The sequence below is a fragment of the Clavibacter davisi genome, from assembly GCF_052751415.1.
The window spans coordinates 2,475,972-2,586,236 of the sequence record NZ_CP199882.1 but is presented as its reverse complement, the minus strand read 5'-3'; the positions used below and the strand labels follow the sequence as shown (position 1 = coordinate 2,586,236).

Genomic DNA, 110,265 nt, shown 5'->3' with positions numbered 1-110,265 from the left:
CGCCCGTGGTGACGGGCGCGGATCCGCCCGCCTCCCGCGCGAGCGCCTCCGCCATCTCGCCGATGGTGTGCACGGTGCCGCTGCCCACGTTGAAGGCGCGGAAGGACCCGGCCTCTCGATCCGCGGTCCAGGCGAGGGCGGCGAGGTTCGCGCCGGCGACGTCGCGCACGTGCACGAAGTCGCGGCGCTGCCGGCCGTCCTCGAAGACGCGGGGCGCCTCGCCGCGCGCGAGCGCCGAGCGGAACAGCGACGCGACGCCCGCGTAGGGCGTGTTCTGCGGCATGCCCGGCCCGTACACGTTGTGGTACCGGAGGGCTGCCGCGCGACCGCCCGTGGCGCGGGTCCAGGAGCTGGCGAGGTTCTCCTGCGCGAGCTTCGTGGTGGCGTAGACGTTGCGCGGATCCAGGGGCACGTCCTCGCCGATGAGCGCGGGGACGAGCGGCTCGCCCGTGGCGGGATCGACCGGATCGAACATCCCCGCGTCGAGGTCGGCGACGCGGCGCGCGGGCGGGCGCACCGGGCCGTCTGCGCCCGCGTAGGCGCCCTCGCCGTAGACCACCATGGAGCTCGCGAGCACGAGCCGGTCGACGCCGGCGCGCGTCATGGCGGCGAGCAGCACGGCGGTGCCGCCGTCGTTCGTGTGCACGTAGTCGGGGGCGTCGAGGAAGTCGACGCCGAGGCCGACCTTGGCGGCCTGGTGGCACACGGCGTCGACGCCGTCGAGCGCGCGGGCCACCTGGTCCGGATCCGTGACGTCGCCGTGCACGAGCTCCGCCCGCGGGTCGATCTCGGGGGTGCCGCCGTGCACGTCGGCGCGCAGCGAGTCGAGGATGCGCACGCGGCGCCCCTCCGCCAGGGCGGCCGCGACGACCGTGCCGCCGATGAACCCGGCGCCGCCCGTGACGAGAAGGATCCCGTCGCTCACGAGCGCGCCCCGTCCGCGTCGGTCGTGCCTGCCGAGCCCGCCGTGCCGGTGACGGGTCGCGCGAGCACGGACGCCACCGCGTCCCGGTCGATGAGCGGCCGGCCGCGGTAGTCGGCCGGGATCGCGCGGATGACCGCCTCGATCGCCCGCACGATGCGCGGCTGCGCCTCCCGGAGCCGGGCGAACACCAGCTCGGCGGTGACGGCGTCGCCCTGCTCGCCGGGGAGGGGCGCGAGGCCCGCATCGGCGTCGGTGACGAACGACAGGTTGACCGTGCCGATGTTGAGCTCGGACGCGAGCACGACCTCCGGGTACTGCGTCATGTTGACGATGTGCGCGCCCGCCTGGCGGAACCACAGCGACTCGGCGCGGGTGGAGAAGCGCGGCCCCTGGATCACGACGACCGTGCCGGAGGTACGGAGCGGCCCCGCGGGATCCGCGCGGTCGCCGCCCTCCAACTCCACGAGCGCGGCGGCGGCGAGGCCGTGCAGCTCGGGGTCGAAGGGATCCGCCGCGGAGAGGTGCTGCACGACGCCCTGGTCGAAGAAGGTGTCGGGTCGGCCCCACGTGCGGTCGAGCAGCTGGTCCGTGAGCACGAGCGATCCCGGCGGGTAGTCCGGCGAGACGCCGCCCACCGCGGACGACGACACGATGGCCGTGACGCCGAGCGACGCGAGCGCCCACACGTTCGCCCGGTAGTCGATGAGGTGCGGCGCGACCGAGTGGTCCGCGCCGTGCCGCGTGAGGAACGCGACGCGCCGCCCGGCCAGCTCGCCCACGGTCACCTCGCTCGAGGTGGGGCCGAACGGCGTCTCGATGCGGTGGGACTCGCTCGTGGCGGGGTCGAGCAGCGCGTAGAGGCCGGAGCCGCCGATGACGCCGATCTCGGCGCGGGGGGCGGATGCGGCGGGCGCCGCGGCGGGGGTGTCGGTCACGTCGTGCTCCTTCGGGTGGGTGGCCAGTCAACCAGGGCGCGGTGGACGCGGGCTCGACCGCATCCGCCGCGCCCCGCTCGACGCGGACGTGACCCGCTCAGTTGAGCGGGCGCGTCCCCTCGGGCAGCGCGCCACCCGCGTACAGGTCCTTCGCCGTGTCCTGCAGTGCCGTGAGCGCGACCCGCTGGGTCCACGGCCCGTAGGAGATGCGGGCGACGCCCAACTCCTCGAAGCGGGCGGGGGAGAGGGATCCGGGGACGCCGATGACCGTGAGGCGCTGCGGGCCGAGCGCGTCCACGAGCGTGCGCACCTCGTCCTCGGTGAGCGGGCCGGGCACGAAGATCGACGTGGCGCCGGCGGCCAGGTACGCGCGGCTGCGCTCGACGGCGTCGGCCAGGATGTCGGACCGGTCGCGGTCCCCGCCCAGCACGTAGGCGTCGGTGCGGGCGTTGAGCGCGAACGGGACGCCCTCGGCCTGCGCGGCGGCGACGGCGGCCTCGACCGCGCGGATCGAGTCGGCGAGGGGGCGCATGCCGTCCTCCAGGTTGGCGCCGACGACGCCCACGCCGACGGCCCGGCGCACGGTCTCGCCCGCGTCGCCGTAGCCCGACTCGAGGTCGGCGGAGACGGGCTGCTCGACGGCGGCGACGATGCGGCCGATCATGTCGAGGTGGAGGTCGAGCGGGATCCTCTCGCCGTCCTCGTACCCGAAGGTGGCGGCGATGGAGTGGCTCGCGGTGGCGAGCGCCTTCGTCTCGGGCAGCGAGCCGATGGCGGCGGCCGAGATGGCGTCCCACACGTTCACCACCCGGAGGAGCTCGGGTGCGGTGTGGAGGTCGACGAGGTTCTGCCCGCGGGCGGCGATGGTCATGGTCCGACCCTAGGACGGCCGGGCGGCGGGCGGCAGGGGCGGCTTCGGGACCCGGACACGCGCGTACGGCCGGCGCCTGGGGAGGAGCGGCGGACCCATGCGGGGCCGCAGCTCAGCGCCGGCGACCGGCCGCCGAGCGCACAGCGGCGACGAGCAGCCCCGTCCCCGCCGCCACCACGGCGATCATCTGCACGGCGAGCGCCGCCGCCCCGGGGGATGATGGGCTCATGACCCCCGACCGCCCCGCGGACCGACGACGCCGCACGGTCGACGAGCACCGATCCGCCGTCGAGGCCCTCCTCGCGCCGTTCGCCGAGCTGCCGCCCGAGGAGCTGCCGGTCTCCGCCGAGGCGCTCGCGGCGGATCCGCACCGCCACGTCGGCCGCGTCCTCGCCCGCGACGTGGCCAGCCCCCTCGACCTGCCGCCGTTCCGCAACTCGCAGATGGACGGCTACGCGGTGCGCGCGGCCGACCTCGCGGGCGCGACCGACGCGCGTCCGGCGACGCTCCGCATCGCCCCGCGCATCCCCGCGGGCGTCGCGCCCGAGCCGCTGGCGCCCGGCACCGCGGCCCCCTGCATGACCGGCGCGCCCGTCCCGCCCGGTGCGGACGCGGTCGTGCCCATCGAGGCCGCGACGCCCGACCGCTTCGTCGACGAGGGCGCCGCGGACGCGACCGTCTCCTTCACCGCACCCGTGGATCCGGGCGCGTTCGTCCGCGCGCAGGGCAGCGACCTCGCCGCGGGCGGCGTCCTCGTCGCGGCCGGCACGCGCCTCCTGCCCGCGCACCTCGGAGTCCTCGCGTCCGCGGGCGTGGCGAGCGTCGCGGTCCGCCGCCGCCCCGTCGTGCTCCTCCTCTCCACCGGTCTCGAGCTGCGCGGCCCCGGCGAGGAGCTCGCGCCCGGGCAGATCCACGACGCCAACTCGATCGCGCTCGCCGCGGCCCTGCAGGACGCCGGCGCCGCGGTCCGTCCGCTGCGGGTCGCGTCCGACGACCCCGACCGGGTCCGCGACGCCCTCCGCGACGCCGCGACCGGCGTCGACCTCCTGATCACGACGGGCGGCGTCAGCGCCGGCGCCTACGAGGTCGTGCGCGACGTGCTCGAGGGCGGCGGCGTCGAGTTCGCCTCCGTCGCGGTCCAGCCGGGCGGGCCGCAGGGCCTCGGCACGGCCGAGGTCGGCGGCGCGCGGATAACCGTGGTCGCCTTCCCCGGCAACCCCGTCAGCGCGCTCGTCTCCTTCGAGCTGTTCCTCCGTCCGGTGCTGAGGCGGATCGCCGGCCACGCGCATCCCGACCGCCCGTCGCGCGAGCTGCCGCTGGCGGAGCCGCTCGACTCGCCCGCCGGCAAGCACCAGGTGCGGCGCGGGCGCCTCGACGCCGACGGACGCGTCGTCGCGGTCGGCGGGCCCGGATCGCACCTGCTGCACGCGTACGCGACCGCCACCCACCTCGTCCACATCCCTGCGGACGTCGCCCGGCTCGAGGCCGGCGACCCCGTCACCGTCTGGAGCATCGATGACTGATCCCGCCACGCCGGCCGCCACGCCGTCCCTCACCCACCTGCGGCAGGACGGATCCGCCCACATGGTCGACGTGACCGACAAGGCCGTCACGAAGCGCCGCGCCGTCGCCCAGGCCGTGCTCGTCACGCGGCCCGAGGTGGTCGCGGCGGTGATCTCCGGCGACCTCCCCAAGGGCGAGGCGGTCGGCACGGCCCGCATCGCGGGCATCATGGCGGCCAAGCAGACCTCGAGCCTCATCCCGCTCTGCCACCCGCTGCCGATCGGCCGGATCGAGATCGACATCACGGGGGCCGACGACCGGCTCACGGTGGTCGCGTCGGTGAGCACCACGGGCGTCACGGGCGTGGAGATGGAGGCGCTCACCGCCGCCTCGGTCGCCGCGCTCACGCTCTACGACATGCTCAAGGCCGTCGACGCGCGGGCCGTCATCACCGACGTGCTCGTGCGCGAGAAGCAGGGCGGCAAGTCCGGCGATTGGGAGCGGGCGTGAGCGCCGCGGATCCGCGCGGCCGGGCGGTCGTGATCGTCGCCTCCACCCGTGCTGCCGCAGGGGAGTACGAGGACCGCACCGGACCCGTCATCGCCGCCTGGCTCGCCGAGCGCGGCTTCGAGGTCGTCGGTCCGCTCGTGCGCGCGGACGGACCCGGGGTGGCGTCCGCGCTCGCCGAGGCGGTGGCGGGCGACGCGCGCGTGATCCTCACCACCGGCGGCACCGGCGTCACGCCCACCGACCGCACGCCCGAGGCGACGCGGCCGCTCCTCGACCTCGAGCTCCCCGGGATCATGGAGGAGGCCCGCCGCGTCGGCACGGCCCACACGCCGACGGCCGTGCTCACCCGCGGGCACGCGGGCGTCGCGGGCGGCGCGTTCGTGATGAACCTGCCCGGCTCGCCCGGTGGTGTGCGCGACGGGCTGGGGCTGCTCGACGGGATCCTCGACCACGTGCTCGCGCAGATCCGGGGTTCCGTGCACCCGGCGACGGACGCGGACGCCGACACGCGACCCGCCGCCGCGTCTGTGGACGCGGGAGCCGCCTCGTGACCGCCGACCGCGTGCTCTTCGCCCGCATCGCCGGCGGCGCGATCCGCGTCGAGGACTGCGCCGACGCCGTCCGGGCCGACGACGCCGGCGCCGTCGTGACCTTCGAGGGCGTCGTGCGCGACCACGACGACGGCCGCGGCGTCCTCTGGCTCGACTACTCCGCGCATCCGGCCGCCCGCCAGGCGATCCAGCAGGTCGCGCTCGACGTCTCGGCCCGGTACCCCAACGTGCGCATCGCCGTCGAGCACCGCATCGGCCGCCTCGGCATCGGCGACGTCGCGCTCACCTGCGCCGTCTCCTCCGCGCACCGCGCTGACGCGTTCGCCGCGTGCGGCCTCCTGGTGGACGAGGTCAAGCAGCGCGTCCCCATCTGGAAGCAGCAGGCCTTCGACGACGGCACGAGCGAGTGGGTGGCGTCGCTGGGCTGAGCCGCGTCCGGGTGGGCATGTGGACAGACGCGCGCGGCGCCGACCCGGTGTCCTAGGTTCCGGTCATCGGCGCTCGCCGACCCGACCGGAGGGCACCTCGTGCGACGGAGCGGATCGTCCTCCCCCACAGCCCGATGATCTCGAGGCTCCTCGTCGTCCTCTGCGTGGTGCTCACGTTCGTCGTCGCGGGATCCGCCGCCGTCGACGCCGACATGCGGGACCGCGCGGCGCGCGACGCGGTCGCGGCGGGGTGGGGCTCGCCGTTCGTCGTCCCGGTCCTGCCCGAGACGACGGATCCGGGCATCGTCGCGGACGCCTTCGCCACCGCCGCCCAGGAGACCGGCGTCTCGGTCATCCGCCAGGCGGAGGGCGTCGACGGCGCGCAGGAGAAGACGACGCTCTACGTGCTCCTCGCCGACGGATCGCAGCTCCCGAGCGCCTTCCCGCTGTCGACGGGCCGCTTCCTCACGCCGGAGGAGTCCCGGGGCAGCACCGGCTCCGTCGCCACGGCAGCGGTCGGCGACCCCTCGGCCGTCGGCACCATCGCGGACCTCGGCGAGGACGACCGGTTCCTCATCCGGCCCCTGCGCACCGCATTCGACACCCTGCTGCCCGACGGCGCGTACCGCATGGAGTGCCGGTCCCGGGAGGACTGCCGCGCGTTCCTGGAGCGCGTCGCCGCGCTCGTGGACGAGCGCGCTCCCCAGGCGGCCCTCACGGCCGACCTCCTGGCGACGCCGCACAGCGGCGGAGGATCGAGCACGGGCGGAGTCGAGCCGGTGACCGCCGTCGTCGTCATCCTGTTCCTGTTCGTCGTCATCCTCATCCTCTACCGCCAGCTCGCGCAGGCCCGGCGCACGGGCGTGCTCCGGCTGCACGGCCGCGGCACGATCGAGGTGTGGTTCCTCCTCACGGGCCGGCTCCTGCTCCTCGCCGTGGGGACTGCGGGAGCGCTCGCGGTGGCGGCCACCGCGCTCGTGCCCGGGAGCACGGTCGCGCTGGCGGTCATCGTCGGCGGCGCGGTCGCCCGGCTCCTCGGCGCGCTCCTCGTCGCCTCGTCCCTCACCTGCGTCACGATCCGACGGCTGCGCATCGCGGACGCCCTGAAGGACCGGAAGGACACGCGAGCGCTCTTCTGGACCAGCACGACGCTGAAGGCCGCCGCGACCGTCGCGCTCGTGATCACGGGCGCCACCACGGCATCGCAGGTCCAGGTCATCCGGCACCAGCAGGAGCTGGTCGGCAGCTGGAGCCGCGCCTCGGGCTACGCCGTGTTCCATCCGCAGGCGATCAGCGACGACGGCGAGACCGGGGGCGGGTCGGACCTGGGCCGCCTCGCGAACGAGGCGTACGACCTCTACGACGAGCTCGATGCGCGTGGCGCGCTGTACGTCGACGCGTCGGGGCTGCGGGCCCCTGATCGCCCGAGTCCGGATGGCGGGTCGCGCGGCGGATCGACGCATCCCGCCTCCCTCGTCGTCAACCCCGCCTACCTGACGGCGTTCCCGGTCCTCGGGGAGGACGGGGAGCCCGTGGTCGTCGACGAGGCGGACGCGGACTGGACCGTGCTCGTCCCGGCGACGATGCGCGGACGGGAGGACGATCTGCGGCGCACCTTCCAGGACGCGCGGCGCGGCATGGGGCAGGCGGACCGATCCCTCTTCCATCGCGACGGGGGGCTCGACACGTCGAGGCAGCAGGTGCGGATCATCTGGACACAGCCCGGCCAGCGCCTCTTCGCCTTCGACCCGTCGGTGGGGGCGGAGGACGGCGGGAGCGTGACGGACCCCGTCGTGCAGGTCATGACCCGGGCGGGCAGCGTCGGGTTCGACCGCGCGAACATGATGAGCAGCGGGATCGGCGATGCCCTCAAGGTCCGTCTCGACGGCGGCTCCACCGACGCCACGCTGGCCGAGCTCGCCCCGACGCTCCGGCGCCTCCATCTGGATGACAACCTCACCCACCTGACCACCCTCGACGACCACCAGGCGGCGGAGGTGCAGCGCCTCGACGACGAGCTGCGGCTCCTCGCCCTCGTGGGTGCGCTCCTGCTCGTGGGCGTCCTCGTGCTGACCCGGCAGAGCGTCGGCCTGATGTTCGAGCGGTCCTCCCGCCGGATCGTGATCCGCCGGATGTTCGGCCACGGGCTCGTGCGGCGCTACGCGGAGCCCCTCGGCGTTCTCGGCGCCATCTGGGCGGTCCAGTTCGGTGCCGCGCTCGCCGCGCACGCGTCGGGCTACGCGGGCCTCGGCACCGCGACGGCGGCGGACGGGAGCAGCGCGGACGCGGGCGTCGGCGGGGTCCTGATCACCACGGCGGCCGTGCTCGCCATCGAGCTGGTCGTCTCCGCGGCGTGGGCGGTGCGCCTCGAGCGACGGCGCACCGTCGACATCCTCAAGGGAGCCTTCTGATGCACGAGACCGGATCCACGCACGTCATCCCCGCGGCTCCCGGCACGGTGGTCTGCGAGCTCACCGACGTGACCCGCTCGTTCCGTGGACGACAGGTGGTGCGCGGGCTGTCGCTGCGCGTCGAGGCGGGCGAGATGGTGGCCCTGACGGGTCGGAGCGGGTGCGGGAAGTCCACGGCGCTGAACATGATCGGGCTCCTCGACCGCCCGACGTCCGGCGACCTGCGGCTCTTCGACCGGCCCGCCCCGCGTCCGGGATCCCGGGGTGCGCGTCGTCTGCTCGCGGAGCGGATCGGGTACCTGTTCCAGAGCTTCGCGCTCCTGGACGAGGAGACGGCCGAGGGGAACCTGCGGGTCGCGCAGTCGTGGACGGGAGGCACCCGCCGATCACGTGCCGACCGGCGGGAGGAGGCGCTGGCCTCGGTGGGGCTCGCCGACCACGCCCGCGATCGCGTCTACGAGCTGTCCGGCGGCGAGCAGCAGCGCCTGGCGCTGGCGCGGCTGGCGCTCCGGCCGCGGGCCCTCGTGCTGGCCGACGAGCCGACCGGTTCTCTGGATCCGGCGAACCGCGCGCGTGTGCTCGACCTGCTCGACGGGATGCGCCGCCGGGGGACCGCCGTCGTGATCGTCACCCACGATCCCGAGGTGGCCGCGGCCTGCAGCCGCGTGGTGTCGCTCGAGCGCCCGCGTTAGCCCGGGTGGCGTCGCTCGGCCGGCCGGCCCGGCGATCCCGTGCGGGCGCCGCGCGACCTGTTGCTACCCTCGTGGCATGCCCGCCAGCCTGAGCACGACCCTCATCGTCATGCCCGCGTTCAACGAGGAGGAGGCGGTCGGCGCGGTCGTGCGGGAGGTCCTCGGGACCCTGCCCGGCATCGCGTGCCTCGTCGTCAGCGACGGCTCGAAGGACCGCACGGTCGAGGTCGCGCACGAGGCCGGCGCCCGCGTCCTGGAGCTCCCGTTCAACCTCGGCGTCGGCGGCGCGATGCGCGCGGGCTTCCGCTACGCGCAGCGGCACGGCTTCGACAACGTGATCCAGATCGACTCCGACGGGCAGCACAACCCGGAGAGCGTCCCGCAGCTGCTCGAGGCCCTCCAGCGCAAGGACGTCGTCATCGGCGCGCGCTTCGCGGGCGAGGGCGACTACGAGGTCTCCGGCCCGCGCAAGTGGGCGATGAGGTTCCTCAGCTTCACGCTCAGCCGCATCGCGCGCACGCCCCTCACCGACACGACCTCGGGCTACCGCGGCTCCGGCCCGCGCGCCATCGCGCTCTTCGCCGAGAACTACCCGGCCGAGTACCTCGGCGACACGGTCGAGTCGCTCGTCATCGCGGCCCGCCACGGCCTCACCATCGAGCAGGTGCCCGTGTCGATGCGGCCCCGCGCCGGCGGCGTCGCGTCGCACAACCCGGCGAAGGCCGCCATCTACCTGGCGCGCGCCGGCATGGCGCTCGTGATCGCCCTCATCCGTCCGATCAACCGATCCATCAAGGCGGTCACCGCGTGAACCCCACCAGCTACGTCTTCACCCTCGTCGCGGCGCTGCTCGCCGTGGGCGTCGTCATCGAGCGCCTCCGCCGCCGCCGACTCCGCGAGCGTCACGCCGTGTGGTGGCTGGTGGCCGGCGTGGTCGCGCTGGTGATCAGCGTCTTCCCGCCGCTGCTCTCGGGCCTCGCCGCGTTCCTGGGCGTGCAGGAGCCGCTCAACCTCGCGTTCTTCGCGAGCATCGTCGTGATCTTCCTGGTGTGCGTGCAGTTCAGCGCCGAGCTCACCGACCTGGAGGACAAGGTGCGCCGCCTCGCGGAGGAGAGCGCGATGACCGACCTCCGGCTGCACGACCTGGAGAGCGAAGCGCGGGCGGCGCGCGACGCGGCCGAGGCCGCGGCGTCCCGGGATCAGCCCGCCGTCGGCTCCGCGGGGCGCGCGCCCGGCGCGGCGTCGCCGTCGGCTCCGGGGGTCTCGGCATCCGAGGCGACCGGCGCCCCCGCCGACCGGTCCGCGAACACCCAGAACCGGTAGGCGGCGTAGTTCCACAGCGTCGTCAGCGCCGTGGAGACGAACTTGCCCACGATGTAGCCGGCGCCGATGCGGTCGAACAGCTCGATGATGAGCACGGTCGCGAGCGAGTTCACGGCCACGAGCACCGCGTACTTCCAGAGGCTGTGCCAGTCCGAGCGCTGGTGGCGGAACGTCAGGAAGCGCTGCATCACATAGCTGACGAGCAGACCCGCCCAGAACGAGGTGGCGCTGGCGCCGCTGAGGGGCCAGCCGAGCACGTCGCGGCAGACGATGAGCAGGCCGAGGTCGACGACGAACGCCACCCCGCCCACGGCGAGGTAGACGAAGGGCCCGTAGAGGCGGCCGGCGCGGAAGCGCGCGATGCGGCCCGGGATGCCGGTGCTCACGCGGGGGACGACCCGTCGGCGCCGGGCCGGGTGGCACGCGGCGACGCCGCGGACGGCTCGCCGGCATCGGGCTCGCCGGCATCGCCCGCGCCGCCGGGGCGCGATCCGGGCACGACGGCCGGGTGGGCCGCGGCCGCGGCCGCCACCGTGCCCGTGGTCGCGGCATGGCGGCCCGGCGATTCGGCAGGCGCTCCGCGTCCGGCAGCCACCACGGCGAGCAGCACCGCGGCGCCGACGACGACGGAGGCGACGGCCATCGCGACGATCCACGGCTCCACCCCCACGACGGGCGGCGACCAGCGCGGGCGGAACAGCAGATCGGCCCACGAGGCGCTGAGGCCGACCGAGTTGCGGCGCAGGAACGTCATCAGGGCGACGAACGCGGCGAGGCCGTGCACCACGGCGACCAGCACGAGGATCCGGCGGCGCACGAGGGCGGTCACCCGGTCGTAGGCGGGCGCCGCGACGACGGCCGCGATCAGGATCAGCACCACGTACGCCGGCAGGTTGTACCGGCCCTGCCACACGAATCCGGACGTCGTCACCGACGACGCCTGCACGAGCGCGGGCAGGATGAGGAAGCCGACGAGGCCGACCAGGACCGCGCGACGTCCGCCGGGCGGCGCGGGGACCATCATCGCCACGGCCACCAGCACGCCGCAGCCCACGAAGTAGGCGAACACCGCGTACGACGGGATCGCGGTGTCGAGCCAGCCGAAGTCGCCCACCATGTCGCGGGCGTAGTCGAAGGTGCGCTCGAGCATGATCGTGAAGCCCTTCTGGAAGCTCATGCCGGCCCCCTCGTAGACGCCGACGGCCGCGAGCGAGCCCGTGTTGAGGATCCACGCCAGCGCGAGCCCGGTGGACGCGGCGACGACCCCGACGGCGGCGAGCACCTGCGGCCGGCGGAGGTAGGCCCAGAACCGGATCCAGCCGACGAGGCAGGCGCCCGCGACCACGACCAGGCCGAGCCACATGGGCGACAGGCCGCGCGCGTGCACGAGCACGCCGCCGGTCACCGCGAGGAACGCGGCGGTGCGCCAGCTCACCGGGCCCCCGCGGACGAGCCCGCTGACGTACGCGGCGGCGAACGCCATCGTGGCCGCGACCTCGAACCCGTTCGGGTTCACGGCGCCGAACAGCGAGAACGCCGTGGGAGTGAGCCCCGCGAACGCGGCCATGACGGGGAGGACGGGGCGCGGCAGCCGGGCGAGGTACGCGATGGCGGCGGCCGAGAGCAGCGTGCAGAGGAGCGCGCTGACCAGGCGCATGCCGAACACGCCCGTGGTGGTGCCGCCCCAGATCAGGGTCGGCCAGCCGACGAGCAGGTAGTAGAGGGGGTCGTAGAGGCCGGCGCTCGTCTGGGTGGTGACGATCTCGTCGGCCGCGTCTCCCGGCGGGTACCCGGGCGCGCAGTCGGCCGTGGTGTCCGGCTGGTGCCGGGCGCACGAGGCGGGGTCCGAGTACGCGACGCCGGCGGGCACCTGGACGATGCGCACCTGCGGATCGTCGGTGACGTCCCCGAGGTACTGGCCGCGCACGACCGACGCCGCCTTGTTGAGGTGCGCGGGCTCGTCCGGGCTCGCGCCGAGCGGCATCGTGACCGCCCACAGCCCGCTGACCACGCCGATGCCGAGGAGGGCCGCGAGGAACACGAGGAGCGACGCCCGACGCTGCCGGCCGTCGACGTGCGGGGCGCGGGCGTGCGGGGGCGTTCGCGTCATGGGTTCTCCGGGATGTGCTGCGCGTGCGGACAGGAGCGGCCGGCGGGCACCCTGCGGACGGCGCGGCGCCAGAGCGGTACCGCGGTCCGAGTCGAGGATAGCCCGTCGCCCGCGCGGCCCCGCCGCCCCGCGACCCCTACGGCTTGGGCGTCTTGGCCGCGTTGTAGCGGCGACGGAGGGCACCGAGAACGATGGTGCCCACGACGAGGATGATGCCGATGATCCCGAGCCAGACGAGGCCCTTGATGGCGAAGCCGACGACGGTGAGGATCAGCCAGAGGACGAGCAGGACGACGATGAATGCCACGGGGGTCTTCCTTCGGTTCGGGCGCGGCCGGACGGGATCCCGACCGGAGGGGCGAGCGGCGGAGGAGGTGCAGCGGGCCGCTCGGCGCCCCGATGCTACCCCGGACCGTCCCGCCCGCGACCCCGGCAGGACGACAGGGCGCACCCCGATCCGCGCCCCGCGCGCCCCCGCGCGCGGTAGCGATCAGGAGACGGCGGCGGCGTCGAGCGCGTCGGCGATCCGCTCGGCCCGGCGCGTGCGGCGGCCGACGAGCTGCAGCACGAGCGCGACCAGGGCGCTCGCGGCGACGAACGCGCCGTAGACGGTGAGGACGATCGGCAGGCCGTCGGCCTGCACGAACACCCCCGCGACCACGCTCGGGACGCCGAACGCGAGGTAGCTCGCGACGTAGACCGAGGAGAGCAGGCTCGCGCGCTCGGCGACCGGCGCCTCGGCGAGCACCAGCCGGAGGCCCGCCTGGAAGCCGGCGCCGAAGCCCACGCCGCCCACGACCGCGGCGACCGCGAAGAGGGGGAGCGACGCGGTCCAGATGGCGGCGACGAGGCCGACCGGCCCGAGCACGAGCGCGACCACGCCGACGACGAGGCTGCGCCGGGCGTCGCGCGTGCGGATCACGATGCCGGTGATCGCGCCCGTGCCCGTGAAGAGCGCGATGGCCGCGCCCGTGAGCGCCGCGCTGTGGAGGCCGAAGGTGTCGCCGAGCACGGATCCGATGAAGGCCAGGAACATGCCGCCGAGCGCCCAGCTCGCGATCATGCCGCCGACGACCGCGGTGAAGACCGAGCGGGCGGCGCGCGGCACCGCGACCGACGGGATCAGCGACCGGAGAGCCCCGGCCCGACGCGGCTGGCGCTCGGGCACGCACGCGACGGCGATCCCGGCCGCCACCATGAGCGCCGCGAGCACCACGAAGACCGTCTCCTCGGGCGCGGGGCCGTAGGCCACGAGGAAGCCGCTGCCGAGCGCGCCGACCGTGAGCGCGGCCGGCGGGACGACGCCGTTGAGGAACGCGGCGAGGCCCGAGCGGCGGGACGGCTGGTGGTCGATCATGCCGGCGCCGAGCGCGCCCGTGGCGAGGCCGATCGCGAGGCCCTGGAGGATGCGGGCGACCACGAGCGCGAGCCCGTCGTGCGCGAAGGCGAACACGAGCATCGCGACCGTGGAGACGGCGAGGGCCCCGAGGATCACGGGCCGCCGGCCGACGTGGTCCGAGAGGCGGCCGGCGGTGAGCAGCGTCGCGAGGAGGCCGGCCACGTAGACCGCGAAGACGGCCGTCAGCACCACCGGCGGCAGCGCCCACTCCTCCTGGTACACCGGGTAGAGGGGCGAGGGCGCGGCGCCCGAGGCGATGAGCACGAGCAGCGTGAGCGCGTAGACGAGGAGGCCGGCGACCGGCTCGCGGCGGGCGGTCACGGCTCGGGTGTCGGTGGTCATGCGCGCTCCTCGCGGTCGGCGGATCCCGGCGACGAGCCGCCGGGCGGGCCGCTCCCCGTCGAGCGCGCGGCCCTCCCGGGCCACGAGGGGAGCCAACGGCGGACCGCTCGCGGGAATTCCCCGGGCGAGGGTCACCTAGGCTCGTGCGGTGGCCCATCTGCTGGGAGCCGAAGCGCTCCACCTCGAGTTCCCGACGCGCGTGATCTTCGACGACGTGACCATCGGGGTGAACGAGGGCGACCGCATCGGCATCGTCGGACGCAACGGCGACGGCAAGTCGACCCTCCTCTCCCTCCTCGCCGGGCGCCTCGAGCCCGACCGCGGCCGCGTCACGCGCCGCCGCGGCGTCACGGTCGGCGTGCTCGACCAGAGCGACACGCTGCCCGACGGCCAGACCGTGGGCCAGGCGATCGTGGGCGGCATCGACGAGCACGAGTGGGCGGGCAACCCCCTCATCCGCGACGTGATCGACGGCCTCGCGTCCGACGTGCCGTGGGACGCCGACGTCGCCGAGCTCTCCGGCGGCCAGCGCCGCCGCGTGGCGCTCGCGAAGCTCCTCATCGGCGACCACGACCTCCTCTTCCTCGACGAGCCCACCAACCACCTCGACGTGGAGGGCATCGCCTGGCTCGCCGGCCACCTCCGCCGCCGGTGGGCGCCGAGCTCCGGCGGCCTCATCGTCGTGACCCACGACCGGTGGTTCCTCGACGAGGTCGCGAACGCCACGTGGGAGGTCCACGACCGCCTCATCGAGCCGTTCGAGGGCGGCTACGCGGCGTACATCCTCCAGCGCGTGGAGCGCGACCGGAGCGCCGCCGTCTCGGAGGCGAAGCGCCAGAACCTGATGAAGAAGGAGCTCGCGTGGCTGCGCCGCGGGGCGCCCGCGCGCACGGCCAAGCCGAAGTTCCGGATCGAGGCGGCCAACGCCCTCATCGCCGACGAGCCGCCCGCGCGCGACACCGTCTCGCTCGCGTCGATGGCGATGCAGCGGCTCGGCAAGGACGTGGTCGACCTGCTCGACGTGTCCGTCAGCTACGGCGACAAGCAGATCCTGAAGGACGTCGAGTGGCGCATCGCACCCGGTGAGCGCACGGGCATCCTCGGCGTGAACGGCGCGGGCAAGTCCACGCTCCTGTCGCTCGTCGCGGGCACGCTCCAGCCCACGACCGGCAGGGTCAAGCGCGGCAAGACCATCAAGGTCGCCGTGCTCACGCAGCAGCTCGACGAGCTGAAGGACGTGCTCGAGGACCGCGTCTCCACCGTCATCGGCCGCCAGCGCACCACGTACGTCGCGGGCGGCAAGGAGATGACGCCCGGCCAGCTGCTCGAGCGCCTCGGCTTCACGAGCGCGCAGCTGTCCACGCCCGTCAAGGACCTGTCGGGCGGCCAGAAGCGCCGCCTCCAGCTCCTCCTCATCGTGCTCGACGAGCCGAACGTGCTCATCCTCGACGAGCCCACCAACGACCTCGACACCGACATGCTCGCGGCGATGGAGGACCTGCTGGACTCCTTCCCCGGCACGCTCCTCGTCGTGAGCCACGACCGGTACCTGCTGGAGCGCGTCACCGACCAGCAGTACGCGGTGATGAACGGCAGCCTCCGCCACCTCCCGCGCGGCGTGGAGCAGTACCTCGAGCTCCGCCGCCAGCCGGCGAACGCCGAGCGGTCGACGATCGCCCGGCCCGACGAGGTCGGCGGCCAGGCCACCGCGACGCTCGGCGGATCCGGCGGGTCGTCCCTCCAGGGCGCGGAGCTGCGGAACGCGCAGAAGGAGCTCGCGAGCATCACGCGGAAGCTCGAGAAGGCCGACGTGCGACGCCGCCAGGCGCTCGACGCCATGGCGACCCACGATCCGGACGACTACGACGGGCTCGGCAAGCTGAACGAGGGCGTGCGCGCCATCGAGGCCGACGTCGAGGCGCTCGAGTCGCGCTGGATGGAGCTCAGCGAGCTGCTCGAGGGCTGATCCGCCGGCCGGGACCATCCGTCACGCCGGGCCGATCCGTCCCGCGGGATCGATCCGTCCCGCCGGTCAGTACGCGAGCGGGACGTCGGGCGAGCTCAGGGTCAGGCGGCCGTCCGCGGCCCAGACGGCGGTGAGCCCGCCGCCGCGCATCCCCACGCCGCCGTCGAACCGGCGCACCGGCATGTCCGCGATCCACGTGACCTCGAGGCCCGACACCGCGAGCTGCGCGGGCGGGGCGCACGAGGCGACGCCGGAGCCGGGGCTGCTGTCCGGGCCCGGACGGGATGCGCTCCACGGGTACACGAGCAGGCATGCGTCGCCGGAGATCGTGCGCGCCACGTAGAGGCCAACGCTCGTCTGCACGCCCCGGATGGTGGTGAGGTCGACGTCGCCGCCCGGCGACCGGGGTGGCCGGTCGGCCTGCTCCTGCGGGCGGGCGAGGATCTCCTCGACCGTGATGCCGCCGGAGGTGCGCGTGATGTCGCTGCCGAGGAGCGACCGGACGCGCGCGGGATCGGGCGGCTCCTCCGCGGAAGCGGACGCGGACGCGTCGGCGGACGGCGTCGCGCTGGTGTCGGCGCCGGGGGCCGCGGATCCGCCGAGGCCCGTGGCGATGCCCGCGCCGGCGAGCAGCCCGAGGGCGAGCGCACCGCCGGCCCACGCGAGCGCGCGGCGGGAGCGGGTCGGGGGAGCCGCCTCGGCGGCGTCGGACGCCGGGTCGGCGCCGTCCGCGTCCGCGTCCTCCGCGGCCCGCGACGCGGGCTCGCGGCGGGTGAGCTCGGCGGCCGCGCGGATCCACCGCTCGTCGGACTCGTCGGCCCCCTGCGCGTAGACGGCCCGCCGGAGCTCGTCGGTCGTCATCGAGCGGAGCCCGCGGTCGTCGTGGCCGGACGTGCGTGGGTGCATGCGCGTTCCCCTTCCCGCGCCGACCCTCCCACATCGCCGGCGGCGGCCGCGGAGTCCGCTCAGTACGCGAGGATGCGGTCCGGCGTCGTCAGCGTGATGAGGCCGTCGCCCGCCCACGCCGCCTCGACGTCGCCCGTGATCATGCCCGTCGAGCCGTCCCGGTTGCGGGACGGGAACTCGGTGGTCCACGCGATGCGCAGGCCGTCGGACGCGACGCGGTCGGGCGACGCGCACGTGACGACGCCCGCGCCGCCGCTCGGGAAGACGAGGAGGCAGGGGTCGCCCGTGGTCGACAGCCCCGCGTACAGGCCGACGCTCGTCTGCACCGCGCGGATGGAGGTGGGGTCGACGTCGGCGCGGACGGCCTTCGGCGGGCGGTCGGCGTCCTCCTGCGGCCCGTCGAACACCGCGCTGACCGGGCGGCTGCGCTGGTCGGAGGTGGAGTCGGGGCCGAGGAGCGCCGGGGTGCCGGGGCTGGAGGATCCGCCGGCGGATCCGGCGGCGGCCGGGGGCGCATCGGCGCCGGGGACCGGGGTCGCGCCGGAGCCGGCGTCCGACGTCGCGTCCGGGGATCCGGCGCTCACGGCCGCGCCGACCGCGCCGCCCGCGAGGAAGCCGACCGCCAGCAGGGCGACGGCCGCGCCGACGAGGCCGCGACGCGAGGGGCGGCGCGATGCGGGCGGGTCGGCGTCGGATCCGTCCGCGTCCGGGGCGCCGTCGGATCCGTCGGTGTCGCCGTCGGCGTCGACGGCCGCTGCGGCGTCCGCGTCCGCGGCCGCGGCGGGCCGGGACGCGCGCTCGCGGCGGGCGAGCTCGGCGGCCGCCCGGATCCACCGCTCGTCGCGCTCGTCGGCCCCCTGCGCGTAGACCCGGCGCCGCAGCTCCTCGAGGGGGAGCGCGGAGACGTCGTCGTCGTCGTGCATGGGCACCTCCGTGGCCGACCCTGCCACATCGCGCGGGCCTCCGCGGTGTCCCCGTGTTACGGCCCGGTTCGACATCCCGTGCCGCCGCGACCTACCGTCGAGGTGCTGCAGGGACGCGGCGACCGGCCACGGGCGGCGTCCCCGCTCCCCGCGAGGCGCGCGTCGTCCGCTGCCGCCGCGGCGTCGTGGCCCGCGCCCGTGCGGGACCGCGCTCCCGCACGCCGCCGACCGACCGCATCCGCACGCCCGCAGCAGCACCCGCACCACGCACCCCCGCCGGACAGCACCGGCACCCGCAGCCCCGCACCGCGCACCACCGAGAGGACCCCATGACCACCCCGGCATCGCCCGCCCCGGCACCCCTGATCGACGCCCCGAAGCGGCGCAACCGGCTCGCCATCGCGATCGTGGGCGTCATCGTGGTCCTCGCGGTCGTCGGATCCGTCCTCTTCGCGACGGGCGCCTTCTCCGGCGGCGGCAAGGCCGTCCGCATCGGCGTCGTCGGCGCGAGCGACCCGCAGTGGCCGCTCTTCGTCGACGCCGCGAAGGAGCAGGGCATCGACGTGGAGATCGTGAACTTCTCCGAGTACCCGCAGCTGAACCCCGCGCTGTCCGAGGGCGAGATCGACCTCAACCAGTTCCAGCACCTCGTCTACCTCGCGCAGTACAACGAGGGCGCGGGCGACGACCTCACGCCCGTCGGCGCCACCGCGATCTACCCGCTCGGGCTGTACTCGCAGAAGCACGGCTCGGTCGACGAGATCCCGCGGGGCGGCACGGTCATCCTCCCCAACGACGAGTCCAACCTCGCGCGCGGCCTCCTCCTGCTCCAGCGCGAGGGCCTGCTGACGCTGAAGGGCGGCGGATCCAGCGTCTCCACGCTCGACGACGTCGACCAGGCCGCCTCGAAGGTCACCGTCAAGACGGTCGAGGCCGCGCTCACCGCCACCTCGCTGCCGGACGCCGACGCCGTCATCATCAACAACGACTTCATCACGGACGCGGGCCTCACCGCCGACGACGCCCTCGCCCAGGACGACCCCAGCGACCCCAAGGCGCTCGCGTACGTCAACGTCTTCGCCAGCCGGGCCGACGACGCGACGAACGAGACGTACGTCAAGCTCGCGCGGATCTTCGAGGACACCCCCGCGGTGATCGACGCCCTGGTCGCGAACTCGGGCGGCACGGCGGTGCCGCTGAAGACCCCGCAGGACGAGCTGCGGAGCCTCCTCACCACCACGGAGAAGGCCGTCGCCGATCAGAAGGCGGCTCGATGACGGACACCCCGCACGTCTCCCTGCGGGGCGTCGGCAAGACCTACCCGCCGCGCGCGAAGGGCGAGCCGGGCCTCGCCGCCCTCGCCGACGTCGACCTCGACATCCGCCGCGGCGAGGTGTTCGGGATCATCGGCTACTCCGGCGCGGGCAAGAGCACCCTGGTGCGGCTCGTGAACGCGCTCGAGCGGCCGACGTCCGGAACGGTCGCGGTCGACGGCCGCGAGATCCAGGACCTGCCCGAGCGGGAGCTGCGGAAGCTGCGGCTCGGCATCGGCATGGTCTTCCAGCAGTTCAACCTCTTCACGTCGAAGACGGTCTGGGGCAACGTCGCGTACCCGCTCCAGGTCGCGGGCATGCCGCGGGACGCGCAGCAGCGGCGGATCAGCGACCTCCTGCACTTCGTCGGCCTCGCCGACAAGGCGCACGCGCGCACCGACGAGCTCTCCGGCGGCCAGAAGCAGCGCGTCGGGATCGCCCGCGCGCTCGCGACGAGCCCCGCGATCCTCCTGGCCGACGAGGCCACGAGCGCGCTCGATCCCGAGACCACCGGCGAGGTGCTCGCGCTCCTCCGCCGCGTCAACGAGGAGCTCGGCGTGACGATCGTGGTGATCACCCACGAGATGGAGGTCATCAAGTCCATCGCCGACCGCGTGGCCGTCATGGACTCGGGCCGCGTGATCGAGCAGGGCGAGGTCTTCGACGTGTTCTCCCGGCCCGCGAGCGACGCCGCGCGTCGCTTCGTCTCCACGGTCGTCGCGGGCGTGCCCGAGCCGGAGGAGGTGGCGCGGCTCCGCGACCGGCACCCCGGCCGCCTCGTCACGCTGTCCTTCGCGGACGGCGGCGCCACCCAGACCGAGGTGTTCCGTGCGCTCGCCGAGGCGGGCGTCGCGTTCGAGGTCGTGCACGGCGGCATCACCGACGTCCAGGGCCGCACCTTCGGCAACCTGACCCTGGCGCTCACGGGCGACGCCCCGCGCATCGACGAGGTGCTCGCCGCCGACCGGGCCGGCGTCACCGTGACGGAGGTGGTCTGAGATGGACGCGCTCACCCCGCTCCTGCCCCTGCTCGGCCGCTCCACGGTCGAGACGCTCACGATGGTGCTGCTCACGCTCCTGTTCGGCGGCCTCGGCGGGCTCATCATGGGCCTCGGCCTCTACCTCACGCGCGCGGGCAGCCTGCTCGCCAACCGGCCCGTGTTCGCGGTGCTCAACGTGGTCGTCAACACCTTCCGCCCCATCCCGTTCGTGATCTTCCTGGTCGCCGCCCAGCCCCTCGCCCGCGCCGTCACGGGCAGCGGCATCGGGCAGCCGGCCGTGATCTTCACGCTGTCGCTCGGGGCGTCGTTCGCGATCAGCCGCATCGTGGAGCAGAACCTGCTCACGGTGCAGCCGGGCGTGATCGAGGCGGCCCGGTCGGTGGGCGCGAGCCCCGTGCGGATCATCTTCACGCTGCTGCTCCCCGAGGCGCTCGGGCCGCTGATCCTCGGCTACACGTTCGTCTTCGTGGGCATCGTCGACATGACCGCGGTCGCGGGCGCGGTCGGCGGCGGCGGCCTCGGCGACTTCGCGATCGTCTACGGCTACCGGCAGTTCGAGCCGGTCGTCACCTGGGCGGCCGTGCTGATCATCATCGTGCTCGTGCAGGTGGTGCAGCTCCTCGGCAACCGGCTGGCCCGGGCGGCGCTCCGGCGCTGATCCGGCGCCCGCCCGCCCGGCCGGCACGACCCGCGGCCGCCCGCTCGCTACCGGAGCGACGCGGCCGCGGCCCGCACGTGCCGGGTGAGGTCGGCGAGCACGGGGGAGTCGACGCTCCACCGCTGCCAGTGCAGCGCCACGTCCACGTGGGATCCCGCGTCGAGCGGCACGAGCGCACCCGACGCGACGAGCTCCTCGCTCTGCAGGTCCGGCAGCATGCCCCAGCCCATGCCGAGCGTGACGGCCGTGACGAACTCCGCCGACGACGGCACGTAGTGGCGCGGCTGGCCGGCGGGCGCGCGCCGGCCGCGGAGCCAGCGGTCCTGCATCGCGTCCTTGCGGTCGAACATGACGAGCGGCGCGACCGCCAGCGCGCCGGGCGTCGGGCCGTCGGGGAGGTGCGCGGCGACGTAGGCCGGGGTCGCGAGCGCGCGATACCGCATCCGGCCGAGGCGCTCCGAGGTGCAGCCCTGCACGGGGTCCTTCACGCTCGTGACCGCGGCCATGGCGGATCCGTCGCGCAGCAGGTCGAGGGAGTGGTGCTCGTCCTCGCGCAGCACCTCCACGGCCTGGCCGGTCTCGGTCGCGAGCGCCGCGAACGCGGGCAGCAGCCACGAGGCGAGCGAGTCGCCGTTGACGACCACGGGCACGGCCGCGGTGCCGGCGCGGGGCGCGTCGGACCCGCCCACGCCGAGCAGCCCGTCGAGGTCGCGTTCGAGCAGCAGCACCTGGCGCGCGTGCCGGAGCACGGCGTCGCCCGCCTCCGTGGTGGTCGCGGGGCGCGTGCGGCGCAGGAGGACGCGGCCGGCGCTGCGCTCGAGCGCCGTGATCCGCTGGCTCACCGCGGAGGGCGTCAGCCGCAGCGCGCGGGCGGCCGCGTCGAGCGTGCCGGTGTCGATGACGGCGGCCAGCGTGCGCAGGTGCTCGGTGCGGATGTCCATCATCAGCGATGCTAACGGCGCCTGAGGAACATGAGCTGGTCTGATGCGCGGCCCGCACCTAGCGTGATCGTCATGCACCCCCTCGCGCACGCGCTGTCCGGCTTCGGGCTCGGCTTCTCGCTCATCGCCGCGATCGGCGCGCAGAACGCGTTCCTCCTCCGGCAGGGCACCCGGCGCGAGCACCTGCTGCCGGTCGTGCTCATCTGCGCGGTCTCCGACGTGATCCTCATCGCCCTCGGGGTGAGCGGGATCGGCGCGCTCATCGAGGCGGCGCCCCTCGCGATCGTCGTGATCCGGGTCCTCGGCGCCTGCTTCCTCGCGGGCTACGCGGCGCTCTCCGTCCTCCGCGCCGCGGCGCCGCAGGGCCTGGCGATCGCGGCCTCCGCGCCCCGCTCGCTCGGCGCCGTCGTCGCCGCGTGCCTGGCGCTCACCTGGCTGAACCCGCACGTGTACCTCGACACGGTGCTCCTCGTCGGATCCGTCGCCGCGGGCCACGGCGACGGGCGCTGGGCCTTCGGCGCGGGCGCGATGGTCGCCAGCTGCGTCTGGTTCGCGCTCCTCGCGACCGCCGCGCGCGTCTTCGCGCCCGTGCTCGCGCGGCCGGCCGCGTGGCGCGTGCTGGACACCGTGATCGCCGGGGTGATGCTCGTGCTCGCCGTGCAGATCCTGCTGCCGCTCGTGCCCGCCGGGCCGGGGGAGGGCGTGCGGATCCTGCTCGCGACCGTCGTCTGCGCGCTGCTCGCGGGGCTCGTGGCCGCGTGGTCGGTCGCGCGGCGGAAGCGGCGCGCGGTGGCGACGCCGCCCGCGGACGCGCCCGCCGTCCCCGCTCCCGACGAGCTCGGAACAGTCGAGGCCCCCGCGCTGTTGAGATGAGCATGACCGTCCCGCTCTCCATCCTCGACCTCGCCCCCATCGCCCCCGGGGAGACGGCCCGCGACAGCTTCGCCGCCTCCGTCGCCCTCGCCCAGCAGGCCGAGCGGAGCGGGTACCGCCGCGTCTGGTACGCGGAGCACCACAACATGGCCACCATCGCGTCGAGCGCGACGAGCGTGCTCATCGCCCACGTCGCGAGCCAGACGTCCACCATCCGGCTCGGCTCCGGCGGCGTCATGCTCCCGAACCACTCGCCGCTCGCCATCGCCGAGCAGTTCGGCACGCTCGAGACGCTGCACCCGGGCCGCATCGACCTCGGCCTCGGCCGCGCCCCCGGCAGCGACCAGGCCACCTTCCGCGCCCTCCGCCGCGACCCGGGATCGTCCGACCGCTTCCCCGAGGACGTCGTCGAGCTGCAGGGCTTCCTCTCCGGCGAGAGCCAGGTCCCCGGCGTCTCCGCGACGCCCGGCGCGGGCACGCGCGTGCCCCTCTACATCCTCGGGTCCTCGCTGTTCGGCGCGCAGCTCGCCGCCGCCCTCGGCCTGCCGTACGCCTTCGCGTCGCACTTCGCTCCCGACGCCCTCCTCGAGGCGATCCGCATCTACCGCCGCGACTTCCGCCCGTCCGAGCAGCTCCAGGAGCCGTACGCGATCGCGGGCATCAACGCCATCGCGGCCGACGACCGCGCCGACGCCGAGCGCCAGTTCGCCGCCGTCCGACGCGCGCGCCTGATGATGCTGCTCCGCCAGAGCGGCCAGATCCCGGCCACGCAGACCTTCACCGACGACGAGCTCGACCGCCTCCTCGAGGCCCCGGTCGGCGCGCACGTCGCCAGCATGATGACCTACACCGGCATCGGCACGGGCGCCGAGGTGTCCGACTACGCGAACCGGTTCGCGGAGCAGGCCGGGGTCGACGAGGTCATCGTCGGTCACGCCTCGCAGCGCACGCCCGAGCGCCTCCGCTCGGTCGAGCTGATGGCGGACGCGCACGCCCTCGTCGCCGCGTAGGGGCCCGGTGCCCGAGGGCGTCGCGTCGGGGGATCCGGCGTCCCACCTGCCAGCCCCTGCTCCGGAGGGGGCCGCGCACCCGGATCCGCGCGCGGCCCTCGCCGCGCTGCGGGCCGACACGCTCGCGCTGATCCGCGGGCTCGACCGCGATGTGGCGGCCATCGTCGAGGCGCGCCAGGACGCCAACTCCGACGACGAGCACGACCCCGAGGGCGCGACCCTCGCGTTCGAGCGCTCGCAGTCCGACGCGATGATCCGCGAGGCCCGCGTGCGCCTCGCGGACGTCGACGCCGCGGTCGCCCGCCTCGACGCGGGCGCCTACGGCCGCTGCGAGGTCTGCGGCGAGCCGATCCCGGCGGGCCGGCTGGAGATCCGCCCGGCCGCGCGCCGCTGCGTCGCGCACGCCTGAGCGCGCGCCACGAGGTGCCGCTCAGGCCCCGTCGTCGTCGAAGTCGAGGATGAGCTGCCGCAGCAGCCCCGCGAGCACGTCCCGGTCGCCCGCCGCCATCGTCTCCAGCAGCTCGGCCTCCTCGGCCACGAGCCGCGTGATCGCGGTGTCGACCCGCGAGCGCCCGGCGTCCGACATGACGACGAGGATCCCGCGCCCGTCGTGCGGGTCCGTCCGCCGCTCCACGAGCCCCCGCGCCACGAGCCGGTCGATCCGGTTCGTCATCGTGCCGGAGGAGACGAGCGTCTGCTGCAGGAGCGCCTTCGGGCTCAGCTGGTAGGGATCACCCGCCCGCCGGAGCGCGGACAGCACGTCGAACTCCCACGACTCGAGCTCCGACTCCTGGAACGCGGAGCGCCTGGCGCGCTCGAGCAGCCGCGACAGCCGGCCGACCCGCGAGAGCACCTCGAGCGGGGAGAAGTCGAGGTCGGGCCGCTCGCGCCGCCACGCGTCGACGATGCGGTCGACCTCGTCGCGGCTGGGCATCCCCCCATCATGCCGGTCCCGGCACTCGCGCCCGCGCCGCCGGCGCACCCTCGGGGGAGGGGCTGCTCCTCCCGCGTCGTCGGCTGCCATCCTGTCGCCCATGTCGCCGAGCGGATCCCCCGACCAGCCCTCCCGCCCCACCGAGCCGACCACCGCCCCCGCGGCGCTGGTGGCCGCGCTCGCGGATCCCGACCGCGACGTCCGGCAGGAGGCGGCGCTCGCCCTCGGGGAGCGGGCGGACGAGGCGACCCTCGGCGCGGTGCTGGAGCGGCTCTGGGCCGAGCCCGACTTCTTCGTGCGCGAGACCCTCACCTGGGCCGTCGCCCGGGTCGGCGCCCCCGCGATCCCCGGCGTGCGCCAGGCGCTCGGCGCCGACCGGAGCAGCGGGGTGCGCACGCAGGCGCTGCACGTCCTGAGCAAGATCGCGCATCCGTCGACGGTCGACGATCTCGTGCCGCTCATCGACGACGCGGACGAGGCCGTCGCCGCGAAGGCGCGCTGGGCCCTCGCGCGGATCGGCGACGCCCGCGCGGTACCGCTCGTCGCCGCGCACCTCGGGGCGGCGGACGCGGAGGCGCGGAACGCGCTCACCGACGTCCTCGCGGCGTTCGGATCCGCCGCCGTGCCGACGCTCGTCGTGGCCCTCGGGGACGCGCGGTCGGTGGTGCGCGCGCAGGCCGCGGAGGCCCTGGGGCGCATCGGGAGCCCGGATGCGGATCCGGCCGTGGCGGCGCTCGGCTCGGCCGCGGAGGACGCCGACGCCGAGGCGGCCGTGTCGGCCCTCATGGCGCTGGGGGCGATCGACGGGGAGGACGCGCGGGCCGCCATCCAGCGCGCCACGTCCGCCGAGGACCCGCGGATCCGCGCGGTGGCCGAGCGTCTCGCGGCCCGACCGCCGCGGCGGTCCCGCCTCGAGGAGGCCCGGGCCGCGCGGGCCGCGCGCCTCGCCCGCGAGGGCTGAGCCGAGCGCATCCCGGGGCCGCGCGGGCACGGCGTCCGCCCCCGCGCGCCGTCTCCGACCCGGCGGACCGCATCACCCCCGTCTGGCAGACTCGACCTGCGCACGGCCGGGCCGTGAGCGGTCCGCCTTGGTGTAACGGCAGCACTTCAGCCTTTGGAGCTGTGAGGTCCAGGTTCGAATCCTGGGGGCGGAGCGACGCCATCCGGCCGCGCCGGACAGACGCAGAGCAGATCAGGGAGAGCGCATGACCGACTCAGACAGCACGCCGAGGACCCGCGAGATCCCCATCGTGACGGGCGAGCTCGACGTGGACGGCGAGCCGCGCAGCCCCTCCATCGCCGTCGTGATCCTCGCGGCCGGCCAGGGCACCCGCATGCGCTCGCGCCTCCCCAAGGTCCTGCACCGCCTCGCCGGCCTGCCGCTCGTCGGCCACGTGCTCGCGACGGCCGAGGAGCTGGGCGCGCGCCACATCGTCACGGTGGTCCGCCACGAGCGCGACCAGGTGGTCGAGGTCGTGCGGGAGCTGTCCCCCCAGGCCCTCGTCGTCGACCAGGACGAGATCCCCGGCACCGGCCGCGCGGTCGAGATGGGCATCACCGCCCTGCCCGACGGCTTCACGGGCCAGGTCGTCGTGCTGTCCGGCGACGTGCCCCTGCTCGACGCCGCGACGCTGCGCTCGCTCGTCTCCGCGCATCGCCAGGCGCGCAACGACCTCACGCTCCTCACCGCCCGACTGCAGGACCCGACCGGCAACGGCCGCATCATCCGCGGCCAGGACGGCGCGTTCGAGGCCATCGTCGAGCAGAAGGACGCGACCGGCGAGCAGCTCCGCATCGACGAGGTCAACGCCGGCGTCTACGTCTTCGACGCCGAGGCGCTCCGGCAGACCCTCGGCGCCATCGGCACCGAGAACGCGCAGCACGAGAAGTACCTCACCGACGCGGCCGACGTGATCCGCCGCGCGGGCGGCGCCATCGAGGCCCTGCCCGTGCGCGACAGCTGGCTCGTCGCCGGCATCAACGACCGCGTGCAGCTCACGGCCGCGGCCACCGAGCTGAACGCGCGCATCATCCGCCGCTGGCAGCTCGCGGGCGCGACCATCGAGGACCCGCGCACCACCTGGATCGACGTGAAGGCGACGCTCGCCGCCGACGTCACGATCCTCCCGGGCACGCAGATCCTGGGCGCCTCCACGGTCGCGACGGGCGCCACCGTCGGCCCCGACACCACGCTCCGCGACACCGAGGTGGGGGAGGACGCGGTGGTCCGCCGCACGGACGCGCAGCTCGCGGTCATCGGCGCCCGCGCCACGGTCGGCCCGTTCTCCTTCCTGCGCCCCGGCACGCGCCTCGGCGACGACGGCAAGATCGGCGCGTACGTCGAGACGAAGAACGTCGAGATCGGCGAGCACAGCAAGGTCCCGCACCTCAGCTACGTCGGCGACGCGACCATCGGCGCGCACACGAACATCGGCGCGGGGGCGGTCTTCGCCAACTACGACGGGCACGCCAAGCACCACACGGAGGTGGGCGACCACGTGCACCTCGGCTCGCGGAACGTCCTCGTCGCACCGGTTAGGATCGGTACCGGCTCCTACACGGGTGCCGGTGCCGTCATCCGCAAGGACGTCCCGCCCGGCGCACTCGGCATCTCGGTGGCGCCGCAACGCAACATGGTCGGCTGGACCGAGGCCAAGCGACCGGGCACCCCCGAGGCCCGGGCCGCCGTCGAGGCCGCCGACGGGCGGGAGGACGACGCGTCCGACGCCTGAGAACACCGAGCAGCACTGACGAAACGGAGTCCCGTGTCCGCAATCAAGACTGCTGGTGAGAAGCGGCTCGTGATCGTCACCGGTCGAGCCCACCCCGAGCTCGCCGAGCAGATCGCGGAGGAGCTCGAGACGACCCTCGTGCACACGGACGCGCGGACCTTCGCCAACGGCGAGCTCTACATCCGGTACGACGAGAGCGTGCGCGGCAGCGACGCGTTCGTCATCCAGTCGCACACGGCGCCCATCAACGAGTGGCTCATGGAGCAGCTCATCATGGTGGATGCGATGAAGCGTGCCTCCGCCAAGCGCATCACGGTGGTCGCGCCCTTCTACCCCTACGCGCGTCAGGACAAGAAGGGCCGCGGCCGCGAGCCCATCTCCGCCCGCCTCGTCGCCGACCTGTTCAAGGCCGCGGGCGCCGACCGCATCATGTCGGTCGACCTGCACGCCGCGCAGATCCAGGGCTTCTTCGACGGCCCCGTCGACCACCTCTTCGCGATGCCCGTGCTCCTCGAGCACATGCGCTCCGTGCTCGACTCCAAGACCCTCACGGTCGTCTCGCCCGACATGGGCCGCGTGCGCGTCGCCGACATCTGGAGCGACAAGCTCGGCGCCCCGCTCGCCATCATCCACAAGCGCCGCGACCCGAAGGTGCACAACCAGGTCACCGTGCACGAGATCGTCGGCGACGTCGCCGGCCGGGTGTGCCTCCTGGTGGACGACCTCATCGACACCGGCCGCACCATCGTCTCGGCTGCCGAGGCGCTGAAGAAGAACGGCGCCACGGGCGTCGTGGTCGCGGCCACGCACGCGGTCTTCTCCGACCCGGCCACGCAGATCCTGAACAGCCCGCACATCGACTCGGTCGTGGTCACGGACTCGCTCCCGATCCCGCAGGAGAAGCGCTGGGACAAGCTCACGGTGCTGCCCATCGCGCCGCTGCTGGCCCGCGCGATCCACGAGGTGTTCGACGACGGATCCGTCACGAGCATGTTCGACGGCGCGGCCTAGGAGTCCAGGGCCGGACCCCGGTGAGCCGCCCGCGCGGGCGGCTCCCGGATCAGTCCCGCGAGTTCCGCTCCACGACCTCGCGCGCGACGCGTCCCGAGGGGATGACCCCGAGCGAGACGATGTGCTCGTCGCCGCCGAACGCGTACTTCGTGTAGCACTCGTAGCCCACGACGCCGGGGCCGAACAGCTGGAACCGCACCTCGTACGAGGGGGAGTCGGGCCGCTCGAACTGCACGAAGTCGGCGCACGCCATGTCGGCCGTGCTCGCGCCGACGCGCACCATGGTGACGGCGCCGGGGAGCAGCAGGCTCACGATCCCGACCACGACGACGACCCGCATCACCAGCAGCGTCCGCTTGCTGCGCAGGCTCCGCGGGCCGTGCGGCTCGTAGCCGGCCAGCTCCGGGTGCTCGTCGTCGTCCATCCCGTCCAGTCTGACAGAGGCCCGCAGCCGAGCGGATGCCGCGCTGGGTGCTCACGTGTGAGGCATCCGCGCGTGGAGGGCGGGGGCGCGCATACGCTGCCGGCGACCGCGGCGCACGGTCCGCGGTCTCCCTCGACGAGGACGGAAGGACGAGAGCGATGAGGAATGCCATGCGCGCGGCGGCGATGATGCCGGCCGCGCTGCTCACGATCGGGCTGGGGGTGACGGGTGCGGTGATGGGCCCGGCGACCGCCGCGAATGCACAGCCCAACTACCGCGTGTGCGGGGTCTTCAACTCCGCGAAGGGCGGCAACTACGGCACCGGTCTGGTGGCGAAGATCTACAAGGACGACGAGAACAACGAGACGTGCTCCCAGAAGATCGACTTCATGCGCGCCTACTACGACCAGGCCTACCCCACGTCGAGCGGCCGCCTCTCCTTCGTCATGGTGACGTGCGAGGTCTTCAGCACCCGGGTGGGGGCGGAAGGGGGGTCGGACCTCTGCTACGACATGGACGTCAACCTGATCTACAAGTACACCTCGAAGTACGACGCCAAGTACCCGGGCGACGCCGGCATCTCCTTCTGGCACAGGTGACAGTCCCCTGACGTGCGCGAGCCCGCCGGTCCTCGACCGGCGGGCTCGTGTCGTGCGGGGGAGACGCGCCTAGTGCGTGTCCTCCGCCTCGACCTCGGAGCGGTCGCCGGACCACAGCGTGTGGAAGGTGCCCTCCTTGTCGGTGCGGTGGTACGTGTGCGCGCCGAAGAAGTCGCGCTGGCCCTGCACGATGGCGGCGGGCAGGCGCTCGGAGGCGAGCGAGTCGTAGTAGCTCAGCGCCGATGCGAAGCCGGGGACCGGGATGCCGGACAGCGCGGCGACCGAGACGACCCGGCGCCAGGCCTGCTCCCCGTCGGCGACGGCCTTGGCGAAGTACGGGTCCTCGAGCAGCGTCGCGAGGCCGGAGTCCTTCTCGTACGCCTCGACGATGCGGTTGAGGAACTGGGCCCGGATGATGCAGCCGCCGCGCCAGATCTCCGCGACCTTGCCCTTGTCGATGTCCCAGCCGTACTCCTTCGCGCCCGCGATGATCGCGTCGAAGCCCTGCGCGTACGCGACGACCTTGCTCGCGTAGAGCGCGGCGCGCACGTCGTCCTCGAAGGTGTCGCCGCCGGACTGGATATCCGGACGGCTCGTGATGGTGGCCTGCACGGCCTTCCGCTGCTCGGGCTTGGAGGACACGGCGCGCGCGAACACGGCCTCCGCGATCCCGCCGACCGGCACGCCGAGGCCCACCGAGTTCTGCACCGTCCAGACGCCCGTGCCCTTCGATCCGGCCTGGTCGACGATGACGTCGACGAGCGGCTTCCCGGTCGACGCGTCCGTCTGGCGGAGCACCTCGGCGGTGATCTCGATGAGGTACGACTCGAGGTCGCCCCCGTTCCACTCCTCGAACACGTCCGCGATGGCGTCCGGCTCGTGGCCGCCCACGCGGCGGAGGAGGTCGAACGACTCGGCGATGAGCTGCATGTCGGCGTACTCGATGCCGTTGTGGATCATCTTCACGAAGTGGCCGGCGCCGTCGGTGCCGATGTGGGTCACGCAGGGCTTCCCCTCCGCGACCGCGGCGATCGACTCGAGGATGGGGCCGAGCGTCTCGTACGCCTCGGCCGTGCCGCCGGGCATGATGCTCGGGCCCTTGAGCGCGCCCTCCTCGCCGCCGGAGATGCCGGCGCCGACGAAGTGGAGGCCCTTCGCGCGGACCTCCTTCTCGCGGCGGATCGTGTCGGTGAACAGCGCGTTGCCGCCGTCGACGATGATGTCGCCCTCCTCGAACGCCTCGGTCAGCTGCTCGATGACGGCGTCGGTGCCGCGTCCGGCCTTGACCATGATGATCGCGGTGCGGGGCCGCTGGAGCGACGCCGCGAACTCCTCGATCGTGGTGGCGGCGACGAAGCCGGCCTCGGGATGCTCCTCGACGAGGTCGGTGGTCTTCTGGGTGGTGCGGTTGTACACGGCGACCGTGTTGCCCTCGCGGCTCGCGAGGTTGCGGGCGAGGTTCGACCCCATCACCGCGAGTCCCACCACGCCGATGTTGGCCGTGCCCTGCTGGTCATCTGACATCTGATGCCTCCTTGTCGACAGTCGTGCTCAGGCTACTCGCGGGCCCCCGACCGTCAGCGGGACGTCGGGGAGCGTCTCGTAGGATGGACGGGCGCTCCACAGTGGGTGCGCCGCACGAGTTCCTCACCGAACCGCAGGGAGTGATCCGCATCGACGCCGTCCGCCCGTTCCCGCCCGTGATCGTGATGGGGGTCTCCGGCTCCGGGAAGTCCACCGTGGGCGAGATCCTCGCGCAGGACGCCGGCGTCCCGTTCCTCGACGGCGACGACCTGCACCCCGAGTCGAACCGCCGCAAGATGGCCGAGGGCCACGCCCTCGACGACGACGACCGCCGCCCCTGGCTCGAGGAGGTGGGCCGCGCGCTCGCCGGTCGGCCCGAGGGCGGGCCCGTCGTCGCGTGCAGCGCGCTGAAGCGCGACTACCGCGACATCCTCCGCGCCGCCGCGCCCGACGCCGTCTTCGTTCACCTCGCCGGCGACCACGACCTGCTCGCCGAGCGCCTGGGCTCCCGCGAGGGCCACTTCATGCCGTCGAGCCTCCTCGCGTCGCAGCTGCGCACGCTCGAGCCGCTCGGCGACGACGAGCAGGGCATCACGCTCGACATCACCGACGACCCCGTCGCCCTCGCCGACGCCGCCGTGCGCGAGCTGCTCCCGGGCGGGCGCACGGCGTCGCCCGGGCGGCTCGACGACGCCCCCGCCACCTCGACGGAGCCCGCGGCCGCGGTGCCCGAGGCGGACGTCCCCGCGCTCGTGCGGGAGGCCAGATCCGACGACGACGTGCCCCGCGCCGACGCGGCCTCCCCGTCGCCCGTCTCCCCGTCGACCGTCGCCGACGGCGCCCCTGCCGCCGCCGTGCACGAGCCCATCCGGGTCGCGATCGTCGGCTGCGGCGTCATCGGCACGCACCACGCGCGCGTCCTCGCCGAGCACCCCGACTTCCGGGTCGCGGCCCTCGTCGACGTCACCGACGCGACAGCCCAGGAGCTCGCGGACGTGGTCGTCGACGAGCTGCACGCGGAGCGCCCGCGGGTCTTCGCGCGCCTCGGCGACCTCATCCGCGAGGACGCCGCCGAGCTCGTCGTGATCTGCACCCCGAGCGGCCTGCACATCGGCCTCGCCGAGGAGGCGCTCGCCGCGGGGCTCCACGTGGTCATCGAGAAGCCGCTCGACGTCGACCTGGCTCGCGGTCGCCGCATCGCGGAGCTCGCGCGCGAGGCGGCCGGGCGGGGGATCCTCTCCACCGTCATCAGCCAGCACCGCTTCAACCCGTCGAGCGTCGTCGTCGACCGGGCCGTGCGCTCGGGCCGCCTCGGCCGCCTCACCTCCGCGGTCGCGAGCGCGCCCTGGTGGCGCAGCCAGGGCTTCTACGACTCCGGCCACTGGCGCGGGACGTGGGACCTCGACGGCGGCGGCGCGCTCATGAACCAGGGCGTGCACACGCTCGACCTGCTCGTCTCCTACCTCGGCCGCCCGGTCGAGGTCTACGCGCAGACGGCGCTGCTCGCGCACGACGGCATCGAGGTGGAGGACGTCGCGGTGGCCGTGATCCGCTTCGCGTCGGGCGCGCTCGCCACCATGCAGGCGACCACCGCCGGCTACCCGGGTCTCGACACCCGGGTGCAGGTGCAGGGCACGCGCGGATCCGCCGTGATCGAGGCCGGCTCCCTCACCTACTTCCACGCGGCGCCCGAGTCGGGCGTGCCCGCGCAGGCGGACGTGCGCAACGACGCCGAGCTCGAGATGCACGACGCCGACCTGCCGCGCTCGCCGCGCCTCGACAACACCTACCTCGAGGGGCACTACCGCCAGTACGACGACATCGCGGACGCGCTCCGCACCGGCCGCCCCGCGGGCGTCACGGTGGACGATGCGTTCCTCTCGCTCGCCACCGTGGTGAGCGTCTACGTGTCGGCCACGCTCGGCACCCCCGTCGCGTTCGAGGACGTCGTCGACGGCGTGCACGACGGCCTGCGCCTCCGCGTCGGGCAGTCGACGCCGCCCGCGCCGGGGTCTCCCGGGCCGGCCGACCCGTCGCCCGCCGCGCCCGCGTCCCGGCGCGACGACGGGACGTCGACCGGGGAGCCGTCCGTCCGGTAGCATCGGGGGTTGAACTTCGGCGAGGGATCGCGGGAGCCGTGCGCGAGCACGGCGGCGGTCCGTTATCGACGCGGTGGACGGGGCTCGCACCTCATTCCTCACGCGCAAGCGTTCGAGCAGACGACAGGCACACGACGCGAGCCCTCACGGGCCGCACTAGGAGCGACACCATGGTTGACAACAACCTCACCGCGGAGCTGCGCACGCAGTTCGGCAAGGGCGCGGCGCGCAAGATCCGCGCGGTCGGCAAGATCCCCGCGGTCATCTACGGCCACGGCACCGACCCGCAGCACGTCACGCTGCCGGGCCACGAGCTCATGCTCATCATCCGCAAGGCCAACCAGATCATCACGCTCGACATCGAGGGCACGCCGCAGCTGGCGCTCGTGAAGGACGTCCAGAAGGACCCGGTCCGCCAGATCATCGAGCACGTCGACCTCATCGTCGTCCGCCAGGGCGAGCGCGTCGAGGTCGAGGTCCCGATCCACGTCGAGGGCGAGTCCTACCCGGGCACGATCCACAGCCTCGAGAACACGTCCATCACGGTCGAGGTCGAGGCCACGCACATCCCCGAGAGCTTCGTCGTCTCCATCGAGGGCTTCGAGGACGGCACGCAGGTCACGGCCGGCCAGGTCACCCTGCCCGCCGGCGCCACGCTGGTCACCGACCCCGAGACGCTCGTGCTCGCGGTCTCCGTGCCCCAGCTCGACCTCACGACCGACGCCGAGGACGCGGCGGCCGAGGGCGACGCCGGTGTCGGCGTCACGGACGACGGCGCCACGGGCGACCAGTCGGGCGACGACAAGTAGCACCCGCCGCGGCCCCGGCCGCGCACGCACGACCAGCACCACGGAGCCCGTCGGCCGCCGTCCGGGACACCGGCCGCGGCCGGCGGGCTCCGCGCATCCGCCCCGGATGCACCGACCTACCGAGGAGAGCGCACGTGGACGACCGGACCCTGCTCGTGGTCGGCCTCGGCAACCCCGGCCCGCAGTACGCGGGCACCCGGCACAACGTCGGGCAGATGGCCCTCGACGTGCTCGCCGACCGGATGCGCGCCACGTTCCGCTCGCACCGCGCCAACGCGCAGGTCGCGGAGGGCCGTGCGGTGCCCGGCGGGCCGAAGCTCATCCTCGCCAAGCCGAGCTCGTTCATGAACCTGTCCGGCGGCCCGGTCGCCAACCTCCTCAAGTACTTCTCGCTCGAGGCCTCCCAGCTCGTGGTCGCGCACGACGAGCTCGACATCCCGTTCGATGCGATGAAGCTCAAGCAGGGCGGCGGGCACGGCGGCCACAACGGCATCCGTGACATCATCTCCTCCGCCGGCACGGGCGACTTCACGCGCGTGCGCATCGGCATCGGCCGCCCACCCGGCCGCCAGGACGCCGCCGACTTCGTGCTGAAGCCCTTCTCCTCCACCGAGCGCCAGGTGCTGCCGAACGTGCTCGAGGACGCGGCCGACGCCATCGAGATGATCGCCTCCGACGGCCTCATCGCCGCGCAGCTGCGCTTCCACACCGCCGCGTCCTGATCGCCCGCGTCCGCCCTCGGCGGACGACGGCGAGCGTGTCGGCGGCGGCGCGTACGATCGTCGGGTGATCCTCCAGGGCTTGATCCCGGCGCTCTCGCGCGCCTCCACGTTCGACGACGCCCTCGCATCGGCCTCCCGCGACGCCGACTTCTCCCTCACCGAGGGGCTCCAGGGGCCGCTGCTCGCGGGGCTCCTGCGCCAGCGCATCCAGCGCGGCATCCCGGGGTGCCTGCTCGTCGTCACCGCCACCGGCCGCGAGTCGGAGGGCATGCGCCGCAGCCTCGACGCCGTGCTGCCGGATGCGGAGATCCTCGAGTTCCCGGCCTGGGAGACGCTGCCGCACGAGCGGCTCAGCCCGAGCGCCGAGATCGTCGGGAAGCGGATCCACGCCCTCCGCCGCATGGAGCAGTGGCACGCCGCGCTCGGCCAGGGCGCGCGCGAGGTCCCGGCCGACCAGGTGCGCCCGCTCGTCATCGTCGCCTCGGTGCGCGCCGCGCTGCAGCCCGTCGCCGACAACCTCACCGAGCTGCCGCCCGTGCAGCTCACCACCGGCAGCCGCGGCCACGATCTGTCGGAGCTCGCGGTCCGCCTCGTCGACCTCGCGTACTCGCGCGTCGACATGGTCACGCGCCGCGGCGAGTTCGCGGTGCGCGGCGGCATCCTCGACGTCTTCCCGCCCGTCTCCGACCACCCCGTGCGCGTCGAGTTCTTCGGCGACGAGGTCGACCAGATGCGGCCCTTCGCGGTCGCCGACCAGCGCTCGCTGGAGGAGGAGATCACCTCCGTCGAGCTGCCGCCGAGCCGCGAGCTGCTGCTGAGCGCGCCCGTGCGCCAGCGCGCCCGCGAGATGCAGCACGAGTTCCCGAACCTGCAGCAGATGCTCGCGAAGATCGCGGAGGGCATCCCGGTGGAGGGCATGGAGTCGCTGGCGCCCGCGCTCGTCGACCGGCTCGTGCCGGTCACGCACTACCTCCCGGTGGACGCGGCCATCGCCGTCGTCTCGCCCGAGCGCGTCTCCACGCGCGCGCAGAGCCTGGCGGACACGAACCGCGAGTTCCTCGACGCCGCGTGGAACGCCGCCACCGCGGGAGCCCAGGCGCCCATCGACCTCGCGTCCGGCGACTTCCTCTCGCTCGGCCGCCTCCGGGATGCGCGCGGCCCGCGCCGCTGGTGGACCCTGTCCGGCTTCCAGGCCACCGACGTGCTCCCGGAGGATCTCGGCATCGACGAGGTCATGACCGTGCGCATCGACGCGGATCCCGTGCCGAGCTTCGCGGGCAACGCCGACGGCGCCATCGAGCACGTGCGCGAGCGCCTCGCCGCCGGGTGGAGCGTGGGCGTCGTGGCGCAGGGATCCGGCCTCGTCGAGCGTGCCGACACCGTGCTGCGCGAGGCGGGCGTGCCCGCGCGCGTGGTCGAGGAGTTCCCCGCCGAGCCCGAGCCCGGCATCGCCTACCTGCTGCGCTCCGCGATCGACGCGGGCTTCGAGATGCCCGAGGTGAAGCTCGCGCTCCTCACCGAGAGCGAGTTCTACGGACGCGCCGCCGGCTACGACAGCCGCCAGGTCAAGAAGCTCGCCACCCGGCGCAAGAACGTGGTGGATCCCCTGCAGCTCAAGACCGGCGACCACGTCGTGCACACCACGCACGGCATCGGGAAGTTCGTGGAGCTGACGCAGCGCGAGGTCTCCTCGGGCGGGCGCAACGCCGTGAAGACGCGGCGCGAGTACCTCGTCATCGAGTACGCGCCCTCGAAGCGCGGCTACCCGGGCGACAAGCTCTTCGTGCCCACCGACCAGCTCGACCTCCTCAGCCGCTACGTCGGCGGGGAGGAGCCCGCCCTCAGCAAGATGGGCGGCAGCGACTGGGCCGCCGCCAAGGGCAAGGCGCGCCGGGCCGTCCGCGACATCGCCGTCGAGCTCGTGAAGCTCTACTCCGCGCGCATGGCGTCGCGCGGGCACTCCTTCCCGCCGGACACCCCGTGGCAGCGCGAGCTCGAGGAGGCGTTCCCCTTCATGGAGACGCCCGACCAGCTCACCGTCATCGACGAGGTCAAGCGCGACATGGAGAGCCCCATCCCCATGGACCGCCTCGTCTCGGGCGACGTCGGCTTCGGCAAGACCGAGATCGCGGTGCGCGCCGCGTTCAAGGCCGTGCAGGACGGCAAGCAGGTCGTGATGCTCGTGCCCACGACGCTCCTCGTGAAGCAGCACTTCGAGACGTTCTCCGAGCGCTTCGCCGGGTTCCCCGTGCACCTGCGCCAGCTCAGCCGGTTCCAGACCGACAAGGAGTCGCGCGAGACCATCAAGGGCCTGGAGGACGGCTCGGTCGACGTGGTCATCGGCACGCACCGCCTGCTCACGGGCAGCATCGCGTTCAAGGACGTGGGGCTCGTCATCATCGACGAGGAGCAGCGGTTCGGCGTCGAGCACAAGGACGCGCTGAAGAAGCTGAAGGCCAACGTCGACATCCTCGCGATGTCGGCCACGCCGATCCCGCGCACGCTCGAGATGGCGGTCACGGGCATCCGCGAGATGTCGACGCTCGCGACGCCGCCGGAGGACCGGCACCCGATCCTCACCTTCGTGGGCCCGAACAGCGAGAAGCAGATCGCCGCCGCCATCCGCCGCGAGCTGCTGCGCGAGGGTCAGGTGTTCTTCGTGCACAACCGCGTCTCGAGCATCAACCGCGTCGCGTCCGAGCTCGCCGAGCTCGTGCCCGAGGCGCGCGTCGCCGTGGCGCACGGGAAGATGAGCGAGGCGATGCTGGAGCAGGTCATCGTCGACTTCTGGGAGCGCAAGTTCGACGTGCTCGTGTCGACCACCATCATCGAGACCGGCCTCGACATCGCCAACGCGAACACGCTCATCATCGACCGGGCCGACAAGTACGGCCTCAGCCAGCTGCACCAGCTGCGCGGGCGCGTCGGCCGCGGCCGGGAGCGCGCGTACGCGTACTTCCTCTACGACGCCGACAAGCCGCTCTCCGAGACCGCGCACGACCGGCTGTCCACCATCGCGGCGAACAACGAGCTGGGGTCGGGCATGCAGGTCGCGCTCAAGGACCTCGAGATCCGCGGCGCGGGCAACCTGCTGGGCGGCGAGCAGTCCGGCCACATCCAGGGCGTGGGCTTCGACCTCTACCTGCGCATGATCGGCGAGGCCGTCTCCACGTTCCGCGGCGACGTCGCCGAGGGCCAGACCGAGCTGCGGCTCGAGCTGCCGGTGGACGCGCACATCCCCGAGGAGTACGTCGACAGCGAGCGGCTGCGCCTCGAGGCGTACCAGAAGCTCTCCACCGCGGCCTCGCCCACGGCGACGGACGACCAGATCGACCGGGTCATCGAGGAGCTCTCCGACCGCTACGGCGAGCCGCCCGTGGAGGTCGACAACCTCGTGCGCGTCTCGCGCCTGCGTCGCGTCGCGCAGCGGGCCGGGCTCAGCGAGGTCGTCGCGATGGGGCCGAACCTCCGCATCGCGCCGGCCGACCTCGCCGACAGCAAGCAGGTGCGCCTGCAGCGCATGTACCCGGGCAGCAAGCTGTTCGCGCAGACGAACGCCGTGACGGTGCCGCTGCCGAAGCGCGACGGCGAGCCGCTCCCCGACGCCGAGCTCGTGGACTGGGTGAGGCAGCTGCTCGACGCCGTCTTCACGGTGGAGCCGGCGCCGGCGGCGAAGGAGTCAGCGCCGAAGGCGTGAGACTCCACTACGGGATCTGCAATTGCGACGGCCGGGGCATGGCGTCAGGAACTCCCACTGGTGACCGTGCGCTCCGCTGCGAATCCCGTGCCGGTCACGACGGCATGGCCGTCGGAGCAGCCAGCGTGCCGGAGTCTCAGCAGGCTCAATCGCGCCCGGTCATCCGAGCGTGGACCTTCTGCAACCTTGAGCTGATCTGCAACGTGCGCATGGTGCCCTGCTCTTCCCGCTCTTGCGCCTCGATCTCTTTGATGCGTTCCGCCGCTCTCCTCTCTGCTTGCATCAGGTCGTTAAAGCAGATCCTCGCGAGGGCGCTCGGAAGAGAGAGGTCTCGCATGCGCGATCCAAGGAAAGAGAACTTGTGGAAGAGCGCTGGTAGGAGCAGTGCCAGACCCGAGGTGAAAGCCAACGCCCAGACATTCGGAGCCTCTGGCTGTGCGACGAACAGGCACAGGCTGAACAGCGCGGCCAGTACGGCATAAATGCCATAGAACCCCGCCCTCGCTCCTACCCTCCGAATCCGTGGGCTCGCCACGAGCGATGCTGCGCTGGCGTGCGCCAGGAAGCTGAGATTCAAGAATGACGCAAGAAAGAAAAAGGCGAAGTTGAACATCCTCACCAATGGCGTGGCATCGAATGCCACCGCGGAGGCGATCGCGAGAGGCGTGACGTGCGCGGCTATCGCGAGGTACACGAAGGCCCTCCGTCTTGACCGGTCGAGAAGTCCCCGCAGCTGGATTTGGATGCGCGCCAAGTCGGACCGCGCACGCAGGAGCTGTGTGTCTCTGTCGGCGACGTTGAAGCGACCGACTTCGATACCCAACGCCCAGCAGATCACGGTCATGGGTAGCACGACCACCAACGACGGTAAGGCTGTGGCATCCGCCCAGGCCGCGCCTATCGCGAACACAGCAAGCGTCATCGCGGCCATCGCTACCAGTAGCCCGACCACACCCACGCTGCGGCGGACCCGTGCCCGGTGGTCCGCATTGTCGAACGACGACTGCCCACCCAATGAGATCCCGTACAACACGAGAGCCACGGCGGTGTAGGCCAGGATCGCGGTGACGGTCGTTTCGCCGAGCGATTTTCCGCCGTTCGCGACCCAGTCGAATCGTGGTGATCCGTCGCTGCCTGGATTCGTCGGAAACGACGCTATCGAGCTACCGACCCAGAACACCCCCGCGATGAAGGCACCGGCAGTCAGGTGCAGCAGCAATCGCGGTATCGGTATCGGTGCATTTCGTTCAGTCATCTGTCCCGGTGTTCCCGTCGCTCGTCAGGAGGAAGGCTACCCATGGCTGAGATGCTCGTCGGCGTGAGCCTCGGACATTGATTTGGATCGGAAGTTGTGGTCTAATCCCGGCCGCTCCGAGCTTCACGGGCGGGTCGCGCCAGGCGTCGAGGCAGGCCACGACGAGGCTCGGGACGAGAGTCGTTGGGACAGGCCGTCGAGTGCCACTAGGGCCAGGAGGTACATGCCCGAAGGCGAGGGTCTCGAGCAGACGGCGAAGCTCACGGCGATCGGACCGCGAGGAGACCGGACACCCGGTGCGAGGATGGCCGGATGAGCGAGCCCGCGATCCCGTCCGCATCCGCCGCCCCCGCCCCCGCATCCGACCCGAGCGTGGCCGTCGCCGTCGCCGCCCTCGCCGACGCCATGGCCGCGCTCCGCGCGCCCGACGGCTGCGTGTGGAACCGGGAGCAGACGCATCGCTCGCTCGTGCCGTACCTCATCGAGGAGAGCCACGAGCTGGTCGAGGCGATCGAGACCGGCGACGTGGAGGGCATGCGCGAGGAGCTCGCCGACGTGCTCCTCCAGGTGGTCTTCCACGCCGACATCGCGCGCACGGAGGGGGAGGGCTTCGACCTCGCCGACGTCGCGCGCACCGCCACGGACAAGATGGTGCGCCGCCACCCGCACGTGTTCGGCGACGAGCGCGCCGACACCGTGGAGGAGGTCCTCCGCGTCTGGGGCGCCGCCAAGGACCGGGAGAAGTCGGCCCGCACGAGCGTGCTCGACGGGATCCCCGCGGGCATGCCGCCGCTCGCGCTCGCCGACAAGCTGCTCGGCAGAGCGGAGCGGATCGGCCTGCTCGACCCCGACGCGCCCGCGGCCATCCCGGTGGACGACGAGGACGACCTCGGCCGGCTGCTGCTCGCGGTCGTGGTGTCGGCGAGATCGCGCGGGCTCGACGCGGAGCGCGCGCTGCGGACGACGCTGCGGTCGCTCACGGACGAGATCCGCGCGGCCGAGCCGCCGCGCGAGGTGGATCCCGCCGGGAGCTGACACCCGGCGGGGCACGGGATCGGGCAGGGGCTCGGGCTCGGGCGTCGAGCCGAGGTCGAGCCGGGCCCGGCCGGCGTCGGGAGCGCCGACGCGGGCCGGAGCGCGTGACGCGTCGTCCGGCCCGCGGGGGCGCGGCCCGGGATTTACCCGATCCCGGGGCGCCTGGTCCGCCGCATCCACCCGAAGGAGACGGCGGACAGTCCGAGCCCCACCACCGTACGGGCCTTCGTCGAGCGTCCATCACAGGCGTTATGGTGACGGGGTGGCAGCTCCGGATCCGCATCGCCGCCAGGACCTGCTGGCCCACATCCTCGACCACCTCCGCACGCACCCGCTCCAGTCGGTGACCTTCCGCGGCCTCGCCGAGGCGCTCGGCGAGAGCACCTTCGTGCTCGTCTACCACTTCGGATCCAAGGCGCGGCTGCTCGAGGCGGCGATGGACGCGATCGACGTGCGCCAGGCGGAGATGGTGGACGGCGATCCGCGCGCGATCCCCGCCACCGAGCTGCGCGCCTGGGCGACGCAGGCCTGGCGGTGGCGGCTCACCGACGTCAACCGCGACTTCCAGCGGCTCGAGTTCGAGGCCGCGCTCCTCCGCAGCCGCGACGGCCAGGTGCGCCCGGACGCCATCGCGAGCGTCGCCGCGTGGCGGCGCTTCGGGCTCGACTGGATGACGGCGCACGGCGTACCCGAGGACGTCGCCGTCGACACGGCCGACCTCCTCCAGGCCGGGTCGTACGGCCTCCAGTTCGACTTCGTGATCTCCGGCGACCGCGTCCGGGCCATGCGCGGCTTCGAGGCGCTCGTCGACGCGTTCGTCCCGCGCATCCGGCCGTGGCTCGACCTGCCGGACCGCCCGCGCGCCCCCGGCTCGCCCGACCGGCACCGCGCCGACTGACCGCGCGCCGCGCCGACTGAGGGCGCGCCGGACGCCCGCCCGCCGCCTGACAGAATCGGGGGATGCCCCAGCAGATCACGCCGCCCCGCGGCATGCGCGACTTCCTGCCCGCCGAGAAGGCCCGCCGCGAGCAGGCGCTCGCCATCATCCGCCGCACCTACCGCGCGCACGGCTTCGACGAGATCGAGACGCCCGTCGTGGAGGAGTCCGGCCGGCTGCACGCGGGCCTCGGCGGTGACAACGAGAAGCTCGCCTACTCGGTGCTGAAGCGCGGCCTCTCGGGCGACGACCTGCACGCGGCCGCCGACGCGGGCGACGTGCTCGCCCTGTCCGACCTCGGCCTCCGCTTCGACCTCACGGTGCCGCTCGCGCGGTTCTACGCCTCGCACCGCGCGGAGCTGCCGGGCGTCTTCCGCTCGATCCAGGCCGCGCCCGTCTGGCGCGCCGAGCGCCCGCAGAAGGGGCGCTACCGCCAGTTCATGCAGTGCGACATCGACGTCATCGGCGAGGCCGGCCAGCTGGCCGAGGTCGAGCTGATCTCCGCCACGGCCGCCACGCTCGCGGCCCTCGGCCTCACGGGCTGCACGATCCGCGTGAACGACCGCCGTCTCCTGGCCGGCATCCTCGACTTCTGCGGCTTCGCGCCCGACCGCCAGGCGCAGGCGCTCATCAGCATCGACAAGCTCGACAAGATCGGCGCCGCGGGCGTCGTGGCGGAGCTCGCCGAGGGCGGGGCAGACGCGGCGGCCGTGCTCGGCGGGATCCTCGAGCGCATCGAGCCCGCGCTCGCCGACGGCGGCGTGCCGCTCACGACCGAGGCGATCACCGCGATCCTCCCCGCCGGCGTCGACCCCGACGCGGTGGCCGACCTCGAGACCCTGGCGGACGCGCTCGTCGGCCTGCCCGAGGGCGTCACGCTCCGCTTCGACCCGACCCTCGTGCGCGGCATGGGCTACTACACGGGCACGATCTTCGAGATCGCGCACCCGGCATCCGGCAGCTCGGTGGGCGGCGGCGGCCGCTACGACGGCATGATCGGCCGGTTCCTCGGCCAGGACGTGCCGGCCGCGGGCTTCTCCATCGGCTTCGAGCGGATCGTCGACCTGGCCGTCCTCCCCGCCGCGGAGGACGCCGACGCGATCGCCCTCGTGCACGACCGGCGCGCGCCCGTCGCGGTGCTCGCGCGCCTCAAGGCCGAGCTCGTGGCGTCCGGGCGCCGGGTGCGGCTGGAGCCGCGGCCGAAGAACGTCGCGCCGCTCCTCGAGGCGCTCAAGCAGCAGGGCTTCCGCACGTTCGCGGCCGTCGACGCCGACACGGCGGATGCCGCGAGCCTCCAGGAGCGCTCGCTCGACGGCGGCCCGCGCGGCTGATCCGTCACCTGCGCGACACCTGCGCGGGGGCGCCGTCGCCCGCGGCCCGCGAGGGGCCCGCGGCTAGGATGGACCCGACTTCCCACCCCCCCCCCCACCGCAACGCAAGGAGACCATTCCGTGGCAGCCATCGAAGCAGTCAACGCACGCGAGATCCTCGACTCCCGGGGCAACCCGACCGTCGAGGTCGAGGTGCTCCTCGAGGACGGCACGTTCACGCGTGCCGCCGTCCCGTCCGGCGCCTCCACCGGCGCGTTCGAGGCGTACGAGCTGCGCGACGGCGACGCGGGCCGCTACCTGGGCAAGGGCGTCCAGAAGGCCGTGGCAGCGGTGCGCGACGAGATCGCCCCCGCCATCCAGGACCTCGACGCGGCCGACCAGCGCATCATCGACGCCACGATGATCGAGCTCGACGGCACCGAGAACAAGTCGCGCCTGGGCGCGAACGCGCTCCTCGGCGTCTCCCTCGCGGTGGCGAAGGCCGCGGCCGACTCGGCCGAGCTGCCCCTCTACCGCTACCTCGGCGGCCCGAACGCGCACACGCTGCCCGTCCCGATGCTCAACGTCATCAACGGCGGCTCGCACGCCGACACCAACGTCGACATCCAGGAGTTCATGCTCCTCCCCGTCGGCGCGTCCACCTTCTCCGAGGGCCTGCGCTGGGGCGTCGAGACGTACCACGCGCTCAAGAGCCTGCTGAAGGAGAAGGGCCTGTCCACCGGCCTCGGCGACGAGGGCGGCTTCGCCCCGAACCTCGACAGCAACCGCGCCGCGCTCGACCTGCTCATGGAGGCCATCGAGTCCGCCGGCTTCACCGCCGGCAAGCAGATCGCGCTCGGCCTCGACGTCGCGTCCAGCGAGTTCTACTCCGACGGCGCCTACACGTTCGAGGGCCAGAAGGTCGACGCGGCGCACCTGACCGCGTACTTCGCGGACCTCGTCGCGTCCTACCCCCTCATCACCATCGAGGACCCGCTGGACGAGGACGACTGGGCCGGCTACGACCACTTCACCGCCGAGCTCGGCTCGAAGGTGCAGATCGTCGGCGACGACCTCTTCGTCACGAACCCGAAGCGCCTGGCCGACGGCATCACGCGCGGCGTCGCCAACTCGATCCTCGTCAAGGTCAACCAGATCGGCACGCTCACCGAGACGCTCGACGCGGTCGCCCTCGCGCAGCGCAGCGGCTACACCACGGTGCTCTCGCACCGCTCGGGCGAGACCGAGGACACCACCATCGCCGACCTCGCGGTCGCGGTGGAGGCCGGCCAGATCAAGACCGGCGCCCCCGCCCGCAGCGAGCGCGTCGCGAAGTACAACCAGCTCCTCCGCATCGAGCAGGACCTCGGCGCCGCCGCGGTCTACGCCGGTCGCGGCGCCTTCCCGCGCTTCCAGGGCTGATCCGCCCGTTCGGCCCGCGCCCTCGGGGGCGGGCGGACCGGCGGCGCACCACCGACGACGCGGCGGGGCGGCGGGCCAGGAGGCCCGCCGTCCCGCCGCCGCCGTCCCGCCGCATCGCGGCACAGGCACCCGCACCACCGCGACACCCGCACCACCGACACACGAAGGAGGACCGATGGCCCGCTTCCCCGGCCTCGACGCCCTCCGGTCCCGCCGGTCCGAGCGCCCGCGCACCGAGCGCGTCCCCGTCACCCTGCCCGACGGCGACGCGCCCGCCGGCAACTGGCTCCGCAGCATGCGCTTCTCCGGGTTCTCCGCGATGGTGCTCGTGCTCCTCGTCCTCACGGTCGTGGTCCTCGCGCCGGGCCTGCGCATCTACCTCGAGCAGCGCCAGCAGCTGAGCAGCCTGCAGAGCGCGGTCGACGCGCAGAAGCAGACCATCGCGCAGCTCCAGGACCAGCGCGCCCGCTACGACGACCCCGCCTTCCTCAAGGCGCAGGTGCGCGACCGCCTCTTCTACGTGATGCCCGGCGAGACCAGCTACCTCGTGCGCGGCCTGCCCGCGACGGGCGGCCAGGCGGCGGCCACCACCACCCCGGACGGCGCCCCCATCAGCGACGACCTGCAGGAGACGAAGCAGGACTGGGTCCAGGCCCTCCTCGGCTCCGCCCTCACCAGCGGACTCAGCGACACCCCGCCCGAACAGCTCCAGGGATCCGTCCAGGGAGGCGACCAGTGACCCGACCCCCCTTCGACCCGCCCTCCGAGCGCGACGTCCGCGTCGTGTCCGCGCAGCTCGGCCGTCCCGCCCGCGACGTCGTCGGCATCGCCGCGCGCTGCGTCTGCGGCAACCCCACCGTGGTGAGCACGGCCCCGCGCCTCAGCGACGGCACGCCGTTCCCCACGCTCTACTACCTGTGCCACCCCGCGGCCACCGCCGCGATCTCGCATCTCGAGGCCGAGCACGTCATGGCGGAGCTCCAGGACGACCTCGCGGAGGACGAAGCCATGCGCGACGCGTACGCCGCGGCCCACGCGTCCTATCTCGCGGACCGCGAGTCGATCCTCGTCGTGCCGGAGCTCGCGGGCGTCTCCGCGGGCGGCATGCCCGTGCGCGTCAAGTGCCTGCACGCCCTCGCCGGCCACGCGCTGGCTGCGGGCCCGGGCGTGAACCCCATCGGCGACATCGCGCTGGCCCGCGCCTCCTGGTCGCCGGACGTCTGCGAGTGCGCCGACCACGACGCCGCATGATCCGCGGACGCGCCGGCCGGGCCCGCGCCGCCGGCACGCCCGCCGGGTCGCCGCATCGCGCCGCCCGCGGGCTGGTCGTCGCGGTGCTCGCGCTCGCCTCCGTGCTGGCCGCCGCGTCGCCCGCGGTCGCGGATCCCGTGCGCGAGCGGGAGTACTGGCTCGCCGACTACGGCGTCCAGCGCGCGTGGAGCACGACGCGCGGCGAGGGCGTGAAGGTCGCCGTCATCGACACGGGCGTCGACGCCTCGGTCGCGGACCTGCGCGGCGCGGTCGTCGGCGGCACGGACGTCTCGGGCGTCGGATCCGCGGGGGGCACCCGGCCGGTCGGCGCCTCCAGCGAGCACGGCACGATGGTCGCCTCGCTCCTGGCCGGCCGCGGCACCGGCACGGGCTCCGGCGTGATCGGCGTCGCTCCCGCGGCCAGCGTCCTCAGCGTCTCGGTCGCGCTCGGCGGGCCGACGCCGGGCGCGCGCGACGAGGACGCGCAGATCGCCGACGCCGTGCGCTGGGCCGTCGACAACGGCGCGAGCGTCATCAACATGTCCCTCACCCGCAACTCGCTCGACTGGCCGGAGAGCTGGGACCGTGCCTTCCTCTACGCGTACCAGCACGACGTCGTGGTGGTCGCGGCGGCCGGCAACCGGGGGAGCGGCACGACCGAGGTCGGCGCGCCCGCGACGATCCCGGGCGTGCTCGCGGTCGCGGGCGTCGACCGGTCGGGTGCCGCCAGCTTCGACGCGTCGTCGCAGGGCATCACCATCGCGGTCGCGGCGCCCAGCGAGCAGCTCGTGGGCGTCGCCCCGGGCGGCGGCTACGTGCAGTGGAGCGGCACGAGCGGGGCGGCGCCGCTCGTCTCCGGCGTGGTCGCGCTCGTGCGGGCCGCGCATCCGGAGCTGAAGGCCGACGACGTGGTCGAGCGGGTGCTCGCCACCGCCCGGCAGAAGGGGCAGCCCGAGATCTACGGCCGCGGGCTCGTCGACGCGGCCGCCGCCGTGACCGCCGACGTCGCGCCCGCCAGCGGCAAGCCGCTCGGCGACCTCGAGGAGTGGGTGCGCCTGTACCGTCGCGCGCCCGTCGCGACGCCGACGCCGGACGCGGGAGCCACGGCGGATCCGGCCCCCACGGTGCCCGCGGACGCCGCGCCCGCCGACCCCGCCGCCGACCCGCTGCCGACCGTGGGCGCGCTCCGGCAGGCGGGGATCCCGGCCCTCGTCCTGTCCCTCTTCGCCGGCGCGGCGGCGGCGATGTCCGTGGTGGCCGTGCGGCATTTCAGACGGCTGCTCCGGAGGGAGTAGCCTGATTCCGACCACAATCTGCAGGGAGTCATCCATCGTGCCCAAAATCCTGATCGTCGGCGGCGGCTACGCCGGTTTCTACACGGCATGGAAGCTCGAGTCGCACCTCCGATCCGGCGAGGCCGAGGTCACCATGGTCGACCCGCTGCCGTACATGACGTACCAGCCGTTCCTGCCCGAGGTCGTCTCCGGATCCATCGAGCCGCGCCACGCCGTGGTGTCCCAGCGACGCCACCTGCGCACCACCAACGTCGTCACCGCCAAGGTGACCGGCATCGACCACGCGTCGAAGACGGCGACCATCACGCCGCCCGTGGGCGAGCCGTACGAGTTCTCCTACGACATCATCGTCGTCACCGCGGGCAGCGTCTCCCGCACGTTCCCGATCCCGGGCGTCGCGGACGAGGCCATCGGCCTGAAGACCATCGAGGAGGCCGTCGCCATCCGCGACCGCATCTTCGCGAACTTCGACCGCGCGGCCACCCTCCCGGCCGGGCCCGAGCGCGAGCGCCTCCTCACCTTCGTGGTGGTCGGCGGCGGCTTCGCGGGCATCGAGGTGTTCGCCGAGATGCGCAGCATCGCGACCGACCTCGTGAAGAAGTACCCCGAGATCGACTTCGAGGACACGCACTTCCACCTCATCGAGGCGATGGGCCGCATCATGCCCGAGGTGTCGCTCGAGACCAGCCACTGGGTGCTCAAGAACCTCGCCGAGCGCGGCGCGCTCGTGCACCTCGACACGCAGCTCAAGTCCGCCGTCGGCGGCGTCGTCGAGCTGTCGACCGGCGAGTCGTTCGAGTCCGACGTCATCGTCTGGACCGCGGGCGTCATGGCCAGCCCCATGCTCAAGAACACCGACCTCCCCATCGAGGAGCGCGGGCGCCTGCGCGTGCGCGCCGACGGTCGCGTCGAGGGCGACGACGGCATCGTCGCGGACGCCTGGGGCGCCGGCGACGTGGCGGCCACCCCCGACCTCACGGGCGGCGGCGTCGGCGGCTTCTGCGTGCCCAACGCGCAGCACGCCGTCCGCCAGGGCAAGCTCATGGCGAAGAACCTCACCGCGAGCATCCGCGGCGAGGGCATCACCGACTACTTCCACAAGAACCTCGGCGCCGTCGCGGGCCTCGGTCTCTACCAGGGCGCGTTCCAGTCCGGCAAGCTCGGCATCACCGGCTTCCCCGCCTGGGTCATGCACCGCGGCTACCACGGGCTCGCGATCCCGTCCTTCGAGCGCAAGGCGCGCGTCGTCACGGGCTGGCTGAACAACCTCGTCTGGGGTCGCGACATCGTCTCCCTCGAGGCGCGCGAGACCCCCCGCACCGCGTTCGAGACGTTCGCGTCGCGCCCGCGCCCCGCCGCGGATGCCGCTCCGGCCGCCCCCGCGAAGAAGGAGGAGGCGCCGGCCAAGAAGGCCGCCGAGGAGAAGGCTGACGCCCCCACCGAGGGCGAGAAGTCCCCGGCGCTCGCGGGCAGCTACAGCTCCTCGCCCAGCGCGGAGACGCAGGACGAGGACCGCACGGCCTGATCCGCGTGACGCTCTAGCTCCACCGACGACGGCCCGCAGGCATCCGCTTGCGGGCCGTCGTCGTGCGTGGGCGCCGGATCCGCTCGCCGACCGTAGGCTGTCGGGAGCGCCCCGGCGCCATGCCCCCGTAGTCCAATTGGCAGAGACGGGCGACTTAAAATCGCCGCAGTGTCGGTTCGAGTCCGACCGGGGGTACTGCTCGCAAGGGGTCCGGGAAGCCGGGCGTCCGCGCGGCTTCCCGGGCTACGGTCGGACGGCGGGGCCCCGGGACCGACGCGAGATGCGCGACCGGACGGCCTTCCGCGCGGGCTCCTCGACGAGGTGGTAGCACGCGGCCCCCACGGCGACCACGACGGCGTAGTGGCCGACCAGGATGGCCAGCTTGACGCCGGTGCCGGCATCCGCGAAACGCCCGACGGGGAGCAGCGCCCCCAGCACCATCAGCACGATGAAGTGGGTCATGTACACGGAGTAGGAGATCCGGCCTCCCCAGAGGAGCAGCCGCGAGCCGAGCAGCCGACCGACCGGACCCGTGGCGCCCGCGCAGGCGAGGACGAACAGGGCGATCACGGGCAGCGTCGACAGGGGCTGCGTGCCCTCGACCCCTATGGAGGCGAGTGCGACGGCGAGCGCGAGGACGCTGACAGCGGCGGTCACGTCCCAGCCCCACCCGAAGCGGCGGTCGCCGAGCCAGCGCCAGCCGGCGAAGAGGCAGCAGCCCGCGGTGAACTCGAACGCGATCCGGAGCCAGATGAGCAGGAACGCGGAGGGCGAGTCGATGACCAGCGCCCCGGCGGCGAGCATCGCCGCGGCGCCCACCACGACCAGGAGCGCCGCTGCCCCGAAGCCCGACGCTGCTGTGCGCAGCCGCACGAGTCCGATCGCGATGAGCGGGAACGCGAGGTAGGCCGCGAACTCCGCGGAGATCGACCACGCGGGGCCGTTCCAGGCCGAGAGGCCGAACACGGTCTGCGCGTTCAGGAGGTTGACGGCGAACGAGAGCGGCGTGTAGCCGCCGTCGGCGGAGAGGGCGACACCGAGGATGCGGGCTCCGAGGACCAGCGCGAGCATGGCGAGCAGCGTGAAGAGGTGCACGGGGTAGATGCGCGCGAACCGCAGCTCGAGGAAGGCACGGTAGCCGGACCAGGAGGGCGTCGCGAACCGGTCGGCGTAGTTGTAGGCGATGATGAAGCCGCTCAGGACGAAGAAGATCTCGACGCCGAGGAACCCGGAGCGGACCCAGGGGCCGATGACCTCCTGCGCGGAGGGGAACAACCCGTAGAGCACGAGCCGGAAGTGCTCCACGACCACCCACGCCGCCGCGAGGGCGCGGATCCCCGTCAGCCCGTCAGCTCCTGGCGGCGGGATGCGATGCCGGCGGTGCTCGTCATCAGTGCAGCCTTGCACACGGCCGCGCCCCGCGGACAGCGACGCGGATGGGTTCCGACGGAGACCACCCGGGCCGCCCCCACCCGCCCACCACTGAGACGACCACCTATCTCGACGCCGAGCGGCCACTGAGGTAGTACGCGATCCTTCCGCGCACGTATGGTTGAGGCACCCGCGGGGTTCGGGTGCCGTGGACGGGGGTCCATGACGGCGAAGGGGCGGGGATGACTCTGATCGAGGACGCGCGGGCACTCGCCGCGCAACGTGCCGTCGAGGCGCTCGGACTGCTCGACGGGCCGCCCGAGGAGCGGTTCGACCGTGTGACCCGGCTCGCCCGCACGGCGTTCGACGTGCCGCTGTCGACCATCGGGCTCGCCGACCACGACCGCATGTGGTTTGCCTCCTGTGCGGGCGCGGAGCTCTCCGAGACGCCCATCAGCACGGTCTTCTGCGACACCACCGTCCGGGAGGAGCGCCTGCTCGTCGTCGAGGACGCGCAGATGCATCCCGTCTTCCGCCACCTGCCGAGCGTGGCCGGGGAGCCGCACATCCGCTTCTACGCCGGGCATCCGCTGCGGGACACCGAGGGCGTGGTCGTCGGCACCTTCTGCCTCTACGACGTCCGGCCGCGCTCGCTCGACGGGGCGCAGCTCGCCCTCTTCGAGGAGCTCGCGGAGTGGGCGCAGCGCGAGCTGGTGGCGAGCGCCGAGATGGAGCGCGCGCACGCGGTCCAGTCCGCGCTGCTGCCCGCAGCCGAGGTGCAGCTGCCGGGATATGAGATCGCCGCCGTGTGCGTGCCCGCCCAGGTCGTCGGCGGCGACTTCTACGACTACGAGCGCACCCCGTCGGGCCTGCGCTTCGCCATCGCGGACGTCATGGGCAAGGGCACGGGCGCGGCGATCCTCACGGCCACCGTGCGCGCCGTCCTCCGCGGGGTCGCCGCCACGGCCGACCGCTTCGGCGCCGGCGTGCTGGAGGACACGGGCCTCCTCGTCACGGACGCCGCGCGCTCCCTCGAGGCGGACCTCGAGCGCACGGGCGCGTTCGTCACCCTGCAGCACGGGCACCTCGACCAGGCCTCGGGCCTCCTCCGCTACGCGGACGCCGGGCACGGCCTCACGATCGTCGTGCACCCGGGCGGCGGCGTGACGCACCTCGGCACGACCGACATGCCCGTCGGCATCATCCCCGACCACCAGTGGGAGGAGCGCCACGTCGTGCTCGCCCACGGCGACACCTTCGTGACCTTCAGCGACGGCCTGTTCGACATGTTCGGCGGCAGCACCCCCGCCTTCGAGCTGATCGGGGCCCTCGTGCGCGAGTCGGGCGGGGTGGCGGCGCTCGTGGAGCGGGTGCGGATCCTCGCCTCCGCCGGCACGCCCCTCGACGACGTGACGGTGCTCGCGGTGAAGCGCGCATGAGCACCACGACGACGACGACCGCGGCGCCGCGGCGTCCGCGCGCCCAGCGCATGACGGTCCGCTTCGCGATCGTGCGGATCCTCGCCGTGATCACGGCGATCCTCGGCCTCAACTACATCATCTGGCGCCTGCTGTTCTCCGTGAACCCGGAGGCGCTCTGGATCGCGATCCCGCTCGTGATGGCCGAGACCTACAGCCTCATCGACTCGCTGCTGTTCGGCCTCACCATGTGGCGCGCCCGCGACCGCCCGAAGCCGCCCGTGCCCGGACCCGGCCTCACGGTCGACGTGTTCATCGCGACCTACAACGAGCCGCTCGACCTGGTGATGGAGACCGCGCGCGCCGCCCAGCGCATCCGCTACCCGCACAAGACGTGGGTGCTCGACGACGGCAACCGCACGGAGCTGCGCGACCTGGCGGAGGCCGAGGGCATCGGCTGGATCACCCGCTCGGCCGACTGGTCGGGCCGGGCCCGGCACGCGAAGGCCGGCAACCTCAACAACGCGCTGCTCACGACCGAGGGCGAGTTCATGCTCATCCTCGACGCCGACCAGGTGCCCGAGCCCGAGATCCTCGACCGCACCCTCGGCTACTTCGACGACCGGCGCATGGCGCTCGTGCAGACGCCGCAGGTGTTCGTGAACGTGCCCGACGCGGATCCGCTCGGCAGCCAGGCGCCCCTGTTCTACGGGCCCATCCAGCAGGGCAAGGACGGCTGGAACGCCGCGTTCTTCTGCGGCTCCAACGCGATCCTCCGCCGCGAGGCCCTGATGCTGCTCGGCGTCTCCCGCTACGTGACCGACACCGAGATCAGCGTGTTCCGCGCGCTCCGCACCGCGAACGACGTGCTCGACAAGGCGCGCGCCGAGCTCGAGCCCGACCAGGTCGACCTCCGCAAGGCGCTCGACGACGTGACCTACGACGTGCGCCGCGCCCGCGCCGAGCTCCGCCGCGGCCAGCGCCTCGCGGACGTGACGTACCGCTTCCAGAAGCGCGTCGACTCGATCGCCGCGCGCATGGTGCAGGACGACATGTCGGCGCTCAAGGCCGACCTCGCGGAGATCGCCGCGCTCGCCGGCCGGCACTCCGCCGACCGCGACGCGGTGTCGCTCGTGGACGACAGCGCCATGACCCGCCTGGCCCAGCGCGACTGGTCGCCGCTCGGGGCGCTCGACGCGGTGCGCGCGATCATCCGCGACATCGACGTGCACCGGGACGACGACGCGCAGTCGATCATGCCGCTGGCCACCATCTCCGTCACCGAGGACATGGCCACCTGCATGCGCCTGCACGGCCTCGGCTGGAAGTCGGCGTACCACGACGAGGTCCTCGCCTACGGGCTCGCGCCGGAGGACCTGCCGACGATGCTCACGCAGCGCCTCCGCTGGGCGCAGGGCACGATCCAGGTCTTCTTCCGCGAGAACCCCCTGCTGCAGAAGGCGCTCTCGATCCCGCAGCGGCTCATGTACTTCGCCACCATGTGGAGCTACTTCTCCGGCTTCACCGCCCTCGTCTACGTGGCGGCGCCCATCATCTACCTGGTCTTCGGCGTGCTCCCCGTGCAGGCGCTCTCGACCGACTTCTTCTTCCGCCTGATCCCGTTCCTCCTCGTCAACCAGCTCCTGTTCGCGGTGGTCGGCCGCGGCAAGCGCACCTGGCGCGGGCAGCAGTACTCGCTCGCGCTCTTCCCGGTGTGGATCTCGTCGGTCACCACCGCTGTCGCCAACGTCTTCTTCCGCAAGCCCCTCGACTTCGCCGTGACGCCCAAGGTGCGCGCCGAGAGCGGGAAGCCGCGCTGGGACCTGGTGAAGCCGCAGCTCTACGTGATCGGCGCGCTCATCGTCGCCTCGGCGATCGGGCTCCTCCGCCTCGCGGTCGGACAGGCGACGCCGCTCGGCACGTTCACCAACCTCGCCTGGGTCGTCTTCGACCTGGCGATCTTCAGCATCATCATCCGTGCGGCCCGCTACCGGGGCTTCACGCCGGCCAAGGAGGACGCATGATCGACATCGCAGTGGCAGAGCAGGGCACGGAGGTCAGCGTCGTGACGCCGACCGGGCGCCTCAACATGGTGTCGGCCCGTCAGCTCACCACCGTCGTGACCGAGGTCATCGACGGCGGGCGCCCCTTCGTGGTGGTCGATCTCGGCAGCACCGAGTTCATGGACTCCTCCGGTCTCGGCGCCCTCGTCTCGGGCCTCAAGCGCGCCCGGCAGGCGGGCGGCGACCTCCGGCTCGCGCGCCCGAACGCGCAGGTGCGGGCGGTGCTCGAGCTGACGAACCTCAACCGCGTCCTCACCGTGCACGACGCCCCCGAGGGCGTGTTCGGTGACCGGTGAGGACATGGAGGGCATGACCCACCACGCGCCGCCGGTGCGCGCGAACGTCACGCTCCCGGCGGTGGACGAGAGCCTCGCGGCCGTGCACGCCGTGATCGCCGCGGTGTGGGACCAGGCCTTCGACGTGAGCGACGAGGAGCGGATGCTCTTCGAGACGGCCGTGGTCGAGATCGCGGGCAACGTGGTGGAGCACGGCGTCGCGGTGGGGCAGCGCGCGGGGTACCCCGTGACCTTCACGATGACCGTGGTCTGCCAGCACGACCGCATCGTGGCGCTGTTCGAGGACGACGGACAGCCGGCCGTCGTCGACCTCACGGAGGTGTCCATGCCCGACGACCTCAGCGAGAGCGGCCGCGGGCTGGCGCTCGCCCAGGCGATCCTCGACGACCTCACGTACGAGCGCACCGACGGCAGCAACCGCTGGCGGCTGGTCAGGCTCCGCGGCTGATGCGCGGCATCGGGGGACGGGACCGGGCGCGCGGGGGCGCACCCGCCCGGGGCGGGATCCGCCGCTGGGCCGCGGCCATGGTCGCGCTCGCGCTCGCCGTCGTGCCCGCGACGGCGGCGCTCGCCGCGCCGCAGCCGACCGCGACGGCGCCCGCGGCGCCCGCGGACGAGGTCGACCTCACGCGCGGGCCGGCCGCGCCGTGGTTCGGCGGCATCATCGACTGGACCGCGGACGACGCGCAGAGCTACGCCGATCGCCTGGGCGCCACCCCGGCCGTGCTCGGCCAGTCCGTGCGCTACCCCCTCGGATCCGACGACGTCACCTACCTCGACCAGTTCGCCCAGCAGGCCGCGCAGCAGGGGTCGCTCCTCTTCCTCACCCTCGAGCCCACCGAGCCGCTCGCCGAGCTCACCGCCGCGGACGCCACCGCTCTCACCGACCGGCTCGAGGCGCTCCGCGAGCGCTACGACTCCCGTGCGCTCGTGCGGTTCGCCCCCGAGATGAACGGCTCGTGGACCCCCTGGGGCCAGCAGCCGTCCGCGTACATATCCGCGTTCCGGCAGATCGCCGACGCCGTGCACGCCTCGGACGCGGGCGCCGTCACCGTGTGGTCGCCCGCCTACGCGGCCGGGTACCCGTTCGGATCCGCCGACGGGCTCACCGACTCCTCCGCCACCCGGCCCATCGCCGAGCTCGACACCGACGGCAACGGCCGCGTGGACGTCGACGACGACGCCTACCGCCCCTACTGGCCGGGCGACGAGGCCGTCGACTGGGTCGGCCTGTCCGCCTCGCACTTCGGCTCCGAGCAGGACTTCTCCGTCGGGCAGCCGTCCCAGGAGTACCTCGGCAGCGAGGTCATCCCGCAGCAGGAGTTCGGCAAGAACGTGGTGCCCGAGGAGGGCAAGTTCGCCCGGGAGCTCGCGGGCGAGTACGGCTACGCCGACCAGGGCGGCACCGGGCGCGACTTCGCGGCCGAGTGGATCGAGGGCACGGGCAAGCCCGCCGTGATCGAGACCGGCGCGCTCTACGACCCCGCGCGCACCGACGGCGCGAGCGAGGCCGACGTCAAGCGCGGCTGGTGGGAGCAGGTGCTCTCCGCCGAGACGCGCGCCGACCACCCCGGCATCGGCATGGTCGTCTGGCGGGAGGTCGAGCGGAAGGAGGCGGAGGCCGACGACGCCGTCGTCGACTGGCGCGCCACGGGCGACGCGGACATCGCGTCCGCGCTCCGCGCCCACCTGGATCCGGCCACCGCGACCCTCGGTCCCGTCACGCAGGTCTTCGACCAGGAGCGCGCCAACGTCGCGACCGCGCAGTACCGCGACCCCGGATCGCCCGAGGACGAGCAGATGGGCTGGATCGTGCTGTGCGCGGTCGTGCTCCTCCTCCTCTTCGTGATCTCCGGGCCGATCGGCCGCCTCAAGCCCGGCTGGCGCTACCCGGACGAGAACTCGCCCCGCGACCGCCGCCTCGACCTGTTCCGCGGCTGGACCATCGTGGCCGTGGTCATCACCCACATCGAGGTCGCGAGCCCCTACTCGTACGTGACGATCAACGCGATCGGCGCCATCACGGGCGCCGAGATGTTCGTGCTGCTCTCCGGCCTGGTGCTGGGCATGGTCTACCCGATGGCGGTCAAGAAGTTCGGCGAGATGAAGGCGCTCGTCTCGATCCTGCGCCGCGCGTTCAAGCAGTACATCGTCGCGATCGCCGTGGTCGTCATCGTCTTCGCTCTCACGTTCGTGCCGTTCCTCGCCACCGACGTGATCACCACCTTCACCGACCGCGGCACGGGCGCGGACGGCAAGGTCACCTCCGGCCAGGTCTACGACCTCTACCCGAACGGCGACCGGCTCCTCGACTACCCGCCGCCCTGGTACGCGATCCGCGACCTGCTGCTGCTGCGCATGGGCCCGTGGGTGTTCAACATCATGGGCCTGTTCGTGGTGCTGACCCTGCTCGTCCCGGGGATCGTGTGGCTGCTCCGCCGCCGCATGTGGTGGGTCGTCCTCATCGCCAGCTGGACCGCGTACGTGCTCAACGCGCAGTTCGACATCCGCGTGCTGCCGTCGATGTTCGAGGATGTCTTCCCCCTGCTCACCTGGCAGGTCGCGTTCCTGAACGGCATGGTGATCGGCTACTACCGCCGTCAGATCACGCGCGCGCTCACGGGACGGCTGGGCCGCGTCCTCGTGTCGATCCTCGTGGTCGCGTACGTGGGCGCCCTCGCGGTGCTCTGGGCCGGGCACACCTACGGGGTCGCGATCCCGGGCGTCCCCGACGGCCTCTACTCGTCGCTGTACGAGTCGATGTACCAGCGCACGTTCCTGCAGCCGGGCCGCCTCATCGACCTCGGGCTGATGCTCGTGGTGGCGTACACGTTCCTCACGCGGGTGTGGAAGCCGGTCGACCGCGCGTTCGGCTGGTTCTACACGCCGCTCGGATCCGCGAGCCTCTACGTGTTCATCGTCCACGTGTTCTTCGTGCTGATCGTCGGCAGCCTGCCGTTCCTCGACAGGTCGAATCCCTGGCAGGGGGCGGTGGTCCATACGCTCGTGCTCGCGGCGATCTGGTTCATGGTCACGCGCAAGGTGCTCTTCAAGGTCATCCCCACCTGATCGGCGCGGGTCGGAGCCGCACGGAGCCGACCCGCGCTCCGCACCCCTTCCCGGACGTCCATCACCCAGGCCATCGGCACGAGCGGGCAGCCGCCGCTGGACCGCCGCGGGCGTCGCCGGCCGTCAGCGCCGGTTGCGCGGGCTGTCCGGCGCGAGCACCGAGTTGCGCCGGGAGTAGGTGAGGTAGATCACGAGCCCGATGACAAGCCACACCGCGAACCGCACCCACGTCTCCCACGGCAGAGACGAGACGAGCCAGAGCGAGAAGCCGATGCCGATGATCGGCACCACCGGCATGAGCGGCAGCCGGAACGTCCGCGGGATCTCCGGCCGCCTGTAGCGGAGCACGATCACGGCCGCGCACACCACCACGAACGCCAGCAGGATCCCGATGTTCGTCAGCTCCGCCACCACGGTGATGGGCAGGAAGCCCGCGAACAGGGCCGAGCCGATGCCGATGATCCACGTCACGCGCGTGGGCACGTTCCGCTTCCGGTCGGTGACGGCGAACCACTTCGGCAGCAGCCCGTCGCGGCTCATGGAGAACCACACGCGGCTGGCGCCGAGCATGAAGGTGAGCATCACGGTGACGACGCTGACGATCGCGCCGACCGCCACCACGTTCGCGACCGCGGGCAGCCCCACCGACTCGAACGCCGTCGCGAAGCCGCTCTTCGGGTCGATCTCGCTGTACTTCTGCATGCCCGTCAGCACGATCGTCGCCAGCACGTAGAGCGCCATCGCGATGCCGAGCGACAGCAGGATCGCCTTCGGCATGTGCTTGGTGGCGTCCTTCGACTCCTCGGCCGCGGTGCTCATGGCGTCGTAGCCGAAGACCGCGAAGAACACGGTGGCGGCGCCGGTGAAGACGCCGGCCGCGCCGAAGGGGAAGTACGGCTGGTAGTTCGCGCCGGTGATCTGCGTGAAGCCGATGACGACGATCACCAGCACGAGCGCCACCTTGAGCCCCACGAGGTACAGCTCGAAGCGGCCGACGCTCTTCATGCCGCGCGTGAGCACGAACGCGGTGCCGAGGCAGAGCACCACGGCGAACAGGTCGACCACGTGGCCCTCGCCCGTGCCGGCGGCGCCGAGCATCCAGGCCGGGAGGTCGACGCCCACGTGGTCGAGCAGGAAGCCCGCGTACCCCGATACGCCGATGGCGACCACCCCCACGATGGCGGTGTACTCGAGCAGCAGGTCCCAGCCGATGAACCAGCCGACGATCTCGCCGAGGGCCGCGTAGCCGTACGTGTAGGCGGAGCCGGCCCGCGGGATCATGCCCGCGAACTCCGCGTACGAGAGCGCGGCCGCGGCGCTCGCGATGCCGGCGATGAGGAACGAGATGAGGACGGCGGGGCCCGCGGTCTGGTTGGCGACCGTGCCCGCGAGCGTGAAGATGCCCGTGCCGATGATGCCGCCCACGCCGATGGCCGTCAGCTGCCACAGGCCGAGCGAGCGGGTGAGGCCGCCCTCCTCGCCGGCGCCGGGCTCGGCCTCGATGGCCTCCACCGGCTTCCGTCTCGTCAGGGCCGTCCAGAACGACGTGCTCGCTGCGCTCATGCTCCGCTCCTGTCGGGTCGCCCACCGGGGGATCGCGCCGTCGGCTCTGACGGCGCCTCCCAGTGTGGACCCGGCTCCGCGTCCGCACCAGGCGCGGCGTGGCATCGGGACGGGCGGGACGGGGCGCTGCTAGGAGCGGACGGAGGGCTCGACCACGCGGATCCAGAGCCAGACCGCGACGCTGACCGCGGCGAAGGCGGCGGCGATCACGAGGGCGGTGATCCAGAGGCGGGCGTCGACCCCGCGCGCGGTGGTGGCGACCGCGGCGAAGCCGAGCGTGAGCACGGCCACGCTGACGACCGCCCAGAGCGGGAGGGAGCGCAGGATGAGCGAGCGGCCGAGGACCAGCGACACCGGCGTCAGGGCCAGCGCGGCCGAGCTCAGGGAGGCGAGCGTCATGACGCTGAGCAGCTCGTTCGCGGTCTCCGGCCACATGCCGCCGCCCGCGGGCACGAGGCCGTAGAGGATCCACGACACGAGGCCGAGCGTCGCGAGCGAGCCGGACTGGACGAGCGCGAGGCGGGCGCGCGACCGGTCGTCGCGGTCGTCGGCCACGAGCCCGAGCACCTGCCCGAGGACCACGGGCGGGGCGAGTCCGAGCACGCGCGAGAGGAGCACGGCCGTGACGGAGAGCACGAGCAGCGCGGGGACGGCGCGCACGCGGGCGGGGGCGGCGCCGACGCGGCCGGCCACGGACGCCACCGCGACGACGCCCACGCCGTTGACGACGGCGAGGCCCACCAGCGCGGCGAGGAAGAGGCGCACGGCGTTGGGGTCGGATCCGACGGGCAGCGACAGCGACGCCAGCGCGGCCGCGAGCACGAGCGCGGCGGCCGCGGCGCCCCAGCGTCCGGCGCGGCCGGGCTCGCGAGGCGGACGGGTGCCGAGCAGGGTGGGCTCCGGGAGGCGCCGGGGCGGGATCGGGATGGGCGCGGAGTCGACGCGCCCGCCCACCACGAGCAGCTGCCCGGTCGTGGCGGGGGAGTCGGTGATGGCGGCGGCCGCGGCGCGCGTGGTGAGCGTGCCCGCGTCCCCGCGCGGCACGATCCGGAGCGGCGTCACATCCTCGGCCGAGCGGTGCCGGCCGCCGAAGCGCGAGATGAGCGCGCCGCGGACGAGCAGCGCCGGCAGCGCGACGAGCAGGACGGCGCCGAGCGCGAGCAGCAGCGGCAGGAGGCCGCGGCCGTCGGTGAAGGCCGCGGACAGCGGCTGCAGCGCGGTGCCGAATCGCGTGGGCGCGTTCCAGGTCCCGGGCGCCGCGGCGGAGGGGGCGCCGGACCCGGGCCGGGCGTCGGGGGAGGGGTCGGCGCCGGGGGCGGAACCGCCGCCCGCGCCGCCGCCCGACCCGGGCGCGGGCGTGGTCGTCGCGCCGTCGGGCGACGCGGTGGCCCGGGGGGTCGGCGTGGCGCTCGGCGTCGGCGTGGCGCTCGGCGTCGGACTGCCGGACGGCGCGACGACCGTGACGCGCACCTCGGCCGCCAGCGTGCTGATGTTGCCGAGCGGATCCGTGACCGTCGCCGTGATCCCGAGCGGCCCGGGCGGCAGCGTGCCCGTCGTGCACGACCACGCGCGTCCGGACACCTGGGCCGCGCACGCCGAGTCGCCGTACCCGCTGATGTAGGCGCGCACGGTCGCGCCGTCCTCGTCCGCGGTGCCGGAGATGGTGATGCCCGTGGCGTCGACCGTCGCGCCGGCCGCGGGCGCCGTGATGACCGCGGCGCCGGGCGCGGTCGTATCGAAGCTGCCCGACCCGCGGCCGACCGCCGGCGTCCCGGTGCTCCACGGGGTGCTCTGGGTGGCGGTCACGGGGACGGCGGTGCCCGAGGGCGGGGGCGGCGCGAGGAGGCAGGCCCACGTGCTCGAGGAGCCGACGGTGGCGCGGCAGGAGGCGGAGCCGGAGCGCGCATCGACGGTCGCGCCCGGGAAACCGGTGCCGCTGACCACCCCGGTGGTGACGACGGGGAAGCTGTTGACGCCGGGTGCCCGCAGCACGGACACGGTGGTGGTCGCCTCCTGCCCGGCGGAGGTGACGCGGACGGGGCTCTGCCCGTCGGGGACGCCCGTGGCGGTCGCGCGCCAGGTGGTGGCGGTGGGGAGCGTGACGGCGGCGGGCACGCTCGCGATGGTGACCTGCACGTCCTGGCCGGACGCACGCGTGCCGGTCACGGTGATCGCGCCGTCGGTCGAGAAGGCGGGGGTCTGGACGGTCGGCGCGGGGAGCGGCGCACCGGAGGGGGAGGGGCTCGGGGTGGGCGTGGCGTCGCCGGTGACGGCGGTCGCCGCGGTCGCGCCGCCCGCGGCCAGCGCGGCGACGAGCACCAGCAGGGCGGCGAAGCGGGCCATCGGCTCGAGGGCCGGGCGCGGCGCCCTCGCCGTCGTGCGGGATCGCCGGACATCGCCCCCCGCCGATCCCGTGGAGGGGCGTCCCTCGATCTTCGCCCGATACCGCACCGTGCACCCATTCATGCGGGATCGTCCGGGCGTGTCAACCGCCCGCACCGCCCGTGACGGAAGTGGTCCCGCAAGCTGGATGCCCGGTCCGTGCGCCTCGCATGCGCGATGGGCGCGGCCTCCGTCGGGAGCCGCCGTCCGCGTGCCCGATACTGACGTGGTGCCCCGACCCGACGCCGTCCCCGACCGCCCCACGCCCGACGAGCTGGCCGGTCTCCTCGCCGGCGGTCCGCGCATCGGCGTCGCCACCAGCGCCGCCAAGGTGGAGGGCCGCGCGCACGAGGGCGGCCGCACCGAGTCGGTCTGGGACGCGTTCGCCCGACGCGGCGATGCCGTCGCGGGCGGCGGCGACCCCGAGCGCGGCGCCGACCACATCGCGCGGATGCCCGAGGATGTGGCGCTCGCGGCCGAGCTCGGCGTCGACGTGCTCTCCTTCTCGATCTCGTGGTCCCGCATCCAGCCGGAGGCGCGCGGCGGCCTCCGGCGCGAGGGCATCGGCTTCTACGACGAGCTCGTCGACGCGCTGCTCGCCGCGGGCATCCGCCCCCAGGCCGCGCTGCACGACCACGACCTGCCGGTCGAGCTCCAGGATCGCGGCGGCTGGCTGCACCGCGACACCGCGCTCCGCTTCGGCGACCTCGCCTACCTGGCGGCGGAGGCGCTCGCCGACCGCGTGCCCGACTGGACCACCCTGCGGACGCCCGCGCTCACCACGATGGGCGGCCATGTCGCCGGCACCCACGCGCCGGGATCCCGCCTCGGGCTCGACGCCCTCCCGACCGTGCACCACCAGCTGCTCGCGCACGGCCTCGCGGCGGAGGCGATCCGCGGATCGCGCTCCTCCGCCCGCATCGGCATCGTGAACGCGCACCGCGTGGTCGAGGCCGCCTCCGCGGACGACGACGACCGGGCCGCCGCGGTCGCCGCCCGGGCCCTGCACCAGGACCTCTTCGCCGACGCCGTGCTCCTCGGCCGCTACCCCGACCTCGAGGGCCCGCACGCCGAGGCCTTCGCGCGGCTGACGCGCGTCGACCCGTCCGACCTCCGCACCATCGCGCAGCCGCTCGACCTCTACGGCGTGGAGCTCGCCGACCCGATCCGCGTGGCCGCCGTCCCGCGCCTCGTCGCCGGATCCGCCGCCCTGCCCTTCGTCGAGCTGCCGTGGACGGAGCACCCCGCGACCCTCGACGGGCACCCGGTCGCGCCCGACCTCGTCCCCGTCGTGCTCGCCGACCTCCGCGCGCGCTACGGCGACGCCCTGCCCCCGGTCGTGCTGTCCGGCCTCGACGCCGCCCACCCCGAGCAGGTGGACGACCGGGACGGCACCCGGCGCGACCCGCGCCGCGCGCACGCGATCTCCGACCACCTCGTGCAGGCGCTGGCGGCCGTCGGCCCCGGCGGACCGGCCGCGGGCGTCCGGCTCGAGGCGGTCACCGCGGGCAGCCTGCTCGACGGCTTCGAGTGGGAGGCCGGGCACACGGCTCCGCGCGGCCTGGTGCGGGTGGATCCGCGCACCTCCGACCGCACGGCGCGCACCTCGTACCGCTTCCTCCGCGACACCCTGCGCGCCCGCGGCTGACGCCCGGCCGGCCGACGCCCCCAGTACGGGTGCGCCGGGGGATCCCACGGAGGTCGCGCACAGGGCCGCGCGTAGACTCGCGGGCATGGAATCGTGGATCGCGCTCGGAGCCGTCGTGCTCCTGGCAGTGCTCGTCGGCATCTACCTCTGGGCCACCTACAACGCCCTCGTCACGCTCAACGTGCGGGTCGACGAGGCGTGGAGCGACATCACCGTCCAGCTCAAGAGGCGCGCCGACCTGCTGCCCACCATCATCGACTCGGTCAAGGGCTACGCGACCCACGAGCGGCAGGTGTTCGAGTCCGTCACGTCGGCCCGCACCGCGACCATCAGCGCCGGCAACCCGAGCGAGGCGAGCGCCGCCGAGGAGCGCCTGCAGGGTGCGATGAAGTCGCTGTTCGCCGTGGCCGAGGCGTACCCGCAGCTCCAGACGAGCCAGACCTTCCTGCAGCTGCAGGGCGAGCTCGTCGACACGGAGGACCGGATCCAGGCCTCACGCCGCTTCTACAACGGCGGCGTCCGGGAGCTCAACACCAAGATCACGCAGTTCCCGAACACGCTCTTCGTGCGCGGGCTGGGCTTCGGCGAGCGCGACTTCTACGAGGTCTCGAGCCTCGCGTCCATCGCCGAGCCGCCGCGCGTGCAGTTCTAGCGGACCGCGCCCCTCTCAGCCGACGGACGTCGCCGCGATCCCCGGCAGGCGCGCGCGCAGCGCCGGAGCCAGCGTGCCCCGGTCCACCACCCCCACCTCCGCGAGGCCCTGCCACGCGGCGGCCCGCTCCACCAGCGGCGCGATCCGCTCGGCGACGGCGTCGGGATCGTGGCGTCCCTCGATCCACGATGCCTGCACGCGCAGCACGCCCGCCTGCCGGTCGCTCTTGAGGTCGACCCGGGCCACGATCTCGTCGTCGACCAGCACCGGCAGCACGTAGTAGCCGTGCACCCGCTGCGCCGCCGGCGTGTAGATCTCGATCCGGTAGTGCAGGTCGAACAGTTGGAGCGCCCGCTCGCGGAACCAGACCACGGGGTCGAACGGCGAGAGCAGCGCCTCGGTGCGGATGCGCCGCGGCAGCCGCGCGTCGCGGTGCAGCCACACGGGCAGCGGCCGCCCGCGCCCCTCCCAGCCCGGCACCGTGACGGGCAGCACCTCGCCCGCGTCGGCGAGGTCGACGAGCGCGCGGTCGGTCGCCGCGCGGGACAGCCGGAAGTAGTCGCCGAGGTCGGCCGCCGTGCCGATGCCGTGCGCGACGGCGGCCCGGCGGACGAGCTCGCGCACCGCGTCCTCCTCCGGCACGACGCGCTCGCGGACGGCCGCGGGCAGCACGTCCTCCGCGAGGCCGTAGACGCGCTCGAACCCGCGCCGGCCGGCGCTCGCGATCTCGCCCCACGCGAACATCGCCTCCAGCGCGCGCTTCACGTCCGACCAGCCCCACCAGGGCCCGGTCCGCACGTTCGCCTCGTGCTCGATCGCGCTCGCCGGCACCGGGCCGGTGCGGCCGAGCTCCGCGCGGACCTCGGCGAGGAGCGGCGCGTGCTCGCGCGCCCAGGATCCGGGCCGCATGCGCCGCGCGCGCTCCGCCTCCATCCGCCAGCGGTACAGCGGCAGGTCGTCCACCGGCAGGACCGCCGCCTGGTGCGCCCAGTACTCCGTGAACGCCCCGCGGCCGCCGAACAGCATGCGGTCGAGCGCGGACCGGTCGTAGGGGCCGACGCGCGCCAGCATCGGCAGGTGGTGGCTGCGCTCGAAGACGTTGACCGAGTCGATCTGCAGGAGAGCCAGGCGGCGCACCTCGGCGGCGAGGCGGCGCGAGCCGGGGGCTGCCGGATGCGGTCGGCCGAGCCCCTGCGCCGCGAGGGCCACGCGGCGGGCGAGAGCGGGGGAGACGGTGTCGGGCATGGATCGACGCTACCGGCGGCCCCCGACGGACGCCGTCCGCACCCGCGCGGCTGGCCACGGGCCGCGCCCCGCACGGCCGCACCGGAGCCCCGTCCTAGACTCCCAGCATGATCTTCGGCCAGCGATCCCGCGCGCGCGCCGCGGCTGCCGCCCGTGCGGCCGAGCCCCGCGTCGAGCCCGACATCGACACCGTCCAGCCCGTCGCGCGCACCGTCGCCGAGACCGTCCCGCCCGGCATGGTCATCGCGGGCGCGTGGGCGTGGCGCCTGCTCCTCATCCTCGGCGTGCTCGGCGTCGTCGCCTGGCTCGTGATCCAGCTCGAGTACGTGGTCATCCCGCTGTTCCTCGCCATCGTGCTCGCGGCCCTCCTCGTGCCCATCTCGAACTGGATGCAGCGGCACCACGTCCCGAAGTGGCTCGCGGTCGCCATCTCCGAGATCGGGGTCATCGTCGCGGTGGCCGCGCTCGTGTACCTCGTGACGACGCAGATCATCGGCCAGTACGACTCCATCCGCGCGCAGACGCTGACGCGCTACGCCGACGTGCGCGGCTTCCTCATCGACGGGCCGCTCCAGCTCTCCGAGGCGCAGCTCAACGACGCGTACCAGCAGGCGGTCGACGCGATCCAGCGCGACGCGGGCGCGCTCGTGAGCGGCGCGCTGTCGGTCACGTCGTCGCTCGGGCACGTGCTCACGGGCGTGCTGCTCGTGCTGTTCTCCACCCTCTTCATCCTCATCGACGGCGCGGGCATGTGGCGCTGGGTCGTGCGGCTGTTCCCGCGGCTGGCGCGCCCGGCCGTCGACGGCGCCGGTCGCGCGGGCTGGGCGACGCTGCAGAACTTCGTCAAGGTGCAGGTGCTCGTGGCGCTCATCGACGCGGTCGGCATCGCAGGCGGGGCCGCCATCATCGGCGTTCCGCTCGCGATCCCCATCGGCGTGCTGGTGTTCCTCGGCTCGTTCATCCCGATCGTGGGCGCGGTCGTCACGGGCACGCTCGCCGTCTTCGTCGCGCTCGTCTACAACGGGCTGACGCAGGCGCTCATCATGATCGCGATCGTGCTCATCGTGCAGCAGGTGGAGGGCCACGTGCTCCAGCCGCTGATCATGGGGTCGGTCGTGAAGGTCCACCCCCTCGCGGTCGTCCTCTCCGTCGCCGCGGGCGGCATGGTCGGCGGCATCGCGGGCACGTTCTTCGCCGTGCCGCTGGTCGCCACGCTCAACTCGATGGTCAAGCACGTCGCGAGCGGGGCGTGGCGCGGCGATCGGGAACCGCCGCCGCCCGCGGTCCCCGCCGACGCCTCGCACGCCACCCGCCGTCCGACCCCCAGGGAGCGCACCTCATGACCGACGCCGCCACCGCCGCATCCGACGCCCGTCCCGCCGCCGTGCCCGCCGACGCCCCGGTGCTCCGCGCCGTCGGGGACGAGATCGACCCCTCGCAGCTGGGGGAGGAGACGGCGGCGCTGGCGGGGGAGCTGCCCCGCGGATCCGCGCCCACGCTCGCGCGCATCGAGGCGGCTCGCGAGGTCGTGAGCCGCGTCGCCGACGTGACGCCCATGGAGTCGTCGCGGTTCCTCGCCGAGATCCTCGGCAGCCCCGTGCACCTCAAGTGCGAGAACCTGCAGCGCACCGGCTCGTACAAGATCCGCGGCGCCTACAACCGCATCTCGCGCCTCACCGACGAGGAGAAGGCGCGCGGCGTCGTGGCGGCCTCCGCCGGGAACCACGCGCAGGGCGTGGCCTTCGCGGCGCGCGAGCTCGGCATCCGCGCCACGATCTTCATGCCCGTGGGCGTCGCGCTGCCGAAGCTCCAGGCCACGCGCCAGTACGGCGCCGAGGTGGTGCTCCGCGGCCACAGCGTCGCCGAGCCCCTGCGCGCGGCCGCCGAGTTCGCCGCGGAGACGGGCGCCGTGCTCATCCCGCCGTTCGACCACGAGGACGTCATCACGGGGCAGGCCACGCTCGGCCTCGAGATCCTCGACCAGACGCCCGACGTCGACACGGTCGTCGTCCCCATCGGCGGCGGCGGCCTCATCTCGGGCGTCGCGACGGCGCTCAAGCTGCGCGCCGCCGAGGAGGGCCGCACGATCCGCGTCGTCGGCGTGCAGGCGCGGAACGCCGCCGCCTACCCGCCGTCCCTCGCCGCCGGCCGCCCGACCGAGATCGAGATCACGCCCACCATCGCCGACGGCATCGCCGTCGCCAAGCCCGGCCTGCTCAACTTCGACATCATCCGGGAGAGCGTCGACGAGGTCGTCACGGTCGAGGACGACGACACGGCCCGCGCCCTGCTGCTGCTGCTCGAGCGCGCGAAGCTCGTGGTCGAGCCGGCGGGCGCGGTGGGCGTCGCGGCGATCCTCGCCGGGCTCGTGACGGACGCCGGCCGCACCGTCGTGATCCTCTCCGGCGGCAACATCGACCCGCTCATGATGGAGCGCGTCATCAGCCGCGGCCTCGCCGCCTCCGACCGCTATGTGAAGCTGCGGATCATGCTGCCCGACCGTCCGGGCCAGCTCGCGCGCACCTCGCAGATCATCTCGGAGGCGAACGCCAACGTCGTCGAGGTGCTGCACACGCGGCACGGCCGCGGCCTGCAGATCAGCGAGGTCGAGCTCGAGGTGAGCGTGGAGACGCGCGGCTCCGAGCACACGGCCGAGGTCGTGCAGCGCCTCCGCGACGCGGGCTACGACCCCCGGCTCCTGCGCGACTGACGGTCGGCGCGCGTCAGGCGGGGCCGCCCGGGACGACGAGAGGGGACGCGGACCATGCGGTCCGCGTCCCCTCTCGTCGTGACGGCACGCGCTACGGCGTGTAGTTCTCCACGGCCTGGATCTCGACGGGGATCTCGCGGCCGTTCGGCGCCGTGTACGCGCCCTTCTGCCCGACCTCCCAGCCGATGATGGCGGCGCCGAGCGGCGACTGCTCGCTGTAGACGTCGAGGTCGCTGTCGCCCGCGATCTCCCGGTTGCCGAGCAGGAACTTGGTCTCGTCGCCGGCGATGAGCGCGGTGACGACCGTGCCGGGCTCCACGACGCCGTGGCTCTCCGGGGCGTCGCCGACCTCGGCCGTGCGGAGCAGCTGCGTGAGCTGGCGGATGCGGGCCTCGATCTTGCCCTGCTCCTCCTTGGCGGCGTGGTAGCCGCCGTTCTCCTTGAGGTCGCCCTCCTCGCGGGCGATCTCGATCTTCTTCGCGATCTCCTCGCGGCCCTGCACGCTGAGGGTGTCGAGCTCCCTGCTGAGGCGGTCGAACGCCTCCTGGGTCAGCCAGGTGACTGCCTGCTCCTGCGCCACGATGGACTCCTTGCACTCGCACGGACGCCCCGACGGATCCGTCGAGGCGAATCCCCCACTCTAGGCGGGCCAGCAGCTGTGGATCAACCCGGTGACGGCCGGCCCGGTGGTGCGCAGGCGCACGGTCTCGGTGCGCTCGACGCCGTCCTGCGCGGGCAGCTCGACGACCTTCCAGCCCACGATGGAGCGCTGCTCGTCCTGCGCCTGCACCGCGCACCACGCCTCCTGGCCGGCGGGCATGACGACCGAGAACGTGACGTCGATGGTGCGCGCGTCGACGACGTCGAAGGCGCGGTCGGTGGCGTCGATGGATCCGGACGCCTGGTCGAGCCCGGCCCACAGCACCCAGGCGCCGAACACCAGCGCGACGAGCCCGCCGGCGATGCCGTAGAGCCAGCGCTGGCGGATGCGCGCGGGACGCGTGCGGCCGTACCGCTCGTCGAGCGCGGCGGTCGAGACGGGGGCGGGGACGCGGTGCTCGACGGTCTCGTCGTCGTCCATGGATCGGCCCGCGGAGGGGCCCGGGGATGCGGGGGAGCGGGACTCGGTCGTCACGGCGATCTCCTCCACACGCACCTTGTACTCTGGGGATCAAGACTACATTCCCCACCCTTGGAGCCCCGTGACCCTGCGCCTCATGGCCGTGCATGCCCACCCCGACGACGAGTCGAGCAAGGGCGCCGCGACGTACACCCGATACACGCAGGAGGGCGCCGAGGTCATGGTCGTCAGCTGCACGGGCGGCGAGGCGGGCGACATCCTCAACGAGGGTCTCGAGGACCGCGCGATGGCCGAGCGCGACCTGCCGGGCCTCCGCCGCATCGAGATGGCGCGCGCGCAGGCCGTCATGGGCGTGCAGCACCGCTGGCTGGGCTACGTCGACTCGGGCATGGCGCGCGAGGACGGCTCGCTGCCGCCCGCGTCCTTCGCGAGCATCCCGGTGGAGGTCTCCGCCGAGCCGCTCATCCGCCTGGTCCGCGCCTTCCGCCCGCACGTCCTCGTGGCGTACGACGAGAACGGCGGCTACCCGCACCCCGACCACATCCAGGCGCACGTCGTGGCCATGGAGGCCTGGCGCGAGTCCGGCGTCGCCGGCTCCTACCCCGACGCGGGCGAGCCGTGGGAGGTCCGCAAGCTCTACTTCGACCGGATCTTCAACGGCACCAAGATCCGCGCCGTGCGCGAGCACCTGGTCGCCGCGGACGCCGGTCCCGAGATGCTCGAGGCCGTCGACGAGATGCTCGGCTGGATGGGCGACCGCCCTGACCTCTCCACCACGCGCGTGCACGTCGCCGACCACTTCGAGGCCCGCGACCGCGCCCTCCTGTCGCACGCGAGCCAGGTCGCCCCCGACAGCACGTTCTTCCGCTGGCCGCGCGACCTGCAGCAGCGCGCCTGGCCCTTCGAGGACTTCCAGCTCGTCGAGTCGCGCGTGCCGGTGCCGGAGCACGAGGACGACCTGTTCGCCGGCATCGCGGACGACGGGTCGGCCGAGGTCCCGTCCGTCGCCGACCGGGCGGAGCGCGCCTGATGGGCTCGGACCTGGCCCTCCGGCTCGCCGCCGCCGTCACGACCCCGAGCCCCACGCCCACGGCCGAGTTCGATCCGAACACCGTCTCGCCCGGCCCCGTCGGCTTCATCGCCATCTTCTTCGTGGCCGTGATGGTGCTGCTGCTCATGGTCGACATGACCCGCCGGATCCGCCGCACGCGCTACCGCGAGGAGATCCGCGGCCGGCTCGAGGCGGAGAAGCTCGAGGCCGACCTCGCGCGCGACTCGGCGCCCGAGAGGGACCGCCGGGCGACGGACCCCGACGGCGACGACGCCGCGGACCCGGATGCCCCCGCGGTTCCGCCGCGCGGCTGAACGACGCTCCTGCCGGGTGACGGGTCCGCCCCCGCGCTGTGGACGCCCGTCGGCCCGCCTGCGCCTCGGATCCGTAGTCTCGTGACCCCCACGAGAACGGAGTCCCATGGACACGACATCCTCCAGGCCCTCGGGCCGGTCCCCGCTGCGTCCCGTCCGGGCCGCATCCATCACGGCCGTCGCCGTGGTCGCGCTCACCGCCACGGTCGGCCTGGGCATCGCCCACGCCTCCGCCACAGCGACCGCGTCCGCGGCTCCGGATGGAGTCAGCATCAGCGCCATGGGCCACAACCACAGCCAGCCCGAGCCGGATGGACAGTACACGGGATCGCGCCCGATCGAGGCATGGCGCCACAGCCGCCTCGGGGGCTGATGGTCACCAGCGGTCCCACCCGCCGCCGGCCGGCGTCCCCATCCGGGGCGCCGGCCGTCGCTCGTCCGTCCGCGTGCTGTGGACGCGGCTCGGCTCGCCGGTACCTCGGCTCCGTAGTCTCGGGGTCCACACGAGATCGGAGTCCCATGAACACGTCATCCCTCGCACCCTCGGGCCGGAGCCCGCGTCGTCCCGCCCGGGCCGCGTCCGTCACGGCCTTCGCCGCGGTGGCGCTCACCGTCACGGTGGGCCTCGGCATCGCGCACGCATCCGCCGTCGCACCGGCGACCGCCGCATCGAACGGGGTCAGCGTCACCGCCGACCTGGATCCCGCGTACACGGGACTGCCCACGCCCGCGGAGTGGCGCCGCAACCACCACGGGCACGGATGATCCGCCGCTGATCCATCCGCCGACGACCGGCCTCCCCCGTCCGGGGGTGCCGGTCGCCGCTCGTCCGCCCGCTCTCCACCCGCGAGCCCCCATCCGTTAACCCGATCTCCGTACGTTGGCGAGGCACGGAGGGAACGTTCCCTCCCCCTGCTCCACGAGGAGGTCCGACGTGACGCACGCCCCCGCGCCCACCCGGGTCGCGCCGAAGCCCCAGGCGGTGTCGACGCCGGACCCGACGGCCGTCCACCCGGCCGGCACGCGTCCCGGATCCGGCGCCCGCCGTCGTCGGAAGCCGGGCCGGATCCGCGACGGGCTCCTGTTCCTCGCCTTCGTCGGCCCCAACGTGCTGTTGCTCGCGGTCTTCACCTACAAGCCCCTGCTCGAGTCCTTCTACTACTCCACGCTGCAGTGGAACATCGGCTCGCAGGTGGCGCGCGAGGTCGGCCTCGCCAACTACGTCGCCTGGTTCCAGGATCCGCAGACCCCCACGGTCGTCGGCGTCACGCTGGTGTTCACGGGCGTCACGGTCGTCGGCTCGATGGCGCTGGGGCTCGGCGTCGCCGTGCTGCTGAACCGGAAGATCAAGCTGCGCGGCCCGGTCCGCACCATCATCGTCGCGCCCTACGTGCTCTCCGGCGTGGCGGTCGGCTTCCTCTGGCTCTACGTCTTCGACCCGAACTTCGGCCTCATCTCCGCGGGCCTGTCCGCCCTCGGCCTGCCCTCGCCCGACTGGTACAACGACCCGGGCGCCGCGCTCGCGATGGTCACCACCGTGCAGGTCTGGCGCGACCTCGGCTACTGCGCGCTCATCTACCTCGCGGGCCTCCAGGCGGTGCCGAAGGACCTGATGGACGCGGCGGCCCTCGACGGCGCCGGCCGGCTGCGCACCTTCGTGCGCATCGTGCTGCCGATGCTCAGCCCCACGACGTTCTTCCTCAGCGTGACCACGCTGCTCAGCTCGCTGCAGACCTTCGACCTCATCAGCGCGATGACCAAGGGCGGTCCGCTGCAGGGCACGACCACGATGATGTACCAGATCTACCACGAGGGCTTCGTGGCCGGACGGGCCGGCTACTCGTCGGCCGTCGCCACGATCCTCTTCCTCGTCCTGCTCGTCGTCACGCTCGTCCAGCTCGTCGTCGTCCAGCGGAAGGTGCACTACTCGTGACCGCGACCCTCACCCGCCCCGAGCCCGCGGCGGTGCCCGGCGCCCCGCGTCGGCGCGGCGCACGTCGACCCGGCGCCTCCGGATCCGCCCGCCCGCCGCTCGCGGGCACCTACCTCGCGCTGGCGCTCGCGGTGCTCGTGATGCTGCTGCCGCTCATCTGGATGGTGCTCACGAGCTTCAAGGACTTCGGCGAGATCTACTCCGTGCCGCTGAAGCTGCTGCCGTCGTCGTTCGCGCCCTCGAACTACGCCAGGGCGTCCGACACGGTCTCCTTCTCCACGCTCGCGACCAACAGCGTCATCAAGACGGTGGTGGGATCCGGCCTCAAGGTGCTGCTCGGGCTGCTGACCGCGTACGCGCTCGTGTTCATCCGCGTGCCGTTCAAGAACGTGTGGTTCGGCGTCGTGATCCTCGCGCTCCTCGTGCCGCAGCAGATCGTGATGATCCCGAACTACCAGGTCATCGCGGGCCTCGGCTGGATCAACACCTACCCGGGCCTCATCCTCCCGGGCGTCGCGAGCGCCTACGGCACGTTCCTCTTCCGCCAGCACTTCCTCACGCTGCCCGGCTCCGTGCTCGAGGCAGCGTCGATGGACGGCGCGGGTCACCTGCGCCGGCTGTGGTCGTTCGTGATCCCCATGTCGGGCCCGACGATCGCCGCCGTAGCGCTCGTCTCCGTCGTCGGCGAGTGGAACGACTACCTGTGGCCGCTGCTCGTCACGACCGACCCGAAGATGATGACCCTGCCGGTCGGCCTCACCCTCCTGCAGGACACGACGGGCATCACGAACTGGGGCGTGCTCATGGCCGGGACGGTCATCGTCACGCTGCCCGTGCTCGCCGTCTTCCTCGTGTTCCAGCGACGCATCGTCGGCGGCCTCACCGCCGGCGCCGTCACGGGCTGAGCTCGCCCTCCCTCGTCCCCCCTTCCCGATCCCGCGCACCGACCCGATCCCCAGGAGAAGCATGCCCATCGACCCGCGCTCGGCCTTCCGCGCCGCCGCCTCCCGCCCGTTCGACCGCCGCGACGTCCTGAAGATGGGCGCCGTGCTCGGCGGCACCGCGTTCCTCGCCGCCTGCTCGGGCCCCTCGGTCGGCGGCGCCGCGGCGACCGCCGCGCCCGACACGGACTGGGAGGGCGTGCAGCCCGCGAAGGACATCACCTGGTGGACGACGCACCCCGGCCAGACCTCCGACCTCGAGGCGCAGTTCGCCGCCGACTTCCTCGCGAAGACGGGCATCACCGTCAACGTCGTCACGGGCGGCGCGAGCTACGACGAGATCGCGCAGAAGCTGCAGGCGGCCGCGGGCACCGACAGCATGCCCGACATGGTGAACGCGAGCGACACCTGGTGGTTCCGCTACATGGTCAACAAGCAGTCCATCGCGATGGACGGCCTCATGGCGCACCTCGACTTCCAGCTCGACGACTACAACAAGGTGTTCCTCGACGACTACCTCTACGGCGGCGCGCGCTACGCCGTGCCGTACGCCCGGTCGACGCCGATCTTCTACTACGACAAGTCGATCTGGTCGGAGGCCGGCCTGCCCGACCGCGCGCCCGACACCTGGGCGGAGCTCGAGGAGTGGGCGCCGGCGATCATGAAGGCCGCCGGCGGCACGCCCGCCGTCCGCCTGCCGCAGGGATCCATCGGCACCTGGGCGATGAGCAACATGCTCTGGGGTCGCGGCGGCCAGTACTCCGACGGCTGGGACCTGAAGCTCGACCAGCCCGAGACCCTCGAGGCGGCCGGCTACGCCCGCGGCCTCGTCTTCGACTCCAAGATCGCGAACGTCGCGGCGGCCAGCGGCGACACCGCCGTCGACTTCGCGGGCGGCCTCGCGCCGTGCACCATCGCCTCGGCCGGTGCCGTCGGCATCGTCACCGCCAGCGCCAAGTTCCCCATCGGCACCGGCGTGCTCCCCGGCGGTCCGCAGGGGCAGTTCGTCCCCACGGGCGGCACGGGCCTCGCGGTGGTCGGCAGCAAGACCAAGGAGCAGCAGCTCGCCGCCGGCATGTTCATCAAGCACGTCACCGAGGTCGACCAGCAGGTCGCCTTCGCCAAGAAGACGGGCTATGCCCCGGTGCGCACCTCGGCCGGCGAGTCGTCCGACCTGACGGGCTTCTGGGCGACGAACCCGGCCTTCCGCACCGTGTACGACAGCCTCGAGCACGTCCGCTCGCAGGACTGGGCGCGGACGCTGATCCCCAACGGCGACACCTACCTGCAGCAGCCGTGGGCGCAGATCCTCTCGCAGGGCGCGGATCCCGCCGCCGTGTTCCCGGCCGCCGCGACGCAGCTCACCTCGGCCTACAAGGAGAACGTGCAGCCGTACCTGTAGCGGGCGCCGACGCACCCGCCTGATCAGACGACGGGCGGGTGCGTCGCCACCAGCAGGATCCCCGTCCAGTGGCAGAGGAACGCCACCAGGGTGAACGCGTGGAAGATCTCGTGGAAGCCGAAGCGGCCGGGCCAGGGGTTCGGCCGCTTCAGCGCGTACGCGACCGCGCCGACCGTGTAGGCGAGGCCGCCCGCGAGGATGAGCGTCATCATGGCCGCGTCGGCGCGGAAGAAGTCGACGATGAACACGAGCGACGCGTAGCCGAGCACGAGGTAGAGCAGCACGTAGAGCCAGCGCGGGGCGTGGATCCAGAACACGCGGAAGAGCACGCCGAGCGCGGCGCCCGACCACACCAGCCAGAGCAGCAGCACCGACTTCTCGTGCGGCAGCGCCAGCACCGTGATGGGCGTGTAGGAGCCCGCGATGAGCAGGAAGATGTTGGCGTGGTCCATCCGCTTGAGGAGGATCTTCGCCCGCGGCGACCAGTCGAACCGGTGGTAGACCGCGGAGACGCCGAACAGCAGCAGCGACGAGGCGACGAACACGGCGCACGCGATGCGCGCCGCGGCGCCGTCGGCCACCGCGATGAGCACGATCCCGAGCACGAGCGCCACCGGGGTCATGCCCGCGTGCAGCCAGCCGCGCCAGGTGGGCTTCGGCTCCGGGCCGACGTCCTGCGCGTCCTCCACGAGCGGGAGGTGGGCGACCGACGCGTCCTCCTCCGGGGTGTCGCCGAGCGGCGAGGGGGAGGAGGCGTCGCGCGTCATCCTGCGAGTGTAGGACAGCCCGGGGGACGTCACCCGGGCGGGCGATCCGGGCTCCCGGGCGCGTGGGATAGCGTTGCCTCCGTGCGAGAGAAGCCGATCCGACCGTGGCGCGGTCTGCTCTACCGGGCGTACCAGAAGCGCATCCGTCGCGGCCTCGACCGCAGCTCGCTGCCGCACCACATCGCGATGATCCTCGACGGCAACCGCCGCTGGGCCCGCCAGCTGGGCCTCGAGTCCGCCGCCCACGGGCACCGCGCCGGCGCGGCCAAGTTCCTCGAGTTCCTGGAGTGGTGCGACGACCTCGACATCAAGGTCACGACGCTCTACCTGCTCTCCACCGACAACCTCACGGGCCGCGGGAGCGACGAGCTCACGGCGCTGATCGACATCATCGGCCAGCTCGCGGAGGACCTCTCCGAGCACCGCGACTGGCGCGTCAAGCACGTGGGATCCGACGAGGGCCTGCCGCCCGAGCTCATCGCCCGGCTCGACGCCTCCGAGGAGCGCTCGAAGGGCAACACCGGGCTGCACATCAACCTCGCGGTCGGCTACGGCGGGCGCACCGAGATCGCGGACGCCATGCGCAGCATCGTGCTCGCGCACCACCTCGCGGGCGGCACGCTGGAGGACCTCGCGGGGCTCCTCACGCCGGCCCTCATCGGCGAGCACCTGTACACCAGCGGCCAGCCGGATCCGGACCTCGTGATCCGCACCTCGGGCGAGCAGCGCATCAGCGACTTCATGCTGTGGCAGTCGGCGCACAGCGAGCTGTACTTCATGGAGGCGCTGGGGCCGGACCTCCGCGAGGTCGACTTCCTCCGCGCTCTCCGCGACTACTCCTCGCGCCAGCGCCGCTTCGGGTCCTGAGGCGGCCGCCCCGCGCTCGCCGCCGTCGCGTCGGCCGGCCGCGCGGAGCAAGAGTTAATGTCCACGACACATCCGGACCCGCGTCGCACTGGTCACCGCGCGGGTGCGCGACGTAGGTTCCACTCATCGGGCATGGCGCCCGATCGAGAGGGCCGCTGGATCTCTTCTCGCCACCGTGGCCCGATCGCCGTCAGGATCCGAGCGCGAACGCTCGGGGATGGAGTGGCCCGTGGCCCCGATGGACAGCCAGAGCAGCACCGCACGACGCGCCAGCCGAGGGGAGGGGACGCCGCAGGCCGAGCGCACGTACGTGCTCGACACCTCCGTCCTCCTGTCCGACCCGCGCGCGTTCTTCCGCTTCGCGGAGCACGCGGTCGTCATCCCGGTGATCGTCATCACCGAGCTGGAGTCGAAGCGGAACGATCCGGAGATCGGCTACTTCGCCCGCCAGGCGCTCCGCCACCTCGACCAGCTCCGCGAGGAGCACGAGCGGCTCGACTTCCCCATCGAGGTGGGCGACGCGGGCGGCACGTTGCGCGTCGAGCTCAACCACTCGAGCATGGCGGGCCTCCCCAACGGCCTGCAGCTCGGGGACAACGACTCGCGGATCCTCGCGGTCGCCCTGAACCTCTCCACCGAGGGCCTCGCGGTCACGGTCGTCTCGAAGGACATGCCGCTGCGCGTGAAGGCCGCGTCCATCGGCCTCATGGCGGAGGAGTACCGCGCCGAGCTCGCCGTGGACAGCGGATGGACGGGCATGGCCGACGTCACGCTCTCCGCCGAGCAGATGGCCGACCTCTACGACAGCGGCACCGTGCAGACCCGTGCGGTCGGTGACCTGCCCGTCAACACGGGCGTCGTGCTCCGCTCCGACCGCGGACCCGCGCTCGGCCGCGTCGTGCGGCGCGGCACCGTGCACCTCGTCCGCGGCGACCGCGAGGTCTTCGGCCTCAAGGGCCGCTCGGCCGAGCAGCGGCTCGCGATCGACCTGCTCCTCGACCGCGAGGTGGGCATCGTGTCCCTCGGCGGCAGCGCGGGCACCGGCAAGTCGGCGCTCGCCCTGTGCGCGGCGCTCGAGGCGGTGCTGGAGAAGCAGCAGCACCGCAAGATCATGGTGTTCCGGCCGCTGTACGCCGTGGGCGGCCAGGAGCTCGGCTACCTGCCGGGTGACGCCACCGAGAAGATGAACCCGTGGGCGCAGGCCGTGTTCGACACCCTCGGCTCGGTGGTCTCGCAGAACGTCATGGACGAGGTGGTGGAGCGGGGGATCCTCGAGGTGCTGCCGCTCACCCACATCCGCGGGCGCTCGCTGCACGACGCGTTCGTGATCGTCGACGAGGCGCAGTCGCTGGAGCGGAACGTGCTGCTCACGGTGCTCAGCCGCATCGGCCAGAACTCGCGCGTGGTGCTCACGCACGACGTGGCCCAGCGCGACAACCTGCGGGTCGGCCGGCACGACGGCGTCGCGAGCGTGATCGAGACGCTGAAGGGCCACGAGCTGTTCGGGCACATCACGCTGACGCGCTCGGAGCGCAGCGCGATCGCCGCGCTCGTCACCGGGCTGCTCGACGGCGACCCCATGTGATCCTCCCGCTCCCCGCATGACGACGGGCGCCGGTCCCCGAGGGGAGCGGCGCCCGTCGGCGTCCTGGTTCCGCTAGCGGTCGAGCCGGGCGAGGATCTTGCGGCGTCGGCGGTGCAGCCTCCACCAGCTGACCGAGTGGCGCACCTGGATCTTCCCGAGCTCCGCCAGCCCGGGGAGGCCCTCTTCGGCTAGCCGCGCCTCGACGGCTGCCTTGTCGTCGCGGTCGGACGCCTCGATGATCGCGTTGGCCCGAGTCACCCGTTCCGACGACAGCGGGTGCGCGGCGATGGCCGCGTCCACCGCCGCGAGCGGCGTGCGCGGCTCCTCCACGGAGCCCCGGTCGGCGGTCATGCCTCGACCCTCGCGGCTACAGGCCGGGCGCCGTCATCCGCAGCACGTCGAGGCCCGCATCGAGCTGCTCCTCGGTGATCTCGCCGCGCTCGACGTAGCCGAGGTCGACGACCGCCTCGCGCACGGTCATCTTCTGCGCGACCGAGTGCTTCGCGATCTTCGCCGCGGCCTCGTAGCCGATGATGCGGTTGAGCGGCGTGACGATCGACGGCGACGACTCCGCGAGCGCCCGCGCGTGCTCCTCGTTGACGCGCAGGCCGTCGACGGTCTTGTCGGCGAGCAGGCGCGTGGAGGACGCGAGGATGCGGATCGACTCGAGCAGCGACGAGCCCATCACGGGGATCGCGACGTTGAGCTCGAACAGGCCCGACGCACCCGCCCAGGCGACGGTGGCGTCGTTGCCGATGACGCGCGCGCACACCATGAGCACGGCCTCGGGGATGACCGGGTTGACCTTGCCGGGCATGATCGAGGATCCGGGCTGCAGGTCGGGGATGTGCAGCTCGCCGAGGCCCGTGTTGGGGCCCGAGCCCATCCAGCGGATGTCGTTGCAGATCTTGGTGAGGCTCACCGCGAGGGTGCGGAGCGCGCCGGAGGCGTCGACGAGGCCGTCGCGCGCGCCCTGCGCCTCGAAGTGGTCGAGCGCCTCGGTGACGGGCAGGCCCGTGTCATCCGCGAGCACCTGGATGACCTTCTGCGGGAAACCGAGCGGCGTGTTGATGCCCGTGCCGGTGGCCGTGCCGCCGAGGGGGACCTCGGCGACGCGGGGGAGCGCGGTGCGGACGCGCTCGATGCCGAGGCGGATCTGGCGCGCGTAGCCCGCGAACTCCTGGCCGAACGTGACCGGGGTCGCGTCCATGAGGTGCGTGCGGCCGGCCTTGACGAGCCCCTTCCACGCCTGGGCCTTGGTCTCGAGCGCCTCCGCGAGGTGCTCGAGGGCCGGGATCAGCTCGGCGAGGAGCGCGCCCGTGACGGCGACGTGCACCGAGGTGGGGAAGACGTCGTTCGAGGACTGCGATGCGTTGACGTGGTCGTTCGGGTGCACGGGCTTGCCGAGCGACGCGGTCGCGAGGGCCGCGAGGACCTCGTTCATGTTCATGTTCGAGCTCGTGCCGGAGCCCGTCTGGTACACGTCGATGGGGAAGTGCTCGTGGTGGGATCCGCCCGCGACCTCGTCGGCGGCCGACACGATGGCGGCCGACACGTCGGCGTCGACTATGCCCATCTCGCCGTTCACGATCGCGGCGGCGCGCTTGATGCGGGCGAGCGCCTGGATCTGCGCGGGCTCCAGCCCACGGCCGGAGATGGGGAAGTTCTCGACGGCACGCTGAGTCTGGGCGGCGTACAGGGCGGTCCTGGGGACGCGCACCTCGCCCATCGTGTCGTGCTCGATGCGGAACTCGTCCGCACCGTTCGTCTCGGTTCCGGGGGAAGTGTCGACCACGCTGTTTCTCTCTCCTTCGGGACGGGTGATGCATCCGGACCCCGCGGGCCCGGTTCGCTCGGTCAGCGCGGACGGCCCCTCTAGCGGGGGATGTCGCCCACGATGACGTCGGGCACCGCGGTGCCCTCGAGGAGCTTGTAGTTGGCGCCGACGATGGCCAGGCTACCGGCCGCGACCCGGTCGGAGATCATCTCGGACGCCTCCAGCATGCGGGTCACGGTGCCGCGCAGGTGCTGGCGGCCGACCTCGCCGGCGTCGACCTCGGACGGGACGACGTGGTCGCCGGCGACGCGGCGGACCGCGGGCGCGATGGGCGCGATGAGGTTCGCGATGTGCGGCGGCAGCGCCTCCGCGTCCGGTGCGGCGCTCTCGATGGCCGCGCGCACGGCGCCGCACTCGTCGTGGCCGAGCACCACGATGAGCGGCACGCCCAGCACGGCGACCGCGTACTCGAGGCTGCCGAGCACCGAGTCGGAGATGATCTGGCCGGCGTTCCGGACCACGAAGAGGTCGCCGAGGCCCTTGTCGAAGATGATCTCGGCGGCGAGGCGCGAGTCGCTGCAGCCGAAGAGCGCGGCCACCGGGCGCTGCACGTGGGCGAGCGCGGCGCGGCGCTCCACGTCCTGCCGCGGGTGCTCGGGCGTGCCGGCGACGAAGCGCGCGTTGCCCTCGATCATCTCCGCCCACACGGCGGCGGGCGCCTGCACGGTCTCGTCCTGCACGGTGTCCGCCTGCACGGTCTCTGCCTGGTCCGTCATCCCTCTGTCCCCTCTCACGGTGCGGTGGTGCTGGTGCTGGTGCTGGTGCTGGTGGTCGTGCCGCCGGCGGGCGACGGCGTCGGCGTCGCGCTCGCCGGGGTGCTGCGCGCGGCGGCGACCGCCTCGATGGCCGTGCGCAGCTCGTTCGCGTCGGCCGTGCCGTAGATCGCGTAGGTGCTGTCGCCCTCGACCGCGCTCGCGGCCAGGACGACGTTGCCCGGATCCTCCGCCCGCGCGTTGTCGTAGAGCGTCCACTCGAGGCCGCCGATCTCCTCGGAGCTCACCTCGGGCGCGGACTGCAGCGTCTCGTCGAGCCACGTGGGGTTCGCGTCGATGCCCTGCGAGATGCCGATGTAGCGGTTGCTCGGCGTGATGAGGCCGATGTACCAGACGGCCACGCCGTCGCGGCCGGCCGGGCGGATCTCCGCGTCGTTGCTCTTCCAGGCCGTCGGCAGGGCGGGCACGACGAGCGTCTGCGGGAACCCGCCTTGGGCCTCGGAGGCCGCCGCGCCGTAATCGACGTCGGGCAGGATCGTGGTGTTCGAGCGGGGGACGAGCGCGATGATGACCGCGACGGTCGCGACCGTGACGATGAGCGAGTACAGCAGGTTGCGGAACGTCTGCTTGGCGCGGTGGCGGCGGGAGTCGGCGGCCTTGCGGGCGGCGGTCTCCTCGGGGGTCTCCGGTCGGCCGAGCTCGGCGACGACGTTCGGCGTGCGGTCCTTCGCCACGGTCAGCCGGCGTCGGACGCGGTGGTGCGGGCGGCGTCGAGGCGCGCCTTGGCGCCGAGCAGCCACTCCTCGCAGCGGGCCGCGAGGGCCTCGCCGCGCTCCCAGAGGGCGATCGACTCCTCGAGCGTGGTCGCGCCCTGCTCGAGGTCGTTCACGACGCGCACCAGGGCGTCGCGCGCCTCCTCGTAGCTGAGCTCGGAGACGTCGGGCAGGCGTGCGCCGGTGTCGGCGCCGGGGTCGGCGGGGCTGGTGGGCATGGGGGAGATCCTAGCTTTCGGGGCCGGACGCGAGCCGGGCGTCGGAGGCGGGCGAGGCGGGCAGGCGCGCGGCCGACGACGGGATGTCGTCGGTGGGGCCGGTGGAGGTGGCGCCGAGCGCGCCGGCGGCGAGGCGCAGCACGAGGCCGGTGCCGTCGGGGGCGTCGGCGGGGGTGCGGAGCGCGGATCCGTCGGCCGTCTGCACGATGGCGTAGCCGCGGTCGAGCACGTGCTGCGGCGACAGCGTGCGCAGCTGCCGGGACAGCTCGCTCGTCTGCTGCATGCCGCGCTCGACGACGCGGCCGGCGAGCTCCGCGGACCGGGCGATGTAGCGGCCGAGCTCCTCGGCGCGCGAGTCGACGATCCACGCGGTGCTCGTGAGGACGGGCCGCGACCGCAGCTGCTCGATGCGGTCGATCTCGCCGCGCACCTGGCTGGTGAGACGCATGCCGATGCGCGCCCGCGCCTGCTGCACGCGCGAGAGCTCCTCGGAGACGTCCGGCACGACGCGCTTGGCGGCATCCGTGGGCGTGGAGGCGCGGAGGTCGGCCACGTCGTCGAGCAGCGGTCGGTCGGCCTCGTGCCCGATGGCGCTGACGAGCGGCGTGCGGCACGCGGCCGCCGTGCGCACGAGCTTCTCGTCGCTGAAGACGAGCAGGTTCTGGAAGTCTCCGCCGCCGCGCGCGATCACGATGACGTCGACCTCGGGATCCTCGTCGAGCACCCCGATGGCGCGCGTGACCTCGCCCGCGGCCCGGTCGCCCTGCACCGCGGTGTGCACGACGCGGAAGCGCACGCTCGGCCAGCGCAGCTGCGCGTTGCGGAGCACGTCCTTCTCCGCGTCGGAGTCCTTGCCGGTGATGAGGCCGATGCAGCCGGGCAGGAACGGCAGGCGGCGCTTGCGGTCGGCGTCAAACAGGCCCTCCGCGCGCAGCGTCTGGCGCAGGCGCTCGAGCCGCTCGAGCAGGTCGCCGAGGCCGACGTGGCGCATCTCGAGCACCTGCATCGTGAGCGTGCCGCCCTTGACCCAGTAGTTGGGCTTCACGAGCGCGACGACGCGGGCGCCCTGGCCGAGATCCGCCGGGATCTTCGCGCGCACCGACGACCAGACGGTGAAGCTGATGGTGGCGTCGACGTCGAGGTCCTTGAGCTTCCCGTAGACGTTGCCGCCGGATCCGCCCCACTGCGTGATCTCGCCCTCGACCCAGGCCGTGCCGAGCCGATCGATCCAGCCCTTGACCTTGCCGGAGAGCACCGAGACGGGCCAGGGTGCGTCGACCGTGGGGGCGCCGGCCGCGGGCATCGACACCGTGCGCGTCTCGCTCATCCGTCCACCCCGCTCGACGCCCAGATCGGGCGCATACAATTGACACGTGACTACAGCGACCACTGACCAGCGACTCGTGGGAGCACCCGTCGTCAGCCTGTCGATGCCGCGGATGCCCGGCGTCCGCAACAGGCTCAAGGATAACCCGGTGGCGGGACCCAAGAAGGTCCTGCTCGCCGCCCCCCGCGGGTACTGCGCGGGCGTCGACCGCGCCGTCGTGGCCGTCGAGAAGGCGCTCGAGCGCTACGGCGCCCCCGTCTACGTGCGGAAGCAGATCGTCCACAACGTGCACGTCGTCTCGACGCTCGAGCGCATGGGCGCGATCTTCGTGGAGGAGGTCGACGAGGTCCCCGAGGGCGCCCACGTCGTCTTCAGCGCCCACGGAGTCTCGCCGGCCGTCGTGCAGGGCGCGGCCGACCGCGGCCTGCAGGCCATCGACGCCACCTGCCCCCTCGTCACCAAGGTCCACCGCGAGGCCGTGCGCTTCGCCAAGGCCGACATGCAGATCCTCCTCATCGGCCACGAGGGCCACGAGGAGGTCGAGGGCACCGCGGGCGAGGCGCCCGAGCAGACCATCGTGGTCAACTCCCCGGAGCACGCCGACGTGATCGAGGTCAAGGACCCCGACAACCTCGTCTGGCTCTCGCAGACCACGCTCTCGGTCGACGAGACGATGGAGACGGTCCGCCGCCTCCGCGCCCGCTTCCCGAACCTGCAGGATCCGCCGAGCGACGACATCTGCTACGCCACCCAGAACCGCCAGGTCGCCATCAAGAAGGTGGCGGTCGACGCCGACCTCGTCATCGTCATCGGATCCGCGAACAGCTCCAACTCCGTCCGCCTCGTCGAGGTCGCGCTCGAGTACGGCGCCAAGGCGTCGTACCGCGTCGACTACGCGTCCGAGGTCAAGCAGGAGTGGCTCGACGGCGTGCAGACGGTCGGCGTCACGAGCGGTGCGTCCGTCCCCGAGGTCCTCGTGCAGGAGCTGCTCGACGACCTGGCCGACGCCGGCTACGGCGACGTCACCGCGGTCGTCACAGCCGAGGAGGACCTCGTCTTCTCGCTCCCCAAGGAGCTGCGCAAGGACCAGTCCGGCAACACGGACTCCCGCGCCATCGGCGGGCGCACCCGCGCGTGAGCGACGACGACGGCCCGCGCCGTCCCGGCCGACCCGCCCCGCGCTACGGCGAGTACGCGTCGTCGTCGTCCGCTGGCTCGTCCTCGGACGGGTCCGGCCTGTCGGAGGCGGATGCCCGCATCGTCGCCGAGGCCGCCGAGTACCGCCGCGCGCAGGCGGAGCGCGATGCGCCCGCCGCCCCCGCGGGCCGCGGTGCGAAGAAGGGCGCCGCACCCGCCGCGCCGCAGACCCTCGCCGAGCAGATGGCGGAGGAGCGCAAGGCCGCCCGCGAGCGGATGCTCGCCGAGCGCCGCGACGCCGAGAAGGCCGCGGAGGCGGAGCGTCGCCAGGCGCGGCGCTCGCCGTCCGCCGGTCCCACTTCCGGTCCCGGTCCGTCGAGCGAGCCCGGTCGGCCGGGGTACCTGCCGACGCAGGAGCCCCGCCGTGCCGGTCGACGCCTCGACGCCGCCGTCACGATCGCCCTGCTGGCGGTGGGCGCGCTGAACCTGCTGTTCAGCCTGGGCTCGTACACGGACCTGCCGGGGGCCCTCTCCCGCGCGTTCCCTGCCCTCGGCATCGCGGGTGCGTACACGCCCACGTCGGCGACCGGCCCCGTGGGAGTGGCCCTCCTGGTCATCACGGTGTCCGTCTTCGCGGCGACCGTGGCCCTCTCCCTCCGCCGGATCCGACTCGGCCGCATCGCGTTCTGGGTCCCGCTGGTCGGCGTCGTGGTCGCGACCGTGGTCTCCGCCCTGCTCCTGTCGAGCCTGCTCACGGCGGATCCGGCGTTCCAGCAGTTCGTCATGAACCGCGGGTAGCACCCGGCGCGCAGCGCGCACGACGGCGGGGCCGGTCCTGGTGGACCGGCCCCTCCGTCGTGCGTGGTGCGTGGTGCGCGCTGCGGAGGCTAGCTCTGCGACTTGCCGTGCGAGCCGAGCTGGCGCGTGGCCTCGACGACGCGGGCGGCCATGGCCGACTCCGCCGTCTTGCCCCAGGCGCGGGGGTCGTACGTCTTCTTGTCGCCGACCTCGCCGTCGACCTTGAGGAAGCCGTCGTACTTGCGGAGCACCGAGTCGGCGATGGAGCGGCTGAACGCGTACTGCGTGTCGGTGTCGATGTTCATCTTGACCACGCCGTTGCGGACGGCCTCCGAGATCTCGTCGTCGGAGGAGCCGGATCCGCCGTGGAAGACGAGGTCGAACGGCTTCTCGCCCGTGCCGTACTTCGACTGGATGCCGTCCTGGATCTCCTTGAGCAGCGACGGGCGCAGCTGCACGCCACCGGGCTTGTACACGCCGTGCACGTTGCCGAAGGTGAGCGCGGCCATGTAGCGGCCCTTGTCGCCGAGGCCGAGGGCCTCGACCGTGGAGATGGCGTCCTCGAGGGTCGTGTAGAGGTGCGAGCCGGTGTCGTGGCTGACCCCGTCTTCTTCGCCGCCGACGACGCCGATCTCGACCTCGAGGATCGCGTTGATGGCCTTCATGCGGGGGAGCAGGTCCGTCGCGATGTCGAGGTTCTCGTTCAGCGGGATCGCGGATCCGTCCCACATGTGCGACTGGAAGATGGGGTTGCGGCCCGCACGGACCTCCTCCTCGCTGGCCTCGATCATGGGGAGGACGAAGCCGTCGAGGGCGTCCTTCGGGCAGTGGTCGGTGTGGAGCGCGACCGTGATGGGGTAGTTCTTGGCGACCTCGGTGGCGAAGCGCGCGAACGCGAGCGCGCCGGCCGCGCGGTTCTTCACGGTGTGGCCGGAGAAGTAGTCGGCGCCGCCCGTGGTGACCTGGATGATGCCGTCGGAGCCGGCCTCGGTGAGCCCCTGGAGGACCGCGTTGATGGTCTGCGACGACGAGACGTTGACGGCCGGGTAGGCGAAGGCGCCGGACTTGGCGCGATCCAGCATCTCGGCGTACTGCTCGGGGGTTGCTACGGGCATGGTGCATCTCCTTCGGCGGATCCACGGCGGCGCCGTGCGGCTGTCGCGGTTAACCATGGGCCGGTGGGAGCGCATCCCGCGGCCGGGCCCCGCGTGGTCGCCACTCTACCCAGCGGGGGTGTCCGCGACCGGGGACGCGGGACGGGTGAACTCGTCGGCCGTGAGCTCGCGGGCGGTGGCCTCGAGCGGCTCCAGCGTGCCGATGACCTTGGACTCGTCGAGCCGGGTGAGGCGGCGGGCGGTGGGCAGCACCTGGCGCTCCAGGGATCCGACGACGCGGTTGTAGTCGCCCACCGCGCCCGTGAGGGAGCGGCCGAGCTTGGCGATGTGCTCGCCGCTCGTGGCGAGACGCGCGTGCAGCTCGCGGCTGAGGTCGAAGAGCTGCTTCGCGTCCTCCGTGAGCACCTCCTGCTGCCAGCTGAACGCGACGGTCTTGAGCACCGACCACAGCGTGACCGGGGAGGAGAGCGCGACCCGGCGGCTGAACGCGAACTCCATGATGCTCGGATCCGCCTCCAGTGCCGACGAGACCAGCGACTCGCTCGGGATGAACGCGATGACCATCTCCGGGCTCGCGTCGAGCCCCTCCCAGTACGCGCGGCTGCCGAGCGCCGTGATGTGGTCGCGCACGGCCTGCACGTGCTGCTTCATGAGCGCGTCGCGACGGGCGCCCTCGGGCCCCGTGGCGGACGCGGGGATGGCGCTCGCCTCGAGGTACGCGGTGAAGGGGGCCTTGGCATCCACCGCGATGTGCTTGCCGCCGGGCAGGTGCACGACCATGTCGGGCCGGCCGACGCCCTGCGCGGTGGCGACGGACGTCTGCACGTCGAAGTCGACCCGGTGGATGAGGCCGGCCGCCTCCACGACGCTCCGCAGCTGCGTCTCGCCCCACACGCCGCGCGTGCTGTTGGAGCGGAGCGCGGACGCGAGCGTCTCGGCCGTGGCGCGCAGCCGCTCCTCCGCCTCGGTGGCGCTCCGCAGCTGCTCGCTCAGCTCGCCGTGCTGCTGCCGGCGCTGCTCCTCCAGCTCGTGCACCTTCGCCTGCACCTGCTTGAGGCTCTCCGCGACGGGGCTGAGGGCGGTGAGCACGCGGCCGTCCTCCTCGGTGCGGGCGACCTCGGCGCGCTGGATCTCACGCAGCCGGGTCTGCAGCTCCGCGATGCGGTCCTCCTGCTGGCCGATCTGCTCGCGGAGGTGGGACTCCTGCGCGTCGAGCCGCTCGCGGTGGAGGGCATCCTGCGTCTGCGCGCGCTCGGCGAACTGCGCCGTGGTCTGCGCGACCTGCTCCTCGGCGAGCCGCTCCGTGCGATCCAGCTGCTCGCGGAGCGCCGTGACCGTGGCCTCCGCGGCAGCGAGGCGCGCGGCCTCGCCGGCGGAGCCCGGCGCATCCACCCCGGAACGGGCGCGCGACACGGCGAGCCCGACCACCGCGCCCACGGCCAGGCCGATGACGAGGCCGACGAGGAGGGCGATGACGGGATCCATGCGTGCAGTGTGCCAGCGGCCCCCGACACGGCCGGGACGCGGGGCGCGCGCCCGAGGGACGGATCCGGCGGGGCGGGCCTGGGGAGGATCAGGCCCAGTCGATGGGCGGCGTCGCGGCGGCCGACGCCCGCGTGACGGTCTGCGTGCGCGGCGCGCCGATGCGGCCGAGGCCCACGCCCGCGGCCTCCGCCAGCCCCGCGATGGATGCGGCGCCGTGGCGGCCGGCGGCGTGCACGACGATGGCGGCGCACGCCCGCGCATCCGCCAGCGCCTCGTGGTGCGAGAAGTCCTCGAAGCCCGCCGCCCGAGCCGCGACCGGCAGCCGGTACGAGTCGAGCGCGTAGGTGCGGCGCGCGACCTGGAGGCTGCAGAGGTAGGAGTACGGCGGCGGGATGAGCGCGGTGGCCTTGCATGCGCCCTGGATCACGCCCGTGTCGAAGCGCGCGTTGTGGGCCACGAGGTGGTCGTCGCCCGCGAAGGCCATGAGGCGCGGCAGCTGGTCGGCCCAGCCGTCGGCGCCGGCCACGTCGTCCTCGACGATGCCGTGGATCCGCGTGTTCCAGACGGAGAAGGTGTCGTGCCCCGCCGGCGGCCGGATGAGCCACGACGCGGTCTCGACCACGACGCCGTCGCGCACCTTCACGAGACCCACCGAGCAGGCGCTCGCCGACGAGTTGTTGGCGGTCTCGAAGTCGATCGCGGTGAAGTCCAACGGCATGGGTTCGAGTGTTCCACGCACGACCGACGCCGGATCTCCGGAGAGCCCAGCCGCCGCCGGGCGGGGGAGGAGTCGGCCCGCCCCGTACGATGGACTCCCGTGGCTCTCACTATCGCGATCGTCGGTCTCCCCAACGTCGGCAAGTCGACGCTCTTCAATGCCCTGACCAAGAACCAGGTGCTCGCCGCGAACTACCCGTTCGCGACGATCGAGCCGAACGTGGGCGTGGTGAACCTCCCGGACCCGCGCCTCGAGGTGCTCGCCGGCCTCTTCGGCTCCGAGCGGATCCTCCCGGCTCCCGTCTCCTTCGTCGACATCGCGGGCATCGTCCGCGGCGCGAGCGAGGGCGAGGGCCTCGGCAACCAGTTCCTCGCGAACATCCGCGAGGCCGACGCCATCGCGCAGGTCGTCCGCGGCTTCGAGGACGAGGACGTCGTGCACGTCGACGGCCGCGTCGACGCCGCGAGCGACATGGAGACCATCAACACCGAGCTGATCCTCGCCGACCTGCAGACCCTCGAGCGCGCCGAGCCGCGCTACGAGAAGGAGCTGAAGACGAAGCGCATCGAGCCCGTCGTGCTCGAGACCGCGAAGGCCGCGCGCGAGTGGCTCGACTCGGGCAAGCCGCTGTCGGCGTCGTCCATCGACCTCGAGCCCGTCCGCGAGCTCGGTCTGCTGACGGCGAAGCCCTTCATCTACGTGTTCAACGTCGACGAGCAGGTGCTCGGCGACAAGGGCAAGCTCGCGGAGCTGGCCGCCCTCGTGGCGCCCGCGCAGGCCGTGTTCCTCGACGCGAAGATCGAGTCGGAGCTCATCGAGCTCGACCCCGAGGACGCCGCCGAGATGCTCGCGAGCACCGGCCAGGAGGAGTCGGGCCTCGACCAGCTCGCCCGCATCGGCTTCGAGACCCTCGGCCTCCAGACCTACCTGACGGCGGGCCCCAAGGAGACGCGGGCCTGGACCATCGGCCGCGGCTGGAAGGCCCCGCAGGCGGCCGGCGTGATCCACACCGACTTCGAGAAGGGCTTCATCAAGGCCGAGGTCATCTCCTTCGACGACCTGGTCGAGACCGGCTCGATCGCCGAGGCGCGCTCCAAGGGCAAGGCCCGCATCGAGGGCAAGGAGTACGTCATGCAGGATGGGGATGTCGTGGAGTTCCGGTTCAACAACTGACACCTGTGACAGGCAGAGTAAGCCGTCCGACCTAGGCGTTGCGCTCGACCATGTGTGTCCATGCGGCGTGCGAAGCCCCCAAATTACTGACGAAATCGTCATAGGCGTCTACCCTGGAGCTGTAAAGCGAGGCGGCCCCGCAAGAGGCCGTGCTGAGCGACCGCCAGTCCGAGTCATGGAGGCTTAGGGCTCCAGATGACTAGCGCGGTCGTCGCTAGAGAACACTTGGGCCGCAGTGCACCGTGTATTAAAGATGAGGAGGAGCTAGAAAATGCCGAAAAAAACGCCTGAGGAAGCGGCGCGCAGCATACTTTCTTCTTATCTAGCCAGTGAGGCTTCTGAGGTTAGCATACCGGTCGACCCTGTTCGAATAGCACGGGCACTTGGTATCAATGTTTATGCCGCTAAGCTTGAGAATAGTCTATCGGGAATGATTGCAAAGTTGCACGCGGATCCCGATATTGACATCTATCTCAACTCAGAGCATGCACCTGTCCGTCAAAGGTTTACATGCGCTCACGAGCTTGGGCACTACTTCGCAATGCGAGAGTCTGGTGACCTCGAGAAGAAGCAGTTCGTTCATAAGCGAGATAATCGTGCGGCGTGTGGAACTTACGCCGAAGAGATTTACGCAAATAAATTCGCGGCCGAACTGCTGATGCCAGAACGTGAAGTTCGTCGCTTGCACAAAATGGGTCTTGACGACATTGGATTATCCCATCGTTTTGACGTATCCGTCGATGCAATGACTTATCGGCTGAAAAACCTTTATCTAGTCGAATGACAAACCCGACTGAGCGCGTTGAAGCATCCGAGCCTGAGTCACAGCAACTGGGCTCCCCACCGCAGCCGTCTGACGGGGATCGTGATCAAGTCCTGCGCGCGCAAAGTGGGGCGAAAGAATTAGAGGCATCGGAGGGTTCCGACCCTTTAAAAGGCGGCTCTGTCGCTACTCCAGAAGTCCCTGGGCTCAGGCTTCTGTCGGGCATGATGCAAGCGACAATTTTCACGGACTATTTTTGTTATCATGCCCACCTGTTGCATCTGCACCCCACTTCTCAAGAAAGAGTCGAGGCCCACAAGGAAGCTCATCCTCATTTCTATACCTTCTGTCGCAACCTTGATTTGGTTGCTCGAGTAGCGCTTTTCGGAATAGTAACGGTTGCTCTCTGTGCCGTCGCATGTGGATTCATTTGGCGGACCTTTTTTCTTGTCGCGTGATGAATCTGGCGAACTAGGGCGGCGATGTTATGCGGACTTAAGTCAACTACTCGTCTGGGCCCAATGGGCCGAATGGGGCTGAAGCCGGCGCCAGGGCCGACACCTTTGGCTCGTGGGTTTCCTTAAAGATATATCCCAGTACTGCCTGTGGCTTTGGGTGGGTAGCGCTATTGCCGCGGTAGTGGCTACTCTGTGTGAGTGACGGTAATTCCAACGCCTCGTCACCGAAGGGTAGCGCTATGCCGTACGACCAAAGTTCCGCTGACTTCAATGAGTCGACCTACGGTATGTATCTGACTACTGAGATGCAAAGATGGTTGAGTGATCAGGACGATCTTGACGGGGTCGCGTTGATTATTGACCAGAATAAGGAAGCGCTTGTCGGTTACGATGCTTCCATACCGCGTCGGTGGGGCATGTTATATCTGCAATTCAAAATGCCCAAGTACTTACGGCGCTCGAATGCCTCCGAGTATGCCGCATTTGGTCAATCCTATTTTCGATTTCGCGTGAAGACCGACGCGACAATCAATGGGAATGTTCAGCATAACGTTTTGTGCGAGCTCGAGGGCACCGGGGCTGCGGTTTTTTACGCGGCCCCGTCCTTCCTGCGGAGCGACGAGCTGATCGATTATGCCTTACACGACGGGATGTACGTCAATAGCGTCTTTCCGAGACCACAAGATTTGGGCACTGTTGCCGTTAACTCACTGCACAGCTTTGCGTACACCAGTGCCCAAGATATCCGAGCTTGCTCTGAGCCGGGCCCTAGGTTCGCTGCAAACGTGGAGTCAATGCGGAAGGTGGTTAAATCCACACTCGAAAGTGCCGACATGCTGCCTTTAGAACAGTTCCTTCCTGGCGCATATAGGAACTTGATTTCGAAAACTGGCCATACTGACGTTGGTGACGTCGTGGATCATGCTGTAGTGGCAGGCCGGTTGGCGCTGGAAGGCCAGAGTATCGGACTACAGGCGTTTCTCTTTTGGCGCGAGTAGCCTTCGCAAGGGAGGTAGGGCCTGCGTACTTTCTGCGCGTCGAAGGAGTGATACCTTTGATTCGTGGGCAGTGATGAAGTCTTTCGGGAACTTGGGTCTTCGGATCGCGCGGCTGGGCGACTGCATACGCATTGACGAGGTTGCACGCCGGCATTACGCGTAGCGGCCTCGGGCGCATGACACGATGAGGCGCACAGTCTCGTCTCCTCTAGAATAGAGGCCAGGGAACCGCCGATTGCTGACCGGAGGGCGCCGGAAACTTCGCTTTCGATCGCAGGCGCGTGCACCGAGCGCGTAGCGCGTCGATCTCCTCCGCCGTGAGCAACCCCGCCAGCTCCCGCCCCAGCTCCCCATCGAGCCCCGCGAGCACCCGATCGACCCCCGCGAGCTCCTCCGCCGTCAACGGCTCCCCGACCCACCCCCACAGCACCGTGCGGAGCTTGTGGTCCTGGTGGAAGGTGAGTCCGTGGTCGACGCCGAAGCGGTGGCCGTCGGGCATCGCGAGCACGTGGTAGCCCTTGCGGTCGGCGTTGTTGGCGATCACGTCGAAGACGGCCATGCGGCGGAGGGCGGGGGAGTCCTCGTGGATGAGGGTGACGGAGCGGCCGTCCTGGTCCTCGCCGCCGAGGACGGTGCGGTACCCGGTCTCGGGAACCTCGTCGGTCGGGATCAGGTCCACGGCGTCCTGGTCGGGATCCTCGTCCTGCCAAAGCTGCACCATGCCCTCGCCGAGGGGGCCGTCGCGGATCCACGTGCGCGGGACGACGTTCCAGCCGAGCGCCTCGGACACCCGGTACGCGGCGACCTCGCGATCGGCCAACCTGCCGTCGGGGAAGTCCCAGAGCGGGTTCTCGCCGTCGACGGGCTTGTAGACGACTTCGACGTCGCCGATGGTGCCGAGGAACGTCGCGTTCGACGCGGTGCGGATGCGGCCGGTGAGGGTGAGCTCGGCGGTCACGAGGTCCGTCTCGGACATCACTCGTCGGGGAAGGTGTGGACGTGCCCGTCGGGGTCGATGGGGTAGCCGCACAGCGCGCAGATGGGGCGGCCGGCGCCGACGACCTCGTGGGTGCGCTTGGCGAACGCGCGGGCCGCGCCGACGGGCATCCGCACCACGAGCATCTCGGTGTCGGCCGCGTCGTCGTCGGCGGTCGGCAGGTCGAAGTCGTCGCTGTCGTCGTCCTCCGCGAGGGGATAGGCCTCCATGACGATCTGCGCCGTCGTCGGATCCCAACCGAGGCCCATCGCGCCGGTGCGCCAGCGCTCGTCGACCTCCTCGAGCGGGTCGTTGTCGACGAGCTCCGGGGGCGTGCTCGTGGGGACGCTGAAGGGGTTGCCCTCGACGGTGACGAGCTGGTCGAGGATCTCGTCGATCTTCTCCGCGAGGAGGGAGGACTGCTGCTTCTCGAGGGCGATGGTCACCAGCTGGGGGCCGGAGCGCACCTGGAAGTAGAAGGTGCGGGCGCCCGGGAGGCCGATGGTGCCGACCACGGCCCGGTCGGGCCAGTCGAATTCGAGGGCTCGTGTGGGCATGCCTCCACTCTAGGCGCGGTGGATCACGGCGTCGCGTGCCCGGCGCCGCCGCCCACGGGAGCGTCACCGGATCCGCCGGCCGCGGCCAGCCAGGAGAGGTCACCCGCGTCGCTGTTGGTCGCGTGGACGGTGGGCCGGCTCGCGCCGTAGCGCACGATCGAGACGGATGCCGGGCCCACGTCGATGCGCTGGAAGAGGTCGAGGTGCGTGCCGAGGGCGTCGGCGAGGATCGACTTGATCACGTCGCCGTGGCTGACCGCGACCCACACGGCACCGGGTCCGTGCTCGGCCTCGATGGCAGCGTCGTGGCGGCGGATCGCGGCGACGGCGCGCGCCTGCATCCCGGCCATGGACTCGCCGCCCGGGAAGACGACCGACGACGGGTGCGATTGCACGCGCGCCCAGAGGTCCTCCTTCGCGAGGTCGCCGAGCGCGCGGCCCTGCCAGTCGCCGTAGTCGCACTCGGTGAGGTCGGGATCGACGGGCTGGGCGGGCTTCCCCGTCTGCCGATCGAGGATCCGCTGCGCGGTCTCCCAGCAGCGCTGCAGCGGACTGGAGACGACGGCTGCGAGCGGCACGGCGGCGAGCCGTTCAGCGGTGCGGTCGGCCTGCTCGCGTCCGGTGTCGTCGAGGTCGACGCCGGGGGTGCGCCCCGCCAGGATCCCGGTCGCGTTCGCTGTGGTGCGTCCGTGCCGCACGAGGATCACTGTCGCCATGCGAGCCAGCCTACGGACCCGTGCCAGCGGGCGAGGTTTGCGAGAGGAGGCGATCTACGCGTCCGTGGCGGTCGATGTCTCCTGCTTCAGCGAGGGGACCACCTCTGCGAACTTTTCGAGGGTGATGTCGAGAATCGCGTCGTGCCAGAGAGGGATCCAGCAGTGGTCCCACACCAGATCGTGTGCATCCACATCGGGGCACAGCATGAGCGCGGCGATGCGGATCTTGGTGAGCATGGCGGTGAGCCCGGCGTCGAAGCCGCTGGTCGCGCTGTCGAGAGCTCCCTTGACGACCGCTTGGATGCAGCCCTCCAGGACGGCGCGCTCCAATCCCGTGTCGGCTTCCTCGTCATCTTCTCGTCGTGATCCGCGGATGTCGGTAACAGTCGTGCCGGTCGGCGCAGCCAGCGCCTCCCCCTGAGCGTCCTCGAGGACTCGCATGGCAGCCTGCGATACCGCCTCGGCAAGCCTCTTCTTCGTACGGGACTCGACTTCGGCGACCTGCTCGAGGCCGCATGCGATGCTGGCGAGGAGATCGCACCACAGATGGTCGAGCATCCGCGCGGCACGTACCTTCTTCTGTTCCGGAGTGCCGGTCAACAACTTCTCGGATGCTGTGATCAGCTGATCGACGATGGACCTGAGCTCGCTCAACTCGGTGGGATGCTCAATGAGCCAATGGACCATTACAACGGTGCGGGCGTATTCCAAGGCTGCCGTGGTGTTCGACTTGGAATTCCCTTGCGACCGCGTGGACTTCTTTGCTTGTGTCGTCCGGACCGTAAGACGTTTCTTTGCCGTGGCCTGCCTTGCTCGCGCATTGATGCTGACACCCGACGGAGCTCGGTTCAGGCGGATATCTGCACTGAGAGATTCTGCCCACATGAGTCGGCCGTCGAGGCCGTGACGCGCCCCCAAGCACGGACATTCGCAGCCGGGTCGCATTGCAGTGGCGCAGTTTCGTGTGTGTCGCGACATGTTCGATTCCCGTCGTGTAGAGCCCGGACGTTACAGCGCGGCGACCGTTCGCACGAGGCTGTTGACAAGAGCTCCGAGGGGTGCATTCCTCGCGCATGATCGCGAACCAGAGCTGTGGGGGTGACGGATGCTAGGCCACCTCATCGGCAGTCGCTCGCGGCTCGGAGGCCGCATCCGGTCCAGCCGCCCCACTCGGATCCACCGACCCGCCCCGCGCCTTCGTCACGACGTACAGCCCGAGCACGACCGCCCACGCGACGAGGCTCAGCACGAGCTGCGGACGGATCTCGGGATCCAGCGCCATCTGCACCAGCACCGCGACGATCCCCGCGACGGTGAGGATCGACAGCCCCGGGAACAGCCACATCCGCACGACGAGCCCCGAGGATCCGTTCCGGCGGCGGAGGACGATCTGCGAGATCGCGATGAGCAGGTAGACGAACAGGATGATCGCGCCGGAGGAATTGAGCAGGAACAGGAAGACGGTCTCGGGGGAGACGGCCGCGGCGATCACGCAGAGGAAGCCGACGACCGACGACAGGAGGATCGCCGCGCGCGGCACGCCCCGGTTCGTGACCTGCATCAGCCGCGCGGGCGCCTCCCGCCGGCCGGCGAGCACGAAGAGCATCCGCGACGCCGTGTACAGCCCGGAGTTCAGGCAGGAGAGCACTGCCGTGAGGACGACCGCGTTCATCACGTCGCCGGCGAACGGGATGCCCATGCGGTCGAAGGCGCTCACGAAGGGCGAGGCGCCGAGCTCCGTGGAGTCCCACGGGAGGATCACGGCGAGGAGGAACAGGGAGCCGACGAAGAAGAGGGAGATGCGGAGGATCACCGAGTTGGTGGACTTCCGGATCGCGGTCGCCGGGTCCTTCGACTCGGCCGCGGCGATGGTGGCGATCTCCGCCCCGACCATGGAGAAGATCACGACGACGACCGAGGAGAAGATCGCGCCGACGCCGTTCGGGAAGAAGCCGCCGTGCGCGACGAGGTTCGAGAAGTCGGGCGAGCGGCCCGGCCAGATGCCGAGCACGTACAGCCCGCCGAGGCCGAGGAACAGGATGATGGCGGCCACCTTGATCCCCGCGAACCAGTACTCGAACGCGCCGAACGCGCCGACGGAGACGAGGTTCGTGGCGGTCATCAGCGCCATGAGCCCGAGCGACAGCAGCCAGAGCGGCGCGTCGAACCAGTAGGTGAGCGCCTTCGCGCCGGCGACCGCCTCGAAGCCGACGACGATGACCCAGAAGTACCAGTAGAGCCAGCCCATCGAGAAGCCGGCCCAGCCGCCGAGCGCGTGCCGGGCGTAGTCGGCGAACGACCCGGTGCTGGGGTTCGCGGTGGCCATCTCGCCGAGCATCCGCATCACCAGGATGATGAGGACGCCCGAGATCGCATAGGTGAGGAACGCGCCGGGACCGGCGCCGTTGATGACGACGCCGGAGCCGACGAAGAGGCCGGCGCCGATCACCCCGCCGATCGCGATCATGCTGAGCTGCCTCTGCGTGAGGCCCTGGTGCAGCTGCGGTGCGGGTGCCATGAAAGCCTCCGTGGGGGTCGGCGTTCTCGGGTGGGGGATCCTCCCGTCCAGCTGGCGACGCGTCGGGCCGGGAGGTGCTGAGCACGATACGCACGAGAGCGGCCGGGGCGAGAAGTGTTCACATGGGCTTTACATTCGGGCGGTGTTCGGGCGCAGCCGACGACCGGAGGCCACCGTCCGCCGGCCGACGGAGCACGATGGCCGGAGGAGCACACGACGAGAGGCGAGACGATGGCAGCTGAGACGCAGGCCGGTTGGTACGACGACGGCTCGGGCACCACGCGCTGGTGGGACGGCACGCGGTGGACGGAGACGGTGCAGCCGCCGCCTCCGCCGGGATACGCGGAGGCGGCGGTACCTGCGTCCGTCGCGACGGCATCAGTCGGCTCGCACAAGCGGGACAAGACGTACGTCGTCCTCCAGACCATCCTCAAGGAGAAGGTGTGGGGCACGGGGTCCGGCAACCTCACCGAGCTGGAGAACGCGATCAACGCGCAGGCGGCCCGCGGCTACCGGCTGCACACCATCTCGACGGCGGTCTCGGGGAGCAAGGGCCTGGGTGGTGGCGACCGGATCCAGGCGACGATGGTTTTCGAAGCGATCGACTGACCGCATCGCCCGGCTGGGCCGCTACACAGCCCCCCGCACCGTCGGCCGGCAGATCAGCACCGGGCACGGCGCCGAGTGCTGCACGCGCGACGCGGTGCTGCCCAGCAGGATCGTCGCGGTGAGGCCGCGGCTGCCGGCGGCCATGGAGATCAGGCCCGCGGAGAGCTCCTCGGCCGCGCGGATGATCTCGGTGGCCGGCGAGCCGCTGCGGACGTCGCGGTGGATCGTGGGGCCCCAGCCGTCGAAGACCGCGGCGACCGTGTCGACGGCGGCCTCGGCGTCGCGGCGGTAGCTGAGCTCGGTCTGGCCGGTCGCGCGGCGCGGGCCGAGCTCGTTGGCGAAGGGTGCCGCGGCGTAGGGGCTCACGACGGCGAGCACGGTGACCTCGGTGATCTCGCGGGAGTCCGCGATCACCTGGAACTGGCGGGCGGCCTCGAGGGAGGCGCGGGATCCGTCGGTGGCGACGATGACGTGCACTTCTCAGACCTCCCGGTCGGTCGGGCCGGCCGCGGCGACGCCGGCGGCGTCCTCGAGATCCGGCTTCTTCTGGCCGAACGCCCGCTGGAACAGGTACAGCACGAGGCCGAGCGCGAGGAGTCCGCCGACCCACCACAGGGCGTCCGGGTCGTCGACGAGCGTGTAGATCAGCACGGCGACGTTGCCGACGATCCCGACGATGAGCAGCGGCGTGTTCGCGCGGTAGGTGTCCTTCGTCTCGTCGTGGCCGCGGAGCTTCAGGCACGCGACGATCACGAGCGCGTATATGAAGAGGAGGAACACGACGGTGATGGTCGCCAGGCGGTCGACGATGTCGAGCCGCTCGTCCTCGGGGATGCCGGCCTGGCTGGAGCGGATGGCCGCGCCGATGATCAGCAGCGACGCGACCACGGCGCCGCCGAAGATGAGCGCCACGTAGGGGCTGCGGCGGGCGGGGTGCACCTTGGCGAAGATCGCGGGCACGACGTTCTCGCGGGCCATGCCGAACAGGATCCGCGACTGGGCCACCACGGTCACGAGCGCCGTGTTGCTGATGGCGACCATCGCGATGACGGCGAAGATCACGAGCATCACCGCGGCGGGGATGAAGAAGAGGTCGGCGCGGATCACCTCGAGGAGCGTGTTGCCCGCGAGGTCGCCGATCGGGACGGCGAGGGCCGCGGCCATCGAGACGAGCACGTAGACGACGCCGGCGGTCATCATGCCGCCGATGAGGGCGCGGGGAAACGCGCGCGACGGATCGATGGTCTCTTCGGCCACGTTCGCCGCGTTCTCGAAGCCGGTCATGGCGAAGAAGGCGAGCGAGACGCCGGCGAGCACGGCCAGCACCGCGGATCCGGCGCCGCCCTCGACCTGGAACTGCAGGAGCACGGACGGGTCGCCCACGCCCTCGACGAGCGCGATCACGCCGATCGCGACCACCACGATGAGCCCGCTGATCTCCACGAACGTCATCACCACGTTCGCGATGACGGACTCGCTGATGCCGATGAGGTTGATGAGCGTGATGACCGCCACGAACGCGACCGCGATCCCGGTGGTCGCCCAGATCGCCGACTCCGGCAGCCCGATGAGATCGCTGAGGTAGCGCACGAAGCCGGCGGCGAGGGAGCCGACCGCGGCCATGTTGGCGCTCAGCATGCAGATGGTGATGAAGAAGGTGAGCACCGGGCTCCGGAACGCCTTGTTGATGTAGAGCGAGGCGCCGGCGGCCTGCGGGTACTTCGTCACGAGCTCCGCGTAGGCGAGGCCGGTGATGGTCGCGATGGAGACGCCCACGAGGAACGCCATCCAGAACGCGCCGCCCACGGCCGCGGCCACGAGGCCCACGAGCACGTAGATGCCGGAGCCGAGCACGTCGCCGACCACGTAGAAGTACAGCTGCTTGACCGTGATGGAGCGCTTCAGCTCGCTGCGCGGGGGTGCCTCGGCCTCGATGGGGTTCGCCATTTCCCCACCCTAGGGGGGACGTGTCCCGGGGTGAAGGGGCGGGTGCTCGGGCCGACCCGGGCATCGTGCGGCGGAGCGACGTCGGCGGCGGGCGGATGCGCCGTGCGCCGGGCCTCAGACGCGGTCCGCGAGCCGCTCCATCACGGCGATCGCCTCGCGGACCTCGTCGTCGCCGATCGGCGGCCGTGCGGCGGTCGCGGTGTCGCGGATCCACGCCACGCGCGCGTCGAGAACCTCCTCGAGCAGGCGTCGGCCCGCGGGTGCGACGAGCAGGCGGGAGCCGTCGTCGTCGGACTCCTCCGCGAGGATCCGGCGCTGCAGCAGGCCGCTCAGGCTGGGGACGAGCGCCGCGCGCGACGTGCGCGTCCAGTGGGCGAGCGACGTGCGGTCCACGCGCACGTCGGTCGCGACCACGCGCACCAGCTGGATCTGCAGGCCGGTGAGGCCCACCCACGCCTCGAGGGTGGCGGCGTCCATGAGGTCGAAGACCGTGGACATCGAGATGACCAGACGTTCGTGGGTGCGGGGTTCCGGCATGATGCTCCTCTGGTGGAGCGTGTCACGGCGCCCCGGGATGGGGCGACTGCTCGTACTCCGGAACGTACGCTCCGGGAACGTGCCCGGTGTCGAAGAGGCCGACATGCACAGGCGCCGGACCTTTCCGGGATGATGGGAAGGCTGCCCGCGCTCGCCGCGGGAGCCTGGACGGACGGGGAGATGCCATGAGCGCTCACGTCGACGCGGCGGGATCGGACGCCGGGTGGCGGGCATGACGCCGCGGATCCGCGCGCTGCTCCTCAGCGGCATCATCGCGGGGCTGACAGCCGCGATCGTCGCCGCCGCGCGTCCGTGGACCCGACCGCCCGAGCCCGACGACTGGGTCGTGCTGCGCTTCGCCGCGGGCGAGGGCGGCTCCGCGTACGAGGCGTTCGCGTCGCTGGCGGCGACCGAGGCCGCGGGCGACGACGCCCTGCAGCTGCTCGAGGCGGGTGCGATCCACGGCAACGCGTTCGGCGACGACTCCTACGACGTGCACTACATGGGATCCGACCGCCGCCTCATGTGGGAGGTGCTGGAGCCGATCTTCCAGGACGCGCCCGTCGCCTGGACCTCAGTGGAGCTGCGCCGCGGCTTCGACGACGCGGCGCCGGTGGTGGTGCGGGCGCGGCGGTGACGGCGGGGCGCCGGGCGGCGTGGAGCTAGCCCGCGGCTGTGCCCAGGTGAGCGTCGATGGCGCTCTCGTATTCGGTCGCCTGAGAGGGCTTCAGCTCGCCGGTGACGCGGACGATGGCATTGCCTCGGACATAGTCGTACTCGGTACCGAGAGCTGTGGTGGACGCCAGGATGCCCTGGATGTAGTCCATCCGCGCTTGGGCGGCAGCTCCATCAGACCAGATCTCGATCGACGCTCCACACTCGGCTCCGAGCTCATCGCAGCTCACGCGCGAGTCGTAGAGGGTGGCGGCATCGACGTAGCCCGTGGGGCGGCCGATGACGTTGTTGGGGTCGTTGTCCTCCGTGATCTGCACGATGTCGCCCGAACTCGCGACACCTTCCTTGATGGCGCTGGCGATGCCGAACGCCGTCAGGTCGGGAGTCGGAGAGGGAGTGGGAGTGGGAGTGGGAGCGGGGCCCTCAGAGGCCGGAGCAGAAGGCGTGAGCGGGATCTCGGATGCAGGCGGAGCCGTGGTGCAGCCGCTGATGGCCAGGACGAGCATCAGAGCGAATGCGGATTGTGCTGGGGCGGATCGAGACAAGGTTCCTCCTGGGTCCTGTCGAGCGTAGGGAGCCTGAGCGGTGGCGGCTCGCCCCCGTTCGGGATCGCGACCGTCGGCGGACGGTGTCGGACCCCGCGCCTAGCGTCGGGGCATGACGTCGAGACGATCCCCGGGGCGGCGCACGGCCGCCCGCGGCGGTGCCGCCCCCGCCTCCGGTGCCGCCCCCTGCCGCGCGGACGCCTGCGCGGATGCGGCCGAGCGCGGCGCCCCCGTCCCGCTGTGCGCGGCGCACCTCGTCGCCGCGGCCGAGTGGGCGGAGCGCGAGCGGGGCATCGAGGACGCGCTGCCGTCGCCGTGCCCGGCCTGCGGATCGCGCCTCGGCGTGCGCTTCCCCTCCGCGTGGCTGTGCGCGGTGTGCGAGTGGCGGCACGGCGAGCACCCGGACGGGGAGCTGGCGGCACCCCGGGTGGACGTCGTCTACTACATCCGCTTCGGCGACCGGATGAAGATCGGCACGAGCGCGAACCCCAGGCAGCGGCTCGGCACGCTCCGGCACGACGAGCTGCTCGCGTTCGAGCGCGGCGGCCGGGCGGTGGAGCGGGCGCGGCACGAGCGGTTCGCGCGGCAGCGGTACGCCCGCACGGAGTGGTTCGCGCTCGACGCCGAGCTGCGCGCGCACGTGGCGGCGCTCGCGGCCGGCCAGCCGGATCCGTGGGAGCTGCTCGCGCGTTGGCGCAGCGAGGCGCTGGCGCTGCGGATCAGCTGACGCGCGCGGGCCGGCCTGCTCTGGGCGCGGTCGCGGGCGGTTCGGACGGCGGCTCTTCGCGCAGGTACGCGTCCACGAACAGCGGCCCGCGGATCTCGCGCAGCCGTTCGAGCAGCGCATCCACCGTGCCGCGCGTGATGCCCGACACGCACAGGTCGTAGGGACCGAGCGGCGGCAGCCTGCCGGTGCGGATGCGGATCACCTCCCACCCGGCGGCGCGCAGCGCGCGGTCCTTGCGCCGGTCGGCCTCCTCGCGACGGCCGACGTGCTCGAGGCCGTGGCGGCCCGTGGAGTCGTACTCGATCGCGACGCGCAGCTCCGGCAGCAGGATGTCGGGCCACGCCTCGAGGTGCTCGAAGAACGGACGCGCGAGGCGCACGGCGTTGAGGCCCGGCGTGTGCTCGAGGCGCGCGGCGAGCTCCTGGCGGAGGCGCTCCTCCACCGCGGACGCGGGCGGCGGCGCGCAGGCGCTCGCGAACGGCTCACCGACCGGGAGGTCGGGCGTCTTCGCGCAGACGCCGGGGGAGCGGCGGGTGCGGGCGGGAGCCGCGGCGGCGGCCTGCGCGGCGCTGCTCGGCGTGCCGTCCTTCCCGCGTCGGTCGCGTGCGGTGCCGCCGGAGGACGGCATCCCGTCGCGCGATCCGCGGCGGGGGCGCGGGGCCTCGGTGGGGGACGGGCGCGCCGCGGTCGGAACCTCGGATCCGCCCGCCACCGGCCCCGCGACGAGCGGCGACGCCCCCGGCCAGCGCACCCGGTCGGCCATCGGCAGCACGGGCGTGCGCGGGGCCGCGGCCTCGGCGCAGTCCGGGCACCACGACGACCGTCGGCGCTCGCGGCCCGGCCGCATCCGCTGCTCCTCGGGCGTCGCGACGAAGACGTGGCCGACGTCGCACTGCCAGGTGAGGAGCACATCGGCGGCGGGCGGCACCTGCGTGAGCGTGATGCCGCGGTTGAACTCGGGGTGGTACTGCCGGATGAGCACGGGGAACGACGCCCACGCCTCCCGGTAGGTGCCGACGGGATACGGCACGTCGAGGCCGCGCGACCAGCGGCGCCGCGCCCACCACGCATCCACCGGTTCGGGCATGCGGTCACGCTAGGGGCGACCACCGACGTCGCCGCCTACCCTGGGGCGATGCCCGACCTCGCGACCGACCGCCTGCTCCTCCGCCGCTTCACGGAAGCGGACGCGCCCTTCCTCCTCGACCTGCACGCGCGGCCCGAGGTGATGCGGTGGATCGGCACGGGGGCCGTGCAGGCGGATCCCGCGCAGGCCGTCGCCCGCGCCGCCCGCTACGCCGCCCTCGACCACCCGGTGCGCGGCATCTGGGCGATCGAGGACCGCGACGGCGGCGCGCTCCTCGGCACGCTGCTGCTCAAGGACCTGCCCGCCTCGGCCGCGCCCCTCGCCGCCGACGACCCCGCCCCGCGCGATGCGCCGGAGGACGGCGAGACGGAGATCGGCTGGCACCTGCACCCGGACGCGTGGGGTCGCGGCGTCGCCACGGAGGCCGCCAGGCGGGTGCTCGCCCACGCCGCCGAGCGCGGGCTGACGCGCGTGCTCGCGGTCACGAACCCGGCGAACGCGCCGTCGCAGGCGGTGTGCCGGCGGATCGGCATGCGCCTCCTCGGCCGCACGCACGGCTACTACGACAAGGAGTGCGCGCTGTTCCGCATCGACCTCGCGGACCGGGCCGACGCCCCCGGGGGCCGGATCCGGCGGACGGCCTGATGCCGCGCATCGTCCCGCTGCTCGGCTCCGACGACCGGGTGGTCGCGGGCATCCGCCGCATCCGGTCCGACGGGGACGTGCCGCTCGTGCTCGACGAGCGGATGCCGGAGGCGCACCTGACGGCGGTCCGGGCGCTGGTCGACGAGGCGGCCGTCCCGTCCGACGCGGCCTGGGCGACGCTGACCTCGGGCAGCACCGGCGTCCCGCGTGTCGTCGTGCGCACGGACGCGTCGTGGCGGTCGTCCCACGCTGCGGTCTCGGATCTCCTGGATGCCGGCCCGGCGGACGGGATCGCGCTCCCCGCCCCGCCGGCGTCGTCGCTCACCCTGTTCTCGCTCGCGCACGCGGAGGCCGGCGGTCCGCGACCGGTCCTCGTGGGGCGCGACGGCGACGCCCGCGGCGCCGTCTGCTTCCACGGCACTCCGCAGGGCCTCGCCCGGCTCCTCGCCGCGGGCGGCACGACGCCCCTCCGCACGGCCCTGGTCGGCGGCGCGGCCCTCGACCCCGCGCTCCGGGCGGAGGCCGAGGCCCGGGGGATCCGCGTGGTCGCGTACTACGGCGCCGCGGAGCTCTCGTTCGTCGCGATCGACGCGGGCGAGGGGCTGCGTCCCTTCCCCGGGGTCGACGTCGACGTGCGCAACGGCCGGCTCTGGGTGCGCTCCTCCACGGTCGCGATCGGCTACCTCGGCCGGCCGGGCGCCCTCCGCCGCGACGGCGGCTGGGCGACGGTGGGCGACCTGGCGGAGCTCGTCGGCGGACGGCTCCTGCTCCGCGGCCGCGCCGACGGGGCGATCCTCACCGCCGCGGCGACCGTCCTCCCCGAGGAGGTCGAGGCGGCGCTGCGGACGCTCTCCGGCGTGGCGGACGCGGTCGTGTTCGGCCTTCCCGTCCCCGGCATCGGCGCGCTCGTGGCCGCGCTCGTCGAGCCGCGCGCGTCCGGCCCCGGGCTCGACGTGGCCTCGCTGCGGTCGGGTGCCGCCGCCGTGCTCGCACCCGCGAGCCGGCCGCGCGTGTGGTTCGCGGGTCCCGTGCCGCGCACCGCGGCGGGGAAGCCCGCTCGCGCCGAGGCGATCCGGCGCGCGACGTCGGGTGAGGCGGACCGCCTTGCCGGCTGAGCCCCTCATCGTCGCCGCCCGGCGAACGCCCATCGCGACGCGCGGTCGCGCGCTCGCCGCCGTGCCCGTCGACGAGCTCGCGGCGGCCGTGATCCGCGCCGTCGTCGTCGACGCGGGGAGGGCCGTCGGATCCGCGCTGCCGGTGGCCGACGTGCTCCTCGGCAACTGCATGGGCCCGGGCGGCAACCCGGCGCGGATCGCCGCGCTCGCCGCGGGCCTCGGAGCCGGGGTGCCGGGCGGGACCGTCGACCGCCAGTGCGGCAGCGGGCTCGCGGCCGTGGTCGACGCGGCCACGGCCATCCGCGCGGGCGCCGCGGGAGGGCGCATCGCCGGGGGTGCCGAGAGCGCATCCACCGCCCCGGTCCGCTCGTCGGGCGGCGTCCCCTACGCGCGGGCGCCGTTCGCGCCGGCGGGCTGGCCGGATCCGGACATGCTGCCCGCGGCCGACGACCTCGCCCGCCACGACGGCATCTCCCGTGCCCGCCAGGAGGAGCACGCGCGGCGCAGCCACCGGCGTGCCGTCGCCGCCCGGGACGCCGGCCGCCTCGCGGAGGAGCTCGTCCCGGTCGGATCCTCGGGCATCACGGCCGACGACGCGATCGGCGCCGCCCTCGACCTCCTCTCGCGCCTCCCTCCGCTCCGGGGCGGCGGCACGGTCACCGCGGGCACGGCCACGCGGGTGAGCGACGGGGCCGCGGCCGTCGCGCTCGTGTCGCGGGACCGGGCGCCCGGCGTCCCCGGCCTCGTGGTCCGGGGCCATGCGGTCGTCGGATGCGATCCCGCGCTGCCCGGCATCGGCGCCGCTCCCGCCGTGCTCGCCGCCCTCGCCGACGCGGGCATCGGGATCGTCGGCGTCGCCGCGTTCGAGATCGTGGAGGCGTTCGCCGCCCAGTCGCTCGCCGTGCTCGACCGCCTCGGGCTCGCCGACGACGACCCTCGGGTCTGCGCCGACGGCGGCGCGCTCGCGCTCGGCCACCCGTGGGGCGCGAGCGGGGCGGTGGGCGTCGTGCGGCTGTTCAGCCGTCTCGTGCGCGGCGGCGCGCCGGCCGGCACGATCGACGTCGCGGCGGCGTCCGTCGGCGGCGGCATGGGCATCGCCGCGGTGGTCGAGGTGGTGCGCTGACCCGGGTCGGGCGCCCGCGTCAGCCCTCCCGCTCGCGCGCCCTCCGCGTCTCGCGGTCGTTCGCCTTCCGGATCCCCTCGACCAGCTCGTCCTTCGTCATGCGGCTCCGGCCGGGCACGTCGAGGCGGCGCGCGACCTCCGACAGGTGCGCCTTCGAGGCGTTCGCGTCGACGCCGCCGGCCGTGCCCGCGCCGCGCCGCTCGGCGCCGTCGTCGGACGGCCCCGCCTCGTCCTTCGGCTCCCAGTGGTCGCCGACCTTCTCGAAGCCGTGCTCGAGCGCGGCGTAGGCGGTGCGCTCGGCGCGCTCGCCGGATCCGTACTGCTCCTCGGCCGCGGCGTGCGCCGCCGACCAGGTCGCCTGCGCGTGCTCGGGGGAGCGGCGGATGGTGCTCGGCATGTCGTCGTCGGGGGCCACGGATCCTCCTCGTGCTCGGTGCGGGCGACCTCGCGCGCCCGCGGTCCCTCCACCCTGCCCCTCCGGACGGGCCGAGGTCGATGCCGGCGCCGATGCCGACGCTGATGCCGGCGCCGACGCGACCGCCTCAGCCGAGCGCGGCACCCGCTGCGTCGACCCCCAGCCGCCGGATCGCCACGACCGTCACGTCGTCCGGCAGCGACCGCTCGGCCACGAGACCCGTGATGCCCGTCACCGCGTCGATCGCGCGCGGTCCGGCCGACATGGCCGCGTCGACGGCCAGGTCGAGCGACCCGATCGACCCGTCGAAGAGGTCGAGCACCCCGTCGCTGCAGATGAGCAGCAGGTCGCCGGGGTCGAGGCGCACGGCGCTCGTCGCCCACTCCTGCGTGCCCAGCGCCCCGAGCGGCAGGTTCCGGGACGGGATCGTCTCCCGCGACCCGTCCACCCGGCAGACGACGCCGAGGCCGTGCCCCGCGTCCACGGCCGTGATCCCGCCGCTCGCCGCCTCGAGCCGCAGGTGCAGCAGCGTGACGAAGGCGTCGTTCGCCTCGAGGTCGGGCTCGACGGCCCGGTCGACGACGGACATGGTGCGGGCCGGATCCTCGCTCGGCAGCGCGATCCGGAGGGAGGCCCGCACGGTCGCCGCGATCACCGCGGCGCCGACGCCCTTGCCCATCACGTCGGCCAGGGTCACGACGAGGCCCTCGGGCGTCCGCTGCCAGTCGAAGAAGTCCCCGCTCACGGCGCCGCTCGGCACGCACGCGCCCGCGACCTCGTAGCCCGGCAGGTCGGGCACCGTGCGCGGGAGGAGCCGCCGCTGCACGCCGCCGCCCTCCACCAGCTCCTCCCGCGACACGGCCGCGCGGGCCGCGGCCGCCTTGGCCGCCTGCTCGCCGCTCAGCGACGCCATGCTGAACGACACGACGACGAGCAGCACGAGCGTGATCAGCGCGGTCGACGGCGTGCCGAACCACGTCGTGAAGACCTCGCCCCGGGGGCCGGTCGCGAGGAACGCCACGAGGCGCCCGCCGTAGTAGACCGAGAGCGCGCCGGACGCGAGCAGCAGCGGCCAGCGCGTCCGCGAGTACGCCGCGTCGAGCAGCGCGAACTCCCGGCTCGAGAGCCCGATCAGCGCCGCCATGAGCGCGAGGAAGAGGGGTCCGGCCGACCAGTCGTTCGTCGCGGGCGAGTCAGCGCTGGAGACGACCGTCACCAGCACGGCCGGCGCGACGACCAGCCACCACGGGGTCGGCCGGTCGCGGAGGGAGCGGCTCCCCATCCACATGGACGCGGAGCCGGCGACGATGAGCCCGTTGCCGAGCGGGTTCGCCCAGACCTGGCCGCCGGTGCCGTCGAGGACGTAGGCGAGGGATCCGCTCATGAACAGCGCGATCGCGGCGCACCACCAGAAGCTGAAGGACGAGCGCGTGCCCCGGTAGGTGACGAGCGCGAAGAGCAGCAGCAGCACCAGGGAGGTGACGCCGAAGGCGATGCGGAGCGTGAGCGAGTCGAGCAAGGTGCTGTCCGTGGTCCTTCGGCCGAGCGCTCGGGCCGGACGTCGTCCAGCGGGTCGCGCGAGCGGTGCGTCCACCCGGGAGCATCGAGGCCGAGGCCACCGCAGCACCCCCCGGCAGCAGCGATCGTCCTCGCCAGGCTACCTATCGCGGACGAAGGAATCGACGACGAACGGGGATCGGATCCGCAGGGGCCTCCCTCCGACCGCCCGACCGCCGCGGCGCCCGCCGCCGCCCCCACGCGCCCGCCGCGGGGGATGATGGACGCATGGCGTCTCCGCTCCACCCCCGCACCCCGTCCGCCCTCCGTCGCGCCGCGCTCGCCGCGGGCGCCGCCGTGCTCGTCGTCGGGGGCGCGCTGATCCCCGCCGGCGCCGCGTCCGCGCACGACCGGCTGGTCGGATCCACGCCCGCCGCCGACGCCACCGTCACGGTCGAGCCCGGCAGCATCGCGCTCGACTTCAGCGACGACCTCCTCGCGCTCGACGCGCAGGCCACGGGCTTCGCGATCCAGGTCGTCAACGCCTCCGACGGCTCGTTCCACGAGGACGGCTGCGTGACGATCGACGGATCCACCGCCACCAGCCGCATCGCGCTCGGAACGGCCGGCACCTACCAGGTCGCCTGGCGCGCGGTCTCGAGCGACAGCCACCCCATCGACGGCAGCTACTCCTTCACCTACGCGCCCGCGGGCGACACGGTCGGCGGCCCGGCGATCCTCCAGGCCCCGGCCTGCGGCGACGCCTGGGCGGGCAGCGCGCCCACCGCGACGCCCGAGCCCGAGGGCGCCATGACCACCCAGGGCGGCGGATCCGCGGCCCCCGCGCCCACGACCGATGCGCGGTCCGGCGAGTCCGTGCCGCTCGCGGACGCCGCGGAGACGACGCCCGTGTGGGTCTTCGTGCTCATCGGACTCGTGATCCTCGGGGCCGCCGCGCTCGTCGTGCTCGGCGTCGTGCGCCGGTCGTCGCGGCGCTTCCCGGGTGAGGACGGTCGGAGCGTCGGCGGGCCGACGGACGGCGCCGACGACCCGCGTTAGGCCGGGTCATCCGCGCCCGACCGCGCCGGCGAGGAGCGTCAGGCCTCGTCGTCCGCGCCGAGCGCGCGGCGGAGCGCCGTGAGGTCGTCCCCGTCGAGCGTTCCGGCGAAGCGCAGGAGCGCCGCCTCGCGGTCCTTCGTGGCCGCGAGCGCGCCCGACATGAGCGACGCCGCGTGGTCCGTGCGGGACCGCGCGGGCGCGAACTCGAGCGCGCGCGCCTCGTCGGACCGGGTCACGAGGCCCTTCTGGCCGAGCCGCTCCAGCACCGTGAGCACCGTCGTGAGCGCGGGCCGCGGATCCGGGATGCGGGCTACGACGTCCTTGGCCGTGAGCGGCTCGTCGGCGTCCCAGAGCGCGTCCATGATGGCGGCCTCGAGCTCGCCGCGGGGGCGCTGGCGTCCGATCGGCACGGCGGGCTCCCCTCGGGTCGGATGGTGGGCGGGAAGTGTCGATCCTAGCTCCGCCGCGCGCCCGGGACGCCGCCCCGCTCGGTGCCGCCCCGCTCGGCGCCGTGCCGCCCCGGTCAGGCGCCGTGCCGCTCGATCGGGCACGATGGGAGCATGACCGATTCACAGGACCGAGAGCCCACCCCCCTCGAGCAGGCCATCGCGCGCGGCCAGGCCGGCGAGTCCGACATGACCGCCGTCCTCACGGAGTTCATCAACACCGTGGTCGTGGTGCCCACCGCCACGCCCCTGACCCCCGAGACCGACCAGCTCCAGCCGGTCCTCTTCGACCGCGACGGCGTGCCCATGCTGGCCGCCTTCACGCACGAGGACCGCATCGACGAGAAGGTCACGAGCGTCGCCGACCACGTCGCCACCATCCCCGCCGCCGAGCTCGTGCAGGCGATCCCCGAGGGCACCGGCCTCGTCATCAACGTCGGCACCACGGACGGCTTCGAGATGATGCCCGAGGGCGTCGCGCAGCTCGCCGACGACGTGCGCCGCGTCATCGACCAGGACGAGGACGGCCAGCCCGGCACGACGGCCCCCGCCGCGCCGTCGCCCGACGCGATCTAGAGGACCGCTCGACCCGACCGTCCGACGCCGCCGCATCCACCCGGATGCGGCGGCGTCGTCGCGTCCGGCCCGGGCATCACGACGCCGGGCGCACGCGGGATCGTCACACGCCCGAAACGTCCCGCTCGATATGCTGGGCCGGTAACACGGCCGCGCACGCATCGCGGGAGAGCTCCTCCGGGAGCACCGAAGGAGCAAGCCTCCCCGCCAATCTCTCAGGTCCACGTACCGCGATGCACTGGCCACTCTGAAAAGCAGTCGTCCCGCACGGCTCGCCCACGGTGAAAGCACCCTCCTCGGACGGCGCGAAGCTCTCAGGCACATGACAGAGGGGGAGTCCCGCATCCGGCGTCCGCGCCGGTCACGACCGGAGGACTCCATGACCGACGCACCCGCCCCCGCCGCGGCGACCGGCGCCCCGCCCCGCCGATCCCCGCTGCACGCCGTGCACGAGGCCGCCGGCGCCTCCTTCACCGACTTCGCCGGCTGGCTCATGCCCGTCCGCTACACGAGCGACCTCGCCGAGCACCGCGCCGTGCGCGAGGCCGCGGGCATCTTCGACATCTCGCACATGGCCGAGATCGCCGTGGAGGGGGAGGGCGCCGCCCGGTTCCTCGACTCCGTGCTCGCGGGCAAGCTCTCCGCCATCGCCGAGTGGCAGGCGAAGTACACGCTGCTGCTGGATCCCTCGGGCGGCATCGTCGACGACCTCATCGTCTACCGCACGGGCGAGGAGTCCTTCCTCGTCGTCGCCAACGCGGGCAACCACGATCCCGTGCTCGCCGTCCTCGCCGAGGCCGCCCGGGGACGGGACGACGTGGAGGTCGACGACGCGAGCGACGACGTCGCGCTCATCGCCGTGCAGGGCCCGGTCTCCCGCGCGATCCTGGAGGCCACCGCCGGGCTCGAGACCGCGACGCCGCTCGAGGCGCTCCGCTACTACCGCGCGACGCCCGCGCGCTTCGCCGGCCAGGACGTGCTCGTCGCCCGCACCGGCTACACGGGCGAGGACGGCTACGAGCTGTACGTCGCCACCGAGGACGCCGTCGCCCTGTGGGAGGCGCTCGTCGCCGCCGGCGCGCCGCTCGGCCTCCTGCCCACCGGCCTCGCCTGCCGCGACACGCTCCGCCTCGAGGCGGGCATGCCGCTCTACGGCCACGAGCTCGGCCTCCACACGCTCCCGGTGCAGGCCGGCCTCGGCAAGGTGGTCGCGCTCGCCAAGGAGGGGGACTTCCTCGGCCGCGCGGCGATCGAGAAGGGCCCGGACCCCGCGGCCCGCGTGCTCGTCGGCCTCGTCACCGAGGGGCGCCGCGCACCCCGCGCCGACTACCCCGTCTACGCCGAGGAGGTCGCGGGCGACTCCGCCGACGCCCTCGAGGCCGTGATGGACGCGACCGAGGGCGCCGTGCCGCCCGTCGGCCTCGTCACGAGCGGCGCCCTGTCGCCCACGCTCGGCCACCCCGTCGCCATGGCGTACGTGGATCCCGCGCTCGCCGCCCCCGGCACGCGCCTCACCGTCGACGTCCGCGGCACGCGCGTGCCCGCCACCGTCGTGACCCTCCCCTTCTACTCGCGAAAGGCCCTCGCATGACCGATCAGACCAGCCTCCAGTACACGGCCGAGCACGAGTGGGTGCAGGTCGACGGCGACGTCGCGACCGTCGGCATCACGGCCTACGCCGCCGACAAGCTCGGCGACGTCGTCTTCGTCGAGCTGCCCGCCGTGGGCGACGAGCTCGCGGGCGGCGAGGTCGTCGGCGAGATCGAGTCGACCAAGTCGGTCGGCGAGCTCTTCGCGCCCATCGACGGCACGGTCACCGAGGTCAACGAGGAGGTCGTCGCCTCGCCCGACCTCGTGAACAGCGACCCGTTCGGATCCGGCTGGCTCGTGAAGGTGCGCTTCGAGCAGCTGCCCACGCTCCTCAGCCACGACGAGTACGTCGCGCTGGTGGGCGAGTGACCGCCGTCGACGCCGGCACCCGCCCGGCCACGCCCGCGCCCGACGCGGCGCCCGACATCGCGGAGGAGTCCTCGACCTTCGCGCCCGGCGCGTTCGGCGCCCGCCACATCGGCATCGACTCCGAGGCCCGCGCCACCATGCTCGGCGTCCTCGGCCACGACTCGATCCCGTCGCTCCTCGCGAAGGCCGTGCCCGAGTCGATCCAGGTCGACCGCTTCCGCACCGAGGGCGACTCCGTGCTGCCCGAGGCGGCCACCGAGCGCGACGCCCTCGCCGAGCTCCGACGCATCGCGGGCCGCAACCGCGTGCGCACCTCGATGATCGGCCTCGGCTACCACGACACCATCACGCCCGCGGTCATCACCCGCAACGTGCTCGAGAACCCGAGCTGGTACACGGCCTACACGCCGTACCAGCCGGAGATCTCGCAGGGCCGCCTCGAGGCGCTCATCAACTTCCAGACGATGGTGGCCGAGCTCTCCGGGCTGGCCAC

General features: G+C 73.0%; 107 protein-coding genes, 2 tRNA genes, 1 pseudogene and 2 riboswitches (2 of these 112 running past the window's edge). Of the genes and pseudogenes, 67 read left to right on the top strand and 43 right to left on the bottom strand.

Features of this window, described 5'->3' with window-relative positions:
• The 3 genes from ACU4ZT_RS12170 to ACU4ZT_RS12160 form a co-directional block, all read right to left on the bottom strand.
• Positions 1-925, bottom strand: partial view of an NAD-dependent epimerase/dehydratase family protein gene (locus tag ACU4ZT_RS12170; protein WP_445337262.1) — the 5' portion only. It extends 140 nt beyond the left edge of the window; only the first 925 of its 1,065 coding nucleotides appear in the window; the start codon lies at positions 923-925; its stop codon lies beyond the left edge, outside the window.
• A complete protein-coding gene (locus ACU4ZT_RS12165) occupies positions 922-1,860 on the bottom strand; it encodes an MTAP family purine nucleoside phosphorylase (RefSeq protein ID WP_270979642.1) in 939 nt (312 codons plus the stop codon). The genes ACU4ZT_RS12170 and ACU4ZT_RS12165 overlap by 4 nt, the downstream gene beginning before the upstream one ends.
• 97 nt (positions 1,861-1,957) lie before the next feature.
• Positions 1,958-2,731: an isocitrate lyase/PEP mutase family protein gene (locus ACU4ZT_RS12160; protein WP_270979640.1), complete on the bottom strand. Its 774-nt coding sequence runs from the start codon at positions 2,729-2,731 to the stop codon at positions 1,958-1,960.
• A 227-nt stretch (positions 2,732-2,958) separates the two neighbouring features.
• Between ACU4ZT_RS12160 and ACU4ZT_RS12155 the strand changes: the two genes are divergently transcribed.
• The 8 genes and pseudogenes from ACU4ZT_RS12155 to ACU4ZT_RS12120 form a co-directional block, all read left to right on the top strand.
• Positions 2,959-4,254: a molybdopterin molybdotransferase MoeA gene (locus ACU4ZT_RS12155; protein ID WP_063072551.1), complete on the top strand. Its 1,296-nt coding sequence runs from the start codon at positions 2,959-2,961 to the stop codon at positions 4,252-4,254.
• A complete protein-coding gene (moaC, locus tag ACU4ZT_RS12150; RefSeq protein ID WP_063072520.1) occupies positions 4,247-4,744 on the top strand; it encodes a cyclic pyranopterin monophosphate synthase MoaC in 498 nt (165 codons plus the stop codon). Before ACU4ZT_RS12155 ends, moaC begins: the two co-directional genes overlap by 8 nt.
• Complete coding sequence (locus tag ACU4ZT_RS12145; RefSeq protein ID WP_063072521.1) at positions 4,741-5,295, top strand: MogA/MoaB family molybdenum cofactor biosynthesis protein; 555 nt, start codon at positions 4,741-4,743, stop codon at positions 5,293-5,295. Before moaC ends, ACU4ZT_RS12145 begins: the two co-directional genes overlap by 4 nt.
• Complete coding sequence (locus tag ACU4ZT_RS12140) at positions 5,292-5,723, top strand: molybdenum cofactor biosynthesis protein MoaE (RefSeq protein WP_445337261.1); 432 nt, start codon at positions 5,292-5,294, stop codon at positions 5,721-5,723. The genes ACU4ZT_RS12145 and ACU4ZT_RS12140 overlap by 4 nt, the downstream gene beginning before the upstream one ends.
• Before the next feature lie 134 nt (positions 5,724-5,857).
• The gene (locus tag ACU4ZT_RS12135; protein ID WP_445337260.1) at positions 5,858-8,134 is read left to right on the top strand and encodes a hypothetical protein; all 2,277 of its coding nucleotides are present in this window, start codon (positions 5,858-5,860) and stop codon (positions 8,132-8,134) included.
• On the top strand, positions 8,134-8,826 hold the full coding sequence (locus ACU4ZT_RS12130) for an ATP-binding cassette domain-containing protein (protein WP_445337259.1): 693 nt from the start codon (positions 8,134-8,136) through the stop codon (positions 8,824-8,826). Before ACU4ZT_RS12135 ends, ACU4ZT_RS12130 begins: the two co-directional genes overlap by 1 nt.
• A gap of 76 nt (positions 8,827-8,902) precedes the next feature.
• Positions 8,903-9,637, top strand: coding sequence for a glycosyltransferase family 2 protein (locus ACU4ZT_RS12125; RefSeq protein ID WP_063072525.1), 735 nt, complete (start codon positions 8,903-8,905; stop codon positions 9,635-9,637).
• Positions 9,634-9,936, top strand: a pseudogene (locus tag ACU4ZT_RS12120) (DUF2304 family protein); the annotation flags it as partial. The gene ACU4ZT_RS12125 and the pseudogene ACU4ZT_RS12120, both read left to right, overlap by 4 nt.
• Before the next feature lie 89 nt (positions 9,937-10,025).
• On the opposite strand, the gene ACU4ZT_RS12115 reads toward ACU4ZT_RS12120, so the two are convergent.
• The 4 genes from ACU4ZT_RS12115 to ACU4ZT_RS12100 all read right to left on the bottom strand — a co-directional run bounded on the left by ACU4ZT_RS12115 (position 10,026) and on the right by ACU4ZT_RS12100 (position 14,000).
• Positions 10,026-10,535, bottom strand: a complete 510-nt coding sequence (locus ACU4ZT_RS12115) for a GtrA family protein (RefSeq protein ID WP_270979633.1) — start codon at positions 10,533-10,535, stop codon at positions 10,026-10,028.
• A complete protein-coding gene (locus ACU4ZT_RS12110; RefSeq protein WP_414749065.1) occupies positions 10,532-12,259 on the bottom strand; it encodes a DUF2142 domain-containing protein in 1,728 nt (575 codons plus the stop codon). The genes ACU4ZT_RS12115 and ACU4ZT_RS12110 overlap by 4 nt, the downstream gene beginning before the upstream one ends.
• A 136-nt stretch (positions 12,260-12,395) precedes the next feature.
• Entirely contained in the window at positions 12,396-12,566 is a 171-nt protein-coding gene (locus ACU4ZT_RS12105) for a hypothetical protein (protein WP_270979631.1), read from the bottom strand.
• 183 nt (positions 12,567-12,749) lie between these two features.
• A complete protein-coding gene (locus tag ACU4ZT_RS12100) occupies positions 12,750-14,000 on the bottom strand; it encodes an MFS transporter (RefSeq protein WP_270979630.1) in 1,251 nt (416 codons plus the stop codon).
• Between the two features lie 148 nt (positions 14,001-14,148).
• Here ACU4ZT_RS12100 and ACU4ZT_RS12095 point away from each other — a divergent pair, with 148 nt between their 5' ends.
• Positions 14,149-15,966, top strand: a complete 1,818-nt coding sequence (locus tag ACU4ZT_RS12095) for an ABC-F family ATP-binding cassette domain-containing protein (RefSeq protein ID WP_063072528.1) — start codon at positions 14,149-14,151, stop codon at positions 15,964-15,966.
• A gap of 66 nt (positions 15,967-16,032) precedes the next feature.
• On the opposite strand, the gene ACU4ZT_RS12090 is transcribed toward ACU4ZT_RS12095, so the two are convergent.
• Positions 16,033-16,872, bottom strand: a complete 840-nt coding sequence (locus ACU4ZT_RS12090; protein ID WP_270979628.1) for a hypothetical protein — start codon at positions 16,870-16,872, stop codon at positions 16,033-16,035.
• A gap of 59 nt (positions 16,873-16,931) precedes the next feature.
• Positions 16,932-17,795, bottom strand: coding sequence for a hypothetical protein (locus ACU4ZT_RS12085; protein WP_445337258.1), 864 nt, complete (start codon positions 17,793-17,795; stop codon positions 16,932-16,934).
• Between the two features lie 329 nt (positions 17,796-18,124).
• Between ACU4ZT_RS12085 and ACU4ZT_RS12080 the strand changes: the two genes are divergently transcribed.
• Genes ACU4ZT_RS12080 through ACU4ZT_RS12070 form a run of 3 tightly spaced genes read left to right on the top strand, consistent with a single transcriptional unit; the run spans position 18,125 to position 20,767 of the window.
• The gene (locus ACU4ZT_RS12080) at positions 18,125-19,072 is read left to right on the top strand and encodes a MetQ/NlpA family ABC transporter substrate-binding protein (RefSeq protein WP_414764139.1); all 948 of its coding nucleotides are present in this window, start codon (positions 18,125-18,127) and stop codon (positions 19,070-19,072) included.
• Positions 19,069-20,106, top strand: coding sequence for a methionine ABC transporter ATP-binding protein (locus tag ACU4ZT_RS12075; protein ID WP_414764138.1), 1,038 nt, complete (start codon positions 19,069-19,071; stop codon positions 20,104-20,106). Before ACU4ZT_RS12080 ends, ACU4ZT_RS12075 begins: the two co-directional genes overlap by 4 nt.
• 1 nt (position 20,107) lies before the next feature.
• Complete coding sequence (locus ACU4ZT_RS12070) at positions 20,108-20,767, top strand: methionine ABC transporter permease (protein ID WP_063072533.1); 660 nt, start codon at positions 20,108-20,110, stop codon at positions 20,765-20,767.
• Between the two features lie 47 nt (positions 20,768-20,814).
• On the opposite strand, the gene ACU4ZT_RS12065 is transcribed toward ACU4ZT_RS12070, so the two are convergent.
• Positions 20,815-21,711, bottom strand: a complete 897-nt coding sequence (locus tag ACU4ZT_RS12065; RefSeq protein ID WP_081235127.1) for a LysR family transcriptional regulator ArgP — start codon at positions 21,709-21,711, stop codon at positions 20,815-20,817.
• Between the two features lie 69 nt (positions 21,712-21,780).
• Between ACU4ZT_RS12065 and ACU4ZT_RS12060 the strand changes: the two genes are divergently transcribed.
• From ACU4ZT_RS12060 to ACU4ZT_RS12050, 3 genes are read left to right on the top strand one after another with little or no spacing between them, the layout of a single operon-like run.
• Complete coding sequence (locus ACU4ZT_RS12060) at positions 21,781-22,581, top strand: LysE/ArgO family amino acid transporter (protein WP_445337257.1); 801 nt, start codon at positions 21,781-21,783, stop codon at positions 22,579-22,581.
• Between the two features lie 2 nt (positions 22,582-22,583).
• Positions 22,584-23,591, top strand: coding sequence for an LLM class flavin-dependent oxidoreductase (locus tag ACU4ZT_RS12055; protein WP_270979618.1), 1,008 nt, complete (start codon positions 22,584-22,586; stop codon positions 23,589-23,591).
• 46 nt (positions 23,592-23,637) lie between these two features.
• Positions 23,638-24,000: a TraR/DksA family transcriptional regulator gene (locus ACU4ZT_RS12050; RefSeq protein ID WP_107490210.1), complete on the top strand. Its 363-nt coding sequence runs from the start codon at positions 23,638-23,640 to the stop codon at positions 23,998-24,000.
• 21 nt (positions 24,001-24,021) lie between these two features.
• On the opposite strand, the gene ACU4ZT_RS12045 is transcribed toward ACU4ZT_RS12050, so the two are convergent.
• Positions 24,022-24,525 (bottom strand): MarR family winged helix-turn-helix transcriptional regulator, encoded by a 504-nt coding sequence (locus ACU4ZT_RS12045; RefSeq protein ID WP_063072536.1) that lies wholly within the window; start codon positions 24,523-24,525, stop codon positions 24,022-24,024.
• A 100-nt stretch (positions 24,526-24,625) separates the two neighbouring features.
• Between ACU4ZT_RS12045 and ACU4ZT_RS12040 the strand changes: the two genes are divergently transcribed.
• The 4 genes from ACU4ZT_RS12040 (at position 24,626) to ACU4ZT_RS12025 (ending at position 28,268) form a co-directional block, all read left to right on the top strand.
• Positions 24,626-25,486 (top strand): HEAT repeat domain-containing protein, encoded by an 861-nt coding sequence (locus ACU4ZT_RS12040; RefSeq protein WP_445337256.1) that lies wholly within the window; start codon positions 24,626-24,628, stop codon positions 25,484-25,486.
• A 121-nt stretch (positions 25,487-25,607) separates the two neighbouring features.
• Positions 25,608-25,679 (top strand) — tRNA-Gln (locus ACU4ZT_RS12035).
• Between the two features lie 51 nt (positions 25,680-25,730).
• The gene (gene glmU, locus ACU4ZT_RS12030) at positions 25,731-27,257 is read left to right on the top strand and encodes a bifunctional UDP-N-acetylglucosamine diphosphorylase/glucosamine-1-phosphate N-acetyltransferase GlmU (RefSeq protein WP_081235129.1); all 1,527 of its coding nucleotides are present in this window, start codon (positions 25,731-25,733) and stop codon (positions 27,255-27,257) included.
• A gap of 33 nt (positions 27,258-27,290) precedes the next feature.
• Positions 27,291-28,268, top strand: coding sequence for a ribose-phosphate diphosphokinase (locus tag ACU4ZT_RS12025; RefSeq protein ID WP_063072537.1), 978 nt, complete (start codon positions 27,291-27,293; stop codon positions 28,266-28,268).
• Positions 28,269-28,317: 49 nt separating this feature from the next.
• On the opposite strand, the gene ACU4ZT_RS12020 is transcribed toward ACU4ZT_RS12025, so the two are convergent.
• Complete coding sequence (locus ACU4ZT_RS12020; RefSeq protein ID WP_063072538.1) at positions 28,318-28,692, bottom strand: hypothetical protein; 375 nt, start codon at positions 28,690-28,692, stop codon at positions 28,318-28,320.
• Positions 28,693-28,850: 158 nt separating this feature from the next.
• On the opposite strand from ACU4ZT_RS12020, the gene ACU4ZT_RS12015 reads away from it, so the two are divergent.
• On the top strand, positions 28,851-29,291 hold the full coding sequence (locus ACU4ZT_RS12015) for a hypothetical protein (protein WP_445337255.1): 441 nt from the start codon (positions 28,851-28,853) through the stop codon (positions 29,289-29,291).
• 69 nt (positions 29,292-29,360) lie between these two features.
• Here ACU4ZT_RS12015 and gndA read toward each other — a convergent pair whose 3' ends face one another.
• Entirely contained in the window at positions 29,361-30,815 is a 1,455-nt protein-coding gene (gene gndA, locus ACU4ZT_RS12010; RefSeq protein ID WP_445337254.1) for an NADP-dependent phosphogluconate dehydrogenase, read from the bottom strand.
• Positions 30,816-30,898: 83 nt separating this feature from the next.
• On the opposite strand from gndA, the gene ACU4ZT_RS12005 reads away from it, so the two are divergent.
• From ACU4ZT_RS12005 to mfd, 4 genes are all read left to right on the top strand, one after another.
• Entirely contained in the window at positions 30,899-32,914 is a 2,016-nt protein-coding gene (locus tag ACU4ZT_RS12005) for a gluconokinase, GntK/IdnK-type (protein WP_445337253.1), read from the top strand.
• Between the two features lie 170 nt (positions 32,915-33,084).
• On the top strand, positions 33,085-33,723 hold the full coding sequence (locus ACU4ZT_RS12000) for a 50S ribosomal protein L25/general stress protein Ctc (protein ID WP_063072542.1): 639 nt from the start codon (positions 33,085-33,087) through the stop codon (positions 33,721-33,723).
• Between the two features lie 134 nt (positions 33,724-33,857).
• Positions 33,858-34,445, top strand: a complete 588-nt coding sequence (gene pth / locus ACU4ZT_RS11995; RefSeq protein ID WP_063072543.1) for an aminoacyl-tRNA hydrolase — start codon at positions 33,858-33,860, stop codon at positions 34,443-34,445.
• A gap of 64 nt (positions 34,446-34,509) precedes the next feature.
• Positions 34,510-38,142 carry a transcription-repair coupling factor gene (gene mfd / locus ACU4ZT_RS11990; protein WP_445337252.1) on the top strand — a complete coding sequence of 1,211 codons (3,633 nt, stop codon included), beginning with the start codon at positions 34,510-34,512 and terminating at the stop codon, positions 38,140-38,142.
• A gap of 145 nt (positions 38,143-38,287) precedes the next feature.
• Here mfd and ACU4ZT_RS11985 read toward each other — a convergent pair whose 3' ends face one another.
• Positions 38,288-39,397 carry a hypothetical protein gene (locus ACU4ZT_RS11985; protein WP_445971901.1) on the bottom strand — a complete coding sequence of 370 codons (1,110 nt, stop codon included), beginning with the start codon at positions 39,395-39,397 and terminating at the stop codon, positions 38,288-38,290.
• A 312-nt stretch (positions 39,398-39,709) separates the two neighbouring features.
• On the opposite strand from ACU4ZT_RS11985, the gene ACU4ZT_RS11980 reads away from it, so the two are divergent.
• The 9 genes from ACU4ZT_RS11980 to ACU4ZT_RS11940 all read left to right on the top strand — a co-directional run bounded on the left by ACU4ZT_RS11980 (position 39,710) and on the right by ACU4ZT_RS11940 (position 48,367).
• Positions 39,710-40,432 carry a nucleoside triphosphate pyrophosphohydrolase gene (locus ACU4ZT_RS11980; RefSeq protein ID WP_445337250.1) on the top strand — a complete coding sequence of 241 codons (723 nt, stop codon included), beginning with the start codon at positions 39,710-39,712 and terminating at the stop codon, positions 40,430-40,432.
• A gap of 262 nt (positions 40,433-40,694) precedes the next feature.
• Complete coding sequence (locus ACU4ZT_RS11975) at positions 40,695-41,330, top strand: TetR/AcrR family transcriptional regulator (protein ID WP_063072547.1); 636 nt, start codon at positions 40,695-40,697, stop codon at positions 41,328-41,330.
• Positions 41,331-41,392: 62 nt separating this feature from the next.
• Positions 41,393-42,700: a histidine--tRNA ligase gene (hisS, locus tag ACU4ZT_RS11970; protein ID WP_445337249.1), complete on the top strand. Its 1,308-nt coding sequence runs from the start codon at positions 41,393-41,395 to the stop codon at positions 42,698-42,700.
• Between the two features lie 120 nt (positions 42,701-42,820).
• Positions 42,821-44,101: a phosphopyruvate hydratase gene (gene eno, locus ACU4ZT_RS11965; RefSeq protein WP_063072549.1), complete on the top strand. Its 1,281-nt coding sequence runs from the start codon at positions 42,821-42,823 to the stop codon at positions 44,099-44,101.
• 175 nt (positions 44,102-44,276) lie between these two features.
• A complete protein-coding gene (locus tag ACU4ZT_RS11960; protein WP_270979604.1) occupies positions 44,277-44,840 on the top strand; it encodes an FtsB family cell division protein in 564 nt (187 codons plus the stop codon).
• Entirely contained in the window at positions 44,837-45,352 is a 516-nt protein-coding gene (locus ACU4ZT_RS11955; RefSeq protein WP_063072557.1) for a DUF501 domain-containing protein, read from the top strand. The genes ACU4ZT_RS11960 and ACU4ZT_RS11955 overlap by 4 nt, the downstream gene beginning before the upstream one ends.
• The gene (locus ACU4ZT_RS11950) at positions 45,349-46,647 is read left to right on the top strand and encodes a S8 family peptidase (RefSeq protein WP_445337248.1); all 1,299 of its coding nucleotides are present in this window, start codon (positions 45,349-45,351) and stop codon (positions 46,645-46,647) included. The genes ACU4ZT_RS11955 and ACU4ZT_RS11950 overlap by 4 nt, the downstream gene beginning before the upstream one ends.
• Positions 46,648-46,684: 37 nt before the next feature.
• Entirely contained in the window at positions 46,685-48,172 is a 1,488-nt protein-coding gene (locus ACU4ZT_RS11945; protein ID WP_063072559.1) for an NAD(P)/FAD-dependent oxidoreductase, read from the top strand.
• A gap of 121 nt (positions 48,173-48,293) precedes the next feature.
• Positions 48,294-48,367 (top strand) — tRNA-Leu (locus ACU4ZT_RS11940).
• A 48-nt stretch (positions 48,368-48,415) separates the two neighbouring features.
• On the opposite strand, the gene ACU4ZT_RS11935 is transcribed toward ACU4ZT_RS11940, so the two are convergent.
• Positions 48,416-49,579: an acyltransferase family protein gene (locus ACU4ZT_RS11935; protein ID WP_302621247.1), complete on the bottom strand. Its 1,164-nt coding sequence runs from the start codon at positions 49,577-49,579 to the stop codon at positions 48,416-48,418.
• Between the two features lie 206 nt (positions 49,580-49,785).
• On the opposite strand from ACU4ZT_RS11935, the gene ACU4ZT_RS11930 reads away from it, so the two are divergent.
• Genes ACU4ZT_RS11930 through opgC form a run of 5 tightly spaced genes read left to right on the top strand, consistent with a single transcriptional unit; the run spans position 49,786 to position 56,389 of the window.
• On the top strand, positions 49,786-50,982 hold the full coding sequence (locus ACU4ZT_RS11930; RefSeq protein ID WP_445337247.1) for a PP2C family protein-serine/threonine phosphatase: 1,197 nt from the start codon (positions 49,786-49,788) through the stop codon (positions 50,980-50,982).
• Positions 50,983-51,032: 50 nt separating this feature from the next.
• On the top strand, positions 51,033-52,985 hold the full coding sequence (locus tag ACU4ZT_RS11925; RefSeq protein ID WP_063072586.1) for a glycosyltransferase family 2 protein: 1,953 nt from the start codon (positions 51,033-51,035) through the stop codon (positions 52,983-52,985).
• Positions 52,982-53,320 carry an STAS domain-containing protein gene (locus ACU4ZT_RS11920; protein ID WP_063072562.1) on the top strand — a complete coding sequence of 113 codons (339 nt, stop codon included), beginning with the start codon at positions 52,982-52,984 and terminating at the stop codon, positions 53,318-53,320. The genes ACU4ZT_RS11925 and ACU4ZT_RS11920 overlap by 4 nt, the downstream gene beginning before the upstream one ends.
• A 13-nt stretch (positions 53,321-53,333) precedes the next feature.
• Positions 53,334-53,768, top strand: coding sequence for an ATP-binding protein (locus tag ACU4ZT_RS11915; protein WP_063072587.1), 435 nt, complete (start codon positions 53,334-53,336; stop codon positions 53,766-53,768).
• A complete protein-coding gene (gene opgC, locus ACU4ZT_RS11910; RefSeq protein WP_445337246.1) occupies positions 53,768-56,389 on the top strand; it encodes an OpgC domain-containing protein in 2,622 nt (873 codons plus the stop codon). The genes ACU4ZT_RS11915 and opgC overlap by 1 nt, the downstream gene beginning before the upstream one ends.
• 123 nt (positions 56,390-56,512) lie before the next feature.
• Here the strand turns inward: opgC and ACU4ZT_RS11905 are convergent, their stop codons facing one another.
• Both ACU4ZT_RS11905 and ACU4ZT_RS11900 read right to left on the bottom strand, forming a co-directional pair.
• The gene (locus ACU4ZT_RS11905) at positions 56,513-57,952 is read right to left on the bottom strand and encodes an amino acid permease (RefSeq protein WP_063072564.1); all 1,440 of its coding nucleotides are present in this window, start codon (positions 57,950-57,952) and stop codon (positions 56,513-56,515) included.
• Between the two features lie 129 nt (positions 57,953-58,081).
• The gene (locus ACU4ZT_RS11900; RefSeq protein ID WP_445337245.1) at positions 58,082-60,295 is read right to left on the bottom strand and encodes a hypothetical protein; all 2,214 of its coding nucleotides are present in this window, start codon (positions 60,293-60,295) and stop codon (positions 58,082-58,084) included.
• 268 nt (positions 60,296-60,563) lie between these two features.
• On the opposite strand from ACU4ZT_RS11900, the gene ACU4ZT_RS11895 reads away from it, so the two are divergent.
• The gene (locus ACU4ZT_RS11895) at positions 60,564-61,982 is read left to right on the top strand and encodes a glycoside hydrolase family 1 protein (RefSeq protein WP_445337244.1); all 1,419 of its coding nucleotides are present in this window, start codon (positions 60,564-60,566) and stop codon (positions 61,980-61,982) included.
• An 85-nt stretch (positions 61,983-62,067) separates the two neighbouring features.
• Complete coding sequence (locus ACU4ZT_RS11890; RefSeq protein ID WP_063072567.1) at positions 62,068-62,634, top strand: LemA family protein; 567 nt, start codon at positions 62,068-62,070, stop codon at positions 62,632-62,634.
• A gap of 15 nt (positions 62,635-62,649) precedes the next feature.
• On the opposite strand, the gene ACU4ZT_RS11885 is transcribed toward ACU4ZT_RS11890, so the two are convergent.
• The gene (locus ACU4ZT_RS11885; RefSeq protein WP_414749051.1) at positions 62,650-63,879 is read right to left on the bottom strand and encodes a winged helix-turn-helix domain-containing protein; all 1,230 of its coding nucleotides are present in this window, start codon (positions 63,877-63,879) and stop codon (positions 62,650-62,652) included.
• A 107-nt stretch (positions 63,880-63,986) separates the two neighbouring features.
• Here ACU4ZT_RS11885 and ACU4ZT_RS11880 point away from each other — a divergent pair, with 107 nt between their 5' ends.
• The gene (locus ACU4ZT_RS11880) at positions 63,987-65,222 is read left to right on the top strand and encodes an AI-2E family transporter (RefSeq protein ID WP_063072569.1); all 1,236 of its coding nucleotides are present in this window, start codon (positions 63,987-63,989) and stop codon (positions 65,220-65,222) included.
• Positions 65,219-66,589 carry a threonine ammonia-lyase gene (gene ilvA / locus ACU4ZT_RS11875; protein WP_063072588.1) on the top strand — a complete coding sequence of 457 codons (1,371 nt, stop codon included), beginning with the start codon at positions 65,219-65,221 and terminating at the stop codon, positions 66,587-66,589. The genes ACU4ZT_RS11880 and ilvA overlap by 4 nt, the downstream gene beginning before the upstream one ends.
• A gap of 91 nt (positions 66,590-66,680) precedes the next feature.
• On the opposite strand, the gene greA is transcribed toward ilvA, so the two are convergent.
• Positions 66,681-67,169: a transcription elongation factor GreA gene (gene greA / locus ACU4ZT_RS11870; protein WP_012299701.1), complete on the bottom strand. Its 489-nt coding sequence runs from the start codon at positions 67,167-67,169 to the stop codon at positions 66,681-66,683.
• A gap of 60 nt (positions 67,170-67,229) precedes the next feature.
• On the bottom strand, positions 67,230-67,724 hold the full coding sequence (locus ACU4ZT_RS11865) for a DUF4307 domain-containing protein (RefSeq protein ID WP_445337243.1): 495 nt from the start codon (positions 67,722-67,724) through the stop codon (positions 67,230-67,232).
• A 67-nt stretch (positions 67,725-67,791) separates the two neighbouring features.
• On the opposite strand from ACU4ZT_RS11865, the gene mca reads away from it, so the two are divergent.
• The 7 genes from mca to ACU4ZT_RS11830 all read left to right on the top strand — a co-directional run bounded on the left by mca (position 67,792) and on the right by ACU4ZT_RS11830 (position 73,311).
• On the top strand, positions 67,792-68,700 hold the full coding sequence (mca, locus tag ACU4ZT_RS11860; protein ID WP_414749049.1) for a mycothiol conjugate amidase Mca: 909 nt from the start codon (positions 67,792-67,794) through the stop codon (positions 68,698-68,700).
• Complete coding sequence (locus tag ACU4ZT_RS11855) at positions 68,700-69,035, top strand: hypothetical protein (protein ID WP_414749048.1); 336 nt, start codon at positions 68,700-68,702, stop codon at positions 69,033-69,035. Before mca ends, ACU4ZT_RS11855 begins: the two co-directional genes overlap by 1 nt.
• A 106-nt stretch (positions 69,036-69,141) precedes the next feature.
• Positions 69,142-69,408: a hypothetical protein gene (locus ACU4ZT_RS11850; protein WP_445337242.1), complete on the top strand. Its 267-nt coding sequence runs from the start codon at positions 69,142-69,144 to the stop codon at positions 69,406-69,408.
• A gap of 146 nt (positions 69,409-69,554) precedes the next feature.
• Positions 69,555-69,800, top strand: coding sequence for a hypothetical protein (locus ACU4ZT_RS11845; RefSeq protein ID WP_445337241.1), 246 nt, complete (start codon positions 69,555-69,557; stop codon positions 69,798-69,800).
• A gap of 169 nt (positions 69,801-69,969) precedes the next feature.
• Entirely contained in the window at positions 69,970-70,968 is a 999-nt protein-coding gene (locus ACU4ZT_RS11840) for a carbohydrate ABC transporter permease (RefSeq protein ID WP_445337240.1), read from the top strand.
• Positions 70,965-71,873: a carbohydrate ABC transporter permease gene (locus ACU4ZT_RS11835; protein WP_063072576.1), complete on the top strand. Its 909-nt coding sequence runs from the start codon at positions 70,965-70,967 to the stop codon at positions 71,871-71,873. The genes ACU4ZT_RS11840 and ACU4ZT_RS11835 overlap by 4 nt, the downstream gene beginning before the upstream one ends.
• Before the next feature lie 61 nt (positions 71,874-71,934).
• The gene (locus tag ACU4ZT_RS11830) at positions 71,935-73,311 is read left to right on the top strand and encodes an extracellular solute-binding protein (RefSeq protein ID WP_445337239.1); all 1,377 of its coding nucleotides are present in this window, start codon (positions 71,935-71,937) and stop codon (positions 73,309-73,311) included.
• Between the two features lie 23 nt (positions 73,312-73,334).
• Here ACU4ZT_RS11830 and trhA read toward each other — a convergent pair whose 3' ends face one another.
• Entirely contained in the window at positions 73,335-74,078 is a 744-nt protein-coding gene (gene trhA / locus ACU4ZT_RS11825) for a PAQR family membrane homeostasis protein TrhA (RefSeq protein WP_214583891.1), read from the bottom strand.
• A gap of 81 nt (positions 74,079-74,159) precedes the next feature.
• Between trhA and ACU4ZT_RS11820 the strand changes: the two genes are divergently transcribed.
• Positions 74,160-74,945 (top strand): isoprenyl transferase, encoded by a 786-nt coding sequence (locus ACU4ZT_RS11820; protein ID WP_270979541.1) that lies wholly within the window; start codon positions 74,160-74,162, stop codon positions 74,943-74,945.
• Positions 74,946-75,183: 238 nt separating this feature from the next.
• Complete coding sequence (locus tag ACU4ZT_RS11815; RefSeq protein ID WP_063072591.1) at positions 75,184-76,530, top strand: RNA 5'-3' helicase PhoH2; 1,347 nt, start codon at positions 75,184-75,186, stop codon at positions 76,528-76,530.
• 72 nt (positions 76,531-76,602) lie between these two features.
• Here the strand turns inward: ACU4ZT_RS11815 and ACU4ZT_RS11810 are convergent, their stop codons facing one another.
• From ACU4ZT_RS11810 to xseA, 6 genes are all read right to left on the bottom strand, one after another.
• Positions 76,603-76,881: a hypothetical protein gene (locus ACU4ZT_RS11810; RefSeq protein ID WP_063072580.1), complete on the bottom strand. Its 279-nt coding sequence runs from the start codon at positions 76,879-76,881 to the stop codon at positions 76,603-76,605.
• Positions 76,882-76,897: 16 nt separating this feature from the next.
• Positions 76,898-78,325, bottom strand: coding sequence for a class II fumarate hydratase (locus ACU4ZT_RS11805; protein WP_445337238.1), 1,428 nt, complete (start codon positions 78,323-78,325; stop codon positions 76,898-76,900).
• Positions 78,326-78,405: 80 nt separating this feature from the next.
• Positions 78,406-79,083: a carbonic anhydrase gene (locus tag ACU4ZT_RS11800; protein WP_063072581.1), complete on the bottom strand. Its 678-nt coding sequence runs from the start codon at positions 79,081-79,083 to the stop codon at positions 78,406-78,408.
• 14 nt (positions 79,084-79,097) lie between these two features.
• A complete protein-coding gene (locus ACU4ZT_RS11795; RefSeq protein ID WP_445337237.1) occupies positions 79,098-79,814 on the bottom strand; it encodes a DUF4245 domain-containing protein in 717 nt (238 codons plus the stop codon).
• A gap of 2 nt (positions 79,815-79,816) precedes the next feature.
• Positions 79,817-80,071, bottom strand: coding sequence for an exodeoxyribonuclease VII small subunit (locus ACU4ZT_RS11790; protein WP_270979530.1), 255 nt, complete (start codon positions 80,069-80,071; stop codon positions 79,817-79,819).
• Positions 80,072-80,081: 10 nt separating this feature from the next.
• On the bottom strand, positions 80,082-81,398 hold the full coding sequence (xseA, locus tag ACU4ZT_RS11785) for an exodeoxyribonuclease VII large subunit (RefSeq protein WP_445337236.1): 1,317 nt from the start codon (positions 81,396-81,398) through the stop codon (positions 80,082-80,084).
• A gap of 103 nt (positions 81,399-81,501) precedes the next feature.
• Between xseA and ACU4ZT_RS11780 the strand changes: the two genes are divergently transcribed.
• Together ACU4ZT_RS11780 and ACU4ZT_RS11775 are read left to right on the top strand one after the other, a co-directional pair.
• Positions 81,502-82,536 (top strand): 4-hydroxy-3-methylbut-2-enyl diphosphate reductase, encoded by a 1,035-nt coding sequence (locus ACU4ZT_RS11780; RefSeq protein ID WP_043674752.1) that lies wholly within the window; start codon positions 81,502-81,504, stop codon positions 82,534-82,536.
• Positions 82,533-83,333: a DUF6264 family protein gene (locus tag ACU4ZT_RS11775; protein ID WP_063072585.1), complete on the top strand. Its 801-nt coding sequence runs from the start codon at positions 82,533-82,535 to the stop codon at positions 83,331-83,333. The genes ACU4ZT_RS11780 and ACU4ZT_RS11775 overlap by 4 nt, the downstream gene beginning before the upstream one ends.
• 89 nt (positions 83,334-83,422) lie before the next feature.
• Here ACU4ZT_RS11775 and fbaA read toward each other — a convergent pair whose 3' ends face one another.
• The 3 genes from fbaA to ACU4ZT_RS11760 all read right to left on the bottom strand — a co-directional run bounded on the left by fbaA (position 83,423) and on the right by ACU4ZT_RS11760 (position 86,651).
• Positions 83,423-84,448 carry a class II fructose-bisphosphate aldolase gene (gene fbaA, locus ACU4ZT_RS11770; protein WP_063072593.1) on the bottom strand — a complete coding sequence of 342 codons (1,026 nt, stop codon included), beginning with the start codon at positions 84,446-84,448 and terminating at the stop codon, positions 83,423-83,425.
• Positions 84,449-84,553: 105 nt separating this feature from the next.
• Positions 84,554-85,933, bottom strand: a complete 1,380-nt coding sequence (locus tag ACU4ZT_RS11765) for a DNA recombination protein RmuC (RefSeq protein ID WP_414764117.1) — start codon at positions 85,931-85,933, stop codon at positions 84,554-84,556.
• 88 nt (positions 85,934-86,021) lie between these two features.
• Complete coding sequence (locus tag ACU4ZT_RS11760; RefSeq protein WP_445337235.1) at positions 86,022-86,651, bottom strand: 3'-5' exonuclease; 630 nt, start codon at positions 86,649-86,651, stop codon at positions 86,022-86,024.
• 99 nt (positions 86,652-86,750) lie between these two features.
• Here ACU4ZT_RS11760 and ychF point away from each other — a divergent pair, with 99 nt between their 5' ends.
• From ychF to ACU4ZT_RS11745, 3 genes are all read left to right on the top strand, one after another.
• Positions 86,751-87,824: a redox-regulated ATPase YchF gene (ychF, locus tag ACU4ZT_RS11755; RefSeq protein WP_445337234.1), complete on the top strand. Its 1,074-nt coding sequence runs from the start codon at positions 86,751-86,753 to the stop codon at positions 87,822-87,824.
• A gap of 271 nt (positions 87,825-88,095) precedes the next feature.
• Positions 88,096-88,608, top strand: a complete 513-nt coding sequence (locus ACU4ZT_RS11750) for an ImmA/IrrE family metallo-endopeptidase (protein ID WP_445337233.1) — start codon at positions 88,096-88,098, stop codon at positions 88,606-88,608.
• Positions 88,609-89,284: 676 nt separating this feature from the next.
• A complete protein-coding gene (locus ACU4ZT_RS11745) occupies positions 89,285-90,043 on the top strand; it encodes a hypothetical protein (RefSeq protein ID WP_445337232.1) in 759 nt (252 codons plus the stop codon).
• 208 nt (positions 90,044-90,251) lie between these two features.
• Here the strand turns inward: ACU4ZT_RS11745 and ACU4ZT_RS11740 are convergent, their stop codons facing one another.
• The 5 genes from ACU4ZT_RS11740 to ACU4ZT_RS11720 form a co-directional block, all read right to left on the bottom strand.
• Entirely contained in the window at positions 90,252-91,019 is a 768-nt protein-coding gene (locus ACU4ZT_RS11740) for an SCO1664 family protein (protein ID WP_445337231.1), read from the bottom strand.
• Positions 91,019-91,576, bottom strand: a complete 558-nt coding sequence (locus ACU4ZT_RS11735) for a DUF3090 domain-containing protein (RefSeq protein ID WP_445337230.1) — start codon at positions 91,574-91,576, stop codon at positions 91,019-91,021. The genes ACU4ZT_RS11740 and ACU4ZT_RS11735 overlap by 1 nt, the downstream gene beginning before the upstream one ends.
• A gap of 23 nt (positions 91,577-91,599) precedes the next feature.
• On the bottom strand, positions 91,600-92,292 hold the full coding sequence (locus tag ACU4ZT_RS11730) for a histidine phosphatase family protein (RefSeq protein ID WP_445337229.1): 693 nt from the start codon (positions 92,290-92,292) through the stop codon (positions 91,600-91,602).
• Positions 92,293-92,346: 54 nt separating this feature from the next.
• Complete coding sequence (locus ACU4ZT_RS11725) at positions 92,347-93,177, bottom strand: hypothetical protein (protein WP_270979505.1); 831 nt, start codon at positions 93,175-93,177, stop codon at positions 92,347-92,349.
• A gap of 223 nt (positions 93,178-93,400) precedes the next feature.
• Positions 93,401-94,810 carry an amino acid permease gene (locus ACU4ZT_RS11720; protein ID WP_270979503.1) on the bottom strand — a complete coding sequence of 470 codons (1,410 nt, stop codon included), beginning with the start codon at positions 94,808-94,810 and terminating at the stop codon, positions 93,401-93,403.
• 231 nt (positions 94,811-95,041) lie between these two features.
• On the opposite strand from ACU4ZT_RS11720, the gene ACU4ZT_RS11715 reads away from it, so the two are divergent.
• Positions 95,042-95,419, top strand: coding sequence for a DUF2510 domain-containing protein (locus tag ACU4ZT_RS11715; RefSeq protein ID WP_270979501.1), 378 nt, complete (start codon positions 95,042-95,044; stop codon positions 95,417-95,419).
• Positions 95,420-95,440: 21 nt separating this feature from the next.
• On the opposite strand, the gene ACU4ZT_RS11710 is transcribed toward ACU4ZT_RS11715, so the two are convergent.
• The 3 genes from ACU4ZT_RS11710 to ACU4ZT_RS11700 all read right to left on the bottom strand — a co-directional run bounded on the left by ACU4ZT_RS11710 (position 95,441) and on the right by ACU4ZT_RS11700 (position 97,903).
• The gene (locus ACU4ZT_RS11710; RefSeq protein WP_063072604.1) at positions 95,441-95,896 is read right to left on the bottom strand and encodes a universal stress protein; all 456 of its coding nucleotides are present in this window, start codon (positions 95,894-95,896) and stop codon (positions 95,441-95,443) included.
• A 3-nt stretch (positions 95,897-95,899) separates the two neighbouring features.
• On the bottom strand, positions 95,900-97,366 hold the full coding sequence (locus ACU4ZT_RS11705) for an APC family permease (protein WP_063072605.1): 1,467 nt from the start codon (positions 97,364-97,366) through the stop codon (positions 95,900-95,902).
• Between the two features lie 114 nt (positions 97,367-97,480).
• A complete protein-coding gene (locus ACU4ZT_RS11700; protein WP_270979498.1) occupies positions 97,481-97,903 on the bottom strand; it encodes a MarR family transcriptional regulator in 423 nt (140 codons plus the stop codon).
• A gap of 232 nt (positions 97,904-98,135) precedes the next feature.
• Here ACU4ZT_RS11700 and ACU4ZT_RS11695 point away from each other — a divergent pair, with 232 nt between their 5' ends.
• The gene (locus ACU4ZT_RS11695) at positions 98,136-98,540 is read left to right on the top strand and encodes a hypothetical protein (RefSeq protein ID WP_063072645.1); all 405 of its coding nucleotides are present in this window, start codon (positions 98,136-98,138) and stop codon (positions 98,538-98,540) included.
• Positions 98,541-98,565: 25 nt separating this feature from the next.
• Here the strand turns inward: ACU4ZT_RS11695 and ACU4ZT_RS11690 are convergent, their stop codons facing one another.
• On the bottom strand, positions 98,566-99,084 hold the full coding sequence (locus ACU4ZT_RS11690; RefSeq protein WP_445337228.1) for a hypothetical protein: 519 nt from the start codon (positions 99,082-99,084) through the stop codon (positions 98,566-98,568).
• Positions 99,085-99,235: 151 nt separating this feature from the next.
• Between ACU4ZT_RS11690 and ACU4ZT_RS11685 the strand changes: the two genes are divergently transcribed.
• Entirely contained in the window at positions 99,236-99,850 is a 615-nt protein-coding gene (locus ACU4ZT_RS11685; protein WP_445337227.1) for a GIY-YIG nuclease family protein, read from the top strand.
• Here the strand turns inward: ACU4ZT_RS11685 and ACU4ZT_RS11680 are convergent.
• Positions 99,843-100,937: a zinc-ribbon domain-containing protein gene (locus ACU4ZT_RS11680; protein WP_445337226.1), complete on the bottom strand. Its 1,095-nt coding sequence runs from the start codon at positions 100,935-100,937 to the stop codon at positions 99,843-99,845. The two genes, ACU4ZT_RS11685 and ACU4ZT_RS11680, sit on opposite strands and share 8 nt — an antisense overlap.
• Positions 100,938-100,985: 48 nt before the next feature.
• Here ACU4ZT_RS11680 and ACU4ZT_RS11675 point away from each other — a divergent pair, with 48 nt between their 5' ends.
• Genes ACU4ZT_RS11675 through ACU4ZT_RS11665 form a run of 3 tightly spaced genes read left to right on the top strand, consistent with a single transcriptional unit; the run spans position 100,986 to position 103,820 of the window.
• Positions 100,986-101,582: a GNAT family N-acetyltransferase gene (locus ACU4ZT_RS11675; RefSeq protein WP_063072610.1), complete on the top strand. Its 597-nt coding sequence runs from the start codon at positions 100,986-100,988 to the stop codon at positions 101,580-101,582.
• Positions 101,582-102,697: a class I adenylate-forming enzyme family protein gene (locus ACU4ZT_RS11670; protein ID WP_414749027.1), complete on the top strand. Its 1,116-nt coding sequence runs from the start codon at positions 101,582-101,584 to the stop codon at positions 102,695-102,697. Before ACU4ZT_RS11675 ends, ACU4ZT_RS11670 begins: the two co-directional genes overlap by 1 nt.
• A complete protein-coding gene (locus ACU4ZT_RS11665; RefSeq protein WP_445337225.1) occupies positions 102,687-103,820 on the top strand; it encodes a thiolase family protein in 1,134 nt (377 codons plus the stop codon). Before ACU4ZT_RS11670 ends, ACU4ZT_RS11665 begins: the two co-directional genes overlap by 11 nt.
• A 19-nt stretch (positions 103,821-103,839) precedes the next feature.
• On the opposite strand, the gene ACU4ZT_RS11660 is transcribed toward ACU4ZT_RS11665, so the two are convergent.
• Together ACU4ZT_RS11660 and ACU4ZT_RS11655 are read right to left on the bottom strand one after the other, a co-directional pair.
• Positions 103,840-104,235 (bottom strand): ChaB family protein, encoded by a 396-nt coding sequence (locus tag ACU4ZT_RS11660; RefSeq protein WP_081235136.1) that lies wholly within the window; start codon positions 104,233-104,235, stop codon positions 103,840-103,842.
• A gap of 127 nt (positions 104,236-104,362) precedes the next feature.
• On the bottom strand, positions 104,363-105,754 hold the full coding sequence (locus ACU4ZT_RS11655) for a PP2C family protein-serine/threonine phosphatase (protein WP_063072613.1): 1,392 nt from the start codon (positions 105,752-105,754) through the stop codon (positions 104,363-104,365).
• A gap of 266 nt (positions 105,755-106,020) precedes the next feature.
• Between ACU4ZT_RS11655 and ACU4ZT_RS11650 the strand changes: the two genes are divergently transcribed.
• On the top strand, positions 106,021-106,791 hold the full coding sequence (locus ACU4ZT_RS11650; protein WP_445337224.1) for a copper resistance CopC family protein: 771 nt from the start codon (positions 106,021-106,023) through the stop codon (positions 106,789-106,791).
• 38 nt (positions 106,792-106,829) lie between these two features.
• Here the strand turns inward: ACU4ZT_RS11650 and ACU4ZT_RS11645 are convergent, their stop codons facing one another.
• Complete coding sequence (locus tag ACU4ZT_RS11645) at positions 106,830-107,201, bottom strand: BlaI/MecI/CopY family transcriptional regulator (protein WP_063072615.1); 372 nt, start codon at positions 107,199-107,201, stop codon at positions 106,830-106,832.
• A gap of 150 nt (positions 107,202-107,351) precedes the next feature.
• On the opposite strand from ACU4ZT_RS11645, the gene ACU4ZT_RS11640 reads away from it, so the two are divergent.
• The 4 genes from ACU4ZT_RS11640 to gcvP all read left to right on the top strand — a co-directional run.
• Positions 107,352-107,813 carry an SseB family protein gene (locus ACU4ZT_RS11640; RefSeq protein WP_063072616.1) on the top strand — a complete coding sequence of 154 codons (462 nt, stop codon included), beginning with the start codon at positions 107,352-107,354 and terminating at the stop codon, positions 107,811-107,813.
• Positions 107,814-107,967: 154 nt separating this feature from the next.
• A riboswitch (glycine riboswitch) is annotated at positions 107,968-108,054 on the top strand.
• A 1-nt stretch (position 108,055) separates the two neighbouring features.
• Positions 108,056-108,149: riboswitch (glycine riboswitch) on the top strand.
• A gap of 43 nt (positions 108,150-108,192) precedes the next feature.
• Positions 108,193-109,404 carry a glycine cleavage system aminomethyltransferase GcvT gene (gene gcvT / locus ACU4ZT_RS11635; protein WP_445337223.1) on the top strand — a complete coding sequence of 404 codons (1,212 nt, stop codon included), beginning with the start codon at positions 108,193-108,195 and terminating at the stop codon, positions 109,402-109,404.
• Positions 109,401-109,772, top strand: coding sequence for a glycine cleavage system protein GcvH (gene gcvH / locus ACU4ZT_RS11630; RefSeq protein ID WP_445337222.1), 372 nt, complete (start codon positions 109,401-109,403; stop codon positions 109,770-109,772). Before gcvT ends, gcvH begins: the two co-directional genes overlap by 4 nt.
• On the top strand, positions 109,769-110,265 hold the 5' portion of the coding sequence (gene gcvP, locus ACU4ZT_RS11625; RefSeq protein ID WP_445337221.1) for an aminomethyl-transferring glycine dehydrogenase. It continues 2,479 nt past the right edge of the window; the window shows 497 of its 2,976 coding nt (coding positions 1-497); its start codon is at positions 109,769-109,771; its stop codon lies beyond the right edge, outside the window. Before gcvH ends, gcvP begins: the two co-directional genes overlap by 4 nt.

Excerpts from the sequence above, each read along its gene's own strand:
- ACU4ZT_RS12160 (WP_270979640.1), bottom strand. The coding sequence starts at position 2,731 with ATGACCATCGCCGCCCGCGGGCAGAACCTCGTCGACCTCCACACCGCA.
- ACU4ZT_RS12155 (WP_063072551.1), top strand. The coding sequence starts at position 2,959 with ATGACCCCCGACCGCCCCGCGGACCGACGACGCCGCACGGTCGACGAG.
- moaC (WP_063072520.1), top strand. The coding sequence starts at position 4,247 with ATGACTGATCCCGCCACGCCGGCCGCCACGCCGTCCCTCACCCACCTG.
- ACU4ZT_RS12135 (WP_445337260.1), top strand. The coding sequence starts at position 5,858 with ATGATCTCGAGGCTCCTCGTCGTCCTCTGCGTGGTGCTCACGTTCGTC.
- ACU4ZT_RS12130 (WP_445337259.1), top strand. The coding sequence starts at position 8,134 with ATGCACGAGACCGGATCCACGCACGTCATCCCCGCGGCTCCCGGCACG.
- ACU4ZT_RS12125 (WP_063072525.1), top strand. The coding sequence starts at position 8,903 with ATGCCCGCCAGCCTGAGCACGACCCTCATCGTCATGCCCGCGTTCAAC.
- ACU4ZT_RS12110 (WP_414749065.1), bottom strand. The coding sequence starts at position 12,259 with ATGACGCGAACGCCCCCGCACGCCCGCGCCCCGCACGTCGACGGCCGG.
- ACU4ZT_RS12100 (WP_270979630.1), bottom strand. The coding sequence starts at position 14,000 with ATGACCACCGACACCCGAGCCGTGACCGCCCGCCGCGAGCCGGTCGCC.
- ACU4ZT_RS12090 (WP_270979628.1), bottom strand. The coding sequence starts at position 16,872 with ATGCACCCACGCACGTCCGGCCACGACGACCGCGGGCTCCGCTCGATG.
- ACU4ZT_RS12085 (WP_445337258.1), bottom strand. The coding sequence starts at position 17,795 with ATGCACGACGACGACGACGTCTCCGCGCTCCCCCTCGAGGAGCTGCGG.
- ACU4ZT_RS12080 (WP_414764139.1), top strand. The coding sequence starts at position 18,125 with ATGACCACCCCGGCATCGCCCGCCCCGGCACCCCTGATCGACGCCCCG.
- ACU4ZT_RS12075 (WP_414764138.1), top strand. The coding sequence starts at position 19,069 with ATGACGGACACCCCGCACGTCTCCCTGCGGGGCGTCGGCAAGACCTAC.
- ACU4ZT_RS12070 (WP_063072533.1), top strand. The coding sequence starts at position 20,108 with ATGGACGCGCTCACCCCGCTCCTGCCCCTGCTCGGCCGCTCCACGGTC.
- ACU4ZT_RS12065 (WP_081235127.1), bottom strand. The coding sequence starts at position 21,711 with ATGATGGACATCCGCACCGAGCACCTGCGCACGCTGGCCGCCGTCATC.
- ACU4ZT_RS12060 (WP_445337257.1), top strand. The coding sequence starts at position 21,781 with ATGCACCCCCTCGCGCACGCGCTGTCCGGCTTCGGGCTCGGCTTCTCG.
- ACU4ZT_RS12055 (WP_270979618.1), top strand. The coding sequence starts at position 22,584 with ATGACCGTCCCGCTCTCCATCCTCGACCTCGCCCCCATCGCCCCCGGG.
- ACU4ZT_RS12045 (WP_063072536.1), bottom strand. The coding sequence starts at position 24,525 with ATGCCCAGCCGCGACGAGGTCGACCGCATCGTCGACGCGTGGCGGCGC.
- ACU4ZT_RS12040 (WP_445337256.1), top strand. The coding sequence starts at position 24,626 with ATGTCGCCGAGCGGATCCCCCGACCAGCCCTCCCGCCCCACCGAGCCG.
- glmU (WP_081235129.1), top strand. The coding sequence starts at position 25,731 with ATGACCGACTCAGACAGCACGCCGAGGACCCGCGAGATCCCCATCGTG.
- ACU4ZT_RS12020 (WP_063072538.1), bottom strand. The coding sequence starts at position 28,692 with ATGGACGACGACGAGCACCCGGAGCTGGCCGGCTACGAGCCGCACGGC.
- ACU4ZT_RS12015 (WP_445337255.1), top strand. The coding sequence starts at position 28,851 with ATGAGGAATGCCATGCGCGCGGCGGCGATGATGCCGGCCGCGCTGCTC.
- gndA (WP_445337254.1), bottom strand. The coding sequence starts at position 30,815 with ATGTCAGATGACCAGCAGGGCACGGCCAACATCGGCGTGGTGGGACTC.
- ACU4ZT_RS12005 (WP_445337253.1), top strand. The coding sequence starts at position 30,899 with ATGGACGGGCGCTCCACAGTGGGTGCGCCGCACGAGTTCCTCACCGAA.
- ACU4ZT_RS12000 (WP_063072542.1), top strand. The coding sequence starts at position 33,085 with ATGGTTGACAACAACCTCACCGCGGAGCTGCGCACGCAGTTCGGCAAG.
- ACU4ZT_RS11985 (WP_445971901.1), bottom strand. The coding sequence starts at position 39,397 with ATGACTGAACGAAATGCACCGATACCGATACCGCGATTGCTGCTGCAC.
- ACU4ZT_RS11980 (WP_445337250.1), top strand. The coding sequence starts at position 39,710 with ATGAGCGAGCCCGCGATCCCGTCCGCATCCGCCGCCCCCGCCCCCGCA.
- hisS (WP_445337249.1), top strand. The coding sequence starts at position 41,393 with ATGCCCCAGCAGATCACGCCGCCCCGCGGCATGCGCGACTTCCTGCCC.
- ACU4ZT_RS11960 (WP_270979604.1), top strand. The coding sequence starts at position 44,277 with ATGGCCCGCTTCCCCGGCCTCGACGCCCTCCGGTCCCGCCGGTCCGAG.
- ACU4ZT_RS11950 (WP_445337248.1), top strand. The coding sequence starts at position 45,349 with ATGATCCGCGGACGCGCCGGCCGGGCCCGCGCCGCCGGCACGCCCGCC.
- ACU4ZT_RS11930 (WP_445337247.1), top strand. The coding sequence starts at position 49,786 with ATGACTCTGATCGAGGACGCGCGGGCACTCGCCGCGCAACGTGCCGTC.
- ACU4ZT_RS11925 (WP_063072586.1), top strand. The coding sequence starts at position 51,033 with ATGACGGTCCGCTTCGCGATCGTGCGGATCCTCGCCGTGATCACGGCG.
- ACU4ZT_RS11920 (WP_063072562.1), top strand. The coding sequence starts at position 52,982 with ATGATCGACATCGCAGTGGCAGAGCAGGGCACGGAGGTCAGCGTCGTG.
- ACU4ZT_RS11915 (WP_063072587.1), top strand. The coding sequence starts at position 53,334 with ATGACCCACCACGCGCCGCCGGTGCGCGCGAACGTCACGCTCCCGGCG.
- opgC (WP_445337246.1), top strand. The coding sequence starts at position 53,768 with ATGCGCGGCATCGGGGGACGGGACCGGGCGCGCGGGGGCGCACCCGCC.
- ACU4ZT_RS11905 (WP_063072564.1), bottom strand. The coding sequence starts at position 57,952 with ATGAGCGCAGCGAGCACGTCGTTCTGGACGGCCCTGACGAGACGGAAG.
- ACU4ZT_RS11900 (WP_445337245.1), bottom strand. The coding sequence starts at position 60,295 with ATGGCCCGCTTCGCCGCCCTGCTGGTGCTCGTCGCCGCGCTGGCCGCG.
- ACU4ZT_RS11890 (WP_063072567.1), top strand. The coding sequence starts at position 62,068 with ATGGAATCGTGGATCGCGCTCGGAGCCGTCGTGCTCCTGGCAGTGCTC.
- ACU4ZT_RS11885 (WP_414749051.1), bottom strand. The coding sequence starts at position 63,879 with ATGCCCGACACCGTCTCCCCCGCTCTCGCCCGCCGCGTGGCCCTCGCG.
- ACU4ZT_RS11880 (WP_063072569.1), top strand. The coding sequence starts at position 63,987 with ATGATCTTCGGCCAGCGATCCCGCGCGCGCGCCGCGGCTGCCGCCCGT.
- ilvA (WP_063072588.1), top strand. The coding sequence starts at position 65,219 with ATGACCGACGCCGCCACCGCCGCATCCGACGCCCGTCCCGCCGCCGTG.
- ACU4ZT_RS11855 (WP_414749048.1), top strand. The coding sequence starts at position 68,700 with ATGGGCTCGGACCTGGCCCTCCGGCTCGCCGCCGCCGTCACGACCCCG.
- ACU4ZT_RS11850 (WP_445337242.1), top strand. The coding sequence starts at position 69,142 with ATGGACACGACATCCTCCAGGCCCTCGGGCCGGTCCCCGCTGCGTCCC.
- ACU4ZT_RS11845 (WP_445337241.1), top strand. The coding sequence starts at position 69,555 with ATGAACACGTCATCCCTCGCACCCTCGGGCCGGAGCCCGCGTCGTCCC.
- ACU4ZT_RS11830 (WP_445337239.1), top strand. The coding sequence starts at position 71,935 with ATGCCCATCGACCCGCGCTCGGCCTTCCGCGCCGCCGCCTCCCGCCCG.
- trhA (WP_214583891.1), bottom strand. The coding sequence starts at position 74,078 with ATGACGCGCGACGCCTCCTCCCCCTCGCCGCTCGGCGACACCCCGGAG.
- ACU4ZT_RS11815 (WP_063072591.1), top strand. The coding sequence starts at position 75,184 with ATGGACAGCCAGAGCAGCACCGCACGACGCGCCAGCCGAGGGGAGGGG.
- ACU4ZT_RS11810 (WP_063072580.1), bottom strand. The coding sequence starts at position 76,881 with ATGACCGCCGACCGGGGCTCCGTGGAGGAGCCGCGCACGCCGCTCGCG.
- ACU4ZT_RS11800 (WP_063072581.1), bottom strand. The coding sequence starts at position 79,083 with ATGACGGACCAGGCAGAGACCGTGCAGGCGGACACCGTGCAGGACGAG.
- ACU4ZT_RS11790 (WP_270979530.1), bottom strand. The coding sequence starts at position 80,071 with ATGCCCACCAGCCCCGCCGACCCCGGCGCCGACACCGGCGCACGCCTG.
- xseA (WP_445337236.1), bottom strand. The coding sequence starts at position 81,398 with ATGAGCGAGACGCGCACGGTGTCGATGCCCGCGGCCGGCGCCCCCACG.
- ACU4ZT_RS11780 (WP_043674752.1), top strand. The coding sequence starts at position 81,502 with ATGCCGCGGATGCCCGGCGTCCGCAACAGGCTCAAGGATAACCCGGTG.
- fbaA (WP_063072593.1), bottom strand. The coding sequence starts at position 84,448 with ATGCCCGTAGCAACCCCCGAGCAGTACGCCGAGATGCTGGATCGCGCC.
- ACU4ZT_RS11765 (WP_414764117.1), bottom strand. The coding sequence starts at position 85,933 with ATGGATCCCGTCATCGCCCTCCTCGTCGGCCTCGTCATCGGCCTGGCC.
- ACU4ZT_RS11760 (WP_445337235.1), bottom strand. The coding sequence starts at position 86,651 with ATGCCGTTGGACTTCACCGCGATCGACTTCGAGACCGCCAACAACTCG.
- ACU4ZT_RS11750 (WP_445337233.1), top strand. The coding sequence starts at position 88,096 with ATGCCGAAAAAAACGCCTGAGGAAGCGGCGCGCAGCATACTTTCTTCT.
- ACU4ZT_RS11745 (WP_445337232.1), top strand. The coding sequence starts at position 89,285 with ATGCCGTACGACCAAAGTTCCGCTGACTTCAATGAGTCGACCTACGGT.
- ACU4ZT_RS11740 (WP_445337231.1), bottom strand. The coding sequence starts at position 91,019 with ATGTCCGAGACGGACCTCGTGACCGCCGAGCTCACCCTCACCGGCCGC.
- ACU4ZT_RS11735 (WP_445337230.1), bottom strand. The coding sequence starts at position 91,576 with ATGCCCACACGAGCCCTCGAATTCGACTGGCCCGACCGGGCCGTGGTC.
- ACU4ZT_RS11730 (WP_445337229.1), bottom strand. The coding sequence starts at position 92,292 with ATGGCGACAGTGATCCTCGTGCGGCACGGACGCACCACAGCGAACGCG.
- ACU4ZT_RS11725 (WP_270979505.1), bottom strand. The coding sequence starts at position 93,177 with ATGTGGGCAGAATCTCTCAGTGCAGATATCCGCCTGAACCGAGCTCCG.
- ACU4ZT_RS11720 (WP_270979503.1), bottom strand. The coding sequence starts at position 94,810 with ATGGCACCCGCACCGCAGCTGCACCAGGGCCTCACGCAGAGGCAGCTC.
- ACU4ZT_RS11715 (WP_270979501.1), top strand. The coding sequence starts at position 95,042 with ATGGCAGCTGAGACGCAGGCCGGTTGGTACGACGACGGCTCGGGCACC.
- ACU4ZT_RS11705 (WP_063072605.1), bottom strand. The coding sequence starts at position 97,366 with ATGGCGAACCCCATCGAGGCCGAGGCACCCCCGCGCAGCGAGCTGAAG.
- ACU4ZT_RS11700 (WP_270979498.1), bottom strand. The coding sequence starts at position 97,903 with ATGCCGGAACCCCGCACCCACGAACGTCTGGTCATCTCGATGTCCACG.
- ACU4ZT_RS11695 (WP_063072645.1), top strand. The coding sequence starts at position 98,136 with ATGACGCCGCGGATCCGCGCGCTGCTCCTCAGCGGCATCATCGCGGGG.
- ACU4ZT_RS11690 (WP_445337228.1), bottom strand. The coding sequence starts at position 99,084 with ATGCTCGTCCTGGCCATCAGCGGCTGCACCACGGCTCCGCCTGCATCC.
- ACU4ZT_RS11685 (WP_445337227.1), top strand. The coding sequence starts at position 99,236 with ATGACGTCGAGACGATCCCCGGGGCGGCGCACGGCCGCCCGCGGCGGT.
- ACU4ZT_RS11680 (WP_445337226.1), bottom strand. The coding sequence starts at position 100,937 with ATGCCCGAACCGGTGGATGCGTGGTGGGCGCGGCGCCGCTGGTCGCGC.
- ACU4ZT_RS11675 (WP_063072610.1), top strand. The coding sequence starts at position 100,986 with ATGCCCGACCTCGCGACCGACCGCCTGCTCCTCCGCCGCTTCACGGAA.
- ACU4ZT_RS11670 (WP_414749027.1), top strand. The coding sequence starts at position 101,582 with ATGCCGCGCATCGTCCCGCTGCTCGGCTCCGACGACCGGGTGGTCGCG.
- ACU4ZT_RS11650 (WP_445337224.1), top strand. The coding sequence starts at position 106,021 with ATGGCGTCTCCGCTCCACCCCCGCACCCCGTCCGCCCTCCGTCGCGCC.
- ACU4ZT_RS11640 (WP_063072616.1), top strand. The coding sequence starts at position 107,352 with ATGACCGATTCACAGGACCGAGAGCCCACCCCCCTCGAGCAGGCCATC.
- gcvT (WP_445337223.1), top strand. The coding sequence starts at position 108,193 with ATGACCGACGCACCCGCCCCCGCCGCGGCGACCGGCGCCCCGCCCCGC.
- gcvH (WP_445337222.1), top strand. The coding sequence starts at position 109,401 with ATGACCGATCAGACCAGCCTCCAGTACACGGCCGAGCACGAGTGGGTG.